The following is a 114853-nucleotide window of genomic DNA, read 5'->3' on the forward strand; positions in this document are numbered from 1 at the left end:
CGCCCTCAGGCTCGACGGCGTCGCCTCGGGCGGACTGGGGCTGCTGGCACTGCTGGTCGACGCCCCGCTGGGGTTGCCGCGTGGCCTCGTGATCGGCCTCGGCGCATTCCTCGTCGCCTACGGGGCGGGTGTTTTCCTGCTCGGCACGCGGCTGGTCCGCCCGTTGGTCGGCGTGGTCGTGATCGGCAATTTCGTGTGGGTGGTGGACAGTTTCCTGACCGCCTTCGCGGGGTGGTTCCCGGTGACCGGCTTGGGCGTTTTCCTGATCGTGGCGCAAGCGGTCGCCGTGCTCGGTTTCATCGTCCTGCAGGTGATCGGTCTGCGCCGCGCGGCCTGACCGACCGCACCCCCTCGGCGCGCGGCCACCCCGGCCGCGCGCCTCGTGCTCCGCTTGAGGCCGCCTCAGCCCTTCAGCGTCCGGCTCCGACCGCGGAACTCGGCCACGACCTCCTCACCGCGCCGCACGGTGACGTCGTAGATCCCGCTGCGCCCGAACCGGACCCGCTCCACGGCCGAGGCGACCAGCTCCTCGCCCACCCGCACCGGGGCGATGAAGTCGATCTCCGCCCCGGCGGCCACCGTGACCGACCCGGCGCGGTTGCAGGCGCAGGCGAACGCGGTGTCGGCGAGCAGGAACAGGTACCCGCCGTGCGTGATCCCGTGCCCGTTGACCATGCGCTCGGTGACGGTCATGGCGAGCGTGGCGGAACCGTCGGCCAGCGCCAGCGCCCTGATGCCGAGCGCGGTTGACGCGGCATCGTTGGCGAGCATCCCCTCGGGTCCGTCCATGGTGCGCACCCTAGGGGGTCCGGCCCCCGGCCCGAAGCGCTCCCACGACGCCGCCCGCCGGGCGAACGGCAGCGGGGGTGGCGCCGGACGTCCGGCGCCACCCCCGCCGCTTGCAGGGATCACCTCGCAGGGATCACGCCGTGAAGCCCTTGAAGATGTTCGTGAATTCGTACTGGCCCTGGGAGATGCTGCTGCACGTCGGCGAGATGCCGCCGCCGGGGCAGGAGCCGTTGTCCCGGCCGACCGACCAGAAGCCCAGCAGGCCGATCTTGTTGGCGTTCGCCCACGCGACCAGCTTGTTGGCGTGCGCCTGGGTGAAGACCTTGCCGTTGAAGTTGCGGCCGATCATCGGGGTCACGCCGAGCAGGCGCTTGAGCTCCGCGTCGGACTTGGCCGGCCAGATCGCCTTCATCTGCCGCAGCGAGCTCTCCGCCGCCGCGATCACCGCGTCGCCCCAGTCGGCCCGCGAGGAGCCGAACTCCATGGTCATCGGGTTCACCAGCACGGTCAGGCCCTTGGCCGCCGCGTTCTGCAGGATCTGCACCGAGTACGGGTCCATGCCGTAGTCGTCGCCCTGCACCCGCATCGTGTAGCTGATCGACGTCCCGCGCTCGGTCTGGAGCTTCTTCAGCGCCGTGTTGACCATGTCGTGCGGGATGGAGGCTTCGACGTCCACGTCGAGGTGGTTGCTGCCGACCGCGTCCAGCACCTTCTTGTACGCGCCGGCCAGGGCGTCGGCCGTGGAGCAGGTGTACTCCAGGTACGGCCCGGCCGCGCCGCCGGTCGCCACGATCACGTCGCCGCCCAGCGCCTTGAGCGCCTTGACGTCGTTGATGATCCGGCTGTCGTTGAGCGGGATCGTGCCGCCCCACGAGGGGTTGCAGCCGGAGCTGTCGGCCAGCGCGAAGGCCAGCGTGAACACCTTCTGGCCGGTCGCGCGGGCCACCGACTCCAGGGACGGGGTCGGCATCGTGATGTCCACGTACGGCGCGGACTTGATGCTGCCCGGGGGCGGGGTCGTGGTGGACGTGCTGGTGCTGGTCGACGTGCTGGTGGTGGTCGTCGTGGTCGTGGTGGTCGTCGTGGTGGTGCTGCCGGCGCACGGCTGGCCGTTGAGCTTGCAGTTCGTCGGCAGGCCGGTGCCGTTGACCAGGAACCCGAAGGAGGCCGACGCGCCGGCCGCGAGGCTGCCGTTGTACTCGCGGTTGGTGAACGTGTGGTGGTTGCCGGAGCTGGTCAGCGCGGCGTCCCAGTAGGAGCCCGGCTTCGTGCCCGCGGGCAGGTCGAACTCCAGCTTCCACCCGGTCAGCGCCGTGCTGCCGGCGGTGATGGTGTACTTGCCCTGGTAGCCCGATCCCCAGGACGAGTCCTGGGTGAACAGGGCCGTGGGCGTCGCCGCGGCGCCCGCCGGGGCCGCCAGCAGCAGGCCGGCTGTGACCGCCGCTGCGACTCCGGCCGCCAGTGCGGCCAGTCCTTTGCGCTTGTTCGACATCGCACTTGCTCCCGTGGCAGGGGGACGGGGGTGGTGGAAGTGGTGCGGGAGCGCGGGGCGCGGCACGCCCCCACACCACGTCGCGTGCGGCGCCGCCACAACTGACAGCACCGACACAGTGACGGTAGGTGGCCTAGACCACTTCGTCAATGGGTCTAGACCTTTTCCGGTCGAGCCGGGTGGGAACCGGGGGTGGGACACTGTGCCCGTGGATGCTGCCCCCTGGTCCGCCGGCGCCGCGACCGGCATCGGCTCGCTGCCCGGAACCGACCCGCTGGAGGCCGCGCGCGTCGTCCTCGGCGAACTGCCCGACCTCCCCCACCTGCCCGAGCTGCCCGCGCGCGGCGTCGGCGCCGACCTCCTCGGCCGCACCGCCGCGCTGCTGGTCGACCTGCCGGTGGAGGTCGTGCCCTCCGGCTACCGCACCGCCGCGCACCCCGGGCGGGACCACCGCCGGGCGGTGGACCTGCTGCGCCGCGACCTCGACGCGTTCGAGGAGGCGGCCGACGGCCGGGCGCCGGAGGTGGTCAAGGTCCAGGCCGCCGGGCCGTGGACGCTGACCGCCGGCGTCGAGCTGGCGCGCGGGCACCGGGTGCTGACCGACCGGGGCGCGCTGCGGGAGTTCGCCGAGTCGCTGACCGAGGGCCTGGCCCGGCACGTGGCCGAGGTGGCGAAGCGGACCGGCGCGCGGGTGCTGGTCCAGCTCGACGAGCCGAGCCTGCCCGCAGTGCTGCGCGGGCTGCTGCCCACGCCGTCCAAGCTGGGCACGGTGGCCGCGGTCCCCGGGCCCGACGCGCGGGCGCTGCTGCAGTCGGTGATCGAGGGCGTCGGCGCGGACGTGGTCGTGCACTGCTGCGCGCCCCGGCCGCCGATCACGCTGCTGCGCGAGGCGGGCGCGAAGGCGGTCGCGTTCGACGTGGCGGTGCTCGACCCGCAGCTGTGGGACGAGGTCGGCGAGGCTTGGGAGGAGCGCACGGCGCTGTGGCTGGGCGTGACGCCGAGCGTCGACCCCGGCCGCCCGGTGGAGCTGCGCGAGGTGGCCCGGCCCGCGCTGGACCTGGTCGACCGCCTCGGCTTCCCGCGCTCGGTCCTGGGCGCGCACGCCGTGCCGACGCCGGCGTGCGGGCTGGCCGGCGCGACCGCGGCCTGGGCGCGGCGGGCGCTGGCGCTGACCCGCGACGCGGGCCGGGCGTTCGTCGAACCGCCCGAGGGCTGGTGACCGGTCCGGCCGGCGGCTAGTCTCCCCTCATTAGGGAAGGTTCTTTACTTAGGCCACCGCCGCCGGCCGGAGCGGAGGTTCCATGGGGTTCCCACGACGGGCGCTGGCGCTCGTCCTGGTCGGCTCGCTGTCGGTGGTCCCGGTCGCGCCCGCGCAGGCGGCGCCGGCCGGGCAGGTGCGGGTGGACCAGGTCGGCTACGGCACGTTCGAGCCGAAGCGGGCCTACCTGATGACGCCCGCGCCGGTGGGCGGCCGGTTCGCGGTGGTCGACGCGCGGGGCCGCACCGCGTTCTCCGGCCGGGTCGGCGGGTCGCTGGGCGCCTGGAGCGCGGGGTACGGCGCGGTGCAGCCGATCGACTTCACCGGCCTGGTCCGGGCGGGCGCCTACCGGATCAGGGCGGGCGGCGCGACCTCGCCGCCGTTCCGGGTCGGCGAGGGCCTGTTCACGGCGGTCGCCGACCGGACCGTGGAGTTCTTCCAGGCGCAGCGGGACGGGGCCGACGTCGTCCCGGGGCGGCTGGGCCGCGCGCCCGCCCACCTGGCCGACCGCTCCGCGACCGTCTACGACACCCCGGTGTTCCGCGGTGACGGCGGCGACGAACTGGCCGAACCGCTCAAGCCCACCGGGGACACCGTGGACGTGGAGGGCGGCTGGTTCGACGCGGGCGACTTCGTCAAGTTCACGCACGCCTCGGCCTACGCGACGGCCGCGATGCTGTTCGCGCAGCGCGACCGGCCGGACCCGGCGCTGGCCGCCGAGACCCGGTTCGGGCTGCGCTGGCTGGACAAGGTCTGGGACGCCGACCGCGGGGTCCTCCACGCGCAGGTCGGCATCGGCACCGGCAGCCCCGAGCACGGCTTCCTGGGCGACCACGACGTGTGGCGGCTGCCGGAGGACGACGACCGGCTCGACGTGCGGCCGGGGGACGCGAAGTACTTCATCAAGCACCGCCCCGTGTTCCGGGCCAACGCGCCGGGGGAGCGGATCAGCCCCAACCTGGTCGGCCGGGTCACCGCGTCGTTCGCGCTGGCGGCGCAGGTCGAGGCCCGGCGCGACCCCGGGCTGGCGCGCTCCCTGCTGGCGCGGGCGGCGGCGCTGTTCGAGCTGGCCGAGACCTCGGACGTCGGCGAGCTGGTGACGGCGTTCCCGCACGCCTACTACCCCGAGGACTCGTGGACCGACGACCTGGAGTTCGGCGCGACCCAGCTCGCGCTGGCGGGCCGGGCGCTGGGCGACCCGCGCGCCCCGGGGTGGGCGCGGACCGCGACGCACTGGGCCGCCGCCTACCTGGCCGGCGGTGACCGCGACACGCTCAACGTCTACGACACCAGCGCGCCGGCCCACCACGACCTGGTGCGGCTGCTGCGCACGGGCGTGCCCGGCGCGGAGGTGACGGAGGCGCAGCTGGTCGGCGACCTGCGGCGGCAGCTCCGGTCCGGTGTGGACAGCGCGGCGGGCAGCCCCTTCCGCACGGCGGCGAGCGTGACGTCGTTCGACGTGGCGACCCGCAGCTTCGGCTTCGCGGCCACCGCGCGGCTGTACCGCGCGCTGACCGGCGACCGCTCGTTCGACGCCTTCGGCGTGCAGCAGCGCAACTTCGCGCTCGGCGCGAACGCCTGGGGCACCACGCTGGTCATCGGCGTGGGCAGCACGTTCCCGCGGTGCCCGCACCACCAGGCGGCCAACCTGTCCGGCGACCCGGACGGCGGGCGCCGCGTCCTGGTGGGCGGGGTGGTCAACGGGCCCAACGCGGCGGAGCTGTTCGACGGCCTCGGCGAGATGCCCGAGGGCGCCGTCCCGTGCGCGAACCCCCACCCCGGGCGGTTCGACTCGGCGACGTCGCGGTTCGTGGACGAGCTGACGTCGTGGCCCAGCTCGGAGCCGGCCATCGACTTCACCGCGACGGCGGTGTTGGCGTTCTCCCTGGCCTAGCGGGCCTCACAGCCGCTCGAACGGCTCCGCGTACCGGAAGCGCCCGCGCAGGTCCGGGCGGTGGGAGTGCAGGGTCCGCACCTGGAAGTACCGGCCCCACTCCGGGTCCGGGGACACGACCCCGCACTCCCGCGCCGGGCGGAAGCCGAAGCGCGCGTAGTACTCCGGGTCGCCCAGCAGGGCCACCAGCGGCTCGTCGAGGGCGTCGGCCGCGCCGAGCACGGCGTGCACCAGGGCCTTCCCGACGCCGCGCCGCTGGTGGTCCGGCCGCACGCCGAGCGGCCCGAGGCCCAGGGCGGGCGCGCCCCCCACGGTGGCCCGCGTGCACACCACGTGCCCGACGACCGCGCCGGAGGGGTCCTCGGCGACCAGCGACAGGGCGGGGATCCAGCCCGCGTCGGCCCGCAGCTCGGTCACCAGCCGGGCTTCGCCGCCGGGCCGGGCGGCGAACGCGGCCTCGGTGACGTCGGTGATCGCCTGCACGTCCTCGGGTGTCTCGCGTCTGATCAGCACCGGGGAAGCCTACGGCGTGGCCAGGTGCACGCCCGAGGGCATTTCCGCGCCGCGCAGGAAGGCCAGCAGGACGTTGCGGAACGCCCGCGCGGCGTTGGTCGGCGCCACGTCCGCCCGGTGCGCCAGGCCCACCGTGCGGGTGGTGCTCGGCGCGAGCGGGGTGCCGTGCAGGGACCGCGCCGCCAGGACCGTGCTGGGCACGATCGCCACGCCCAGGCCGACCTCCACGAACCGCAGCACGGCGTCCATCTCCCCGCCCTCCACCGCGAACTGCGGCTCGAAGCCCGCGCCCCGGCACGCCGCCAGCGTCGTCTCCCGCAGGTCGTAGCCGGGTCGGAACATCACCAGCGGGTGCTGCTCCAGGTCGGTCAGGCGCAGCCGGTCCACGCCCAGCGGCCGGGCGGAGGCGACGACCAGCTCCTCGCGCAGGACCGGCGCGACGGTCAGGGCGCGGTGGGCGTCGCTCGGCGACACGATGACCAGCGCCAGGTCCAGGTCGCCCGCCTCCAGCGCCCGCACCAGGTCCCGCGACCCGCCTTCGGTGACCGACACCCGGATGCCGGGGTGCGCGTCGTGGTAGCGCTTGATGACGTCGGCGAACAGGCTGCCGCACAGGCTCGGGGTCGCGCCGACCCGCACCCGGCCGCGCCGGAGCCCGACCAGCTCGGCCACCTCCAGCCGCGCGGTGTCCACATCGGACAGGATGCGGCCGGCCACCGGCAGCAGCGCCTCGCCCGCCGGGGTGAGGGTGACGTTGCCGCGCGCCCGGCTGAACAGCTCCGCCCCCAGCTCCCGCTCCAGCGCCCGGATCTGCTGGGACAGCGAGGGCTGCGCCACACGCACCTCCTCGGCGGCCCTGGTGAAGTGCCGCGTCCTGGCCACTGCCAGGAAGTACGCCAGCTGCTGGAGGGTCATAGGCCCAGGCTATCGTCAAGCAACCCACGATGTATTGGACGACTCGTCACACCGGTTCCTAGCGTCGGAGCCGTGGACACGATCCGGCTCTACCGCAGCACGATCGGCAAGAAGGCCGTCATGGCGGTCACCGGGGCCGTGCTGCTCCTCTACGTCGTCGCGCACATGGTCGGCAACCTGTCGATCTTCGCCGGGCCGGGCGCGCTCGACGCCTACGGCCGGTGGCTGCGCGGCACCGGGGTGCTCTGGCCGGTGCGCATCGGCCTGCTGGCGTGCGTCGGGCTGCACTTCACCGCCGCCTACCAGCTCACCGCGCGGGCCCGCCGCGCCCGCGGCCGGTACGAGCACCGGCGGCCCGTGCAGGGCTCCTACGCCGCGCGCACGATGCGGTGGGGCGGCGTGGTCATCGCGCTGTTCGTCGTCTACCACCTGCTGGACCTGACCGTCGGGGTGCTCAACCCCAACGGCGTCCCCGGCGCGATCCACGCCAACGTCGTGGCGGACTTCCAGCACTGGTACGTGGTGCTGGCCTACGCGGTGGCCGTGGTCGCGCTGGGCCTGCACATCCGGCACGGCCTGTGGAGCGCCACCCGGACCCTCGGCGTCACCACCTCCCGCGTCGTCGGGCTCGGCGCGGCGGTCGTGATCTGCGCCGGGTTCCTCTCCGTCCCCTTCGCCGTCTTCACCGGATTGGTGAGCTGACATGCCGTTCCACACCGAAGGCCCCCCGATCTCCGACCGGCGCGCGCCGGCCGGCCCCGTCGAGTCCCGCTGGGACCGCAGGAGGTTCACCGCCCGCCTGGTCAACCCGGCGAACCGGCGCAACCGCACCGTCATCGTCGTCGGCACGGGCCTGGCGGGCGGTTCGGCCGCCGCGACCCTGGGCGAACTCGGGTACCGGGTCAAGTCGTTCTGCTACCAGGACAGCCCGCGCCGCGCGCACAGCATCGCCGCGCAGGGCGGCATCAACGCCGCCAAGAACTACCGCAACGACGGCGACAGCGTGCACCGCCTGTTCCACGACACGGTCAAGGGCGGCGACTTCCGGTCGCGCGAGTCCAACGTCCACCGCCTCGCGCAGATCAGCGTCGAGATCATCGACCAGTGCGTGGCGCAGGGCGTGCCGTTCGCCCGCGAGTACGGCGGCCTGCTGGACACCAGGTCCTTCGGCGGAGCGCAGGTCTCGCGCACCTTCTACGCCCGGGGCCAGACCGGGCAGCAGCTGCTGCTGGGCGCCTACCAGGCGCTGGAGCGCCAGGTCCGCGCCGGGCGGGTCGAGGTGCACCCGCGCACGGAGATGCTGGACCTGGTCGTGGTGGACGGCCGGGCGCGCGGCGTGGTCGTGCGGGACCTGGTGACGGGCGCGGTGTCGACGCACTTCGCCGACGCGGTCGTGCTGGCGACCGGCGGCTACGGCAACGTGTTCCACCTGTCCACCAACGCCAAGGGCTGCAACGCCACCGCGATCTGGCGCGCCCACCGCCGCGGCGCGCTGTTCGCGAACCCGTGCTTCACGCAGATCCACCCCACGTGCATCCCGATCAGCGGCGACCACCAGTCGAAGCTGACGCTGATGAGCGAGTCGCTGCGCAACGACGGCCGGGTGTGGGTGCCGGTGGACCCCCGGGACACCCGCGGGCCCGGCGACGTCCCGGAAGCCGAGCGCGACTACTTCCTGGAGCGCATGTACCCCAGCTTCGGCAACCTGGTGCCGCGCGACATCGCCTCCCGCGCGGCCAAGAACATCTCCGACGAGAAGCGCGGGGTCTACCTGGACTTCGCCGACGCCATCGCCCGCCTGGGCGCGCCCGTCGTGGCGGAGCGCTACGGCAACCTGTTCGAGATGTACCAGCGCATCACCGGCGACGACCCCTACCGGGCGCCGATGCGCATCTACCCGGCCGTGCACTACACGATGGGCGGCCTGTGGGTGGACTACGACCTGCGGTCCAACATCCCCGGCCTCTACGTCATCGGGGAGGCCAACTTCTCCGACCACGGCGCGAACCGGCTCGGCGCCAGCGCCCTGATGCAGGGCCTGGCCGACGGCTACTTCGTGCTGCCCGGCGTGATCGGCGACTACCTGGCCGACGCGCCCTTCGAGCCCCTGGCGGAGGACCACCCGGCGGTCGCGGACGTGGTGTCCGAGGTGCGCGGCCGGGTGAAGGGCCTGCTGGCGGTGGACGGCGACCGCACGGTCGAGTCGTTCCACCGCGAGCTGGGCCGCCTGATGTGGGACCGGTGCGGCATGGAGCGCAGCGGGGCCGGCCTGCGCGAGGCGCTGGAGCGCATCCCCGAGCTGCGCGAGGAGTTCTGGCGCCGGGTGAAGGTGCCCGGCACGGGCGCGCGGCTCAACCAGGAGCTGGAGAAGGCCGGCCGGGTCGCCGACTTCTTCGAGCTGGCCGAGCTGATGTGCGTCGACGCCCTGCACCGCGAGGAGTCGTGCGGCGGCCACTTCCGCACCGAGAGCCAGACCCCCGACGGCGAGGCGCAGCGCGACGACGCCCGGTTCTCCTACGTCGCGGCGTGGGAGTTCACCGGCGCGGAACCCGTGCTGCACAAGGAAGAGCTGGTCTTCGAGCACGTCCAGCCGAGCACCCGGAGCTACGCGTGAGACTGACCCTGCGGATCTGGCGGCAGAGCGGCCCGACCGGGCGGCTGGTGGACTACCCGCTGGACGGCCTGTCGCCGGACATGTCGTTCCTGGAAGCGCTGGACGTGCTCAACGAGCGGCTGGTGCTCGCCGGCGAGGAGCCGGTGGCGTTCGACCACGACTGCCGCGAGGGCATCTGCGGCGCGTGCGGCGTGATGATCAACGGCGTCGCGCACGGGCCGCAGAAGGCGACCACGGCGTGCCAGCTGCACCTGCGGCACTTCCGGGACGGCGACGTGCTGACCGTGGAGCCGTGGCGCGCCGAGCCGTTCCCGGTGCTGCGGGACCTGGTGGTGGACCGCTCGGCGCTCGACCGGATCGTGGCCGCCGGCGGTTACGTCAGCGCGCCGACGGGCAGCGCGCCGGACGCCCACGCCACGCCCGTGCCGAAACCGGACGCCGACACGGCGTTCGAGGCGGCGGCGTGCATCGGCTGCGGCGCCTGCGTCGCGGCCTGCCCCAACGGCTCGGCGATGCTGTTCACCGCCGCGAAGGCCACCCACCTCGGCGTGCTGCCGCAGGGGCAGCCCGAGCGGTACTCGCGGGCCCGCGACATGGTGGCCGAGCACGACGCGGCGGGGTTCGGCGGCTGCACCAACACGGGGGAGTGCACCGCGGTGTGCCCCAAGGGCATCCCGCTGACCACCATCACCCGGCTCAACGCCGACCTGCTGCGCGCTCACACCAGCCGCAGCGACAGGTAGCCCACCGAGCACACCAGCAGCGTCGCCAGCAGGCCCAGCAGCAGCGCGCGCGGTCCGGTCGCGAGCAGGGAGCGCGGCCGGACCGCCGTGCCCAGGCCGAACATGGCCGCCGTGAACAGCGCCGTGGTCAGCACCCGGGACCAGTCCACCGCGGCGCCCGGCAGCAGGTCCGCCGACCGGACCGCGACCATCGCCAGGAACCCCAGCAGGAACAGCGGGACCAGCGGCCCGCGCCGCCGGTTCACGCCCGCCGCGATCGGCGCGAGCAGCGCCACCCGGCTCAGCTTGACCGCCATGGCCGTCGCCAGGCCCGCCGGCGACGCGGCGGCGGCCACCTGCGCCACCTCGTGCACGCTGAGCCCGATCCACTCCGGCGACGCGCCCAGCAGCGGCAGGACCACCATGGTGAGGGTGCCGAACAGCGTCACCAGGGCGATCCCGGTCGCGACGTGCTCCTCGTCCCGCTCGGTCGCCACGGCCGCGATCGCCGACGCGCCGCAGATCGAGAAGCCGCTGGCCACCAGCACGCACAGCCCGCGCGGCAGCCCCAGGCGCCCGCCGAGCCACAGCGTGCCGCAGAACGTCACCCCGACCGTGACCACCGCGGCCACCAGGATCCCCGGCCCCAGGTCGACCAGCTGCGGCAGCGACAGCTGCAGCCCGAGCAGCACCACCCCGGCGCGCAGCAGCTTGCGGGTGAGCGGCGCCAGGTCCGGCAACCGCCCGCCCACCAGGACTCCCAGGACCAGCGCAGCGATCAGCACACTGCCAGCGTGGGGCGCGCCGGCGCGCCCCGGTAGCCGGCCGCGGGCGATGAAGTCATACCCTCGGGCTATGACCGAGCTGCCCGACCTGGACTCCCTGCGCCTGCTGGTGCTGGTGGGGGAGACGGGCAGCCTCGGCCGGGCCGCGCAGGAGCTGGGCGTGGCGCAGCCGTCGGCGAGCAAGCGGCTGACCACCCTGGAGCGCCGCCTGGGCCTGGTGCTGGTCGACCGCGGCCGGCGCGGCTCGGTGCTGACCCCGGCGGGCGTGGTCGTCACCGAGCGGGCGCGGCGCGTGCTCGACGAGGTGTCCGGGCTGCTGGCGGGCGCGCGGGCGCTGCGCACCTCCCGCGAGGCGCAGCTGCGCGTGGCGGCCAGCATGACCGTCGCCGAGCACCTCGCGCCGAGCTGGATCGGCGAGCTGCGCCGCACCCGCCCCGACCTGCACGTGGGCCTGCGGGTCACCAACTCCGAGACCGTGCTGGGGCTGGTGCGCGAGGGCGCGGTCGACCTCGGGTTCGTGGAGGCGTGCGGCCCGCTGCGCGGCCTGTCCACCCGCAGGGTCGCCGTGGACCGGCTCGCCGTGGTGGTGCCGCCGGGGCACCGCTGGGCCCGCCGGCCGGTCACCGCCGCCGAACTCGCCCGCACCCCCCTGGTGGTCCGCGAACGCGGCTCGGGCACCCGCGACACCCTCGACCGCGCGCTGCCCGACGCCTGCCCGCCCGCCCTGGAGCTGGGCTCCACGACGGCCGTGCGCGGCGCGGTGGTCGCGGGCGTCGCGCCGGCGGTGCTCAGCGTGCTGGCGGTCGCCCTGGACCTGGCCGACGGGCGGCTGGTGGAGGTCCCGGTGGCCGGGCTGGACCTGCGCCGCGTGCTGCGGGCGGTGTGGCCGGGCGGGCGGCGGCTGGTGGGCCCGGCGGCGGAGCTGCTCGCGATCGCGGTCCGGCGTAGTTGAATGGGGCCATGAGCTGGTTCCGCCGACGCACCGAGCCCGCACCGCCGCCCGCGCGCCGGTCCGACCCGGAGCGGGCGGCCGAGTTCTGGCGGCGGTGGGCGGAGCTGCTGCCCGAGGTGAGCGCGGCGCTGGGCGACGGCGAGCCGCACCGGGTGGAGAACCGGCTGTGCGAGCTGGTCGCCGACCTCCACCCGGACCTGCACTTCTCCCTCGAACGCGGCCACCGCGCGATCTACGCGCTGGTCGTCAGCGGCCAGGAGGACCCGCGCCTGCGCCCCTGCACCGACGCGTGGGCCGCCGCCGCCCCTCCGGAGGACATGATCTGGGAGTACCACGACTCGGTGCCGCCGGTGCCCGACCCGACCGGGGTGACGGTCAACCTGGGCGCGCGGCGCCTGCGGCTGGCCGACGTGCGGGTGGTCGCCCGGGTCGCCGACGGCCTGGTGGACGTGGCCGTGTTCCACCCGCTGTTCCCCGAGCTGGACGAGCGGCAGCGCCGGACCATGACGTTCCTGCCGCTGGACGCCACGCTGGGTGAGCGGCTGGCGGGCGAGCGGCTCGGCCGCGTCGAGACGGCCGCCGCCGAGCCGGCGGGCGCCTTCGGCCTGCTGGAGCTGCGCGAACTCGTCCGGGGGCTGTCCGGGGATCGGGCCTGAGATCGTCGTGGTGGCCGGCTAGGCTCCACCCGTGACCGCCAGCGATTCACCCGAGCAGACCAACGGCGCCGCGCAGGGCGTGGAGGACGTGCCCGCCGCCGCGCGGGAGCGGCACGCGGCCCTCGCGGAGGAGGTGCGCGGCCACCAGTTCCGCTACTACGTCCTGGACGCGCCGACGATCAGCGACGGCGAGTTCGACGCGCTGCTGCGCCAGCTGGAGGCGCTGGAGGCCGAGCACCCGGGCCTGGCGACGCCCGACTCGCCCACCCAGCTCGTCGGCGGCACGTTCTCCACCGAGTTCCGGGCCGTGGACCACCTGGAGCGGATGCTCAGCCTGGACAACGCGTTCTCCCGCGACGAGCTGCGCGCGTGGGTCGAGCGGGTGGAGAAGGAGGTCGGTGCGGGCGTGCACTACCTCTGCGAGCTGAAGATCGACGGCCTGGCCGTCAACCTGCTCTACCGGCACGGCCGCCTGGAGCGGGCGCTGACCAGGGGCGACGGGCGCACCGGGGAGGACGTGACGCTCAACGCCCGGACCCTGGGCGACGTGCCCGAGGTGCTGACCGGCACCGCCGAGCACCCGGTGCCCGAGCTGGTGGAGGTGCGCGGCGAGGTGTTCTTCGCCGTGGAGGACTTCCTGGAGCTCAACGCGAAGCTGGTCGAGGCGGGCAAGCCGCCGTTCGCCAACCCGCGCAACACGGCGGCGGGCTCGCTGCGCCAGAAGGACCCGAGGGTCACCGCGTCGCGGCGGCTGCGGCTGATCTGCCACGGGCTGGGCAAGCGGGAGGGCTTCGAGCTGACCCGGCAGTCCGAGGCGTACCGGGCGCTGCGGGCGTGGGGCCTGCCGGTGTCGGAGCACACGCGGGTGCTCACGACGTTCGAGGAGATCGACGCGCACGTCGCGCACTGGGGCGCGCACCGGCACGACGCGCTGCACGAGATCGACGGCGTGGTGGTGAAGGTCGACGAGGTGTCGCTGCAGCGCAGGCTCGGCTCGACCTCCCGCGCGCCGCGCTGGGCGATCGCGTTCAAGTACCCGCCGGAGGAGGCGACGACCACCCTGCTCGACATCAAGGTGCAGGTGGGCCGCACCGGCCGGGTGACGCCGTTCGCGGTGATGGAGCCGGTGAAGGTGGCCGGCTCCACGGTCGCCCGCGCGACCCTGCACAACGCGAGCGAGGTCAGGCGCAAGGGCGTGCTGATCGGCGACCGCATCGTGATCCGCAAGGCGGGTGACGTGATCCCGGAGGTGCTGGGCCCGGTGGTCGACGCCCGCCCGGCCGACGCGCGCGAGTTCGAGATGCCCGCGTCCTGCCCGGAGTGCGGCCACGCGCTGCGCCCGATGAAGGAGGGCGACGTCGACATCCGGTGCCCCAACGCCCGGGGGTGCCCGGGGCAGCTGCGGGAGCGCCTGGCCTACCTGGCGTCGCGGTCGGCGCTGGACGTCGAGGTGCTGGGCTACGAGGCCGCGGCGGCGCTGGTCGACTCCCCGGTGTACGGCGACGAGGGCGACCTGTTCGCGCTGGACGCGGCGAAGCTGGCCGAGGTCGACCTGTTCCGCACCCTCGCGGGCGAGCTGACGGCGAACGCGGTGAAGCTGCTGGACAACCTGGAGGCGGTCAAGCGGCGGCCCCTGTGGCGGGTGCTGGTGGCGCTGTCGATCCGGCACGTGGGGCCGACGGCGGCCCGCGCCCTGGCGCGGGAGTTCGGCAGCCTGGACCGGATCAGGTCGGCCTCGGAGGAGGAGCTGGCGGCGGCGGAGGGCGTGGGCCCGACCATCGCCGCGGCCGTCCGGGAGTGGGTGGGCACGCCGTGGCGGCAGGAGGTGGTGCGCAAGTGGGCCGAGGCGGGCGTGCGCACGGCCGAGGAGCGCGACGACTCGGTCCCGCGCACCCTGGAGGGCCTGTCCGTGGTGGTGACGGGGTCGCTGGAGGGCTTCTCGCGGGACGAGGCGAAGGAGGCGATCCTGTCGCGCGGCGGCAAGGCGGTGGGCTCGGTGTCGAAGAAGACGGCGTTCGTCGTCGTGGGCGACGCGCCGGGGTCCAAGGCGGACAAGGCGTTGCAGCTGCGGGTGCCGGTCCTGGACGAGGCGGGCTTCCGGGTCCTGCTCGAGCAGGGGCCGGAGGCGGCGACCTCGGTGGCCACCTTCGCGCCGGACGAGCCCGCCGCGGCCGACGAGCCCGGTGGGGCTGAAGCGCCCGCCGGGTCCGGGAAGCCGGCCGGGGCCGGGAAGTCCGCGGCGGGCAGGAAGACCGCCCGGGGCAGGAAGGCCGCCGCGGCGGAGGAACCGGGTGCGGTGGAGGAACCCGGTGCGGTGGACGGATCCGGTGCGGCGGACGGATCCGGTGCGGTCGGCAAGGCCGGTGCAGTGGGCGAGTCCGGTGCGGCGGACGAGTTCGGCGCGGTCGACAAGGCCGGTGCGGCGGACGGGGCCGACGCGCGGCCCGGCCCGCGCGACCCGGCGGCCGGCTAGCCCTCGCGCGCGCCCCGCAGGCCGGGCACGGGGGAGTGGTGGGAGAACGCGGTCTCCAGCACCCCCTCACCGCGCGTCAGGCCGGGCAGCCGCAGCCGGTGCACCCGGGCCGCCGGGATGCCGCCCTCCAGCACGCAGACCCCGTCCCGCACGACCGAGCCGCGCGGCGCCGCGGCCGGCCCCGCCGGGACCGGGGGCACCGCGGCGAGCACGTCGGCGGGCGCCTGCCTGCCGTGCACGCCGCCCCGCCGCAGGGTGTCGCGCACCGGCTCCTCCACCGCGGCGAAGAACGCGTGCGGCACCGAGCCCGCCTCCACCCCCAGCCGGACCCGCACCCCGCTCCCGGCGGGCGCCGGGTCGACGCGCAGCCCCACGGTCGCCAGGCGCGGGTTGTCGTCGGCCCCGATGACCGCGACGTCCTCGCCGCTGCCCACCGGGCGCTCCAGGCACAGGGCGGTGGTCTCCCGGAAGGTGACCGCCGGCCCCGCGTCGGCCGGCTCGGCCGCGATGACCTCCTTCTGCACCTCCCCGTACAGCGACACGGCGACCTCCCGCCGCCCGTCGTCCTGCCGCAGCTCGATCAGCGGGTCCTGCTCGGCCGGCCGGGTCGGTGCCGCGTGCAGCGTGCCCGCCTGCTCGGGGCGCTCGGGCACCACCCGGTCCGGGTCGGCGCCGGCCCGGTCGGTCGTGTCGCCCACGACGAACGGCACGACCACCGAGCGGATGGTGATGCCGCGCCGCTGCTCCAGCTCCAGCGAGTCGGTGCGCGTGGGCCCGTCGTCCACGCTGCCCACCGAGTCGATCACAGCGGCGGCGTGCAGCAGTCGTTCGGTCAGGCTGGTCTTACCGGCGTCGACGTGCGCCAGGATGCCGAGGCCGAGCGTTCGCACGGGCTGTCGCGTCCTCTGGGCAGGTGTGGGTGACCCCCCGGCGGGGCGGGACAGCTGCGCGCACGACCGCCTCCTCGGGTGGTGCGGGGAGGACCACTGGAGCAGTGGCCCGCCACGTCGCACCACCGGTTCCGCGGTTCCGGGTCAGCCGGGGAAGCGCCGGACCCACCGCTTCTGCCAGGGCGTTTCCACCGCGCGGTGGTGGTAGTGGGCCCTGGTCCAGGCGACCGCTTCACCCGAGGGGACGCCCGCCAGCACCGCCAGGCACGCGATGACCGTCCCGGTGCGCCCGACGCCGCCGCCGCAGGCGACCTCGACGTCCTCGCCCGCCGCCGCGCGGGCGTGCAGGCCGCGGACGGCGCGCACGGCGTCCTCGGTGGAGCGGGGCAGCAGGAAGTCGGGCCAGTCGACCCAGTCGTGCGGCCAGGCGAACTCGCGGCCGCGCCGCAGCCGGGAGCCGCCGAGGTAGAGCCCGTACGACGGCGCGTCGTCGGGGGAGGGGTTGCGCAGCCCGCGTCCGCGGACCGCGGTCCCGTCGGGCAGTTCGATAGCACCGGCCAACATCCGCCGATGCTAGCCGGCCCAGGACCACCTGCCCGGCGCGCCCCCGGACGGCTCCGGCCGCTCGCCGCGCCGCGCGCGCCGTGCGAGGCTGGTCCGGTGCTCCAGGTCTGCCTGAACGGTTCCCGCGAGCCCGGGAGCCACCCCGCGCTGCCGCTGTCCCCGCAGCGGCTGGCGGCCGACGCCGCCGCGCTGGCGGAACTCGGCGTCGCCCACTTCCACCTGCACCCGAGGGACGTGGTGGGCCGGGAGTCGCTGGCCGGCCCCGAGGTCGCGACCGCCGTCGCCGTGGTGCGCGCCGCCGTGCCGCGGGCCGAGCTGGGCGTCACGACCGCCGCGTGGGTCGAGCCGGACCCGCGCCGCCGCGCCGACCTGGTGCGCGGCTGGTCGGGCCTGTCCACCGGCTGCCCCGACGTGGCCTCGGTCAACGTCCACGAGGACGGCTGGCTCGACGTGGCGGGCGCGCTGCACGCCGCCGGGGTCGGCCTCGAACTGGGCGTCTTCCACGAGCGGGCCGCGCGCGCCCTGGTCGAGGCGGGCCTGCCGGCGGGCACGCGGCGCGTCCTGGCCGAGATCCGCCCCGCCGGCACGGTCGAGGAGGCGGCGGCCGTGCTCCGGCTGCTGGAGCCGCTGGGCGCGCCGGTCCTGCTGCACGGCGAGGACGATAGCACCTGGCCCGTGCTGGAGCTGGCCGCCCGGCTCGGCCTGGACACCCGCGTCGGGCTGGAGGACACCCTGCGCAACCCGGACGGCGCGGTGACCCGCGACAACGCCGAACTCGTCACCCACGCCCAGCGCGCCCTCCGCGCCCACGCCGCCGGCTGAGCCCGCCGCGCCGAGCCCGCCCCGCCGGCGCGACCCCGGTCGAACGCGGCGCGACCGCCGCCGCGACCGGCCCCGCGGGGCCGGTCGCTCAGTCCGGCAGCACCACCGACACGATCCCGGCCAGGTGCGCGAGCCGCGCCACCTCCGCCGCCCGGAACATCGGCCCGCCCGGCCGCCCCACCAGCAGCACCCGGTCCGGCTTGCCCAGCGGCGTGGCGGCCAGCTCGGTGCCCAGCTCGCGCCACGTCTCGGGCACCCAGTCCTCCTCGCCGTCGAGCACGGTGGCCCGCGCCAGCGGCATCCACGGCGGGTCCTCCAGCCGGGTCTCCGGCGCGGCCGTCGACGCCGTCACCCGGCGCGCGCCGGAGCTGTCGTGCGCCACCACCACGGCCCACCCGGCGCGGATGATCTTCGGCACGCCCTCGGTGAACACCTCCAGGCCGCGCGCGGGCTCCTCCGCGACCTCCTCCACCAGCTCCAGCTCGCGGTGGGTGTCCAGCACGCCCGCGTACGGGCGCACCGCGTCCACCTCGACCCCGTCGACGGACTCCGCGGCGGTGATCAGCACGTCCGGCAGCCGGCCGGAGGGCAGCTCCACCACCAGGTCGTCGATGGCCAGGCCGGCGCCGCGCTCCACCACGTCCACGCTCAGGATGTCGGCCCCGGTCTCACCGATCGCGGAGGCGACCGCGCCCAGGGCGCCGGGACGGTCCGGGAGCTGGACCCGGATCAGGAAGGACACGGTGCACGCCTCCAAGGGGCTGGGTTCGGGCTTTCCGGCCGATGATTCTCGCAGACGCGGCTTCGCTTTCCGATCCACCGGGCGCGTTGTCGGGCGGTAAAATCCCGCACCCCCGCGCGGGCGCGCCCCACCTCGGGCCCAACCCCGTCAAGACGCGCCCCGACCGGCCAATAGACTCGGCGGGTCCGAATTCCGAGAAAACGACCCACGGGGGTTGACGAGGTGCCGAGCATCTCCCGCGACGAGGTCGCCCACCTGGCCCGCCTGGCCAGGCTCGACGTCACCGACGACGAGCTGGACCTGTTCGCCGGCCAGCTGGACGTGATCCTCCAGTCGGTGGCCGCGGTGGGCGACATCGCCACCGCGGACATCCCGCCCACTTCGCACGCCGTCCCGCTGACCAACGTGTTCCGCGAGGACGTGGTGCGCCCCAGCCTCGGTCAGCAGCGGGCGCTGGCGGGCGCCCCCGCCGCCGAGGAGGGCCGCTTCCGCGTCCCCCGGATCCTGGGCGAGGAAGCATGAGCGCCGACGCCCTTCTCACCGCGGAGGCGGAATCATGAGCGAACTGATCCGCGACACCGCGGGCGAACTGGCCGCGAAGATCGCGCGCCGCGAGGTCTCCGCCGCAGAGGTCGCGCAGGCCCACCTCGACCGGATCGGCGAGGTCGACGGCTCGGTGCACGCGTTCCTGCACGTCGACGCCGAGGGCGCGCTCGCGGCGGCCCGCGCGGTCGACGAGGAGATCGCCGCCGGCCGGGCCGTCGGGCCGCTGGCCGGCGTCCCGCTGGCGCTCAAGGACGTGCTGACCACCGAGGGCGTGCCGACCACGTGCGGGTCGAAGATGCTCGCCGGCTGGGTGCCGCCCTACGACGCCACGGTCACCCGCAGGCTGCGCGAGGCCGGCGTCGTGATCCTGGGCAAGACCAACATGGACGAGTTCGCGATGGGCTCCTCCACCGAGAACTCGGCCTACGGCCCGACCCGCAACCCGTGGGACCTGGACCGCGTGCCCGGCGGCTCGGGCGGCGGCTCGTCGGCCGCGCTGGCCGCGTTCGAGGCGCCGCTGGCGATCGGCACGGACACCGGCGGCTCCATCCGCCAGCCCGCCGCCGTCACCGGCACGGTCGGCGTGAAGCCCACCTACGGCGGCGTGTCCCGCTACGGGCTGGTGGCGTTCTCCTCGTCGCTGGACCAGGCCGGGCCGTGCGCCCGCACGGTCCTGGACGCGGCGCTGCTGCACGAGGTCATCGCGGGCCACGACCCGCTGGACTCCACCTCCATCGACGCCCCCGTCCCGCCGGTCGTCGCGGCTGCCCGCGAGGGCGCGTCCGGCGACCTGGCCGGCGTGCGGGTCGGCGTGGTCTCCCAGCTGGGTGGCGACGGCTACCAGCCGGGCGTGCTGCGCTCGTTCGAGGCGGCTGTGGCGCACCTCGAGCAGTTGGGCGCGGAGGTCGTCGAGGTGTCGTGCCCCAGCTTCGACCACGCCCTGTCGGCCTACTACCTGATCGCGCCCAGCGAGGCGTCGTCGAACCTGGCCCGCTTCGACGCCATGCGCTACGGCGCCCGCCACGGCGACGACGGCACCCGCAGCGCCGAGGAGGTCATGGCCATCACCCGCGACCGCTGCTTCGGCCCGGAGGTCAAGCGGCGCATCATGATCGGCACCTACGCGCTGTCGTCGGGCTACTACGACGCCTACTACGGCTCGGCGCAGAAGGTCCGGACGCTGATCAAGCGCGACTTCCAGCAGGCGTTCGAACGGGTCGACGTGCTGGTCTCGCCGACGACGCCGACCACGGCGTTCCGCCTCGGCGAGCGCACCGACGACCCGCTGGCCATGTACAAGGCGGACCTGTGCACCGTCCCGGCGAGCATGGCGGGGATGCCCGCCATGAGCGTCCCGAGCGGACTGTCCGACGAGGACGGCCTGCCGGTCGGGTTGCAGCTCATGGCCCCGGCGCTGCAGGAGCACCGCCTGTACCGGGTCGCGGCGGCCTACGAGGCGACCCGCGGCACGGTCATCGCGGACGTCCCGGTCCTGGCGGGTGCGCGATGAGGACGGCACGCGCGGTGTTGGCCCTCGTGGGCGCGGTCGGCGCGGCGACCAGCGCGTTCTCCACGCTGAAGTCGGCCCGCGGCAAGAAGGACGGGCTGGCGCTCGTCAACGCGGTCGCGAGCATCCTGGTCGCGGTCACCGGCGCGGCGCTGGCCGTGCGCGGGCTCCGGAAGGGCGGTGCGGCATGACCTCCGTGGACGAGCTGATGGACTACACCGAGGTCCTGGAGCGGTTCGACCCGGTGCTGGGCCTGGAGGTGCACGTCGAGCTGCACACGGCCACGAAGATGTTCTGCGGGTGCGCCAACCGGTTCGGCGGCGAGCCCAACTCGCACGTCTGCCCCACCTGCCTGGGCCTGCCGGGCTCGCTGCCGGTGGTCAACGGCAAGGCGGTGGAGTCGGCGATCCGCATCGGGCTGGCGCTCAACTGCTCGATCGCCGAGTGGTGCCGGTTCGCCCGGAAGAACTACTTCTACCCGGACATGCCGAAGAACTTCCAGACCTCCCAGTACGACGAGCCGATCGCGTTCGACGGGTGGCTCGACGTCGAGCTGGACGACGGCGAGGTGGTGCGCGTGGAGATCGAGCGCGCCCACATGGAGGAGGACACCGGCAAGTCGCTGCACGTCGGCGGCGCGACCGGCCGCATCCACGGCGCCGAGCACTCGCTGCTGGACTACAACCGGGCGGGCGTGCCGCTGATCGAGATCGTCACCAAGCCGATCACCGGCACCGGCGCGCGCGCCCCGGAGGTGGCCCGCGCCTACGTGACGGCGCTGCGCGACCTGCTCAAGGCGCTGGACGTGTCCGACGTCCGGATGGACCAGGGCTCGCTGCGCTGCGACGCGAACGTGTCGCTGATGCCCAAGGGCGCCACCGCGTTCGGCACCCGCACCGAGACCAAGAACGTCAACTCGCTGCGCAGCGTCGAGCGGGCGGTGCGGTTCGAGATGACCCGGCAGGCGGCGGTGCTCGCCGCCGGCGGCGCGGTCACCCAGGAGACGCGCCACTTCGACGAGTCGACCGGCGGCACGTCCTCCGGCCGCACCAAGGAGACCGCGGAGGACTACCGGTACTTCCCGGAGCCCGACCTGGTGCCCGTCGCGCCGTCCCGGGACTGGGTGGAGCAGCTGCGCGGCACCCTGCCGGAGCTGCCGTGGGAGCGCCGCAAGCGGGTCCGGCGGGAGTGGGACCTGACCGACGCGGAGCTGCGCGACCTGGTCAACGCCGGCGCGGTGGACCTCGTGGCGGCCACGGTGGAGGCCGGCGCGACCCCGGCCGAGGCCCGTTCCTGGTGGGTGGCCTACCTGACCAAGGAGGCCAACGCGCGGGGCGTGGAGCTGGGCGAGCTGGCCGTCACCCCGGCGCAGATCGCGCGGATCATCGCCCTGGTCAACGCGGGCGAGCTGACCAACAAGCTGGCCCGCGAGGTCGTGACCGGCGTGCTGGCGGGCGAGGGCGAGCCGGAGGCCGTCGTCGAGGCCCGCGGCCTGAAGGTCGTCTCCGACGACTCGGCGCTGGAGAAGGCGGTGGACGAGGCGCTGGCGGCGCAGCCCGACGTGGCGGCCAAGATCCGCGACGGCAAGGTGGCGGCGGCGGGCGCGATCGTCGGCGCGGTCATGAAGGCGACGAAGGGGCAGGCGGACGCGAAGAAGGTGCGCGACCTGGTGATCGCCCGCTGCTCGTAGTCCCGAGCGCAGCCCCGCGCACGGCCCGCGCGGTCGTCCGGGGCGCACCGCGCAAGTCCGCGACGGGCCCGGCCACTCGGCCGGGCCCGTCGCGCGTCCGGGCCTGCCGTGACCCCCACCCGCCCGGCCGCGCGCACCCCGCCTGCCGCGCGGCGCTCCCCGGTGGGGCGCGGTGCCGCCGGGCCGGTGTCGCGCCCGCGGCGGAGGCTGCGCCGCGGGCGCCCATTCCACCCGACCGGTCGGTCGGGTCATCCCCTTCTTGCGGTCTCCGCCGCGCCTGCGCTGTGTTAAGTCGTTCACCCAAACGGGTGGTAACGTCGCCCTAAAAGACGGCTCGGCCCAGGTCAAAGTGCCTCGCTGACCGCGGAGTGGTTGCTCTGGGTGAATTTACCCCGCACAGATGCGTCCATCTGTGTAAGGCTTGAGCCGTTCGGTGGGGCCGGGGGGCCGGCCGGACGATCAACCGCACCAGCCGTGCACCCCCGCCTCGCCGCGGGGTTCGTTGTAGGGGAGGACAACGCATGTCTGCTGAAACCGATCCCAAGCTCGTCGAGGAGATCGACGCCATCGGCGACGCCGTCGCCGAGGCGACCGACACCGCCGGTGTCGCGCTGCGGGTGTCGATCGGCGGTGAGCGGAAGGGCGGCGGCGGTTCGGTGCCCGAGGGGGGTCCGTACCAGACGCACAGCATGCCCGGCGGCGACCCCGACGACCCGGACGGCGGCCCGTACCAGCCGCACGAGCCGGACCCGGGCAAGACGCAACCGTTGACCCCGACCGGCGGTCCTTACCAGTCGCACTCCGCCCCGGAGGCGATCGCCGCCGCGGGAGCCGTCGCCGCGAAGAACTAGTCGCCGCGAAGGACCAGTCGCCGCGAAGGACCAGTCGCCGCGAAGGACCAGTCGCCGCGAAGAACCGGTCACCGCGAGGGAATTCCCCGCCGCGGGGAACTCCTCGCCGCGGGGACCAGCGGTGGGGCCGGCGCCGAGCCGGTCGCGCTGCCAGCCGGACGGGTGGCAGTGCGACCGGCTCGCCTGTGCTCTCATATGAGGGTGCCTCTGGCGACCGCCGACCCCGTGGGGGATGCCCGCGAACTGCACCGCAAGGGCAAGGCATCCGCTTCCGCGAACCGCTACCTGACCGCCACCCGCATCCTGCGCCGGGGGCTCGCCCTGCTCGACGGGGCCGCCGGCGGCCCGGACCCGGTGGGCCGGCTGGAGGTCCGCATCAGGCTGCTGATCACCCTGTCGTTCTGCCACGCCGAGACCGAGGGCCTGGAAGCGGGCCTGACCCGGCTCGCGACCGCCCGCGACCTGCTCGCGGACCTGCCCGGTGGCGCGCTGCGCGACGAGCTGACCAGCCTCGTCAACGGCGTCCAGGGCGTCCTGCTGTTCCGCGTGGGGCGCATCGAGGAGGGCATCGCCTACGTCGACCTCGACGTCGCCCACCACGAACGCCTGCTGGCCGCCGCCGACGACCCCACCGCCGTCGTCCAGTCCCTGGTCACCACGCTCACCAACCGCGGCAACGCCTACGGCGAGGTCCACCGCATCGCCGAGGCGGTGCGCGACCTCGACCGCGCCGTCGAGCTGGCCGCCGAGCACGACCTGCCGCTGCGCGCCGCGATCGCCACCCACGCGCTGGGCAACGTGCTGCGCCTGGCCGGCGACATCCCGCAGGCCCTGCGCCGCTACCAGGAGGCCAACCGCGCCTTCCGCGAGCTGGAACCCGGGCTGCTGCTGCGCCTGGGCATCGACCAGGCCGAGGCGATGATCAGCGTCGGGCTGGCCGACGAGGCGGGCCGGCTGCTCGACGAGGTGCTGCCCGAGCTGCGCCGCCAGCGCATCGGCCAGGACGTCGCCGAAGCCGAGCTGTACCGGGGCGCGGCGGCCCTGGCCGACGGCGACCTGGCGACCGCCCGCCGCATGGCCAGGTCCGCGCAGCGCCGGCTCGTGCGCCGCGGCAGCCCCGCGTGGGCGGCCGTCGCGGGCCTGATCGAACTGCGCGTGGACGTGCTGCGGGCCATCGAGTCCCGCCGCTCGTCACCGGCGGTCCTGCGCCGCGCCCTGGAGCTCGCGGCCCGGCTCGACGCGCTGCGGCTGCCCGACCAGGCCACCGTGGCCACCGTGCTGGCCGCGCGCATGGAGGTGCGGCACGGCAACCTCGACAGCGCCGCCGACCTGCTGCGCGGCGTGGCGGGCGCCCGGCGCTTCGCCCCCATCGACCACCGGATGCTGCTGCGCCTGTGCCGGGCGGAACTCGCGCTGGCGCGCGGCAACCGGCGGGTGGCGCTGGCCCAGGCGAAGGCGGGGCTGGCCGAGCTGGGCCGGCTGCGCGACCGGATGGGCGGCCTCGAACTGGTCTCCGGCACCGCGCTGCACGGTCGCGAGCTGGGCGACCTGGCCGTGCGGCTGGTGCTGCGCGGCGGCGACTCGGCCGCGACGGCCCGCCGCCTGTTCACCTGGCTGGAGCGCACCCGCGCCCAGCTCTACCGCTACGACCCGGTCGAGTCCACAGTGGACTCGGCGCTGAGCGAGCGGATCGCCGAGGTCCGCCGGCTCAGCCGCGCCCTGCTGCGCGCCCGGCTGGACGGCCTGGCCACCGGGCAGCTGGAGGACCGGCTGGCGGCCGGCCAGCGGGAGGCCATGCGCCTGGGGTGGAGCGAGAGCCCGTGGGGCAGGCCCCGCCCGGTGGCCACCGCCGACGAGGTGGTGGCCCGGCTCGGCGACCGGGCCCTGGTGAGCTTCGCGGCGTGCGGCGACGAGCTGGTGGCCGTCGTCCTGGCCGGCGGGCGGGTCCGGATGCGCCGCCTCGGGTCGGCCGAGGAGGCGACCGAGCGCGCCCGCCGCCTGCACGCCGACCTCAACGCCCTGGCGCCCGACCACCTGCCGCCGCCGCTGGCGGAGGTCATCGCGGCGTCGGCCCGCCGGGAGGCCGAGAACCTGGACCGCCTGCTCCTGCGACCCCTGGCGGGGCTGATCGGGCAGCGGGAGCTGGTGGTGGTGCCGACCGGGGCGCTGCACGTGGTGCCGTGGGGCGTCCTGCCCACGTGCGCGAACCGCCCGACGGTGGCGGTGCCGTCGGCGACCTCGTGGCTGTCCACCACCCGGGCCGACGGCGAGCAGACCTCCGGCGTCCTGCTGGTCCGGGGGCCGGGCCTGCAGGCGGCGCAGGGCGAGATCGACCGCCTGGCGGGCTACCACCGCGACGCCAAGCTGCTGGGCGTGGCCGACGCCAAGGTCGGCTCGGTGCTCGACTCGCTGGACGGGGTGGACCTCGCCCACATCGCGGCGCACGGCGAGCACGAACCGGAGAACGCCCTGTTCTCCCGGCTGGAGCTGGTCGACGGCGCCCTGTTCGCCCACGAGGTGGGCCGGGTCCGCCGCCCGCCGCGCCGCGTGGTGCTGGCGGCGTGCGAACTGGCCCTCAACCGCGTGCGGCCCGGCGACGAGCCGCTGGGCTTCGCCGGCGCCCTGCTGGCGGGCGGCGCGCGGACGGTCATCGCCGCGTCGAGCCGGGTGGGCGACAAGCCCTCCGCCGAGGCGATGGCCGACTTCCACCACAACCTGGCCGCCGGCGCCTCCCCCGCGGTGGCCCTGGCCGAGGCGGTGGCGGTGGACCCCCTGCGCCGCCCCTTCGTCTGCCTGGGCTCGGGCTGAGGCCGACCCCGCCCATCCCTCGCGGGAGGGGCGGTGGACCGGCGGCGCGGTCAGTCCCGGCCGTTCTCCGAGCCGGACTGGCGGACGACGACGGCCACCCGGTCGTCGCTGGACACCGGGGCGCCGCCGGCGTCCTTGTTGACCGTGCCCACCAGCGCGGCGTTGTCGTCGATCGCCACCATCGCGCCGATCCGCCCGTAGCCGCCCTCCTCGTCCAGGTAAGGCTCCGGCTTGCCGGTGAAGCCGCCATCCGGGTTCATCGGCAGCACCAGCGTGCCCGGCGCCCTCGACGTGCCCAGCCAGACCGCGTTCGACAGCGCCGCGCAGCCGCTCACCCCCGGCTTGTCCGGCCACGACCACGCCGGGTCGCCCAGCGGCCTGCCCGCCTCCACCCGGTACAGCAGGTCGCCGGCCGCGCCCGCGTCGGTCACCCACGTCTTCGAGCCGTCCCCGGACACGCACAGCCCGCCCGGCGACCGCAGGCCCGACGCCAGCACCCGCGAGCCCTCCGTCGGGTTGCCGCGCGCCGGCTGCCCCGACCCGTCGATCCGCAGCACCTTCCCGGCCAGCGACGCCGGGTCGGCGGCCGACGCCGGGTCGCCCGCGTCGCCGGTGGCCACCAGCAGCGCGCCGGTCCGGTCGTGGGCCAGCACGCCCCGGTTGCCCGACGGGCCCCTCGGGATGCCGGTCAGCACGGGCTTGGGCACGTCACCGGGCGCGATCCGCAGCACGCGGTTGTCGGTCGGCGTCGTCAGGTACACGTAGACGAGCTGGTCCTCCGGGTAGGTCGGCGACAGCGTCAACCCGGTCAGCCCGCCGTCGGACGACGCGTCCACCTCGAACGCGTGCAGCACCACCGGCTCCACGTCCTTGGTGACCCGCACCAGCCGACCCGTGGCGCGCTCGGTCGCCAGCGCCGTCACCGCGCCCGTCGTCTGGTTCACGTCCGTCAGCGCCACCGCCGACACGGGTGACAGGCACGTGCCGACGACCGCCGGGTTGAAGTCCTTGCAGCCCTGCGGCGGCGGCACGGGGGTCTGCTGCCCCGGCCGGCCCTGGCCGGGGCTGCCCGGCAGCTGGCCGGGCAGCTCGGGCTCGGGCCCGGCCTGCGGCGTGAGCTGCGGCGCGGGGCTCCACCCGGTCGGGGCCGGCTGCTCGGGGAAGCTCGCGCAACCGGCGGCCAGCAGGCCGACGGCGCAGCCGACCAGCACCCCACGGAGACGTGACACGGTCGCCAAGGCTAGGCGCGCGGTCGTGAACGTGAGGTGAGCAGGTCGGGCGCGCCCCGCCCCGCGGCCGGGCCGCGGGCCTCCTCCAGCGCCCGGTCCACCGCCCGGTCCACCGCCGCCGCGCGGTCCAGCAGCAGCACCAGCTCGTCCACCACCACCCCCGGGGCCTCCAGCGGCAGGAAGTGCGTGTTCGGCAGCACCCGGACCCGGGCCTGCGGCAGCCCCGCCACCGGGCCGACCACGCTGTCCGGCGCCGCCAGCCAGTCGTACCGGCCGGCCAGCACCGTCGTGGGGCACGTCACGCCGGTCAGGTCCAGCCTCGGCGCGCTCCCCAGCGCGAGCGCCAGCGTGAAGTACCAGCCCCAGTCGTGCTCCAGGAACCGCCGCAACGACTCCACCACCGGCCACGGCCCGCCCGGCGCCGGCACCCGGTGCAGCACGGCGCCCAGCAGCGGGCCCACGCGCCGCAGGGCCTTCGCCGACGCCACCCCGACCAGCCTGCGCACGTCCTCCGGCACGCCCGGCAGGCCGAGGACGCCCGCGAACGGGTCACCCGGCGCGCCCGCCACGAGCATCAGCCCCGACACCCGGTCGGGGTGGCGCAGCGCCAGCGCGGCGGCCACCGTGACGCCCATCGCCCAGCCCACCACCACGCACCGCTCGACACCGCCCGCGTCCAGCACGGCCACCGCGTCGGCGACGTGGTCCCGCAACCCGATCCGCGCCGGGTCGGCCGGGCGGTGCGAACCCGGCGTACCGCGGTGGCGCCAGCCGTGGACGCGCGCGACCCGCAGCACCGGCCACGCGGTCGGCGCGGCGCCCAGCCCGGGGCTCAGCAGCACGTCCGGACCGTCCACGTCGGTGCGCCACGCCCCGATCCGGGTGCCGTCGTCGGAGAACACGACATGTTCCCGCATGGCCGACAGTGTGCCGTAGCGTGCGGGTGTGACGCTTACCGTGTTGGTCCCCGACGACCTCGGCCTCCGCGTGCTGTCCGCTGTGGAGGGTGTGCGCCCGGTCCGGTACTCGGCGGGCGCCGAGCTGCCGCCCGAGGCCGCGCACGCCGAGGTCCTCGTGCCGAAGTTCCTCCAGGACACCGACCCGCGCGAGTTCTTCGGGCGGCTGCCTAAGTTGCGCCTGGTGCAGTTGCTGAGCGCGGGGGCGGAGCGGTTCATCGGGACCCTGCCCGACGGGGTGGCGCTGTCCACGGGCCGCGGCGCGCACGGCGGCAGCACCGCCGAGTGGGCGATCGGGGCGCTGCTGGCGGTCTACCGCGACTTCCCGGTGTTCGAGCGGGCGCGGCAGGAGCGGCGGTGGGACTACCACCTGACGGAGACGTTGCAGGACAAGGAGGTGCTCGTCGTCGGGGCGGGCGACCTCGGCGAGCAGTTCCGGCGGCGGCTGGAGCCCTTCGGCGCGACCGCGACGATGGTCGGCCGCACCGCGCGGGACGGCGTGCACGGGGTGGCCGAGCTGCCGGAGCTGGTCGGCCGGTTCGACGCGGTGCTGCTGGTCGTGCCGCTGACCGAGGAGACCGCGGGGCTGGTGGACGCCGCGCTCCTGGCCCGGATGAAGGACGGGGCGATCCTGGTCAACGCGGCGCGCGGGCCGGTGGTGGACACCGACGCCCTGGTGGCCGAGCTGGTGTCCGGGCGGCTGCGGGCGGCGCTGGACGTGACCGACCCGGAGCCGCTGCCCGCCGACCACCCGCTGTGGACCGCACCGGGCCTGTTCCTGACGCCGCACGTGGCCGGCTCCTGCACCGGCCACGCGGAGCGCGCCTACGCCGTGGTCGCGTCGGAGGTGGAGCGGTTCGCCCGCGGGGAGGAGCCGCGGAACCTGGTGCGCGGCGCCTACTGATCCCGGCCCCCGCGGCCGGCCCGCCTTCGATTAGCCCTTCCGGGTTAGCCCAGGAGGCGCAACGGACGCTCGCGGACATCCCCCGAACCTCCTAACGTGCGGGTGCGTGGCTACTCACGACGACGCCCGGAAGCCCTCGGGCGGCTACTCCGACGAAGGTCTCCACCAGGGTCCGACGAGCGGCGCGGGCGGAGGGGCGCACCACTTCGACGACACCCGGGCGACGGGCGACACCGCTGCCTTCGACACGGCTGCCTTCGACACGGCCGGCTACACCCCGCCGGGCTACACACCGGACGCCGCCGGCTACACCCCGATCGACACGTCCACCCCGCCGGGCAGGCCGGCCCACCGCGCCGAGGACGGCCGCGAACCGCCCAGGTGGACGGGCAGCGCCGACCTCGGGCTGCTGGTGCTGCGCCTGGCGCTGGGCGGGGCGTTCCTCGGCCACGGCCTGCAGAACCTCTTCGGCCTGTTCGGCGGGGTGGGCGTGGACGCGTTCGCGGGCAACCTCGCCGACCTCGGCTACCGGCAGGAGCGGATCCTCGCGTGGGTGGCCGGCATCGCCGAACTGGTCGGCGGCGGCCTCCTCGTCCTGGGCCTGTTCACCCCGCTGGCCGCGGCGGCCGTCCTGGGCGTGGTGGCCAACGCCATCGCCCAGAAGTACGGCGCCGACCCGTTCCCGGCCGAAGGCGTCCGCCACTTCCTGACCCCGGAGGGCGTCGAGCAGGAGGTCGCCTACGCGGCCATGGCCTTCGCGCTCCTGTTCACCGGCCCGGGCCGCGCAGCGCTCGACCGCAACCGCGGCTGGTTCCGCCACCCGCTGCCGGCCGGCGTCCTCTGCCTCCTCCTGGCCGCCGGCGCGGCCACCACGACCCTGCTGGTGTTCCACGACTGACCGCGCCGCCCCGCGCCCGCCCACCGCGCAAGCGGTTGCGACCGACGGGGCGCCGGCGAGCGGGCTGCCCGCGACCAGGCCGCCCCGTTCCCGCCGCGGGCCGGGCGGCCGGGGAGGCCCGCACGCCGCACCGCCGTGCCGCCCCCCGTCCGCGGGGTCACCGGTTCACGTCGCGCACCGCTCCCTTCGACGCGTCCGTCGTCAGCAGGGCGTAAGCCCGCAGCGCCGCCGTCACCGGGCGCACGCGGTCGACGGGCTGCCACGGGCGCTCCGACGCCTCCACCTTCGCCCGCCGCTCCGCCAGCACCTCGTCCGGCACCTGCAGCTCCAGCTTCCGGGCGTGCACGTCGATCAGGATCCGGTCGCCGTCCTCCACCAGGCCGATCACCCCGCCACCCGCCGCCTCCGGCGACACGTGGCCGATCGACAGGCCCGACGTCCCGCCCGAGAACCTGCCGTCGGTGATCAGGGCGCACTTCTTGCCCAGCCCGGCGCCCTTGAGGAACGCGGTCGGGTGCAGCATCTCCTGCATCCCCGGCCCGCCCGCCGGCCCCTCGTAGCGGACCACCAGGACGTCACCCGGCTGGATCTCCTTGTTCAGGATCACCGACACCGCCTGCTCCTGGGACTCCACGACCCGCGCCGGGCCCTCGAAGCGCCACAGGTCCTCGTCGACGCCCGCCGCCTTGATGACCGCGCCGTCCTCGGCCAGGTTGCCGCGCAGCACGGCCAGCCCGCCGTCCTTCGTGTACGCGTGCGCCACGTCCCGGATGCAGCCGCCCGCCGCGTCCGTGTCCAGCTTCGACCAGCGGTTGGCGGTGGAGAACGCGCGGGTGGTGCGCACGCCGCCGGGGGCCGCGTGGAACAGCTCCACGGCCTCCGCGGACGGGGACGCGGCCCGCACGTCCCACTTCGACAGCCACGACGCCAGGTCGGGGGAGTGCACCGAGTGCACCGACTCGTCCAGCAGCCCCGCCCGCCACAGCTCGCCCAGCAGCGCCGGGATGCCGCCCGCCCGGTGGACGTCCTCCATGTGGTAGTCCGAGTTCGGCGACACCTTCGACAGGCACGGCACCCGCCTGCTCAGCGCGTCGACGTCGGCCAGCGTGAAGTCGATCCCGCCCTCGCGCGCGGCGGCGAGGATGTGCAGGACGGTGTTGGTCGAGCCGCCCATCGCCATGTCCAGCGCCATCGCGTTCTCGAACGCCGCCCGGGACGCGATCGAGCGCGGCAGCGCGGACTCGTCGTCCTCGCCGTAGTAGCGGCGGCACAGCTCGACCACCGTCCGGCCGGCCTCGGCGAACAGCGCGCGCCGGGCCTCGTGCGTGGCCAGGGTGGAGCCGTTGCCGGGCAGGGCCAGGCCCAGCGCCTCGGTCAGGCAGTTCATCGAGTTGGCCGTGAACATGCCCGAGCACGAGCCGCACGTGGGGCAGGCCGAGCGCTCGACCGCCGTCAGGCCCTCGTCGTCCACCTCCGGGGACGCCGAGGCCGCGATCGCCGTGATCAGGTCCGTCGGCGCGACCGCGACCCCGTCGACGACGACGGCCTTGCCCGCCTCCATCGGACCGCCGGACACGAACACGACCGGGATGTTCAGGCGCATCGCCGCGTTCAGCATCCCCGGCGTGATCTTGTCGCAGTTGGAGATGCACACGATCGCGTCGGCCTGGTGCGCGTTCACCATGTACTCGACCGAGTCGGCGATGATCTCGCGCGACGGCAGGGAGTAGAGCATCCCGCTGTGGCCCATGGCGATGCCGTCGTCCACCGCGATGGTGTGGAACTCGCGCGGCACGCCGCCCGCCTCGCGCACCGCTTCGGCCACGATGTCGCCGAGGTCGCGCAGGTGCACGTGCCCCGGCACGAACTGCGTGTACGAGTTGGCGATGGCCACGATCGGCTTGCCGAAATCGCTGTCGGTCATGCCGGTGGCGCGCCACAGCGCGCGGGCGCCGGCGGCGTTGCGGCCGTGGGTCGTGGTGCGGGAACGGAGCGGTGGCACGGCTCCTCCAGAGTCTGCTCAAAAGCTGTGTCGCGAAAAGGCGCGGGGTGGGCGCCGGAGTCCGGGAGCGGTGCCCTGAGGCTACTCCCGCCGCAGCTCCGCCGTGACCAGCACACCGGCGAGCGCGAGTGTGACGACGTGCACGGCGGTGCACCACAGGCAGACCTTGCCGATCAGCACGACCTCGGCCGCGACCAGGTAGACCACGAACAGCACGCCCACGGCGACGGACCCGAGCCGCACCCAGCGCAGCCGCCGGTCCCGCCACGCCGCGGGCAGGCACAGCGCCGTCAGGAACGCGAAGAACAGCAGGCCCAGCACGGCGACCGGGATGCCGAACAGCTCCGACTGCTCACTGGTGGTCACGGTGCCGCAGTCGACGACCTCGCCCTCGGCGCACAGCAGGACGTCGGCCGAGAAGTGCGCCGCGGTCATGTAGGCCGACACGGCCAGACCGGCCAGGGACAGGACGAGGCTGACCGGTGCGACCCAGCGCACCTGCGTGTTCGACGTCACTCACCGCATTTTACGTAGGTCGGTGTCGCGTCCGGGTCAGGGCTCGCCGTGCGGTCGCGCGGCGTTCCCGTCCGCCTGCGGCCCGTCACCGGCCGGCCCGTCCCCCGCCCGTTCGGGACCGGTCCTGCCGGGTTCCGCCCCGGCCGAGCCGGTCCTGCCGGGGTCGGGCTTGCCGGGGTCGGGCTTGCCGGGGTCGGCGGGCGCGGGCCCGGCGGTGCCGGGCTCCAAGGCCGCGGGTGCGGCGGGCGCGGCGACGTCCGCGGGCCCGGCGTCGGGGGCCGGTCCGGCGGGGGCGGGTTCGCCGGCGCCGGGTTCGTCGGTGTCGGGCCGCGCGGTCGGGTCGCGGAAGCGGCCACCGCTCACCGCGGCCAGCGCGGGCAGGTGGCCCGCCCGCACGGCGGGCAGCCGGACCTGCGACCGGTCCCCCAGCACGGCGCTCAGCCAGCCCTTCGGCACGACCTTGATGGCCGTCACGTCGTCCCACGCCAGCACCCGCTTGGAGAACGTGCCGCGCGCCACCAGGCGCGTCGCGTCCACCGTGGTCCGGTTCCGCAGCACCCACCACGCGAACCCCAGGGGCAGCAGGTAGAGCGCCTGGAGGCCGGGCGCGGCCCACGCGACCGGGGTCACGCAGATCAGGAGGCAGCCCGCCGCGAGCAGGGCGGGCGCGGGGATCCGGAACACGAGCTTGTCCACATCACGGGATGCTGCCACCGCTCCTCCGGAGGGGTGATGGCAGCCCCGGTCCACCCGTGCCGGGTGTCCACGATCCGGGAGTGCTGTCCCGCACAGTTGACGCCCGTCGCGGTTGACGGTTAACGTCACCGCCATGCAGCGCAACCTCGTTCTCGTACTTCCCAGGCGCGTCGCCGCCTAGGCTTATCGAGCTTGCGTCGACGCGCGACCCTCGTCCCACCCGTTCGGGTTGGCGAGGGTTTTTTCGTGCCCGGACCGTGCATCCTCCATTACCCACGAGGCAGACAATGACCAGCGCAACCTCGCGACAGGCTCCCGGCGAGCCACCGTCGCCCCGCCCTGGACCGCGGCCGAAACCGGCCCCGCCGAGCGGCGCCCCCGTCCGCGTGACCGGCGCCCAGTCCCTCGTCCGCTCGCTGGAGGCGGTCGGCTGCGAGGTGGTCTTCGGCATCCCCGGCGGCACGATCCTGCCCGCGTACGACCCGCTCCTGGACTCCACCAAGGTGCGCCACGTCCTCGTCCGCCACGAGCAGGGCGCCGGCCACGCCGCCACCGGGTACGCGCAGGCCACCGGGCGGGTCGGCGTGTGCATGGCGACCTCCGGCCCCGGCGCGACGAACCTGGTCACCCCGCTGGCCGACGCGAACATGGACTCGGTGCCGGTGGTCGCCATCACCGGCCAGCAGTCCCGGCCGCTGATCGGCACCGACGCGTTCCAGGAAGCCGACATCTGCGGCATCACCATGCCGATCACCAAGCACAACTTCCTGGTCACCGACGCCGCCGACATCCCGCGCGCGATCGCCGAGGCGTTCCACCTGGCGTCCACCGGCCGCCCCGGCCCGGTCCTGGTCGACATCCCCAAGGACGTGCTGCAGGAGACGACCTCGTTCTCCTGGCCGCCGGAGCTGCGCCTGCCCGGCTACCGGCCGACCACCCGCCCGCACGGCAAGCAGGTGCGCGAGGCGGCGAAGCTGATCGCCGCGGCCAAGCGGCCCGTGCTCTACGTCGGCGGCGGCGTCATCAAGGCCGACGCGTCGCCGGAGCTGCTGCGGCTGGCCGAGGAGACGAACATCCCGGTCGTCACGACGCTGATGGCGCGCGGCGCGTTCCCCGACTCGCACCGCCAGCACCTGGGGATGCCGGGGATGCACGGCACGGTCTCCGCGGTCGCCGCCATGCAGAAGTCGGACCTGCTGGTCGCCTTGGGCGCGCGGTTCGACGACCGGGTCACCGGGCAGCTGTCGACGTTCGCGCCGGACGCGCAGGTCGTGCACGCCGACATCGACCCGGCGGAGATCTCCAAGAACCGGCGCGCGGACGTGCCGATCGTCGGCGACTGCAAGGAGATCATCGCCGAGCTGATCGAGGCGGTCCGGGTCGAGCGGGAGGTCCGCACCACCGACCTGACCGGGTGGTGGGAGCAGCTGGACGCGCTGCGGACGACGTTCCCGCTGGGCTACGACTGGCCGGAGGACGGCACGCTGTCCCCGCAGTACGTCATCGAGCGCATCGGCGCGCTGACCCCGGCGGGCACCCTGTTCACGGCGGGCGTCGGGCAGCACCAGATGTGGGCCGCGCAGTTCGTCGGCTACGAGTCGCCGCGGACCTGGATCAACTCCGGCGGCCTGGGCACCATGGGCTACGCGGTGCCGGCGGCGATGGGCGCCAAGGCGGGCGTGCCGGAGGCCCAGGTGTGGGCGATCGACGGCGACGGCTGCTTCCAGATGACCAACCAGGAGCTGGCCACCTGCGCCATCGAGAACATCCCGATCAAGGTCGCCGTCATCAACAACGGCAACCTGGGCATGGTCCGCCAGTGGCAGACCCTGTTCTACGGCGAGCGCTACTCCAACACCGACCTGGGCACGCACAAGCACCGCATCCCGGACTTCGTGCTGCTGGCCGAGGCGCTGGGCTGCGCCGGGCTGCGCGCGGAGTCGAAGGAGGAGGTCGACGCGGTGGTCAAGAAGGCGATGGAGATCAACGATCGCCCGGTCGTGATCGACTTCGTGGTCGGCAAGGACGCCCAGGTCTGGCCCATGGTCGCGGCGGGCACCGGCAACAGCGAGATCATGGCCGCCCGCGGCATCCGCCCGCTGTTCGACGAGGACGAGTGAGATGACGAGGCACACCCTGAGCGTTCTGGTCGAGGACAAGCCCGGCGTCCTCGCGCGGGTGGCGGGCCTGTTCTCCCGCCGCGGCTTCAACATCGAGTCGCTCGCCGTCGGCCGCACCGAGCACCCCGACATCTCCCGCATGACGATCGTGGTGTCAGTGGAGGAGCTGCCGCTGGAGCAGGTCACCAAGCAGCTCAACAAGCTCGTCAACATCATCAAGATCGTGGAGCTGGAGACCACCGCGTCCGTGCAGCGCCAGCTGCTGCTGGTCAAGGTGCGCGCCGACGCGACCGTCCGCAGCCAGGTCCTGGAGACGGTGCAGCTGTTCCGCGCGAAGGTCGTCGACGTGTCGCCGGAGGCGGTCACCGTCGAGGCCACCGGCACGTCCGAGAAGCTCGACGCGCTGCTGCGGATGCTGGAGCCCTACGGGCTGCGCGAGATCGTCCAGTCGGGCATGGTCGCCATCGGCCGCGGCGCCCGCTCCATCACCGCGACCGCGGTGCGCTGAGATCCGTTCGAGTGAGCGCCCGCCCACCGCAGGCCGGCGTCGATCGACACTAGGAAGGGAAGTACCACCAGTGAGCGTCGAGATCTTCTACGACGACGATGCCGACCTGAGCATCATCCAGGGGCGCAAGGTCGCGGTCATCGGCTACGGCAGCCAGGGCCACGCCCACGCGCTGAGCCTGCGCGACTCCGGCGTCGACGTCCGGATCGGCCTGCCCGAGGGCTCGAAGTCCCGGGCCAAGGCCGAGGAGGAGGGCCTGCCGGTCGGCACGCCCGCCGAGGTCTCCGCCGAGGCCGACCTGATCATGATCCTGGCGCCGGACACCGCGCAGCGGCACATCTACGCGCAGGACATCGCGCCGAACCTCGCCGACGGCGACGCGGTCTTCTTCGGCCACGGCTTCAACATCCGCTACGGCCTGATCGAGGTCCCGTCCAACGTGGACGTGGCGATGGTCGCGCCGAAGGGCCCCGGCCACCTCGTGCGGCGGCAGTTCGTGGACGGCAAGGGCGTGCCCGCGCTGATCGCGGTCGAGCAGGACGCGTCCGGCAACGCCCAGGCGCTCGCCCTGTCCTACGCCAAGGGCATCGGCGGCACGCGCGCGGGCGTCATCAAGACGACGTTCAAGGAGGAGACCGAGACCGACCTGTTCGGCGAGCAGGCGGTGCTGTGCGGTGGCGCGTCGGCGCTGGTGCAGGCGGGCTTCGAGGTGCTGACCGAGGCCGGCTACGCGCCCGAGGTGGCCTACTTCGAGTGCCTGCACGAGCTGAAGCTGATCGTGGACCTCATGTACGAGGGCGGCATCGCGCGGATGCGGTACTCCATTTCGGACACCGCCGAGTACGGCGACCTCACCCGCGGCCCGCGCGTCGTCACGCCCGCGGTCAAGGAGGAGATGCGCAAGATCCTCGGCGAGATCCAGGACGGCACCTTCGCCACCGAATGGGTGAACGAGGACGACGCCGGCCGCGGCAACTACAAGAAGTTGCAGCAGGAGGGCGAGCAGCACCCGATCGAGGAGGTCGGCAAGAAGCTGCGCGGCCTCATGTCGTGGGTCGACCGGCCGATCACCGAGACCGCCTGAACCCCTTTCCCGGGACGGAGCCCGCGGTGCCACCGGCGCCGCGGGCTCCGGTATACCTAGGCGGCATGAGCGACAGCGCGCCGATCTACGACGACAAGGCCCACGTGCGGGGCAACCTCGACCTCACCGGCGCCCGGTGGATCCGCAGCGACGAGGGCGCGGAGGACGAGGAGGAGCACGTCGAGATCGCGTTCGTCGAGCACACCGACGGCGTGACGTACACGGCGATGCGCAACTCCGCCCACCCCGAGGGTCCGGTGCTCGTCTTCACGCCGGCCGAGTGGGAGGCGTTCATCCTGGGCGTCAAGGACGGGGAGTTCGACGAGCCCTGGTAGGCGTCGCCCGCGGTCCGGCCGCGCCCGGCCGGGCCGTGACGCACCCCCGGCGGCGCCGGGGCCCGCCTGCGCGGCGACCCGCCGTCCGCCCGCCGCCGATCCGCCGTCCGGCCGCCCGCGCGGGGCCGTCACCCGCCCGGGGGCGCAGGACACGCGTACCGGAAACCAGCAGGTGGGACAACGCACCCGGGTGTCGGGAAGCGCCGCCGCGCCGGCTATGCTCGTCCACAACCCGGACACACTGCCGTGGCCGGCCGGCGCGGGTATCGACTCGCTCAGGCGGCCCCGCGCTCCCCACCCTCCTCGCACACCCGGGAGCACGTCCGTGACCAAGCCCGTTGTCCTGATCGCCGAGAAGCTAGCCCCGTCCGTTCTCGACGTCTTCGGCGAGGGCATCGAGGTGCGCCACGTGGACGGCACCGACCGCCCCGCGCTGCTCGAAGCCGTGGCCGACGCGGACGCGCTGCTGGTCCGCTCCGCGACCAAGGTGGACCGGGAGGTCTTCGCCGCCACCACGAAGCTCAAGGTCGTGGCCCGCGCGGGCGTCGGCCTGGACAACGTGGAGGTCCCGGCGGCCACCGAGCGCGGTGTCATGGTGGTCAACGCGCCGACGTCCAACATCGTCAGCGCCGCCGAGCACGCCGTCGCGCTGCTGCTCGCCACGGCCCGCCAGATCCCCGCCGCGCACGCCACCCTCCAGAACCACGAGTGGAAGCGCAGCAGGTTCAACGGCGTCGAGATCAACGGCAAGACCGTCGGCGTCGTGGGCCTGGGCAAGATCGGCCAGCTGTTCGCCGCCCGCCTCGCCGCCTTCGGCACCACGCTGATCGCCTACGACCCGTACGTGAGCCAGCAGCGCGCCGCCCAGCTCGGCATCGAGCTGGTGTCGCTGGACGAGCTGCTGGAGCGCGCGGACGCCATCTCGATCCACCTGCCGAAGACCCCGGAGACCAAGGGCCTGATCGGCGCCGAGCAGCTGGCCAAGGTCAAGCCCGGCGTGATCATCGTCAACGCCGCGCGCGGCGGCCTGGTCGACGAGGAGGCGCTGGCCGAGGCGGTGAAGGAGGGCCGGGTCGGCGGCGCGGGCATCGACGTGTTCAGCACCGAGCCCACCACCGAGAGCCCGCTGTTCGGCCTGCCCAACGTCGTGGTCACCCCGCACCTGGGCGCCTCCACCGCGGAGGCGCAGGACCGCGCGGGCACCGACGTGGCCAGGTCGGTGCTGCTGGCGCTGCAGGGCGAGTTCGTGCCGGACGCGGTGAACGTGCAGGGCGGCGGCGTGGTCGGCGAGGAGGTCCGCCCGTACCTGCCGCTGGTGCACAAGCTCGGCACGGTCGTCGCGGCGCTGTCGGCGAAGGCCCCGACGAGCGTCACCGTCGAGGTGCGCGGCGAGCTGTCCACCGAGGACGTGGCGGTGCTGCCGCTGGCGGCGCTGCGCGGCGTGTTCTCCAGCGTGGTCGAGGAGCAGGTCACCTTCGTCAACGCGCCGAGCCTCGCGGCCAGCCTCGGCGTCTCGGTCGACCTGACCAAGGAGCCGGAGAGCGCCAACCACCGCAGCCTGGTCACGGTGCGCGCGGTGCAGGCCGACGGCGCGGTCATCACCGTCTCGGGCACCCTCACGGGCCTGGACCAGGTGGAGAAGCTGGTGGGCGTCAACGGCCGCGGCTTCGACCTGCGCGCCGAGGGCAACGTGCTGCTGCTGGACTACCCCGACCGCCCCGGCGTGATGGGCACGGTGGGCACGCTGCTCGGCGAGGCCGGCGTGAACGTGGAGGCCGCGCAGATCAGCCAGACCAAGGACGGCGCGGACGCCTTCATGCTGCTGCGCGTCGACCGCCCGGTGGACACCGCCGTGCTGGACCCGATCGGCGCGGCCGTCGGCGCCCGCACGGTGCGCGCGGTCGACTTCGGCTGAGGGGCGACGTTCGCGGCGCGCGGCCGGGCCACCCGGCCGCGCGCCGGCGTTTCCCCCGACCGGGGGAAGCCGGCGCGGACCTCATCCCCGTGACATCGCCGCAGGTAGCGCCAGCGATACCGTTCACCGTTGAACGGTGAAATCTGTGGGTGTCGTCACTCGTTCGGACTAATTGATCGGCTCGGTGGACGGATTAGGTTCCACCCACGAGGTCGACCCGGTGCCGTAGAGGGCACGGCACCACGCGAGCGGCTCCCCTCCCTACCGGACACGTGCGAGGCTGCCCGCGGGGTCGTACCAGACCTCGGTTGGGGCACGTTGTGAGCCGATCTCGCGTTGTCGCCAGATCAGCGGTACCGGTGTTGGCCGCGATCCTCGTCGCCGGCTCGACCGCCGGCACCGCGCTGGCCGCGGAGGATCAACTGGCGCCGTCCGTCGCAGCCGCGCGCGGACTGGACGCCGGCGGACTGAAGTTGAAGGTGGGCAAGCGCCTGTCGGCGGCCCGGGGCAAGGTCACCGCGTTCGTGGAGTTGGAGGCCAAGCCGGCCGTCGACACCTACACCGAGAAGACCGGCCAGGGCGCCTCCAAGCAGCAGGCCAAGGAGGCCGCCAAGGCCACGAAGAACGACACCGCCAAGGTCGTCGACTCCGTGGTGACGGACCTGAAGGGCAAGGACGCCTCCACCAAGGAGGTCTACCGCACCGCCAACGGCGTGCCCGGCGTGGTCGTCACGGCCGACGCCGCGAAGGTGCGGGAGCTGGCGCAGCGCGGGGACGTCAAGTCCGTGCGCACCGTGGTGCCGAAGGTCCGGCAGAACTCGTCCGCCGTGCAGCTGACCAACACGCTCAAGGCGTGGCAGCAGTACGGCCGGCTCGGCGAGGACACCCGCGTCGGCATCATCGACACGGGCATCGACTACACCCACGCCGACTTCGCCGGTCCGGGCACGGTCGAGGCGTTCAAGGCGATCGACGAGACCAAGGTCGACGCCTCGTACTTCCCGACCGCCAAGGTCGTCGGCGGCTACGACTTCGTGGGCAACGCCTACGACGGCGCCTCCACCGACCCGGCGGTCAACACCCCCAAGCCCGACCCGAACCCGATCGACTGCAACGGTCACGGCACGCACGTCGCCGGCACCGCGGCGGGCTTCGGCGTCAACGCCGACGGCTCGACCTTCAGGGGCGACTACGCCAAGCTCACCCCCGAGGCGCTCGACGCCCTGCGCGTCGGCCCCGGCACCGCGCCCAAGGCCCTGCTCTACGCCCTGAAGGTGTTCGGCTGCGAGGGCTCGACCAACGTCACCGCGCAGGCGCTGGACTGGTCGCTCGACCCCGACGGCGACGGCGACTTCTCCGACCACCTCGACGTGGTCAACCTGTCGCTGGGCTCCGACTACGGCGCGCCGGACGACCCCGACTCGCTGTTCGTGCGCAAGCTCAACGCCTCCGGCGTGGTGACGGTGTTCTCCGCGGGCAACGGCGGCGACCTCTACGACGTCGGCGGCTCGCCGGGCAGCACCCCCGAGGCGCTGACCGTGGCGTCCACCCGCGACGCCTACGTGCTGCGCGACGCGGCCGAGGTCACCGCCCCGGCGGGCGCCGCGGGCCGCAAGCCCGGCCAGTACAGCCAGAACTACGACTACGAGGGCAAGTCCGTCACCGGCGCGGTCGTCCCCCTCGGCGACGCCGGCAACAAGGACGGCTGCCTGCCGCTGTCGGCCGCCGACCAGGCCGCCGTCGCCGGGAAGATCGCCTGGCTGGAGTGGGACGACAACGACGCCAGCCGGCGCTGCGGCTCCGGCGCGCGGGCGAACAACGTGACCGCCGCCGGCGCGGTCGGCGCGGTGTTCACCTCCACGCTGGAGAACTTCAGCGCGGGCATCGCGGGCAACGCCGCCATCCCGGTCATCCAGCTGACCGGCGGCGCGACCGCCTCCCTGCGCCCGGCGCTGGCCACCGGCGCGCTGACCGTCCGCCTCGCGGGCGACCTGCGCACCGCGCTGCCCACCTACGACCAGGCGATCACCGACACGCCCAGCTCGTTCACCTCGCGCGGCGTGCGCGGCCCGGCCGTGAAGCCGGACATCGCGGCGCCGGGCGACACGATCGCCTCGGCGCAGGTCGGCTCGGGCAACAAGGCGCTGGTCAACAGCGGCACCTCGATGGCCGCCCCGCACACCTCGGGCATCGCCGCGCTGGTCCGCCAGGCCCACCCGGACTGGACGCCGGAGGAGGTCAAGGCCGCGATCATGAACAGCGCGTCCGCCGACGTGAAGGCCGACGGCAAGACCTACGCGCCCAACCGGGTCGGCGCCGGCCGCATCGACGGCAAGGCGGCCCTGGACAACCAGGTGCTCGCCTACGTGCAGGACGACCCGGGCGCGGTCAGCGCGACCTTCGGCGTGGTCGAGGTGACCAAGCCGGTGTCGCTGACCAAGACCATCAAGGTGGTCAACAAGTCCACCAAGTGGGTCGACTACACCGTCGGCTACGAGCAGCTGACCGGCATCCCGGGCGTGCGCTACGAGCTGTCGCAGGGCTCCGTCCGCCTCAGCCCGCGCGGCATCGCGCGGGTCAAGGTCACGCTGAGGATCGACAACCCGGCCGAGCTGCGCAAGACCGTCGACCCGACGGTGGCGCCGCTGCACCTGGACGTGCCGCGCCAGTTCCTGGCCGACGCGTCGGGCCGGGTCGTGTTCACGCCCCGGAACGGCTCCTCGGTCGCGCTGCGGGTGCCCGTCTACTCGGCGCCCAAGCCGGCGGCGGACATCAACACCCCGGACCGCGTGACCTTCCGGGGCGGCGCGGCGCAGTCGGTGCTCAACCTCACCGGCCGCGGCGTCGACCAGGGCGCCTACAAGTCGCTGGTCAGCGTGCTGGAGCTGCAGAAGTCCTCGCCGAAGCTGCGGGAGTGCCGCCGCAACGTGACGACGAACTGCACGCTCAACGACACCGCCAAGGGCGGCGACCTGCGCCACGTCGGCGTCACGTCCACCGCGCCGCTGGCCAAGGCGCAGGGCACGCCGCAGGACGCGCTGCTGGCGTTCGGCATCGCGACCTGGGGCAACTGGTACAACCTGGGCAACAACACGATCCCGTTCGTCGACGTCGACACCACCGGTGACGGCGTGCCCGACTTCGAGGTCTACGCCAACAAGCTCACCGACACCGACCTGCTGGTCGCCGTGACGCAGGACCTGCGCACCGGCGAGACCGTCGACATCCAGGCGGTCAACGGCCAGTTCGGCGACGTGGACACCAACGTGTTCGACACCAACGTGGTGGTCCTGCCGGTGCTGCTGACCGCGCTGGGCATCGACCCGGCGGCCGACACCGCGCGGATCTCGTACACGACCGGCGTGGCCGGCTTCTACGTCGCGCCGGGCGCGTCGAACGGCCTGATCGACTCGATCGACACCCCGTCGTCGTTCGACCCGCTCAAGCCGGGCCTGTGGGTGCAGGGCGGCGGCGACGCCGCGCTGTCCTACCGGGCGCGGCCGGGCACCGCGCTGGTGGTCAACCGGGACGCCGCGGCCCTGGCCGCCGACGGCTCGGACAGCCTGCTGGTGCTGCACCACCACAACGCCTCGGGCGACCGGGCGGACGTGGTCAAGGTGAAGGCGAACGGGGGCAACCGCGCGGCCGGCTGACCCGCTCCGGGCGGTCGGACGCCGTACGCCACTCTGGCCGGTCGGGGGTTGCCCCGGCCGGCCAGAGCCGTTTAAGCGCATCGGGTGACGGCCATTCGGCGGCACTGAACCGTTCGGGTGTCCCGCAGTCCGGGAGATATGGCCACTGAAGTGTGTTCCGAGTGCGGCGAACGGGTCTGCGACCGGTAGCCTTTCGCAAAGGAAACTAGTCCCGAGCAATGGGACTGATACCTGGGAGGTGTGTGGATGCGGCTCGCAGTGATCCCAGGAGACGGGATCGGGCCCGAGGTCGTCGCCGAGGCCCTGAAGGTGCTCGGTGAGGTCGTTCCAGCGGCTGAGATCACCCGCTACGACCTCGGCGCGGCGCGCTGGCACGCCACAGGTGAGTTGTTGCCGGAATCCGTGCTGGGCGAGCTGCGCCAGCACGACGCCATCCTGCTCGGCGCCGTGGGCGACCCGTCGGTCCCCAGCGGCATCCTGGAACGCGGTCTCCTGCTCCGCCTGCGGTTCGAACTGGACCACCACGTCAACCTGCGCCCGGCCCGGCTCTACCCCGGCGTGCGCAGCCCGATCGCCGACCCGCCGGAGATCGACATGGTGGTCGTGCGGGAGGGCACCGAGGGCCTGTACGCGGGCAACGGCGGCCTGCTGCGCAAGGACACCCCGCACGAGATCGCGACCGAGGTCAGCATCAACACCAGCTTCGGCGTGGAGCGGGTGGTCCGCGACGCGTTCGCGCGCGCGGCGGGCCGCCCGCGCCGGCACCTGACGCTGGTGCACAAGACCAACGTCCTGACCCACGCGGGCTCGCTGTGGTCGCGGGTGGTCGAGGAGGTCTCGCTGCAGCACCCGGACGTGACCGTCGCCTACCAGCACGTGGACGCGGCGACGATCCACCTGGTCACCGACCCGGCCCGGTACGACGTGATCGTCACCGACAACCTGTTCGGCGACATCCTCACCGACCTGGCGGCGGCCGTGACCGGTGGCATCGGCCTGGCCGCCAGCGGCAACCTGGACGTCACCCGCCGCAACCCGAGCATGTTCGAGCCGGTGCACGGCAGCGCGCCGGACATCGCGGGCCAGGGCGTCGCCGACCCGACGGCGGCCGTGCTGTCGGTCGCCCTGATGCTGGACCACCTCGGCGAGCACGAGGCGGCCCGGCGCATCGAGGCGTCGGTGGCCTTCGACCTGGCCACCCGCGACCACGCCTCGCCCGGCGCGACCTACGCCGTGGGCGACCGGCTGGCCGCGCTGGTCAGCTCCAACGTCCGCACCGGGGCCTAGCACCGGGACCAGACACCAGACACCGGGCTCCGGCGCCGGAACCCGGCGCCGGGACCGACCCGGACCACCCGCAGGCCGACCGCGACCCACCGTCGCGGGCGGCCTGCGCGTTCGTCCACAGGTGACCAGTCCCACCGGTCGGAGGTGGCCCCGGGGCGCGTCGTGCACGTAGGGTCGTGCGACGCCACCAGTGGGGGAAGTCCGGTCGAAGTCCGGCGCTGACCCGCAACGGTAGGCCCCCCGCGACGGGGGGCGAGCCCGATCACCCGCAGGCGGCAGAACGAGCACACTCCTGCCGTGGTCTGCGGGACGGTTGCGCCGGTCCCCCGGGCTGCGTGCCGCACGGCCACCCGTCCGAAAGGCGACCGGTGACCAAACGGCTGTGCGCCGGGCTGACAGCGCTCCTGCTCGTGTCCGTCGTGTGCGGTGTGGCCCTGGGGCCGGTGCGCGTCCCGCTCGGCGACGTCCTGCGGCTGCTCGGGGACGCCCTGACCGGCGGCGTCGTGCAGCCCGAGGAGGCCGGCCGGTACCGGATCGTGTGGGACATCCGGCTGCCGCGCGTGCTGCTGGCCGCCGTGGTCGGCGCGGGCCTGGCCGTCGTGGGCGTCGCTATCCAGGCGATGGTGCGCAACGCGCTGGCCGACCCGTACGTGCTGGGCATCTCCTCCGGCGCGAGCGTGGGCGCCACCGCCGTGGCCACCCTGGGCCTGTTCGCCTCGCTGGGCATCTACGCGCTGTCCACCGCCGCGTTCCTGTCGGCCCTCGCGGCCATGGCGCTGGTCTACCTCGCGGCCCGCCGGGGCGGGCTCACCCCGCTGCGGCTGGTGCTCACCGGCACGGCCATGGCCTACGGGTTCTCCGCCCTGGCGATGCTGATGGTCTTCCAGGCGCCGCACGGCGAAGCCGCGCGGGCGGCGATGTTCTGGCTGCTGGGCAGCCTGGGCGGGGTCACCTGGGCCTCGCTGCCGGTGGCGGCGGTGACCGTGCTGGGCGGCGTCGCCTACCTGCAGACCCGGGCCAAGCAGCTCAACGCGCTGTCCATGGGCGACGAGACCGCCACGACGCTGGGCGTGGACGCGACCCGGCTGCGCAAGGTCCTGTTCGTCGTCACCGCCGCCATGACCGGCGTGCTGGTCGCGGTCAGCGGCGCGGTCGGCTTCGTCGGCCTGATGATGCCGCACCTGGTCCGGCTGGTGGTGGGCTCCGACCACCGCCGCGTCCTGGCCGTCGCGCCCCTGGCCGGCGCGTGCTTCCTGATCTGGGTCGACGTCGCCGCGCGCCTGCTGGCGGCGCCGGAGGAACTCCCGCTGGGCGTCATCACCGCGGCGCTGGGCGTGCCCACCTTCGTGTTCCTCATGCGGGGACGCGGCTACGTGTTCGGAGGCCGGTGATGGAGATCGAACTCGACGGGGTCGCCGTCGACCGCATCCTGCGCGGGATCACGCTGCGGGCGGGCGCCGGCGAGGTGCACGGGATCGTCGGGCCCAACGGCAGCGGCAAGTCCACCACGCTGCGGTGCGTCTACCGGGCGCTGCGGCCCGCCGGCGGGGTGGTCCGGGTCGACGGGCGGGACCTGCACGACCTGCCGGTGCGCGACACCGCGCGGCGGCTGGCCGCGCTCACCCAGGACAGCCACGTCGAGTTCGACTTCACCGTGGCCGAGGTCGTGGCCATGGGCAGGCTGCCCCACCAGGGCGCGTTCGAGCGGGAGACGGCCGAGGACCGGCAGGTCTGCGCCGACGCGCTGTCCCGGATGGACGCCGCGCACCTGGCCGGCCGCAGCTTCCTGAGCCTGTCCGGCGGCGAGCGCCAGCGGGTGCTGATCGCGCGGGCGCTGGCGCAGCAGCCCGGCGTCCTGGTGCTGGACGAGCCGACCAACCACCTCGACATCAGTCACCAGCTCGCCGTGCTGGCGCTGACCCGGCGGCTGGGCGTCACCGTGCTGGCCGTCCTGCACGACCTGAACCTGGCCGCCGCCTACTGCGACCACCTGCACGTGCTGGACCGGGGGCGGGTGGTGGCCGGCGGGAAGCCGGCGGAGGTGCTCACCCCGGAGGTCCTGTGGGAGGTCTTCCGCGTCCGGGCCCACGTCGTGCCCCACCCCACCAGCGGCGTGCCGCAACTGCTGTTCGAACACCAGGAGGTCACCCCGTGAGGAAGCTCGTCGCCCTCGCCCTCGTCCTGTCCACCACCGGCTGCGGGGCGACCATCGCGACCCAGGAGCCCGGCGGCGCGAAGGTCACCGTCCGCAACTGCGGCCAGGAGGTCACCTACGACGGGGCGCCGTCCAAGGTCGTCACCAACGACACCGGCATCACCGAGATGATGTTCGCCCTCGGCCTGGCCGACCGCATGGCGGGCTACGTCATCGCCGGCGACAACAAGGGCACCGACGTCAGCACGTCGCCGTGGAAGGCGGACTTCGAGCGGCTGCCGAAGCTGGCCGAGAAGATCAACAAGGAGGTCGTGCAGGGCGCGGGCGCGGACATGGTGTTCGCCGGCTGGGGCTACGGCTTCTCCGAGAGCACCGGCTTCACCCCCGACGTCCTCGAGGAGCAGGGGATCGCCACCTACCTGCTGACCGAGACGTGCCGCAACGGCGTGGGCAAGCAGCGCGGCGTCATGCCGCCGCTGGAAGCGCTCTACACCGACCTGCGCAACCTCGGCGCGATCTTCGGGGTGTCGGCCAGGGCCGAGGAGCTGATCGCCGGGTACCAGCGGCAGGTCGCCGGGGCGGAGGAGCTGGTGCGGGGCAGGCCCAAGCCGAAGGTCTTCCTGTACGACAGCGGCCTGGACCAGCCCTACACGTCCGGGAAGAACGCCGCGCCGCAGGACATCATCGGCCGGGCCGGCGGCGAGAACATCTTCGGCGACCTGGACGACAGCTGGACCGCGGTGGGCTGGGAGACCGTGGTGGAGCGCAACCCGGACGTCATCCTGATCAACGACTACGCGGACGGCGACCTGTCCACGCCCCAGCAGAAGCAGGCGTTCCTGGAGTCCTACGCGCCGCTGAAGGAGGTGCCCGCCGTGCGGGACAAGCGGTTCTTCGCGCTGCCCTACGCCGCCCTCGTGGAGGGCCCGCGCAACCCGGCCGCCATCGAGGCTTTCGCGCGGTTCCTGGCGGGGGGCTGAGCGCCCGGCCGACGTTCGCGGGCGTTGCCCGTCGCCCAGCTGGTGGGACAACCCGTCCGTGGAGTGGTAAGCCCGGACGGGTTGTGGCAGTATTCGGCCCGTGGCTCTCCACGCCGTGATCATTATTTCGGAGCGCGCCGGGTAAGTGCTTCCCCAGCACCCGGCGCGCCGACCTCTCGCATGTTGCGGGGGGTCTTTTTGTTTTCCCAGATCTTCTAGGAGACCCCCGTGACCACGCTCGGTGATTCCTTCCACGTCTACGACACGACCCTGCGGGACGGTGCCCAGCGCGAGGGCATCTCCTACTCGGTGACGGACAAGCTCGCGGTCGCGCGGCTGCTGGACGGGCTCGGCGTGGGGTTCATCGAGGGCGGCTGGCCGGGCGCGCTGCCCAAGGACACCGAGTTCTTCGCCCGCGCCGCGGCGGGCGACCTGGTGCTCGAGCACGCGCAGCTCGTCGCCTTCGGGGCCACCCGCAAGGCGGGGGTGAAGGTGGAGCAGGACCAGCAGGTCAGGGCGCTGCTGGACAGCCAGGCCCCGGTCGTGACGCTGGTGGCCAAGTCCGACCGGCGGCACGTCGAGCGGGCGCTGCGCACCGACGTCGCGGAGAACTGCGCGATGGTCCGCGACACCGTCCGGTTCCTCGTCGGGGAGGGGCGCCGGGTGTTCCTGGACGCGGAGCACTTCTTCGACGGCTTCGCGTTCGACCCGGACACCGCGCTGCGCACGCTGGAGTCCGCCGTGGAGGGTGGCGCCGACGTCGTCGTCCTGTGCGACACCAACGGCGGCCAGCTCCCGCTGGGGCTGGCCGAGACCGTCGCCGACGTGGTGGCCCGCACGGGCTTCCGGGTCGGCATCCACTGCCAGGACGACACGTCCTGCGCGGTGGCCAACACCATCGCGGCGGTGCAGGCGGGGGCCACCCACGTCCAGTGCACCGCCAACGGCTACGGCGAGCGAGCGGGCAACGCCGACCTGTTCGCCGTCGTCGGGAACCTCGTGACCAAGCTCGGCCGGCCGGTGCTACCGCCCGGTGCGCTGGCCGAGCTCACCCGCGTCTCCCATGCGGTGGCCGAGATCGCGAACATCGCACCCGACCCCCACCAGGGCTACGTCGGGTCGTCGGCCTTCGCCCACAAGGCGGGGCTGCACGCGAGCGCGATCAAGGTGGACCCGGAGCTGTACAACCACATCGTTCCGGACACCGTCGGCAACGGCATGCGGGTGCTGGTCACCGAGATGGCGGGCCGGGCCAGTCTCGAGCTCAAGGGACGTGAGCTCGGGATCGACCTGGCCCGCCGGCCCGAGGCGCTGACCAGCGCCGTGCGCCGGGTCAAGGAGCTGGAGGCGGGCGGCTGGTCGTTCGAGGCCGCCGACGCCTCGCTGGAGCTGCTGCTCAAGCACGAGCTGTCCGAAGCGGACACCCCGCCGTTCGAGCTGGAGTCCTACCGGGTGGTGCTCGACCACACCCGCGACGGGGCGATCGTGTCCGAGGCGACGGTCAAGGTGCACGTCGCGGGGGAGCGGGTGATCGCCACCGCCGAGGGCAACGGGCCGGTGCACGCGCTGGACGCGGCGCTGCGCAAGGCGCTGCTGCCGCACCTGTCCTGGTTGGACAGTGTGCAGCTCAACGACTACAAGGTGCGCATCCTGTCCCGGCCGCACGAGGCGGCCGAGCACGGCACCGACGCCGTCACCCGCGTGCTGGTGGAGTCCACCGACGGCGAGCGCGAGTGGACCACCGTCGGCGTCCACGGCAACATCGTGGAGGCGAGCTGGCTGGCGCTGTGCGACGCCCTGGCGCACAAGGCGGCGCGCGCCGCCGTCAGCCCGTCACCAGCGTGAACCCCTCGGCGGCCAGGACCTTGTTGATCGGGAAGAAGTACGAGGCGCAGCCGGAGCCGCCCACCAGGTGCCCCTGGGCGTGACCGCCGCTGACCACCGGGAGCCAGTCGTCGCCGGGCTGGACGCACAGGCTGGTGCGGGTCAGCCCGGTGATGGTCCCGCCGGGGTGGTGGACGGACTGGTTCTTCGCCAGGACCGTGCCGCAGCGCCAGCCGGTGCGGCCTCCGGCCGCGCACACGCTCGCCCCGACGGGGGCCTCCGCCGAGCCGGTGACGGTCGTCGGGTGGCCGACCACCCGGGGCAGCTGCCGCCAGGCCGACGGGTCCTGCACGCGCACCACCGCGTAGGCGGGGCGGACGTGGACCACCGGGCCGACGACACCGCCGCCGGGGCCGCGCAGGACGGCGCCCACCGGGGCGCAGCCGGCCGGGACCAGCAGGTGGCCGCGGACGTTGAAGCCGTTGGCGCACCGGGACCCGGCGGGGCCTTCGAGCCGGGTGCCCGCTTCGAGCGGGACCGCCCCGGGAACGGGTCCGGGGGTGGGTGCGGGGGCGGCGGTGGCCGGGGCGACCGCGGCCAGCAGGGCGAGGAGGACGAGCAGCAGGGTTCTCATCCCTCGACGCTAGGCACGGCGGGTGCCGGCGCAAGCCGCCGGTTAGGGTGATTGCCGTGCGCATCGCCCGTATCGCCCAACCGGACGGCCTCGCCTTCGCCGCGATCGAAGGGGACGGCGACGACCTGACCGCCGTCGAGATCGCCGACGACCCGTTCGCGAACCCGACGTTCACCGGACGCCGCTGGCCGCTGGCCGACGTCCGGCTGCTGGCGCCGTTCCTGCCGCCCAAGATCGTGGGCATCGGCCGCAACTACGCCGAGCACGCCGCCGAGCTGGGCAACGAGGTCCCGGACCACCCGCTGATGTTCCTCAAGCCCAACACGGCGGTGATCGGGCCGAACGCGGAGGTCAAGCTGCCCGCGGCGGCCGGGCGGGTGGACTTCGAGGGCGAGCTGGCCGTCGTCATCGGCGTGGGCGGCCGGGACATCCCGGCGGCGCGGGCCCGGCAGTCGGTGCTGGGCTACACGATCGCCAACGACGTCACGGCGCGGGACCTCCAGCGGACCGACGGCCAGTGGACGCGCGCGAAGGGCTTCGACACCTTCTGCCCGCTGGGGCCGTGGGTGGAGACCTCGTTCGACCCGTCCGACGTGGCGATCCGCACCGAGGTCGACGGCGAGGTGCGGCAGGACTCGCGCACCTCGTTGCTGCTGCACGACATCCCCGCCCTGATCGAGCACATCTCGGCCGTGATGACCCTGCGCCCGCTGGACGTGATCCTCACCGGCACGCCCGCCGGCGTGGGCCCGCTCACCGCCGGGCAGACCGTCTCGGTCACCGTGGAGGGGCTCGGCACCCTCACCAACACCGTCGCCGACCGCTAGCCGCCGGGGGCGGCCCCCGCGCGGGGAGCCGCCCTCAGCTCCGCTCGATCCGCTCGGGCGCGCGGCGGGCGAACCCCGGCGCGCGCTCGGGCATCAGCCCGATCCCCACCAGGTAGGCCGGGATGGCCTGCAGCAGCGGGTACCGCTGCAGCAGCGCCACCGGCCGCGGCGCCCGGCCGGTCGCGACGCGCGCGGAGCCCTCCAGCGCGGGCCGCAGGAACGCGTTCTGGATCAGGCGCTGGATCGCCTGGGTCACCGCGGTCGGCAGCCACCGCCGCCGGCGCACCCGCGCCAGGTCCGCCGCCGTGAGCCGGCCCTCCCGCAGCGGCCGGGCCAGCAGGCGCGCGGCGGCCACCGCGTCCTGCACCGCCAGGTTGATGCCCACGCCCCCGATGGGCGACATGGCGTGCGCCGCGTCGCCGATGCACAGCACGCCCTCGGCGTGCCAGCGCCGCAACCGGTCGAGCCTGACGTCCAGCAGCTTCACGTCGTCGAGCGACTCGACGGTCCCCATCCGCTCGGCCACCCACGGCACGAGCGCCGCCACGCGCGCCCGGAACGCCTCGACGCCCTCGGCGCGCAACCGCTCGTCGGCGCCCTTGCGGATCAGGAACGCGGCCTGGAAGTACTCGCCGCGGTTGATCAGCACCAGCCCGCTGCCGCGGCCGAAGCGCCCGAGCCCGCCGGAGGGCTCGTCGGCCGCGCGCGGCAGCCGGAACCACCACACGTCCATCGGCGCGCCGAACGAGCGCGCCCGCAGCCCGGCCTCCCGGCGCACCGCCGAGTGGCGCCCGTCCGCCGCCACCACCAGGTCCGCGGCCAGCTCGACCTCGCGCCCCGCCGTCCGGTAGCGCACGCCGGTGACCCGGCCGCCGGACCTGAGCAGGCCGGTGAACTCGGCGTCCATCTTCAGCGCGAAGGACTCCTCGCGCCGCCCGGCGTCGGCGACCAGGTCCAGGAAGTCCCACTGCGGCACGAACGCGATGTGCTTGTGCGGCCCCGGCAGCCGGGACATGTCGGCCACCGTCTGCGTGCCGCTGTCCAGCAGCACCTGCACCTTGTCCACCAGCTGGTGCGGCACCTCCGCGAACGACGGCCCGAGCCCCAGCTCGTCCAGCAGGGTCAGCGTGGACGCGTGCACCGTGTCGCCCCGGAAGTCCCGCAGAAAGTCGCCGTGCTTCTCCAGGACGGTGACCGCCACCCCGGCGCGGGCCAGCAGCAGCGCGCACACCATCCCCGCCGGCCCTCCGCCGACCACCGCGACCGTGGTCCTCTCCATCGTCCCCACCTCGTTTTCAACGGTAGTTGAATAACTTCAGGATGCTCCTGTCGGCGCCGCCGGTCAAGGCGGATAGGCTGATCGGGTCATGAGCGCATCCGCAGTCACCCCAGAGGTCCGCGTCCGCTTCTGCCCGTCGCCGACCGGCACGCCGCACGTGGGCCTGATCCGCACCGCCCTGTTCAACTGGGCCTACGCCCGCCACACCGGCGGCGCGATGGTGTTCCGCATCGAGGACACCGACGCGGCCCGCGACTCCCGCGAGTCCTACGAGCAGCTGCTCGACGCGATGCGCTGGCTGGGGCTCGACTGGGACGAGGGCCCCGAGGTCGGCGGGCCGCACGGGCCGTACCGGCAGAGCGAGCGCCGCGACCTCTACGCCGACATCGCCCGCAGGCTGCTCGACGCGGGGGAGCTGTACGAGTCGTTCTCCACCGCCGAGGAGATCGAGGCGCGGCGCAGGGCGGCCGGCCAGGACCCGAAGCTCGGCTACGACGGCCACGACCGCGACCTCACCGACGCGCAGCGGGCCGCGCTGCGCGCCGAGGGCCGCGAGCCGGTGCTGCGCCTGCGGATGCCCGACGAGGACCTCGGCTGGGACGACCTGGTCCGCGGCGAGATCACCTTCAAGGCCGGCTCGACGCCCGACCCGGTCCTGGTGCGCGCCAACGGCGACCCGCTCTACACGTTCACCAATCCGGTGGACGACGCGCTGATGCGCATCACGCACGTGCTGCGCGGGGAAGACCTGCTGCCGTCCACCCCGCGCCAACTCGGCCTTTATGCCGCGCTGCGGCGAATCGGCGTGACCGACCACACCCCGCGCTTCGGCCACCTGCCCTACGTGATGGGCGAGGGCAACAAGAAGCTGTCCAAGCGCGACCCGCAGTCGAACCTGTTCCGCTACCGGGAACGCGGATTCCTGCCCGAGGGGCTGCTGAACTACCTCGCGCTGCTCGGCTGGTCGATCGCCGACGACCGGGACATCTTCTCGGTGGCGGAAATGGTCGAGTCGTTCTCCCTGGAGAAGGTCAGCGCCAACCCGGCCCGGTTCGACCTGAAGAAGGCCGAGGCGATCAACGCGACGCACCTGCGCGCGCTGCCCGTGGAGGACTTCGTCAGCCGCGTGCTGCCGTACCTGGCGGCCGACGGCCTGCTGGTGGACCCGACCGACGAGCAGTTGGCGACGTTGCGCGGAGTGGCCCCCCTGGTGCAGGAGCGACTGGTCGTGCTGTCCGAGGCGTCCGGCATGGTGCGCTTCCTCTTCGCGGACGAGGAGTCGTTCGTGCCGGAGGAGGAATCGGCGGCGAAGGCGCTGGGCGAGGACGCGCGCCCGGTGTTGACGGCCGGTATCACCGCGCTGGAGTCGTTGCCGGAGTGGACGGCGCCCGCGATCGAGGAAGCGCTCAAGGCGTCCCTTGTGGACGGTCTGGGGCTCAAGCCGCGCAAAGCCTACGCCCCGATCCGGGTCGCGGTGACGGGTCGCACCGTCTCGCCGCCGCTCTACGAGTCCCTGGAGCTGGTCGGTCGGGATCGCTCGATCGGGCGCTTGCGACGGGCGCTCGGGGCAACCTGACTGGTGCGTTCGGGCGGTTCAGCGATGCTTGACCGTGCAAGAACCCCCAGATATCACCTCTCTGGTCGAGTCGGACGAGGGTCGCTCGCACCTAGCCTCACTGGGTGACAACCGCAGCCCCGACCTTCACCCCCCGGAGAACCGGCGAGATCCGCGCGGTGAGCCTCGATGTGGACGACACCCTCGTCGACTACAGCACCTCATCGCGGGCCGCGCTCGCCGCGATGGTCGGCAACGCCGACAACTGGACGCTGTGGCAGCGCATCACCGACGAGCACTGCTCCCTGCTGCTCGCGGGCCGGCTGGAGTACGAGTCGATGCGCAACATCCGCACCCGCGCGTTCTTCGCCGCGCTGGGCGAGGAGCTGGACCTGGCCGAGGCGACCCGGCGCGAGCTGCACCGCCAGGAGGTGCTGGCGGCCGGCTGGCGGCTGTTCCCCGACGTGGTGCCCTGCCTGGAGTGGCTGCGCGCCACCGGCCTGCCGATGGCCGCCGTGAGCAACGCCTCCGGCCGGCACCAGCGCGTGAAGATCGCCACCCTCGGCCTCGCGCAGTACTTCGACACCGTGCTCATCGCGGGCGAGGTGGGCGCGGCCAAACCGGACCCCGTGATCTTCGACACCGCGTGCGCCGACCTCGGGGTGCCCCCGCGCGACACCGTGCACATCGGGGACCGCCTCCACGCCGACGCCATCGGCGCGCGGGACGCCGGCCTCAAGGGCGTCTGGCTGAACCGGCAGGGGCCGGGCGACGGTTCGCTGCCCACCGGCATCGCCGCCATCAACAGCCTCGCTGAGCTGCCCGAACTCCTCGTCTGCGAGCTGTCGGCGGCGTCCGCCTGACCCCGATTTCCGTTCCGCCGGGCTCTTGGTCTACTATTCCTCCCGGCGGAACGGACAGCCCCCGGGCCAGGGATCACCACCCAGGTGCGGGAAGTTGATCGGAAAGCCAATGGGGTATGGTGTAATTGGCAGCACGACTGATTCTGGTTCAGTTAGTCTAGGTTCGAGTCCTGGTACCCCAGCTGCAGCGGTGGAAAACGGATGTGCTAAGCTACCGCAGCAAGATAAAGTGAACACCGAGGCGAGATCCGGTCGGAAGACCAGGTCACACCACCTAGGGCCCCGTCGTCTAGCGGCCTAGGACGCCGCCCTCTCAAGGCGGTAGCGTGGGTTCGAATCCCATCGGGGCTACAGATCGGGGGATCCCCGTGTCGCATTGCGACACGGGGATCTTTCGCATTTACACCGGGGGTCCGACCCCCGGACCCCGGCCGGGAGGCTCCGCCCCCGGACCCCCGGTGGGGCTTCGCCCCTTGCCCCCTCCGTCGGTCCCCTGTTCGGCCGGCTTCCTGTTCGGCCTGTCTTCCCGGCTTCCTGTTCGGCCTGTGTGGTTTGTGGCTGGGGAGGTTGGAGTTGGGGGTGGGGCTGGAGGGTCGGGGGTCGGGGGCGGAGGGAGGGGAGGGGGAGGGGTGGGTGGGGGTTATAGGCGGGCTTGTAGGGCTTCGGCTGCGGCTAGTAGGTCTGCTGCCCAGCGGGCGCCTGGGCGGCGGCCCATGCGGTCGATGGGGCCCGAGACGGAGACCGCCGCGACCACCGAGCCGGTGCTGTCCCGTACGGGGGCGGAGACGCTGGCCACGCCCGGCTCGCGCTCGGCCACGCTCTGGGCCCACCCCCGGCGGCGGACCTCCAGGAGGGTGCGCTCGCCGTAGACCGCGTCGACGAGCACGGAGCGCTGGGTGCCCGGGTCGGCCCACGCCGCCAGGACCTTCGCGCCCGAGCCCGCGGTCATCGGCAGCCGCGCCCCCACCGGGACGGTGTCGCGCAGGCCGCTCGGCGGTTCCGCCGACGACACGCAGATCCGCTGCACCCCGTCCCGGCGGTAGAGCTGCACGCTCTCGCCGGTGATGTCGCGCAACCTCGGCAGCACCGAGGAGGCCGCGTCCAGCAGCGGGTCGGTGGCCCCGCCCGCCAATTCCGCCAGTGCCGCGCCCGGACGCCACCGGCCGTCGGAACCCCGTCGCAGCAACCTGTGCACCTCCAGGCCCACGGCCAACCGGTGCGCGGTCGCCCGGGGCAGGCCCGTCCGGTTGCACAACTCGGCGAGCCCACACGGATCCTTTGCGACGGCGTTCAAGACAGCCACTGCCTTGTCCAGCACGCCGATCCCGCTATGCTGTCCCACAAGCCGATACTAACTTCCCACTGTCTGGGAAGTCCAGATCTATCGACTGTCCAGATCCTGGGAGAAGCGATGAGCCGCACGCTCGCGGAGAAGGTGTGGGAAGCGCACGTGGTGCGCCACGGCAGTGGCGCGGAGCCCGATCTGCTCTACATCGACCTCCACCTGCTGCACGAAGTGACCAGCCCGCAGGCGTTCGACGGACTGCGCCTGGCGGGTCGACCGATCCGCCGCCCCGACCTGACCATCGCCACCGAGGACCACAACGTCCCGACGGTCGACATCGAACTGCCGATCGCCGACCCGGTGTCGCGCACCCAGGTCGAGACGCTGCGCAAGAACTGCGCCGAGTTCGGCGTGCGGCTGCACCCGATGGGCGACGCCGAGCAGGGCATCGTCCACGTGGTCGGCCCCCAGCTGGGCCTGACGCAGCCCGGCATGACCGTCGTCTGCGGCGACAGCCACACCTCCACGCACGGCGCGTTCGGCGCGCTGGCGTTCGGCATCGGCACCTCCGAGGTCGAGCACGTGATGGCCACCCAGACGCTGCCGCTCAAGCCGTTCAAGACGATGGCCATCACGGTCGACGGCGAGCTGCGGCCCGGCGTGACGGCGAAGGACGTCATCCTCGCCGTCATCGCCCGGATCGGCACCGGCGGCGGCCAGGGCTACGTGCTGGAGTACCGGGGCAGCGCGATCGAGGCGCTGTCCATGGAAGCCCGCATGACCATCTGCAACATGTCGATCGAGGCCGGCGCGCGCGCCGGGATGATCGCACCGGACCGGACCACGTTCGACTACCTCCGGGGCCGCCCGCACGCGCCGTCGGGGGCCGACTGGGACGCCGCGGTGGCGTACTGGGAGTCGCTGCGCACCGACGAGGGCGCCGAGTTCGACGCCGAGGTGCGCCTCGACGCCGCCGAGCTGACCCCGTTCGTCACCTGGGGCACCAACCCCGGCCAGGGCCTGCCGCTGGCCGACCGCGTGCCGGACCCGGAGGCCATCGCCGACGAGAACGAGCGCGTCGCCGCGGAGAAGGCGCTGGCGTACATGGGGCTGGAGCCGGGCACGCCGCTGCGCGACATCCACGTCGACACGGTGTTCCTCGGCTCCTGCACGAACGGGCGCATCGAGGACCTGCGCGCCGCGGCCGACGTCCTGCGCGGGCAGCGGGTCGCCGACGGCGTGCGGATGCTGGTGGTGCCCGGCTCCATGCGGGTGCGCGCCCAGGCCGAGTCCGAGGGGCTGCACGAGGTGTTCCTCGCGGCGGGCGCCGAGTGGCGGCAGGCCGGGTGCTCGATGTGCCTGGGCATGAACCCGGACCAGCTCAAGCCGGGCGAGCGCAGCGCGTCCACCTCCAACCGCAACTTCGAGGGCAGGCAGGGCAAGGGCGGTCGCACCCACCTGGTCTCGCCGCTCGTGGCCGCCGCCACCGCCGTGCGCGGCACCCTGTCGTCGCCCGCCGACCTGGTCTGAGGAGCTAGTCAGATGGAAGCGTTCACCACGCACACCGGGGTCGGCGTGCCGCTGCGGCGGTCCAACGTGGACACCGACCAGATCATCCCGGCCGTCTACCTCAAGCGCGTCACCCGCTCGGGTTTCGAGGACGGGCTGTTCGCCGCCTGGCGTGGCGACGAGCAGTTCGTGCTCAACCAGGAGCCGTTCCGGGCGGGCAGCGTGCTGGTCGCCGGGCCCGACTTCGGCACCGGCTCCTCCCGCGAGCACGCCGTCTGGGCGTTGATGGACTACGGCTTCCGGGTGGTCATCTCCTCCCGGTTCGCCGACATCTTCCGGGGCAACGCGGGCAAGCAGGGCCTCGTGGCCGCCCAGTGCGAGCAGTCCGATGTCGAATTGCTGTGGAAGGTGCTGGAGAACGACCCCGGCACCCCGGTGACCGTGGACCTCACCGACAACACCGTTGTGGCGAAGGACTTCACCGCCCCCTTCACCATCGACGAGTACACCCGCTGGCGGCTGCTGGAGGGTTTGGACGACATCGCGCTGACCCTGCGGCACGCCGACGACATCACCACGTTCGAGCGGAACCGCCCCGGTTGGTTGCCCACCACCGAACCGGTCCCCGCGCGGTAGTCCGAAGGGGCCGGATTCCCCCGTTGCCAGCGGGAATCCGGCCCCGTCCGGGCCCGTCAGGGCCGATCCGGTGTCCCTCGACAGGTCGTAATTGCCCACGCCACAACGAAAAATCTGGCGTGGCGATTGGTATTTCCTTGCATATGGGCTTACCGTGGCCATCAGTCGGCCCGACTAGGGCCGTGAGCGTCCTGGGAGGGACTGAAGGTGAACAAGGCCCAGCTCATCGAGGCGCTCGCCGAGCGCCTTGGCGACAAGAAGAACGCCGCTGCCGCTGTCGACGGCATCGTCGACGTCATCGTCCGCAGCGTCCACAAGGGCGAGAAGGTCAACATCACCGGCTTCGGTGTCTTCGAGAAGCGTGCCCGCGCGGCCCGCACCGCTCGCAACCCGCGCACCGGTGAGACCGTGAAGGTCAAGAAGACCAACGTTCCCGCGTTCCGCGCGGGTTCGACGTTCAAGGACGTCATCAGCGGCACGAAGAAGCTGCCGAAGGCCACCGCCGCGAAGCCCGCCGCGAAGTCCGCCGCCGCCGCGAAGACCGCCGCCTCCACCAAGGCGCCGGCCACCCGCAGCACCACCGCGCGCACCACCACGACGCGCACCGCGCGCAGCACCACCGCGCGCACCGCCGCCGCCGCGACCAAGGCCCCGGCCACCCGCCGGACCGCCGCGGCCGCGAAGCCCGCCGCCGCCACCACCGCCGCCAAGGCCCCCGCCGCGAAGGCGACCACGGCCAAGGCGTCGACGGCGAAGGCGAGCACGGCCGCCCCGAAGGCGGCCGCGGCGAAGAAGCCGGCCGCCGCCAAGGCGACCACGGCGAAGGCCCCCGCGGCCAAGAAGCCGGCGGCGAGGAAGACCGCGGCGAAGAAGTGAACTCCGGCCGGGCGGTGGCCCGGCGGGAGAGGCGTTGACCCACGCTCGGGGCCCGGTGCGGACGCGCACCGGGCCCCGAGCGCGTCTTCGGGGCGAGGCCCCGCCCCCGCGGGGGCCCGCGCGGGCGCGACTTGTCCTTCCCCGGCCCTGAGAGGGCTTCCGGCGGCCTGTCCCGCTCAGCGGGGTCGCTGCCACCCTCCACGTCGGACGCGCGTTCCCACGGCGCTACCGGTGGGCGGTTCCGGGCTCGCCGCCGTCACCCGAACAGCCGCAGGTCTCGCCGGAACAGTCCACGGCGAAGGTCGGGTGGTGTCACGGAAAGGCCGCCCGCGGCGGCACATCCACCGGACGCGTCCGGCGAACGGGGTTCCGGCGAATCGGGGAGCCGGCGCGGGAGCGGTCCGCCCGCGGGTCACCGGCCGGCCCCCGGGAAGCGGCGGGTGGAATGCGGCGGAATTCGGCGGGACGGCGCCCGCGGGGCCGCACGGGTGCGGGGACGGGGCGGTGATTCCCCGCCCCCGCGAAAACCGGTTCAGGGCTTGGGGCTGGCCAGCGGGCTCGGCAGGTAGTGCGCCGAGACCAGCCGGGGGCCGCCGGCCGGGTCCGATGTGGACCACCCCGGCTCCGGCCGGTGGAAGGCCAGCAGCCACGCGCTGCCCTTCTTGCACGGCACCTCGCCCACCGGCAGTCCCGCGCGGTCCGCCAGGGCCGAGACCAGGTCCGGGATCACGCCGCCCTGGCTGCACACCACCGGCACGCCGACGCCGTCCACGATCTCCAGCAGGCGGTCCAGGCCGGCCCGCGGGTCGGGCCAGTAGCCCTCCTCCGACAGCCCCGGCTCCAGCAGCACGCCCGCGCCGATGTCGTCCGCCACGCCCTGCACGGTCTCCACGCACCGCACCCGCGGCGCCGAGTGGACGCGGGCCGGCCCCCACAGGGGCAGCAGGGCGCGCAGGCCCTCCGCCTGCCGCCAGCCCGCCGCGCTCAGCGGGCGCAGGTCGTCGTCGCCCCGCCAGTTGTCGCGCTTGCCCGCCTTCGCGTGCCGCACCAGCAGCACGGTCGCCAGGTCGGCGGGCGCGGCGGTGAAGACCCCGAGCACCTCGCGGTCGGTGTCGCGGGTGACCAGCTCCGCCGCCGCGTCGACCGGCAGCCAGCGCAGCTCGTCGACCTCGTCGTTGGGCTCGAACGAGCCGCCCTCGGCGCGCGCGCTGAAGTAGTCGACCACCTTCTCGCCGCCGAAAGCCGCGTACCGCACGGTCTTCAGGTGCCGCCCGAGCACGGCCCGGTAGCCGGTCTCCTCCAGCACCTCCCGCACCGCCGCCGCGGGCACGGTCTCGCCCGGGTCGAGCTTGCCCTTGGGCAGCGACCAGTCGTCGTAGCGCGGCCGGTGGACGACGGCCACGGAGCCGTCGTGCCACAGGACGGCGCCCGCCGCCCGGATCACCCGAGCGCTCGGTGGGCGCGCAGCAGCTCGGTCTGGTGGTCGCGCACCCGGCTGCCGTCGGACGGGGAAGCCTCCCACTCGCCGTCGGGTCGCAGCACCCAGCACCGGGTGGTCGGCTCCAGCGCCGAGTCGAGCACCTCGTCCAGCTGCGCGACGAGCTTCGGGTCGGTCACCCGCACCTGCACCTCGACCCGGCGGTCCAGGTTGCGGTGCATCATGTCGGCGCTGCCGATCCACCGCTCGTCGCAGCCGACGAAGTGGAACACCCGCGAGTGCTCCAGGAAGCGGCCCAGGATGGAGCGCACGTGGATGTTCTCCGACAGGCCCTCGATGCCGGGCTTGAGCGCGCACACCCCGCGCACCACGATGTCCACCCGGACCCCGGCCTGCGAGGCGCGGTAGAGCGAGTCGATGACCTGCTCGTCCACCAGCGAGTTCACCTTGATCCGCACGCCCGCCGGCTCACCGGCCTGCGCGTGCTCGACCTCCCGCTCGATGCGCTCCACGATGCCCCGCCGCACGCCGTAGGGCGCGACCAGCAGGCTGCGGTAGTGGTCCTGCCGGGCGTAGCCGGTGAGGACGTTGAACAGGTCGGTCAGGTCCGCGCCGATGGTCGGCTCGGCGGTCAGCAGGCCGATGTCCTCGTACAGCCGCGCGGTCTTGGGGTTGTAGTTGCCGGTGCCGATGTGGCAGTACCGCTGGATGCGCGAGCCCTCCTGGCGCACCACCAGGGACGTCTTGCAGTGCGTCTTGAGCCCCATCAGGCCGTAGACGACGTGCACGCCCGCCTTCTCCAGCGCCCGCGCCCACTTGATGTTGGCCTGCTCGTCGAACCGGGCCTTGATCTCCACCAGCGCCACGACCTGCTTGCCCGCCTCGGCCGCGTCGATCAGCGCGTCCACGATCGGCGAGTCGCCGGAGGTGCGGTACAGCGTCTGCTTGATGGCCAGCACGCGGGGGTCGGCCGCGGCCTGCTCGATGAACCGCTGCACGGACGTGGAGAACGAGTCGTAGGGGTGGTGCACCAGCACGTCGCCCTCGCGCAGGGTGGCGAAGATGCTCTTGGGCGTCTCGCGCTCGCCGAACGCCGGGTGCGTGGCGGGCACGAACGGGGCGTCCTTGAGCTGCTTGCGGTCCACGCCGTAGAGCTGCCACAGCGACGACAGGTCCAGCAGGCCCGGCACCTGCACGACGTCGTGCGGGTCCACCTCCAGCTCGCGCAGCAGCCGTTCGAGCATGTGCTCGGTCATGTCGTCGGCGATCTCCAGCCGCACCGGGGGACCGAACCGGCGGCGCACCAGCTCCCGCTCCAGCGACTTGAGCAGGTCCTCGTCCTGGTCCTCCTCGACCTCCAGGTCGGCGTTGCGGGTGACCCGGAAGGCGTGGCACTCGATGACCTCCATGCCCGCGAACAGCTCGCCCAGGTGCGCGGCGATCAGCTCCTCCAGCGGCAGGAACGTCGCGGTCGGGCTGGTGCGGTCCTGCTCGACGCGGACCAGGCGCGGCACGTTGTCGGGCACCTTGATGCGGGCGAACCGCTCCGCGCCGCCCTCGGGGTCGCGCACCGTCACGGCCAGGTTCAGCGACAGGCCGGAGATGTAGGGGAACGGGTGCGCCGCGTCCACCGCGAGCGGCGTCAGCACCGGGAAGACCTGGTCGGTGAAGTAGTTGGACAGCCGCAGCTGCTCCAGCTCGGTCAGCTGCGCCCAGTTGACGATGCCGATGGCGTGCTTCTCCAGCTCCGGCCGCACGTGGTCGAGGAACGCGCGGGCGTGCTGCTCGACCAGTTCCTGGGTGCGCTTGAAGATCGCGGCCAGCTGCTCGCCCGGCGTGAGGCCGTCGGCGCTGCGCACCGACAGGCCGGTGTCCGCGCGGCGCTTCAGGCCGGCGACCCGCACCATGTAGAACTCGTCGAGGTTGGAGGCGAAGATCGCGAGGAACTTGGCCCGCTCCAGCAGCGGCTGGGAGGCGTCCTCGGCCAGGGCGAGCACCCGCGCGTTGAAGTCCAGCCAGGACAGCTCGCGGTTGAAGTAGCGGTCGTCGGGCAGGTCGGCCTGGGCCTCGACCGCGGTGACGGCGGGCGGTGAACTCGGGAACGAGCGCTGCGGCGCCTCGGGCTGCGGCGCGGCGCGGTCGTCGGCGCGGCGGACGGCCGCGCGCGGGCGGCGGCGGGGCGCGCTCGCGGCGGGTTGCGCCCGGGGCGTCCTCGTGCGTCGCTTGGGCGCCGGCTGCTCGGGAGTGTTGTCCGTGCTCACGATAGGCATTGTTCCTCAACCGAGGCGGCCTCGCGCCGATCGCAGCCGTCGCGGAGGTGAACTCCGCGTCACACGCGAGGGCCCGGTCGCGGTGCCGGGGCTGGACGGGGCCCACACCGCGTCGTTCGTCACACCGGACGCGGGTGAACGGCCTCCGTCGGTCCGGGGTGGGGGAGCGCCGGCGCGGCGGAGCCGTCCCGAGCACGGGGCCGGGTGCGGCGCGCGCCGATCAGAAGGCGCGGTCGAGCTTGACGATCGCGCCGTTGGGGGCGCGGTGGATGGTGACCCGCTGGCCCGGCCGCAGGGTCCGCCAACCGCCTGCCGTCACGGCGTTGGCCGGCACCTCGATGGCCACGCCGTCGTTGCGGACCACCGTCACCGAGCCGCCCCAGTGGTGCTTCTGCACAGTCGCCTGTTCCCCCATGGCGGCAAAGCTAGCCGATCGGGGGTGGTGAGCGCGATCGCAATAATGCCACGCTCCGCGATAGCGCCATCACGGAAAGGAGCGGCGGCATGAGGCTTACGGCAGGGGTGGTCGCGGCGGTGCTGCTCGGCTTCCTGGGCACGGGCAGTGCGACGGCGGCGCCGGACCGGGACGCGCCGCCGGCGCGGGACGGCGTGGCCGCGGCCGGCGCCGCGGAGGGCTCCGCGGGCGGTGGTCTCGCGCCGGCGGCCCGGAACGTCGAGCTGCGCAAGTCGATCCCGGACACCGCGGGCGCGATCTCCATCAACTTCGTGCAGTACCGGAACCGCGACGTCATGTTCGTCAGCGGCACGTTCGGCCTCAAGACCTACGACGTGACCGACCAGGACGACCCGAAGCTGCTCGACCACCTGACCAAGAAGGAGCTGGCGCTGCCCGGTGACGACCCGGAGCAGCGGTTCTGGGAGAACGAGGACGTCACCGTCGACCCCAAGCGCAAGCTGGTGTTCCTGGCCCGCGAGCGCAACGCCTTCGGCCGCCAGCCCGGCAACGAGCGGCCCACCGGCGTCTACGTCGTCTCGGCCGCCGACCCAGGGAAGCTGGAGCTGATGAGCTTCGCCCCGATGGGCACCGGCCACATCACCACGTGCATCAACGACTGCACGTACCTGTGGACGACGGGCTACGACGGCACGCCGTCCGACGACCCGGACACCTACCGCCGCTCCGGCAAGGTGTTCGTCACCGACCTGCGCGACCCGCGCAACCCCAAGACCCTGACCACCTACGTGGACCAGAACCGCAACCAGGGCGAGACGCACATGACGCACGACGTCCAGGTGGACGGCGCGGGCGTCGCGTGGGTGGCGGGCACCGGCGGCACCCGCGGCTACTACACGCAGGGTTGGCACCGCGACCCGCTGACCGGCAAGGTGCGCCGGGCGACGCCGTACGACCCGGTGCCGTACGCGGGCGGCGCGGCCCCGAAGCTGGACATGCCGACGTCGTTCTCCCACAACTCGTTCCGCCCGATCGGCCGCACCCTGGCCGACGGTCCGCGCCCGACCCGCGAGCACCCGGCGGGCAGCCTGCTGCTGCACACCGAGGAGGCGTTCGGCTCGGCCACGTGCAAGGACCAGGGCCGGTTCGTGATCTCGTCGCTGGAGGGCTCGACCAACGGCGAGTCGTGGCGGGCCACCCCGGACAAGCCGTTCACGCTCGAAACGGTCGGCGTGTGGAGCCCGGACGACCAGGAGGGCACCCTGCCCGGCCCGGACGTGTTCTGCTCCGCGCACTACTTCGACGTGCAGAAGCGGATCGTCGCCTACTCCTGGTACGAGCAGGGGACGCGGTTCCTGGACATCACCGACCCGAAGAACCCGATCCAGGTGGCGTACTGGCGGCCCGAGGGCGCGGTGTCGTGGGCGCCGTACTTCCACCGCGACCGGGTTTTCGTGGCGGACATGGGACGCGGCGTCGAGGTCCTCAAGCTCACCAAGGCCGCTTACGACGCCCAGGAGACCCACACCAACGTGACGCTGAAGACCGAGCCCGTGGCGGAATCCGCCCGTTCGGCCGACAGCCCGCGCAAGCGCTTGCCGCTCGCTCCGGACCCGGATTACGGATACGCGTGCCCGATGTTGGTCGGCCGTGGCTGCGGTGACGGCGCGGCAGCCTGCTGCTGACCGGTTGAGCCCTGGCTGACGGGGTGGTTGCGCTGCGCGGCTCGACACAGGGCCGCGCAGCGCGCGGCGGCGCTTCAGCTCTCACCTCAGCCGCGCCTCGCGCGGCGGCGCTTCAGCGCAGCCTCGTGCCTCGTGTTCTCCCCGTACGGCCTGGGCGCAGCCCAATCATGCCGAGCAGGGGGTGTCAAGCACGCTTCACCGCTTGACACCCCCTGCTCGGCATGATTGCCTCCGGCAGGCCGTACGGGGAGAACACGACGCACTTCCCTTCTCCTTGGGGGCCTCTCGGCCGCTCTTCTTACTAAGATCGCGCACCGATCCGGGTGAGATTTGGTGCGGTACTGCCCGAGGCTGAAGGGATTAAAAGAGTCCTCGCCGGACAGGCAGGCCGCCAAGGAGAAGGAAGAGCAAGAGCGGTCGAGTTCCCCCCGCATGACCTGTCAAAGACGACCATGCTTTCTTGGGGGGTGCAAGCGAAAAGCGTGCTTGCACCCCCCAAGAAAGCATGGTAGCCCTCCGGGCAGGCCATACGGGGAGAACACGAGGCGACCGGGCTGCACGGGGCGTGCCGAAACCCAAAAGCAAGAGGTGTGAGCGGGGGTCTGTGGTGGGGTCTGGGAGTCGTGGGTCGCCCAGGGGGCCTGCGCGTGTGCGAGAGCTTTGTGTGAAGTTCGGTGTCCGGCCTAGCAAACGGGGCTGAGGGCCTCGCGCGTGCGCGGTCCGAGGCCCAATCCGGTGGCCAGTTCCAAATCCTCCGCCGTGTCCACGTCATTGCGCAGCGAAGGCCAAGGGCCGATCAGCGCCTGTGCGCCGGCCGAATGCGCCTCGGCCGAGCCGACGCCGAATTCGGGCTCCAGCTCGCCACCGGGAGCCGAGAGCAGCAGGGTCGTGCCGGTGCCCTGGCGGTCCGGGCAGAAGGCCCGGCTCTCGGCGGCGGCCAGGGCTGCGCGCAGCTCGGCCGTCCGCAGGGCGGGCAGGTCCGCTTGGAGGGCGCCCACCACGCAGCGCCGGTCCCGCTGCCGCAGCATCGCCGCCCCGAACCGCAGGGCCTCGTTGAGCCCTTCGGGGCCGGGAGCCGAGTCCACGCCCATGGCCCGCAGTTCCGCCGCCACCGCCGGATCCTCGGTGACGGCGAGCACCCGCCGCACGGCGGGCAGCGCGGCGGTGATGGTGTCCAGGGCGAACGCCAGCGCCAGCGCCGGCCGGTCGTCGGTCACCCCCACCAGCCGCGTCTTCGCCCGTTGCAGGGTCTTGACCGGCACCACCAGGTCCACGTCGGCACGCACACGGCCATACTCCCCCCACCGGGACGGGGCGGGCCCGTCGGCTCCCGGGCGCGGCCGACTGGACCGCGCCCGAGGTCGCGGGGAAGACTCCGGGCGTCCTGCGGGCGACGAGAGGGAGAACTGTGGCCAAGGAGAAGGGCGGCTTCTGGGTGGGGGTCGCCGCGGCGGTCTTCTACCCGGCCACCGCGTTGATGGCGCGGCGGCGCGACGAGGGCGAGGAGCGCATCCCGCGGACGGGGGGCGCGCTGCTGGTGATGAACCACGTGTCCCACCTGGACCCGGTCTACGACGCGGTGTTCACCCACCGGCGGGGCCGCGTGCCGCACTTCCTGGCCAAGCACAGCCTCTGGAAGGTCCCGGTGCTGGGCGCGGTCCTCAGGGGCGCCCGGCAGATCCCCGTCTACCGGGGCACCTCCGACGCCCAGCAGAGCCTGCGCGCGGCGCACGAAGCCCTGGAGCAGGGCCTGCTGGTGATCATCTACCCGGAGGGCACCATCACCCGCGACCCGGACGGCTGGCCGATGAACTCGCGGACCGGTGTGGCGCGGCTGGCGCTGGAGCACGACGTGCCGGTGCTCCCGGCGGCCCGCTGGGGCACCCGCGACCTGTACGACCACTACCGCGGGAAGTTCCGCCCGTTCCCGCGCAAGACCGTGGTGACCAGGGTCGGCGCGCCGGTCGACCTGTCGGCCCACCGGGCGCAGCCGCAGTCGATCGCGCTGCTGCGCGAGGTGACCGACCTGATCATGGGCGAGGTGAAGGGCCTCCTGTCGGAGGTCCGCGAGGAGACCGCGCCCGACGGCTTCTACAGCAAGAAGAGCTGACGTGGAGCGCGTCGCGGTGATGGGTGCGGGGTCGTGGGGCACGGCCTTCGCCAAGGTGCTGGCCGACTCGGGCACCGACGTGGTGCTGTGGGCGCGGCGCGCGGAGGTCGCCGACGGGATCACGCGGTCCCGGGTGAACCCCGACTACCTGCCCGACGTGGTGCTGCCGCCGAACCTGGCGGCGACGCACGACGCGGAGGAGGCGCTGCGGGGCGCGGACGCGGTGGTGCTGGGCGTGCCGAGCCAGACGCTGCGGGAGAACCTGGCGCGGTGGCGGCCCGCCCTGCCGGCCGGCGCGACGCTGGTCAGCCTCGCCAAGGGCGTGGAACTGGGCACGCTCAAGCGGATGAGCGAGGTGGTCCGCGAGGTCGCCGGGGTGCCCGAGGAGCAGGTCGCGGTGGTGTCCGGGCCGAACCTGGCCAAGGAGATCGCGGCCGGGCAGCCGACCGCCACCGTCATCGCGTGCACCGACCACGACCGGGCGGTGGACTTCCAGCAGGCGTGCTCCAACTCGTACTTCCGCCCCTACACCAACGTGGACGTGGTGGGCTGCGAGCTGGGCGGCGCGTGCAAGAACGTGATCGCGCTGGCGTGCGGGATGGCGGCCGGGCTCGGGTTCGGCGACAACACCATGGCGTCGATCATCACCCGCGGGCTGGCGGAGACGGCCCGGCTGGGCGCGGCGCTGGGCGCGGACCCGCTGACCTTCGCCGGGCTGGCCGGGCTGGGCGACCTGGTGGCGACCTGCGCGTCGCCGCTGTCGCGCAACCGGTCGTTCGGCGAGCGGCTGGGCCGGGGCGGGACGGTGGCGGGCGCGCAGGAGGCCGCGCACGGCCAGGTGGCCGAGGGCGTGAAGTCCTGCTCGTCGATCCGGGAGCTGGCCGCGCGGCTGGGCGTGGACATGCCGATCACCGACGGCGTCCACCGGGTGTGCCACGAAGGGCTGGACCCCAGGGCGCTGACCACGGCGCTGCTGGAGCGCGAGCGCAAGGCGGAGCGGCAGTGAACGAGGACTTCGGGGACGGCACGCGCGTCGTGCACTCGGTGCCGGCGGTGGCGGGGCAGCCGTTCCTGCCGGGGCCGGTGTTCGCCTCGGCCTACCACCTGGGCGGCGACGACACCTACGGGCGCGCGCACAACCCGGGCTGGCGGGCGCTGGAGGACGCGCTGGGCGGGCTGGACGGCGGCGAGGCGGTGCTGTTCCCGTCCGGGATGGCGGCGATCTCCACGCTGCTGCGGGTGGTCCTGGCCCCCGGTGACGCGGTGGTGCTGCCCTCCGACGGGTACTACCTGACGCGGACGCTGGCGGCCGAGCTGCCGGTGCGCGTGGTCGAGGCGCCCACGGCCGGGCCGTACCCGCCGCTGGACGGCGTGCGGCTGGTGCTGCTGGAGTCGCCGTCCAACCCCGGCCTGGAGGTGTGCGACATCGCCGCCCTGTCCGCCGCGGCGCACGCGGCCGGCGCGCTGGTCGCGGTGGACAACACGACCGCCACGCCGCTGGGGCAGCGCCCGCTGGAGCTGGGGGCGGACGTCGTGGTCAGCAGCGACACGAAGGCCGTCGCCGGGCACAGCGACGTGCTGCTCGGGCACGTGTCCAGCCGGGACCCGGAGCTGGTCGGGAGGCTGCGGTCGGCGCGGACCGTCGGCGGGGCCGTCCCCGGTCCGTTCGAGGCGTGGCTGGCCCACCGCGGGCTGGGCACGCTGGACCTGCGGCTGGCGCGGCAGGCGCAGAACGCGGCGGCCCTGCACGAGGCGCTCAAGGGCCACCCCGCGGTGTCCGGGCTGCGGTGGCCCGGCTCGCCGGAGGACCCGGCGCACGCCGTGGCGGCCCGGCAGATGCGGCGGTTCGGCGGCGTGCTGACGTTCGTGCTGCGCGACGCCGCCGCGGTGGCCCGGTTCCTGGAGCGGTCGGCCCTGGTGGCGGCGTCGACCAGCTTCGGCGGTCTGCACACGACGCTGGACCGGCGCGCGCAGTGGGGCGACCCGGTGCCGGAGGGCCTGGTGCGGCTGTCGGCGGGCTGCGAGGACACCGCCGACCTCGTGGCCGACGTGCTGGCCTCGCTCTGACCGGCGCGGCCGGGGCGTCGCCGGGCGGCGGCGCCCCGGTCGCCCCGCCGGGTGAACGGCGTTCCAGAGCGTGGGACCGGGTTGCCGGGCCCCGCGGGCGCTGCCACCCTTCGGGGCATGTCCTTCCGCGCCATGATCGACGGGCGGGGTCACATCGACCTCGGCCTGGTCGCCAGCGCGCTGTGTCCTTCCCGGTGACCGCTCCGCGTCCCGCGGGCCGCTGACGCCCGCCCCGCCGCACCACACCGTGAGAAGGAACCATGTTCGCCGTTCCGGAGAACACGATCGCCCTGCCCCAGTCGCACGCCGCCCCGCACCCCGTGCGGGTCGCGCTCGACGTGGCGGCCGAGCGCGAGCGCTGGGCGCACCTGCTGCGCTACGACCCCGACCACCGGTTCTCCGCCCTGGTGGAGAAGACCCCCGAGCAGGAGGTCTGGCTGCTGAGCTGGCTGCCCGGCCAGCACACCGACCTGCACGACCACGGCCCGACCACCGGCGCGTTCACCCTGGTCAGCGGTGCGCTGACGGAGGTCGTCGTGCGGGGTCGCCACCAGGTGCTGCACCACCTGGCAGCCGGCCAGTCGCGGGTGTTCGGCCCCGACTACGCGCACCGGGTGCGCAACGACGGTCCGGACCCCGCCGTCACGGTCCACGTCTACCGCGACGGCGGGCGCACCCTGCGCCCGCACCGGTTCGACCCGGTGGGCGGGACTACCTGCGCGCGGTGACGTGCGCGGGCACGGCCCAGTCGCCGACCAGCGCCGGGTCGGGCTCCGGCTCGCCCCAGGAGGTGCGCAGCGGCAGCACGCCCGCCCACCTGGCGTTGGCCGCGACGTCGCCCGCCTCGTCGCCGGGCGGTCCGCTGCGGACCTTCACCGAGGCTTCCGCGAGGTCGACGGCCAGCACCGACGTGGCGGCCAGCTCCCTGGGCGTGGGCGACCGGGCGTAGTCCCAGGAGCCGGGCGCGATGTGCTCGGTGAGCACTTCCAGCGCGCGCGTCTTCGCCACCGGGTCGGTCACCGCGACCGCGGTGCCGTGGATCACCGCGGCCCGGTAGTTCATGGAGTGGTCGAACACCGAGCGCGCGTAGACGACGCCGTCGAGCAGGGTCACCGCGACGCACACCGGGACGCCGGCCGCCGCCTCGCGCAGGCTGCGCGCGCCCGTCGAGCCGTGCAGGAAGATGGTGTCGCCGTCGCGCCCGTAGCCTGTGGGGAGCACCAGGGGCGCGCCGTCGACCACCACGGCCAGGTGGCACACCAGGCCGGCGTCGAGCACCGCGTGCAGGGCGGCGCGCTCGGTCACGGTGCGGTCGCGCCCTCGTTTGATCGTGCTGCGGGGCGTCGGTGACAACGTCATGCGTGCAGCATCCGTTGTAAAGTGGCCTTCTTCAAGTGCCAATTTTCGGATGTCCGGGGAGGCCACCGTGGTGGAGGCGGCGCTGCCGGTGTCGTTGGACCGGGCCTCGGCCGAGCCGCTGGCCGTGCAGCTGGCCGAGGCGCTGCGCACGGCCGCCGCCGACGGCCGGCTGCGCAGCGGCGACCGGCTGCCCTCGACCCGCGCGCTGGCCGCGCGGCTGGGCGTCAGCCGCACCGTCACCGCGGCGGCCTACGAGCAGCTGCACGCGGAGGGCTGGATCGCCGGGCGGCACGGGTCCGGCACGTACGTGACCACCACGCCGCCGGGCTCGCTCAAGAGCCCCGCGCGGCGGGCGCCCGCGCCCGAGCCGGTGGCGGACTTCATCGACTTCGCGCCCGGCGCGCCGTGGGCGGAGGGGCTGGACCGGGCGGCCTGGCGGCGGGCGTGGCGGGCCGCGGCGGACACCCTGCCGCTGTTCCGGCCCCAGCGCGGCGGGCTGCCGGAGTACCGGGCCGTGATCGCCGAGCACCTGCTGCGGCACCGGGGGCTGGCGGTGCGGGGCGGGCTGCGCGAGGAGCTGGTGCTGGCCACCGGCGGGACCACGGCGGCGCTGGTGGAGCTGGCCGCGGCGGTGCTGGGCCCCGACGACGTGGTGGCCCTGGAGGAGCCCGGCTACCAGCGGGCGGTGGGCGCGCTGCGGTCGGCCCGGATCAAGGTCGTGCAGACGCCGGTGGACGAGGAGGGGCTGCTGGTCGACGCCGTGCCGGCGGGCGTGCGGGTCGTCTACTGCTCGCCCGCCCACCAGTACCCGATGGGCGGCCGGATGTCGGCCGGCCGCCGCGTCGCGCTGGTCGAGCGCGCCCGCCGGGAGGGCTGGCTGGTCATCGAGGACGACTACGACGGCGAGCTGCGCTACGACATCGCGCCGCTGCCGCTGCTGGCCGCGCTGGCCCCGGACGTCGTGGTGCACCTGGGCACCACGAGCAAGATCCTCACCCCGACGCTGGGCGCGGGCTGGATGGTCGCGCCCGAGCCGATCGCGGCGGCGGTCCTCGCGCACCGGGAGCGCACCGGGACCAGCCCGTCGGCCGCCGGGCAGCGGGTGCTGGTCGAGCTGGCCCGCGCCGGGGACCTCGGCCGGCACCTGCGCAGGCTGCGGCGCGAGCTGTCCGAGCGGCGGGCGCTGGTGGTCTCGGCGCTGGCCGAGGCCGGGATCGCCGTGCTCGGCGACGACGCCGGCGCGCACGTGGTCGTGCTGCTGCGCGACGCCCAGGCCGAGCGGGACCTCCTGGCGGCGGCCGAGGCGCGCGGGCTGCGGCTGGACGGGCTCGGGCGGCACCACGCGGCGCGGCCCAGGGTGTTCGGCGTGGCCGTCGGGTACGGGGCCTGCTCGCGGGAGCAGCTCACCGCCGCCCTGCCGGTGCTGGTGGAACTGCTGCGCGCCGCGTGAGCGCCGCCGCCGCGGGCTTCGCCGTTCCCGGCTGCGCCATCCGGGTAGGGTCGCGGACCATGACACGACGCAAGACCAGGGTCGCCGTGGTGTTCGGCGGGCGCAGCAGCGAGCACCGGATCTCCTGCCTGTCCGCCGGGAGCGTCCTCGGGCACCTGGACCGGGAGCGGTTCGACGTGGTGCCGGTCGGCATCACCCACGACGGGGGCCGGTGGGTGATCGGCGCGGACGACACCAGGGCGCTGGAGGCGCGCGACCGCCGGCTGCCGTCGGTGGACGCGCTGGTGCCCGTGTCGGGCGGCGAGCTGGTCCCGGTCGCGCCGGACGAGGCGCTGGCCGAGGTCGACGTGGTGTTCCCGGTGCTGCACGGCGCGTGGGGCGAGGACGGCACGATCCAGGGCCTGCTGGAGCTGGCCGACATCCCCTACGTCGGCCCCGGCGTGCTGGCGTCGGCGGTCGCGATGGACAAGGAGTTCACCAAGCGCCTGCTGCGCGGCGCGGGGCTGCCGGTCGGCGAGTTCGCGGTGCTGCACCGCGACCGGGAGACCCTGGAGCCGGGGGAGCGGGCGCGGCTGGGCCTGCCGGTGTTCGTGAAGCCGGCCCGCGCCGGGTCGTCGGTCGGCATCTCCAAGGTGGTCGACTGGGACCACCTGGACGGCGCGATCGCGCTGGCGCGCAAGACCGACCCGAAGGTGGTCGTCGAGGCCGGGGTGGCCGGGCGCGAGGTCGAGTGCGGCGTGCTGGAGTTCCCCGACGGCCGCGTGGAGGCGTCGCTGCCGGCCGAGCTGCGCGTCGTCGGCGGCGCGGTCGACTGGTACGACTTCGACGCCAAGTACCTGGACGACGTGTGCGAGTTCGACGTGCCGGCGAAGCTCGACGAGGGGGTCGCCGACCGGGTCCGGGAGATGGCCGTCACGGCGTTCCGGGCGCTGGACTGCCAGGGCCTCGCGCGGGTGGACTTCTTCGTCACCGAGGACGGCGGGCTGGTGGTCAACGAGGTCAACACGATGCCCGGGTTCACGCCGATCTCCATGTACCCGCGGATGTGGGCGGAGACGGGGATCGACTACCCGACCCTGCTGACGACGCTGGTCGACACGGCGCTGGCCCGCGGGACCGGGCTGCGGTGACCGCGGCGGGGAGGGCGGCGCCCTCCCCGCGCCGCCGGTCAGCCCCCGGTGTCGACGGGCGTGGCGGGCAGGGTGTCGCGGATCGTGGTGGAGATGTCCTGGATCGGGCCGGTGCCCGCCTCGGCCGGGATGGTCAGCGCCACGTAGGCGGGCCGGTCCACCAGGTACCAGGTCGAGGACGAGCCCTCGGTGACCTCCAGCCACTGCACGGAGGAGACGCTGCGCAGCTGCGAGGTCGGCGTCAGCCCCGCCGGGCGGTCCAGGCCGCAGCGCAGCACGATCGGCTCGTGCCGCGCGTCGCCCCAGGCCAGCGCGCCCGCCGGCGCGGGCTCGGCCAGCTCGCGGCGGGGCAGGGTGGCGCCGTTGGAGACCAGCTGCACCGGCAGCCTGCCCAGCAGCGCCCGGCACGGCTCGCCCTCGGCGGCCGGGGCGGGCACCGGGACCAGCGCCAGCGGTCCGGAGTGGTCGGTCCGCGGCTCCGCCTGCTCGCCCGCGCCGAGGAACAGCCCGACGGCCGCGACCCCCGCCGCCAGCAGCGCGGGCAGGCCCACCGCGACGGCCAGCAGCGGTCTGGGGAGCAGGGGGGTGGGTTCCGGTGCCTGTGCCACCCCGCTATGACAGCACGCCGCTAGAGGTGGACCACCGGGCAGGTCAGCGTTCGCGTGATGCCCTCGACGTTCTGGATGCGGGCGACCACGAGCTGCCCCAGCTGGTCGACGGTCTCGGCCTCCGCGCGCACGATGACGTCGTACGGGCCGGTGACGTCCTCCGCGGTGGCGACGCCCGGGAGGCCGGAGATCTCGGCCGCGACGGCGGCTGCCTTCCCGACCTCGGTCTGGATGAGGATGTATGCGTGCACCACGGCGTGCCCCTTCGTCGCGACAGGTTAGGTCGGGGTAGGAACGTGCACAGCAACGTACCCCAGTCGGGGTTCCGAATGCTCAGAACGGGAGGCAATCTTGCGTCCGGAGCCGCCGCGGAACGCGGACACGGTCGCTGAGGTGGGTGAGTTCGGTCTCATCCGCCGGGTGACGGCAGGTCGGACGCAGCCGCCCACCACCCTGCTCGGGCCCGGTGACGACGCGGCCGTCGTGGCCGCGCCCGACGGGCGGGTCGTCGTCTCGACCGACGTGCTCGTCGAGGGCGTCCACTTCCGGCTCGACTGGTCGTCCCCGGAGCAGGTGGGCCGCAAGGCGGCGGCCGTGAACCTGGCCGACGTGGCGGCCATGGGCGCGCTGCCGACCGCCCTGCTCATCGGCCTGGCCTGCCCGCCGGGCACGCCGACCGCGCTGGTGGAGGGGCTCACCGCCGGGCTGTGGCAGGAGGCCGCGGTCGCGGGCGCCGGCGTGGTGGGCGGCGACATGGTCTCCTCCGCGACGCTGGTGATCTCCGTCACGGCGCTGGGCGACATGAACGGCCTGGAGCCGGTCACCCGTTCGGGAGCCCAGGTGGGTGATGTCGTGGCGGTGTGCGGGCGGCTGGGCTGGGCGGCGGGCGGGCTGGCGGTGCTCGGGCGCGGTTTCCGGTCGCCGGTGGCGGTCGTCGGGGCGCAGCGGAACCCCGAACCCCCTTACGCGGCCGGGCCGCAGGCCGCCGAGGCCGGCGCGACGGCGATGATCGACGTGTCGGACGGGCTGCTGGCCGACCTGGGGCACATCGCCGACGAGTCGGGCGTCGGCATCGACATCCGCACCGAGCTGCTGGAGGTCCACCCGCGGCTGCTGGACGTGGCCTCCGCGCTGGGCGCCGACGCGCGGCACTGGGTGCTGACCGGCGGCGAGGACCACGCGCTGGCGGCGACCTTCCCGGAGCCGGCCGCCGTGCCGGAGGGGTGGCGCACCATCGGCACCGTCCGGCACGGCAGCGGCGTGACGGTGGACGGGCGCGCCTACGAGAAGCCCCCTGGCTGGGAGCACTGGCGGTAGGTAGCCTGGTCGGTGTGGAACTATGCACGCGGGCGTATGATCATCCAGACGCGGCGGCGCTGGTCGCCGAGCTGCAGCAGGTGTTCGTGGTGCGCTACGGCGACCAGGACGTCACGCCGGTCGACCCGGCCCAGTTCTCCGCGCCGCTGGGGCACTTCGTGGTCGGCTACCTGGACGGCGTCGCGGTGGCCTGCGGCGGGTGGCGGGCGCACGACGTCGCCGCCGACCCGATCCGGCCCGGCGACGCCGAGGTCAAGCGGATGTACACGGTGGACTCGGTGCGCGGCAAGGGGCTCGCGCGCGTCGTGCTCGCCGAGCTGGAATCATCGGCCCGGGCCGTCGGCCGGTCCCGCATGGTGCTGGAGACCGGGACGCGCCAACCGGAGGCGATCGGGCTGTACGAGTCGAGCGGGTACCGGCGCATGGCCAACTTCGGCGTCTACCGCGACCACCCCGGCAGCCTCTGCTACGCCAAGCAGCTCTAGGAGGACGGCAGTGGCGATCTACGCGTTGGGCGACCGCGAACCGGTGATCCACCCGGACGCCTACGTGCACCCGGACGCCACGGTGATCGGCGACGTGCGCCTGCACGCCGGGGCCTCGGTCTGGCCGCGGGCCGTGCTGCGCGGCGACTACGGGCGCATCGAGATCGGCGCGCGCACGTCGGTCCAGGACGGCACGGTCGTCCACTGCACCGAAGCGCACCCCGCGCTCGTCGGCGAGGAGTGCGTGATCGGTCACAACGCCCACATCGAGGGCGCGACCATCGCCGACCGCTGCCTCATCGCCTCCGGCTCGGTGGTGCTCAACGGCTCGGTGGTGGAGGCCGGCGCGGTGGTCGGCGCCGGCGCGGTCGTGTCGTTCAACGGCCGCGTGCCGGCCCGCTCGATGGCGCTGGGCGTGCCCGCGCGCGTCCGCGAGGGCTACGAGGTGCCGGAAGGCGCGTGGCGGGCCGCGGTCGACAAGTACGTCGCCAACATCGCGACCTACCGCGCCGATCTTCGCCGGCTCGGCTGAGATAGGGTCCACCGCCGTGGCGCGACCGCTTGAGGAAATCGTGGAAGAGGGCTGGGCGAGGGCACTGGCCCCGGTGGCCGACCGGATCGCCGGGATGGGCGAGTTCCTGCGGTCGGAGGTGGCCGCCGGGCGCACCTACCTGCCCGCCGGGGAGAACGTGCTGCGGGCGTTCCAGCAGCCGTTCCGCGACGTGCGGGTGCTCATCGTCGGCCAGGACCCGTACCCGACGCCCGGTCACGCGGTGGGCCTGAGCTTCTCGGTGTCGCCGGAGACCCGGCCGATCCCCAAGAGCCTGGTCAACATCTACAAGGAGTACGTCGAGGACCTGGGCCACCCCACCCCGGCCAACGGCGACCTGACGCCGTGGACCGAGCAGGGCGTGCTGCTGCTCAACAGGGCGCTGACGGTGCAGCCCGGCAAGTCCAACTCCCACCAGGGCAAGGGCTGGGAGCCGGTCACCGAGCAGGCGATCAAGGCGCTCGCGGCGCGCGAGGAGCCGCTGGTGGCGATCCTGTGGGGCCGCAACGCCCGCAACCTCAAGCCGCTGCTGGCGCCGTTCCCGTGCGTCGAGTCGGCCCACCCCTCGCCGCTGTCGGCCTCGGCGGGCTTCTTCGGCTCGCGCCCGTTCAGCCGGGCCAACGAGCTGCTGGCCGAGCAGGGCGCGGAGCCGGTGGACTGGAAGCTGCCCTGAGGAGCCGGCTCTGAGGAGCCGGCTCTGAGGAGCCGGCTCTGCGGAGCCGGTCCTGAGGAGCCGGCTCTGCGGAGCCGGTCCTGAGGAGCCGGCTCTGAGGAACCGGCTCTGCGGAGCCGGTCCTGAGGAATCGGCCCGACCGCCCGCCGCGGATCCCGGCGGGCGGCCCCGAACCCCCTCGAAGAACCCCCGAAGACGCCCGAAGGCCCCCGGACCGATCGGTCCGGGGGCCTTCGCGACAACGCTCGGACGCGGTCGTCAGCCGCGAACCACCTTGCCCGCCTTGAGGCAGGAGGTGCACACGTTCAGCCGCTGCCGCGTCGAAGACGAGACCTTCGCGCGCACGGTCTGGATGTTCGGGTTCCACCGGCGGTTGGTGCGCCGGTGGGAGTGCGAGACCGACTTGCCGAAGCCCGGCCCCTTGCCACAGACGTCGCACACGGCAGCCACGTCAGCCACTCCTTAAGGTTTATCCAGCGGTACTCACGCCCCGGCGGGCGCGCAAGCGTGCACAAGCCTCAGCCGGGCATGGCAACCCAGACAGGGTAGCAATGGCGGGCGTCGGCACCAAACCGGGTCGAATACCCTCCTCGCCATGCAGGCTCTCGACGCGGTCGCGGTGCGCCAGTGGGCGGAAGCCTGCGTCCGGTCGCTGGACGCGAACCGCGACGACATCGACCGCATCAACGTCTTCCCGGTCCCCGACGGCGACACCGGCACCAACCTCTCGCAGACCATGCGCTCCGCGCAGGACTCCCTGCTGCGGACACCCGCCGACTCGGTCGGCCAGGCGCTGGCGGCGCTCGCGCGCGGCGCGCTGGCGGGCGCGCGGGGCAACTCCGGCGTGATCCTGTCCCAGGTGCTCCGCGGCCTGGCCGAAGCCGCGCAGGGCGCCTCCACGGCCGGCGGCCAGGCCCTGCGCGCCGCGCTGCACCGGGCCGACGAGCTGGCCACCGCCGCGGTGTCCCGACCCGTGCCCGGCACGGTCCTGACCGTGCTGCACGCCGCCGCCGAGGCCGCCCGCGACTGCCCCTCCGACGGCCTGGGCGAGGTGGTCACGGCCGCCGCCGAGGCCGGCGCGCTGGCGCTGGCCGAGACGCCGCGCCAGCTCGCCGTGCTGGCCAGGGCGGGCGTGGTGGACGCGGGCGCGAAGGGCCTGGTGGTGCTGCTGGACGCGCTGGCCGCCGTGATCACCGGCCGGCCGCTGGAGGTGCCGTTCGCCACCGCGCCGCCGCGCACCCCCGAGTCGCTGACCACCGGGCGCGAGGCGGGCTCCGCCGAGTACGAGTACGAGGTCATGTACCTGCTCGACGGCGCGCCCGACACCGACCGCCTCGAACAGCGGCTGACCGCGCTGGGCGACTGCGTCTCGGTCGTCGGCGACGGCGCCGGCCTGTGGACCGTGCACGTGCACTGCAACGACATCGGCGCGGCCGTCGAGGCGGGCGTCGAGGCGGGCCGCCCGCACCGGATCACCGTGGCCCGCTTCGCCGACCAGATCGCCGCCCAGGCGCCCCGGTTCGTGCGCGACCGCGCCGTCGTCGCGCTGGTCGAGGGCGAGGGCGCGCGCGAGCTGTTCCGGTCCGCGGGCGCGGTGGTGGCCGAGCCCACCGGCGACACCGCCGACCTGCTCGCCCTCGTCGCGGGCACGCGCGCCCGGCACGTGGCGCTGCTGCCCGGCGACCCGGCGCTGTGCGAGCCGCTGGAGGGGGCCGTCGCCCAAGCCGTCGAGGCGGGGCAGGACGTGGTCGTGGTGCCGACCTTCTCCCCGGTGCAGGCGCTGTCCGCGCTGGCCGTGCACGACCCGGCCCGGCGCGCCGGCGACGACGTGGTGGCCATGGCCGAGGCCGCCGCCGCCACCCGGCGCGGCGAGGTCCGCCTCGCCGAGCGCGAGGCGATCACCTGGGTGGGCCGGTGCCGGCCGGGCGACCTGCTCGCGATGCTGGACGGGGAGGTCGTGCGGGTGGAGCCGGGCCCGGCGGACGTGGCGGCGCTGTCGTGCCGGCTGGTGGACCGGATGCTCGCCGGCGGCGGGGAACTGGTCACCCTGCTGCTCGGCGAGGACGCCCCCGAAGGCTTGGCCGAAGCGGTGGAGGACCACCTCCGGGCCGCCCACCCGGAGGTCGAGGCGGTGGCCTACCGAGGCGGACAACCCGGTGCCGTCCTGGCCGTCGGGGTGGAGTAGTTGAATAGGCCGGGATGACGACCTTCGACGAGAAGTTGGTGTCGGTGCTCGGGAAGAAGAGCGCCGACGCGCTGGCGGGCGGACTCGGCCTGACCACGGTCGGCGAGCTGCTGCGGCACTACCCGCGCCGCTACGACGAGCGCGGGAAGCTCACCGAGATCAAGGGCCTGGAGCTGGGCGAGCACGCCACCGTGCAGGCGCGCGTGAAGAGCGCCCGCCAGCGCCGGATGAAGAGCCGCAGCGGCGAGCTGCTGGAGGCGGTGATCACCGACGGCTCGTCCGACCTGCACCTGGTGTTCTTCGGGCGCGGCTCGCGCAAGGTGGAGCGGGAGCTGCTGCCCGGCCGCGAGGCGATGTTCGCGGGCAAGGTCGGGATGTTCAACGGCAAGCTCCAGCTCGCCCACCCCGACTACCAGGTGCTCGACGACGTGGACCCCGGGTCGGCGGCGAAGTTCGCCGGCGCGTTCATCCCGGTCTACCCGGCGGCGCAGGGCATCCAGTCGTGGAACGTCTCCAACTGCGTCGAGCAGGTGCTCGCGGTGTGGGACGGCGTGGCGGAGGACCCGCTGCCGGCCGACCTGCGCGCGGAGCGCGGCCTGGCGCCGCTGGAGAAGGCGCTGCGCGACATCCACCGCCCCGACGGGTGGGCGGCGATCGCCGTGGCGCAGCAGCGGCTCAAGTGGGACGAGGCGATGGCCGTGCAGCTCGCCCTGGCGCAGCGCCGCAGGTCCGCGACGGCCCGCCCCGCGCCCGCGTGCCCGCCCCGGGCCGGCCTGGTCGGCGACGCCTTCGACGCGCGGCTGCCGTTCCGGCTCACCGACGGGCAGCGCGAGGTCGGCGAGCGGATCGCCCGCGACCTGTCCGGCGAGCACCCGATGAACCGGCTGCTGCAGGGCGAGGTGGGCTCGGGCAAGGCGCAGCCGCTGGACGCGCTGGTGCTCACGCCCGGCGGGTTCGTCCCGATGGGCGAGATCCAGCCCGGCGACGAGGTCATCTCGGCGGACGGCTCGCCGACGCCGGTGACCGGCGTGTACCCGCAGGGCGAGCGCGAGGTGTTCCGGGTGGTGCTCTCGGACGGCAAGTCCGTCGAGTGCGACCTGGAGCACCTGTGGGCCACGCACGGCGGCGAGGTCGTGACGCTGCGGGAGATCCGGGAGGACCTGCTCGGCGGCGGCGACCCGGCGCGCTGGCGGCTGCCGCTGGTCGTCGCGCCGGACCTGGACTGCGTGGACCTCGCGCCGGTCAAGGAGCGGCACGAGCTGCTGCAGGGCCTGCTGACCACCGGCGGGTCGTGCGACGGGGCGGACGCGGTGTTCCGCACCGAGTCGGCGCACCTGGCCGAGTACGTCAGCGAGCTGGCCGAGTCGCTGGGCGGCACGGGCGTCGTGCGCCTCGGGTACGAGCAGCACGAGGTGCTCGTCCGGCTGCCGGAGGGGTTCCCGCCGTTCCGGGACGCGCTGGACCGCACGGCGCCGCCCGCCCGGTACGTCGAGCGGGTCGAGTTCGTGGGCGTGAAGCCGGTGCAGTGCATCTCGGTGGCGCACCCGTCCCACCTGTACGTGACCGACCACTTCATCGTCACGCACAACACGATGGTGGCCCTGCGCGCCATGCTGCAGGTCGTGGACGCCGGGCGGCAGGCCGCGATGCTCGCGCCGACGGAGGTGCTGGCCGCGCAGCACGCGCGGTCGCTGCGGGAGCTGCTCGGCGACCTGGGCCGGGCGGGCGAGCTGGGCGCCGCCGAGCACGCCACCCGGGTCACGCTGCTGACCGGCTCGATGCCGGCCGCGCAGCGCAAGAAGGCGCTGCTGGAGATCGTGACCGGCGAGGCGGGCATCGTCGTGGGCACGCACGCGCTGATCCAGGACAGGGTGGAGTTCGCCGACCTGGGGCTGGTCGTGGTGGACGAGCAGCACCGGTTCGGCGTCGAGCAGCGGGCGGCGCTCAGCGGCCGGTCCGGCGGCTCGACCCCGCACGTGCTGGTGATGACGGCGACGCCCATCCCGCGCACGGTGGCGATGACGGTCTACGGCGACCTGGAGGTCTCCGCGCTGCGCGAGCTGCCGCAGGGGCGTTCGCCGATCAGCACGTCGGTCGTGCCGATGGCGGAGAAGCCCGCGTGGCTGGACCGGGCGTGGCAGCGGATCCGCGAGGAGGTCGGCAAGGGCCACCAGGTGTACGTGGTGTGCCCGCGCATCGGCGACGGCGAGGAGGAGGGGGCGGAGCCGCCGAAGGAGGACGCGTCGGACCGCCGGCCGCCGCTGGCGGTCGTGGACGTGGCGCAGCGCCTGGCCCGGGGGCCGCTGAAGGGCCTGCGGGTGGACGTGCTGCACGGCCGGATGCCGCCGGAGGACAAGGACGCCGTGATGCGGGCGTTCGCGGCGAACGAGGTCCAGGTCCTGGTCGCGACGACGGTGGTCGAGGTCGGCGTGAACGTCCCGAACGCGACCGTCATGGTGATCATGGACGCGGACCGCTTCGGCGTGAGCCAGCTGCACCAGCTGCGCGGCCGGGTGGGGCGGGGCAGCGCGCCGGGCCTGTGCCTGCTGGTGACCGAGGTGCCGGAGGGCACCTCGACCATGGGGCGGCTGCGCGCGGTGGAGTCCACCCTGGACGGCTTCGAACTCGCCCAGCTGGACCTGGAGCTGCGCCGCGAGGGCGACATCCTGGGCGCGGCGCAGTCGGGCAAGCGGTCGGGCCTGAAGATGCTGTCCCTGCTGCGCGACGAGGACGTGATCACCGAAGCCCGCCTGGTGGCGACCCGGGTGGTCGACGCCGACCCGGAGCTGACCGCCCACCCCGGCCTGGCCGGCCTGGTGGCCGGCCTGCTGGACGAGGAACGGGCGGAGTACCTGGAGAAGGCTTGACCACCGCCCGCTCGCCCTCACCCGCCCCTTGCCCGTCGCCCTTGTCCGCTGCTCACGCCGCTCGCCCGTCGCTTTAGCCTGCCGTCCGCCGCCTTATCAGCCAGGCTTGCCCGCCAGGCTTGCCCACCGCTCGCCGTCCGCCGGCCGCCGATTCCACCCGTCGCGCACCGCATCGCCCGTCGCGCACCGCATCGCCCGTCGCCCGCCGACTCCGCCCGCCCGGTCGTCCGGGGCGCCTGCCGGAGGTGATCCGAAGCGGTTCCCGGGATTTCGCGGTGGCGCCCGAGGCGGGGGCGTCGCATGATCGTGTGGTGGCTGGCACCCAAGCCGAACGGCGTGATCCCGCGACGGTCTCCGACGAGGCCGGCTCGCGCGACTTCGCGGTGGCGTCCGCCGAGGCCGACGCGCACGACCTCGCGGCGGCTCGGGCCCGGGCCGAGGCCCGGGAGCTGACAGCAGGGCGGCCCGAGGTGCGCGAGATGGTCGTGCGGTCGTTGCTGCCGCCCTGGCTGTCCACGCGGTACCTGGGATCGCTCAAGGCGTCCGGCGCGCTGATGCTGGTGGGGGCCGCCGGCTCGCTGGTGGCCAACCTGGGCGCGCCCTGGTACTTCCACCTGATCGACCTGCTGCTGCTCGCGCTCGGCGCCGGCACGGTCCGGTCGGTGGTCGGCCACGTCTCGGTGCGCCGCGTGGAGGCCACCCGGCTGCGGGTCCACGGCCCGGACGAGTGCGACACCCTCGCCGACGCCGGCGTGCGGATCACGACGCGCCCCCGGTGGCGGGAGGCGGTGGCCGCCCTGTTCGACCTCCTGGTGCTCACGCTGCCCGTGGTGGTGGCGGTGCGGGCGTGGTCGGAAGGCGGTTGGCCGGCGCGGGTGGCGGCGGTGCTCGCCGTCGGGTGCGTCATCGCCGGGTCGGTGCTGATCGTGCACTCCGCGCGCACCGCCGGCCAGTGGCGGCGCGACTTCCTGGCGGAGGAGGGCCTGGAGCTGCCGCCCGTGCGGGACGGCTGGGACGTGCTGCTGCGCTGACCGGCCCGCGGCGGCTGGGGTATCGTCGCCGCACTGTGCGCCGTTTCCCGCTCGCCCTGTTGCCGTTCGCGCTGGCCGCGTCCCTGCTGGCCGGGTGCTCGTCCGGCGAGCCGTCGGCGCCGGTGACGTCGGCACCGCCCAAGGGGGACCTGGCGGTGCTCGCGGAACGCATCGACCAGCGCCGCGCCGAGCTGAAGACGGCCCGCTTCCGCACCGAGGGCTTCGCCTCCGACGGTGAGGCGACCGAGGTGCGCAACACCGTGGACGGCGTGGTCCGCCGGGAGCCCGACGGCGTGACGGCGTCGATGGCGATGCAGATGTCGACGGGCGGCCAGGCCCGCAAGATGGACATGGTCATGACCCGCGACGGGCTCTACGTGCACGTGGACGGCGCTCCGATGCCCGAGGGCAAGAAGTGGGGCTTCTACACCCGTGAGACCAGCGGCGAGGTCGACGCCCTGCTGCGCGGCTTCGGCCCCAGCGCGACCGTGGGCGCGGAGCTGGACTACGTGCAGCCCCGCGCGGCGCTCATCATCCGCCGGGGCGAGGAGCAGCTGGACGACGTGCGGACGACCCGGTACGAGCTCGTGGTCGACCCGATGAAGATGGCCAAGGTCATCGAGGACCCCGACATCCAGCTCCAGCACACCCAGCTGGCCGAGCACGGAGTGACCATCGCGTCCGCGGTGTGGGTCGACCCGACCGGCGCACCGCTCAAGGCCGAGTACCGCTTCGAGTTGAACGGCAAGGTCGTCAAGCAGTCCACCACCCGCTTCACCGACTGGGGCGCACCGGTCGACACCGCCGCACCCCCGGCCGCCGAAGTCGTGCCGGCCGGCCAGCTCCCCCGGTAGATCGACTCCCCGGTGGTCGGGAACCTCCGGTGAGCCGGCTTCCCCGGTGGCCGGAACCCCCGGGTAGGCCGACTTCCCCCGGCGAACAGGCCCCGGCCGGGAAACCTCCCGAGCAGCGACCTGCCCGGCCGGTGCCTTCCCGGGCAACGCGCGGGAACGCGGCAGCGGCGGGCGCTAGCCGTTCCTGCGCGGCCGGGTGAGCTGTTTGGTCGGCTGCTCGGAGTCCGGCAGGCGCTTCGGCGCGGTCTTCTGCGCGGTCTTCGACGCGGCCTTCTGCGCGACCCCGGACGCAGCCCCAGCCGCAGGCCCGGACTCGGGCGCAGCCCCCGTCGCAGACCCGGACTCGGGCGCAGCCCCCGTCGCAGACCCGGATCCGGACGCAGCTCCCGTCGCGGAGCCGGACGCGGGTGGTGCGGCCTCGGGCGCGGATTCCGCCGTATGCCCGGACGTGGGTCCGGACGCGGCCTCAGATGCGGACTGCTCTGGCGCGGACTGCCCGGAGGTGGACTGCCCGGAGGTGGACTGCCCGGAGGTGGACTGCCCGGAGGTGGACTGCCCGGAGGTGGACTGCCCGGAGGTGGACTGCCCGGAGGTGGACTGCCCGGAGGTGGACTGCTCAGGCGCGGACTGCTCAGGTGCGGGCTCCACGTCCAGCGGGGTCAGCGTCGACACCGCCTGCGTGACGGCGACCTGGGCCGCGGCGAACTGCTCGGCCAGCGCCTTGTGCACGGCGTGCAGTTCGGTGATCTTCCGGTCGGCGGCGGCCCTGCGGAGGTCGGCCTCGGCGATCGTCTTCTCCGCCCGGGCAGCCGCCTCGGCGGTCGTCTTCTCGGCCGCGGCCTTGGCCTCGGCAAGCGCCTTCTCCGCCCGCGCGTCGGCGTCGGCGAGCATCCCCTGCGCCTTGGCGTCGGCGTCGGCGACGGTCCGCTCGGCCTTCGCGTCGGCGTCGGCGGTCGTCTTCTCGGCGTAGGCGTTCGCGTCGGCGATCGACTTCTCGGCCTTGGTCAGCGCCTCGGACTCCAGCTCGGCGATCTGCTTCTGCGACTCGGCGCGCAGCGCGCCGACCTCGGCCCGCGCCTCCTCCAGCAGGCGGGCGGCCTCGGCCTTGGCCTCCTCGAGGTGCGACTCGTGCTCCTTGCGGAGCGTCGTGCGCAGCTCGTCGTACTCCTTGTCCAGCTCGTCGTGGTAGCCCTTGTACTTCGCGTCGAGTTCGACGCGACGGGCGTCCAGCGCCTGGCTCTTGGCGTCGTACTCCGCCACGACGCGGTCGTGGTCCGCTCGCGTCTCGGCGAGCAGCGCCTCGTGCTCGGCGGTCAGCTTGGCCCGCAGCTCCTCGTGCGACCGCTCCAGCTCGGCCCGGCGCTCCTGGTACTGCTGCTCCAGCTCGGCCGTGCGCTGCTGGTGGGCGGCCTCCAACTGCGTGCGCCGCTCCTCGAGGTCGGCCATCGCCCGCTGGTGCGCGGCGCGCCCCTCGGCGGCGAAGCGCTCCGCCTCGGCGCGGGTCGCGTTGGCCTGGTCGACCGCGGCCTGGCGGATGTCGGCGATCTCCTCCTCGGCCAGCGTCATCATCACGCGGACGCGCTCGGTGACGTTCGAGGCGTTGACCGGGCTGTTGGCGAGGTTGCCGAGCTGCGCCTTGACCTTGTCCAGCTCGGCGCGGGTGGCCCCGAGCACCTTGCTCAGCTCGGCGACCTGGGCCGCCGCGTGATCACGTGCCCTGGTGGAGTTCTTGAGGTCGTACTCCAGACGTGTCACGCGTTCGTTGACCTGCCGCTGGTTGTAACCGCGCAGAACAACGTCGAAGTGGGTGCGGGCAGCAGGCTGCCCAGTCCCTTCAGGCCCGGCCATATGCCCAACCCTACCGAGAAATCGACACCGCCCATCACCCGATGCAGTGAACGGACTGTGACGGCCCGGTCGTCGAGCCGGTCGTCGAGCGCTGACCGCGGCAGGTCGCCACCGGCTCAGAACCGCAGGTCCGCGCGCTACCGGCGGCCCTGTGCCGCGCTCTCACCGACGGTGACGCAGCGCGTGTCCTCCGCCGCCGGCCACGAGACCGAACACAGGGGTCGAGCACAGGGTCCGACGCCCGTGATCCTCCTCGCGGTGTGGCGCAGGCGCCGCGCCTGCGACCGGCACGCCCTGACCGGTCGTCGGCGCGGCGGCAGGCCCACCAACCGTGGTCGGTCGGGCACCCCGGCCCGAGGGTCGGCTCAGCGGGGCGGCGGACGAACCCGGGGCGTTCGAGCACGTCGCCGCCGCTCTGGCACCACTTGGCATACGCGCTCCTCTCGACTCTCCGGTCCGTTGTGGCCAGTGGGCTTGCGGGTTAATTGTCGAACGCGCGTTCGAGGTGGGTCAAGATCACTATCGGGTGATGTGGCGGGGAGCGCCCGGATGGCGACCGCCCGGAGTGTGAGCCATCCGGCAGGAGGCTGCGCGCGGCCGTTCCGCAAGGGACAATCCTCGGGCCGTGACGCCGGGGCGGGAGCCCTTGACCGAGTGGGTGAACGATCACGATGACGTCCGTCACGTGGGATGGAACTCCCGAGTGGCGGGACGTGCACGGTAGCTTTCCTTGAATGACCGCCGAGTGACCTGGGAGGGAACGCCGAATGTTCCGCAAGGTTCTTGTCGCCAACCGCGGCGAGATCGCGATCCGGGCTTTTCGCGCTGCCTACGAGCTGGGCGCCGGGACGGTTGCCGTCTTCCCCCACGAGGACCGCAATTCACTGCACCGGCTCAAGGCCGACGAGTCCTATGAGATCGGTGATCCCGGTCACCCCGTGCGGGCCTACCTCTCCGTCGAGGAGATCATCAAGGCGGCCCGCAAGGCGGGCGCCGACGCGGTCTACCCCGGCTACGGCTTCCTCTCGGAGAACCCCGAGCTGGCCAAGGCGTGCGCGGAGGCCGGCATCACCTTCGTCGGCCCGCCCTCGGACGTGCTGGAGCTGACCGGCAACAAGGCCCGGGCCATCGCCGCGGCCCGCGAGGCCGGCCTGCCCGTGCTCAAGTCCAGCCAACCGTCCAGCGACGTCGAGGCCCTGCTGAAGGCCGCCGAGGACATCGACTTCCCGGTGTTCGTGAAGGCCGTCGCGGGCGGCGGCGGGCGCGGGATGCGCAAGGTGGACGAGCCGGAGGCGCTGCGCGAAGCCCTGGAGGCCGCGTCCCGCGAGGCCGAGTCCGCGTTCGGCGACCCGACGGTGTTCCTGGAGCAGGCCGTCGTGGAGCCCCGGCACATCGAGGTGCAGATCCTCGCCGACGGCGAGGGCAACGTCATGCACCTGTTCGAGCGGGACTGCTCGGTGCAGCGGCGCCACCAGAAGGTGATCGAGATCGCGCCCGCCCCGAACCTCGACCCGGAGCTGCGGGAGCGCATCTGCGCCGACGCCGTGCGCTTCGCGCGCCACATCGGCTACCGCAACGCGGGCACCGTCGAGTTCCTGCTCGACCCCCACGGCAAGTACGTGTTCATCGAGATGAACCCGCGCATCCAGGTGGAGCACACGGTCACCGAAGAGGTCACCGACGTCGACCTGGTGCAGTCGCAGATGCGCATCGCGTCCGGCGAGTCCCTCGACGACCTCGGGCTCAGCCAGGACACGGTGAAGCTGCGCGGCGCGGCCCTGCAGTGCCGCATCACCACCGAGGACCCCGCCAACGGGTTCCGGCCGGACACCGGCATGATCAGCGCCTACCGCTCGCCGGGCGGCTCCGGCATCCGGCTGGACGGCGGCACGACCGGCGCGGGCACGGCCATCGGCGCGCACTTCGACTCCATGCTCGTGAAGCTCACGTGCCGCGGCCGCACGTTCTCCGCCGCCGTGGCGCGCGCACGGCGCGCGGTGGCCGAGTTCCGCATCCGCGGCGTCTCCACGAACATCCCGTTCCTCCAGGCGGTGCTGGACGACGAGGACTTCTACGAGGGCCGCGTCACCACGTCGTTCATCGAGAAGCGCCCGCACCTGCTCACGGCGCGGCACTCCGCCGACCGCGGCACGCGCCTGCTGACCTACCTGGCCGACGTGACGGTGAACCTGCCCAACGGCCCGCGCCCGTCCGCCGTGGACCCGAAGGACAAGCTGCCGCGGCTCGACCTGGCGGCCGAGCCGCCGGCCGGGTCCAAGCAGAAGCTGACCGAGCTGGGCCCGGAGGGCTTCGCCCGCTGGCTGCGGGAGAGCAAGGCGCTGGCGGTCACCGACACGACGTTCCGCGACGCGCACCAGTCGCTGCTGGCGACGAGGGTGCGTACCAAGGACCTGCTCGCCGTAGCGCCGCACGTGGCGCGCATGACGCCGCAGCTGCTGTCCCTGGAGGCGTGGGGCGGCGCCACCTACGACGTCGCGCTGCGCTTCCTGGCGGAGGACCCGTGGGAGCGCCTGGCGGCGTTGCGCGAGGCCGTCCCGAACATCACGCTCCAGATGCTCCTGCGCGGCCGCAACACGGTCGGCTACACGCCCTACCCCGAAGCGGTGACCACCGCCTTCGTCGAAGAGGCGACCAGGACCGGCATCGACATCTTCCGCATCTTCGACGCCCTCAACGACGTCGAGCAGATGCGCCCGGCGATCGAGGCCGTGCGGGAGACCGGCACGGCGGTGGCCGAGGTCGCCCTCTGCTACACGGCGGACCTGTCCAACCCGGACGAGCGCCTCTACACGCTCGACTACTACCTCAAGCTGGCCGAGCAGATCGTCGGCGCCGGTGCGCACGTGCTCGCCGTGAAGGACATGGCGGGGCTCCTGAGGCCGCCCGCCGCCGCACGGCTCGTGACCGCGTTGCGCAAGGAGTTCGACCTCCCCGTGCACCTGCACACGCACGACACGGCAGGCGGTCAGCTGGCGACGTACCTGGCCGCCATCCAGGCCGGCGTGGACGCGGTGGACGGCGCGGCGGCGTCGATGGCCGGCACCACGTCCCAGCCGCCGCTGTCGGCGATCGTCGCGGCCACGGACTACACCGAGCACTCCACGGGCCTGGACCTCCAGGCGGTGTGCGACATCGAGCCGTACTGGGAGGCCGTGCGCAAGGTGTACGCGCCGTTCGAGTCCGGCATCCCCGGCCCGACGGGCCGCGTGTACCGCCACGAGATCCCCGGCGGCCAGCTCTCGAACCTGCGCACCCAGGCGGTGGCGCTCGGCCTCGGCCAGAAGTTCGAGGAGATCGAGTCCATGTACGCGGCGGCGGACCGGATCCTGGGGCGCCTGGTCAAGGTGACGCCGTCGTCCAAGGTGGTGGGCGACCTGGCCCTGCACCTGGTCGGCGCGGGCGTGTCGCCGGAGGACTTCGAGGCCGAGCCGAACAAGTACGACATCCCGGCGTCGGTGATCGGCTTCCTGTCCGGCGAGCTGGGCGACCCGCCCGGCGGCTGGCCGGAGCCGTTCCGCAGCAAGGCCCTCCAGGGCCGGGCCGCGCCCAAGGGCGTGGCCGAGCTGACCGACGAGGACCGCGAGGGCCTGGCGGGCGACCGCCGGCAGACGCTGAACCGCCTGCTGTTCCCCGCGCCCACGAGGGAGTTCCAGGCGCACCGGGACGCCTACGGCGACACGAGCGTGCTGCGCAGCAAGGACTTCTTCTACGGCCTGCGCCCGGGCGAGGAGTACTCGGTCGACCTGGAGCCGGGCGTGCGGCTGCTGATCGGGCTCGAAGCGATCGGCGAGGCGGACGAGCGCGGCATGCGCACGGTGATGGCGACGCTGAACGGCCAGCTCCGCCCGATCCAGGTGCGGGACCGGTCGATCGCGGCCGAGGTCCCGGCGGCGGAGAAGGCCGACCGGGCCAACCCCGACCACGTGGCCGCGCCGTTCGCCGGCGTGGTGACGCCCTCGGTGGCCGAGGGCGACGAGGTCGAGGCGGGCGGCACCGTGGCCACGATCGAGGCCATGAAGATGGAGGCGGCCATCACCGCCCCGAAGTCGGGCCGCGTCAAGCGGCTGGCGGTGCGGGGCGTGCAGCAGGTGGAGGGCGGCGACCTGCTGATCGTGCTGGAGTAGCGCCGGACCCCGGGCGGGCCGGGCGCCTTGGCGGCGCCCGGCCCGTTCCTCGTTCGACAAGATCACCTGTTCGGTGCACGCACGCAACGACCGTTCTGTGCTAGCCTCAGGCAACTCCGGAAGCGCGGCCCCGGTCGGGGGGTCGTGGCCCGCGTCGACGTCCGTGGCCAGGTGGGTGCGGCTCGGGTGCTCCCGGGGTCCGTCCGCCTGGCTCCGCCGGTCCGGTTGGCCTTCCCGCGCAGGGGAACCCGAAGCTCGGGACGGTCGTTGGAGGAGCCATGAAGAAGGTCACCGCAGCGCTGCTCGGCGTGGCGGCGGGAGCGGTCGCGTGGGCGTTGCGCGATGTGCCCGCCGCGTTGGGCGGCACGCCCGGAGGGGAGCGCGTGCGGCGTTCCCCGCAGTTCCGCGACGGCCGGTTCCACAACGCCGTCCCCACCCGCACGATGCCGCCCGCCGAAGCGGGTGGCACCGCGCGGGAGCTGCTCTTCGGTGGCCGGCAGCGGCGCCCGGTGGGCGCGGTGCCGCTGGTGCCGCCGGCCCCGGACGGGGCGGCCGAGGGCCTGCACATCACGTGGTACGGCCACGCGTCCACCCTGGTCGAGATCGACGGCGCCCGCGTCCTGGTCGACCCGGTGTGGAGCGACCGGTGCTCGCCGTCCCGGTTGCTCGGCCCGAAGCGGCTCCACCCGGTGCCGCACGAGCTGAGCGAGGTCGGCCACGTGGACGCGGTGGTCATCTCCCACGACCACTACGACCACCTGGACGTGCCGACGGTGCGCGCGCTGACGCGGTCGGGCGATGCGGTGTTCGTCGTGCCGCTGGGCATCGGGGCGCACCTGCGGCGCTGGAAGGTGCCCGAGGACCGGATCGTGGAGCTGGACTGGGACGAGTCGCACGAGGTGGCCGGGGTGCGGTTGGTCGCGCTGCCCGCGCAGCACTTCTCCGGGCGCGCGTTCCAGCGGGACAACACGCTGTGGGCCTCGTGGGCGATCGTGGGCCCGGAGCACCGCGTCTACTACAGCGGTGACACCGGGTACTTCGACGGGTACGAGCGCATCGGGGCGGAGCACGGCCCGTTCGACGCGTCGCTGATCCAGATCGGCGCGTACGGCTCGGGCTGGCCGGACATCCACATGACGCCGGAGGAAGGCGTCGCCGCGCACCGCGACGTGCGGGGCGGCCTGCTGATCCCGGTGCACTGGGCGACGTTCACCCTGGCGCTGCACGACTGGGCCGAACCGGTCGACCGGGTGTGGCGGGAGGCGAAGGCGTGGGAGGTCCCGCTCGCCGTGCCGCGGCCGGGCGAGCGGATCGACGTGGGCGATCCCCCGCCGGTCGACGGCTGGTGGCAGACGCTCTCCTGAGGACGGCGGCGGTGCCGGGCGGCGGCACGGGCACCGGCCGTGCGATCGCCGGGGAGCTGTGGCGGGCTCGACGCCGTGATCACGGGCCGGCGGGCCGGGGTGCCGGGGTGCCGGCGGAGCAGGTCGGCGCGCGGGCGGTGGCCTTCGATGCGGCGTCGCCCTTGGCGGTGGCCTTCGACGCGGTGTCGTCCTCGACGGTGGACGTGGTGTCGGTCGACCTGCCATCCACAGTGGACGTGTCGGTCGACAACGCCGGCGTTGCGGTCGGCGGCGTCGGCCTGCGCTCCGGGTGATCGGCGAACCACGAGGTCAACGTGCAGGTGGCCGTCCTGGTCGCAACCGCCCTGCCACCGCGCCCGGCCGACCGGGCGCGGGTCGTGACGATCGGCTCCACCGCCGGCCGGCGGGTGGTGGAGGCCGCGGTGGGGCGCGGACGGCCGAACTCGCGTTCCGACCGGGCTGCCGGGCGCCACGGCCGATGCCGTGTCGCCGGGCCGCGTCGGGGGCGCGGAGTCTTCGGCGACCGGATGACCGACCGGCGCCGTGAGACCCCGGTCGACCAGACCCCCGACGGCGGTCCCCGGGCCCCGGCGGCGGTGGGCTTCCTCACCTCGCCGGAGGTCGGGCACACCACCGGCCGGGTGATCGCCGTCAACGGTGGCGCGAGCCGGGCCGCCGGCCGGGAGCGCCGGTCGACGCGGGCGCTCGGCCCGTCGCGCGGCCTGCGATGATGGGGGCGTGACCAGGATCGTCGCGGGCGTCGCCGGAGGCCGGCGCCTGCAAGTGCCCCCGCGCGGCACCCGGCCCACCTCCGACCGGGTGCGGGAGGCGCTGTTCAGCTCGCTGGAAGCCCTGATCGACCTCGACGGCGCCAGGGTGGTCGACCTGTACGCGGGGTCGGGGGCGCTCGGGTTTGAGGCGCTGTCCCGGGGCGCGGCGCAGGCCACGTTCGTGGAATCGGACCGGCGGGCCGCCGAAGTGCTCAAGGTCAACGCCGCCGTGCTGGGCCTGCCCGGTGCGGAGGTCGTCCACCGCACCGCCGAGGCCGTCGCGGCCGGTCCGGCCGAGCACCCCTGCGACGTGGTCTTCGCCGACCCGCCCTACGCGGTCACCGGTGACGAACTGCACCGGGTCCTCGCCGCGCTGGTGGCCAACGGGTGGACCGCCGACGGGACCCTGGTGGTCGTCGAACGCGCCGCCCGCGACGCCGAACCGATCTGGCCCGACCCCCTGGAATCGTTGCGCACCAAGCGTTATGGCGACACGGCCCTGCACTGGGCGGAGCACGTGGCCCCCCGCGGGTGATGCGGGACACGCGCCGGAGTGGGCGCATCCGATCGGGTGCTACCGTCCGAAACCATGACGCGTGCCGTGTACCCCGGCTCCTACGACCCGGCCACGAACGGACACCTGGACATCATCGGCAGGTCGGCGAAGCTCTTCGACGAGGTCGTCGTCGCGGTAATGATCAACAAGAACAAGAAGACCTTGTTCTCGGTCGAGGAGCGCACCGAGATGCTCCGCGAGGTGACCGCGCAGTGGCCGAACGTCCGGGTCGACTCGTGGCACGGGCTGCTGGTCGACTACTGCCGCGAGAACGACATCCAGGTGATCGTGAAGGGCCTGCGCGCGGTCAGCGACTACGACTACGAGTTGCAGATGGCGCAGATGAACCACCAGCTCACCGGGGTCGAGACGCTGTTCATGCCGACCAACCCGATCTACAGCTACCTGGCCAGCTCGCTGGTCAAGGACGTGGCGACCTACGGCGGCGACGTCTCGACCCTCCTGCCGCCGTCCATCAAGGCCCGCCTGACCCAGCGCCTGGCCGAGCGCCGCTGACCGACCGGGACGTGTCGCGGACCGGCTTGGCCGCCGCGAACCGACCCGAGCGCTGATCACCCGGACAAGGGCCGCCGCCCGAACGGGTGCCGCCGACCAGCGCGAACCGATGCCTGAGGCCGCCCACCACCTCCAAGGCCGCCCACCATCCCCAAGGGCACTCACCCTCTCCGATGGGCGCTCGCTGTCTCCGAGGGCGCCCGCCGTCTCCAGGGGCGCTCGCCATCTTCGAGGCCGCTCATGTCTCCGAGGGCGCTCGCTGTCTCCGATGGGCGCTCGCTGCCTCCAAGGTCGCTCGCCGTCGCCGATGGGCGCTCATCGGTCCCTGAGGGCACTCTCAGCCCGCCGGACCGTTTTTGTCATGCCTCCGTGGCACAGTAAAAACAGGGGTCCCCTGGGCGGGGACGTCTGCGTGAGCGTGAGGGCGGATTCCGATCCGCGGTCATCGCGGGTTTGCCGACCCGGTGGCGGGCGGGTGCGTGGAAGCGTCGTCGAGGGCCGGGGCCCTTCCTGCGCGAGGTGTCGGAGTGGGGTGCCGACGCGCCGCGCCGACCCGGGTATGAGCAGGCAGGCGGCGTTGTGCGGTGGCGGTCCGGGGGCGGGGGCGCTGCGCCGTTCCGCAGGGGTCCGCGCGTGGCGCGTGACCGTGTCGGGTGACACCACTTGCGGCGGGACACGCCCTGCCGATCTCCCCGCGGCCGGCAGACCGGCAGGGCACACTAGGACGGGTACCGCTGTGTGGGCGTGGGGAGAGTGCCGTGTACCGGGTGTTCGAGGCCCTCGACGAGCTGGTCACGATCGTCGAGGAAGCGCGTGGCGTGCCGATGACCTCCGGGTGCGTCGTGCCGCGCGGCGACGTGCTCGAACTCCTCGACGACGTGCGCGACGCCATCCCGGCCGAGCTGGACGACGCCCAGGACGTGCTCGACCACCGCGACGAGCTGGTCGGCAAGGCGCAGCACGAGCTGGAGGCCACCACCAGCAAGGCCCGCGCCGAGGCCGACCGGATGGTCGCCGAGGCGCAGCACGAGGCCGAGCGGATGCTGTCCGAGGCCCGCGCCCGCGCCGAGCGCATGGTCGCCGAGGCGCAGGACCAGGCCGAGCGCACCATCTCCGCCGGGCGCAAGGAGTACGAGGACTTGGTGGGCCGCGCGCACGCCGAGGCCGACCGCATGGTCCAGGCCGGTCGCGCCAACTACGAGCGGGCGATCGAGGAGGGGCGGGCCGAGCAGGCGCGGCTGGTCGACCAGACCGAGGTCGCGCAGGCCGCGCACGCCGAGGCCGCGCGCGTGCTGGACGCCGCCCAGGCGGAGGCGATCCGGCTGCGCAGCGAGTGCGACGCCTACGTCGACGGCAAGCTGGCCGACTTCGAGGACCTGCTCGCCCACACGCTGCGCTCGGTCGGCAAGGGCCGCTCGCACCTGCGCGGCCCGGCGGTGGCCAGCGCCGCCGCGCCGTTCGACTACCACGAGGCGAACGCCCGGTCCTGATCTCCGCCGAGCGCCCGCCCGCGGCCCGGGCGCCGTGCCCGGGGCGCCCGGCGCGAGGATCGGCCCGGTGCGCCGGTCCAGGGCCGCCCGACGGCCCACCGGGCACCCCCGAACGGCCGTCCCGCGCTCGACCGGACACCGCACCGGACACCGCGCCGAACACCCGACCGAACGAGGTCGGACCTGCCGATTTCACGTCAGCGCCCGTTGTCCCGTACCCTTGACCGGCTGGCCGTGGTAAGTCACCCGGCGGCAAACACCGAAATCATGTCTGAGCACCGCCACGCGTCCACGCGTCCCACAGCGACCGGGCCCTGGGTCATCGACACCAGGGACCTCGGGCGTCGCGCGGGCTCCAGCCGCGCCGTCGAACGGACGGTCCCGGCCGAGGGCCTCGGCCTGCTCGGCGTGATCGCGGTGCCACCGGGTGGCGTCGTCGTGCTCGACCTCCTGCTGGAGTCGGTGGTCGAGGGCGTGCTGGTGTCCGGCACCGCCCGCACGACGGTGGAAGGGGAGTGCTCGCGCTGCCTGGAACCGCTGTCGGCGGACGTCGAGGTGGAGCTGACCGAGCTGTACGCCTACCCGGACAGCACCACCGACGAGACGACCGAGGAGGACGAGGTCAGTCGGCTGCACGACGACCTGGTCGACCTCGAACCTGTGGTGCGGGACGCCATCGTGCTGGCCCTGCCGCAGGTGCCGCTGTGCTCGCCGGACTGCCTCGGGCTGTGCGTCGACTGCGGTGGCAGGCTGGCTGAGCTCGGGCCCGACCACGGGCATGAGACGATTGACCCCCGGTGGGCCGCGCTGCAAGAGCGGTTCGGCGGGAATCGTGACAATCCAGAGGAGAACTAGTCGTGGCCGTCCCGAAGCGGAAGATGTCGCGCTCGAACACGCGCTCGCGCCGCGCTCAGTGGAAGACCGCTGCCGTGCACCTGGTGGCCTGCTCGAACCGGGCCTGCCGCCAGCCGAAGCCGCAGCACGTCGCCTGCCCGACTTGTGGCCAGTACGACGGCCGCCAGGTCGTCCAGCCGGCCTGATCCCTCGAAGGCGGAGGTAGCGGCACCAGTGGGGGGCAGGTCGTCGCGCGGTCGGTCCGCCGACCGCGCCCCGTTGCTCGAAGCGCTCGGCGTCCCGTTGGACGCCGAGCTGCTGACGCTCGCCCTGACGCACCGCTCGTACGCGTACGAGAACGGCGGGCTCCCGCCCAACGAGCGGCTGGAGTTCCTCGGCGACGCGGTGCTCGGCCTCGTCGTCACCGACCACCTGTACCGCACCCACCCCGAGTTGCCCGAGGGGCAGCTCGCGAAACTCCGCGCCAGCGTCGTGAACATGCACGCGCTGGCGGGTGTGGCCAGGGGGCTGGGCGAGGACGGTCTCGGCGGGCACCTGCTGCTCGGTCGCGGCGAGGAGCTGACCGGCGGGCGGGACAAGGCGAGCATCCTCGCGGACGGCCTGGAAGCCGTCATCGGCGCGGCGTACCTCCAGTTCGGCATCGACACCGCGCGTCAACTGGTCCACCACCTGTTCGACCCGCTGCTGGCGGAGGCGCCGCTGCGCGGTGCGGGGCTGGACTGGAAGACCAGTTTGCAGGAGTTGACCGCTTCGGCGGGGCTGGGCGTGCCCGAGTACCGGGTGGACGACCAGGGGCCGGACCACCGCAAGGAGTTCACCGCCACGGTGCTCGTCGGTGGCAGGCCCCACGGCACCGGCGACGGTCGCACGAAGAAGGAAGCCGAGCAGAAGGCGGCCGAGGCCGCCTACCGCGTGCTGTCGGAACGGGCCCGGGCGGAGCAGGAAGCCGCCGCGTCCGGCAACGGCCACGCGGCCGAGCAGGCTCCGCAGCAGACTTCACCGCAGACCGCACCCACCGAGGAAGACTGACGCCGATGTATGCCACGAACGTCCGGACGAACCGGCGCGTGCGCGACCACCGCCGCTCCCGACCGCTGAACGCCTCCCGCAACGGCGGCATCCAGGGCCTCGTCCTGGTCCGCGACACCGCTCAGGCCGGTGGCTGGGTGCTCAGGCCCACCAAGCCGCAGGCCGCCGCGTACGAGCTGCTGGAGGAACTCGAAGCCGCCGGCGAGACCGACGCCGAGGACTGACCGCGCCACGTGCCCGAACTGCCTGAGGTCGAGGTCGTCCGCCGGGGACTGCACGAGCACGTCGCCGGCCGGACCGTCGCCGGGGTCGAGGTGCTGCACGACCGCGCCATCCGCCGCCACCTGCCCGGTGCGGCGGATTTCGCGTCCCGGTTGGCCGACCGGACGATGGTCGCGGCGCGCCGGCGCGGCAAGTACCTGTGGGTGGACCTGTCCGACGGGGACGCGCTGCTCGCGCACCTGGGGATGAGCGGGCAGCTGCTGGTGCAGCCGGCGGACGCCCCGGACGAGAAGCACCTGCGGGTCCGCGTGCGGTTCGCCGACGGGGGCCCCGAGCTGCGGTTCGTGGACCAGCGCACGTTCGGCGGGCTCGCGCTGGCCGAGGTCGTGGAGGTGGACGGCGCCGTGCTGCCGCTGCCGGTGGCGCACATCGCGCGCGACCCGATGGACCCGGCGTTCGACCCGGACGCGGCCGTCGCGGCGATGCGGCGCCGGCGCACCGACGTGAAGCGGGCGCTGCTGGACCAGACGCTGGTGTCCGGGGTGGGCAACATCTACGCCGACGAGGCGCTGTGGCGCAGCCGCCTGCACGGCCTTCGCCCGACCGCGAAGCTCACCCGGGCGAAGGCGGCGGAGGTGCTCGCGCACGCCTCGCAGGTGATGCACGAGGCGCTGGGCGAGGGCGGCACGTCATTCGACGCGCTCTACGTCAACGTGAACGGCCAATCCGGTTACTTCGACCGTTCCCTGAACGTTTACGGGCAGGAGAACCGCCCGTGCGGGCGGTGCGGAACGGCAATCGTCCGGGAACCTTTCATGAACCGGTCCTCCTTCTCGTGCCCGCGTTGCCAGCCCCGCCCGCGCGGCGTGGCGTGAACGGGCGGTTCAGCGCGTTTTCGGTTCGGCGAGCCGGCGCAGCAGCGGGGTGACGGAGCGGACGTGGTCCTGCTCCTCCGGGGACAACCGCGACATCCGCTCGGACAGCAGCTCGGCCTCGCCGTGCGCCAGCGACAGGATCGTGTCGCGGCCCGCGCCGGTCAGCTCCACGATCGTGGCGCGGCCGTCCGCGGGGTCCGCCTCCCTGCGCACGAGGCCGCCGGATTCCAACCCGGTCACCACCGTGGTCGCCGTCGGCTGCGAGCACAGCGCGCGCACCGCGATCTCGCCGATCCGCATGGGCCCCTGGGCGGCCAACTCGGCGAGGACGAGGAGCTGCGTCGGCTGCAGCCTCTTCACCGGCGCCGCCTGCCGCAGGCTCCGGACCAGCCGGTGCACGGCGACCACGAGCTGTAACGCATCCTGGTTGGTCACACTGGTGGTCATCGATGACCTCCTCGTGGCTCACTTTCCGTGAGCAAGTGTCCGAATTCGGACAGGACATTCGCACTATCGCAGTACCGGTGTCCAGCGAACGGATTCATTCGCACCCGGATGTACTCACCGTTTTCCGCACGGATGCGGTCCCTGCTCCGCTAAAAAGGCATAAAAGCCGAGGTGGGAGGCGTCAAGACGGCATCAGAAAGGGCGGAATCCCGAGCCGGGCCCGGCGGGCGGTCGGACCCACGACGTAGTGTCGCACCGTGACGAAGGTGCTCGTGGTCGACGACGAACCGCAGATCGTGCGCGCCCTGCGGATCAACCTGTCCGCGCGGGGCTACTCGGTGCTCACCGCCCACGACGGCGGGAGCGCCCTCAAGGCCGCCGCCGAGGGCAAGCCGGACGTCGTCGTGCTCGACCTCGGCCTGCCCGACGTGGACGGCGCCGACGTGATCGCCGGGCTGCGCGGCTGGTCGTCCGTGCCGATCATCGTGCTGTCCGCGCGCACCGACTCCTCGGACAAGGTGGCGGCGCTGGACGCGGGCGCGGACGACTACGTGACCAAGCCGTTCGGCATGGACGAGCTGCTGGCCCGGCTGCGCGCCGCGGTCCGGCGGTCGGCGGTCGCCGAGGGCGGGGACGCGGTGGTGGAGACCTCGTCGTTCACCGTGGACCTGGCGGCGAAGAAGGTGGTCCGCGGGGGCGCGGAGGTGCACCTCACGCCGACCGAGTGGGGCCTGCTGGAGATCCTGGCGCGCAACCGGGGGCGGCTGGTGGCGCAGAAGCAGCTGCTCCAGGAGGTGTGGGGGCCGCAGTACGCCAAGGAGACCCACTACCTGCGGGTGTACCTGGCGCAGCTGCGGCGCAAGCTGGAGCCGGAGCCGTCGCACCCCCGGCACCTGGTGACGGAGCCGGGGATGGGCTACCGCTTCGAGCCGTGAGGCCCGCGCTCAGCCGGTGGGCAGCGTCGGGTGGCGCTGGACCAGCAGGGCGCCGCGCACCACGGCTTCCTTGTACCGGGCGGCGAGCCGGCCGGTGAGCACGGCGTCGCGCGGGGTGTCGTCGCCGCGCACGAACTGGATCAGCCCGTGCCGGCGGCCCAGGCTGACGCACTGGTTGAGGTAGGAGAACCGGAACGGCCCGGGCTCCAGGCCCCGCATCCGGTCGGCCAGCGCGCGCACGGCCCGCTGGGCGGTGGGAATGCCGGTCGCGCACGCCATGCGCAGCTCCAGCCCGTCCGGGCGGCGGATCGCGGCGGCGTCGCCGAGGGCCGTCACCTCCGGGTGCGACACCGAGGTCAGGTGCTGGTCCACGAGCACGCGCCCGGCGCCGTCGACCGCGAGTCCGGCCGCGCGGGCCAGGTCCGGCACGCGGAAGCCGGCCGTCCACACCACCGCGTCGGCGGCGACCCGGGTCCCGTCGGCCGACGTGAAGCCCCGCGCGTCGATCTCCCGCACGCGGGTGTGCTCCCGCACCCGCACCCCGAGCCGGTCGAACACCCGGCGCAGGTAGCGCTGCGCCCTGGTGGACAGCGCCGCGCCCAGGACGCCGTCGGTGACCAGCTCGACGCGGAGCCGCGGGTGGCTCTCGGCCAGCTCGGCGGCGGCCTCGATCCCCGTGAGGCCGCCGCCGACGACCGCCACCGCGCGGGAGCCCGGGAGGGCGGCGCGCAGCCGCTTCGCGTCCTCCTCGGTGGCGACGGCGTGGGCGTGCTCGCGCACGCCCGGCGCCGAGTCCAGGTCGGCGTGGCTGCCCAGCGCGTAGACCAGCCGGTCGTAGCCCAGCGCGCCCGCGGTGAGCCGCACCTCGCGCGCCAGGGGGTCGACGCCGGTGACCCGGTCCACGACCAGGTGGACGCCGCTGCCGCGCAGCAGGTCGGCCAGCGGCCGGTCCGGCAGCGGCTGCCCGGCGGCGAGCTGGTGCAGCCGGACCCGTTCCACGAACCGGTCGCGGTCGTTGACCAGGGTGACGCGGGCCCCGGTCCACCTCGCCGCCAGCTTGGCCGCCGCCAGCCCCGCGTACCCCGCGCCGACGACCACGATCCGCTCTGCCATGTCCCCGTCCTCTCGTCGTGGGGGGAACGGGGCGGCGGGGCGCGGTGTGACAGCTTTCCGGGCACTTCGGGCCCGCTGTGACCGTTGTCCCACCGGAGGCGCGGCGGGGCCGTGCCGTCATCGGTCGACCAGGGAGTGGCAGCGCAGTGATTTCGACGGCTCACACGTCCGAGTTGGACGCCGCGGTGCTCGCGGCGGTGCGCGAGCTGTGCGACGCGGCGTTCGAGGGGGACTTCGGCGACGAGGACTGGGAGCACTCGCTCGGCGGCGTGCACGCGCTGGTGTGGGAGGGCGGGGAGCTGGTCGGCCACGGCTCGGTGGTGCAGCGCCGGCTGCTGCACGGCGGCCGGGCGCTGCGCACGGGCTACGTGGAGGCCGTGGCGGTGCGCGCGGACCGGCGCGGCCGGGGGCACGGCGCGGGCGTGATGGCGGCGCTGGAGGGCGTGGTGCGCCGCGCGTACGAGCTGGGCGCGCTGGGCGCGGCGGAGGACGCGGTGGGCTTCTACGCGGCGCGCGGGTGGCAGGTGTGGCGCGGCCCGACCTCGGTGCTGGGCCCCGGCGGGCCGGAGCGCACCGAGGACGAGGACGGCGGGATCTTCGTGCTGCCCGTGACGGCCCCGCTGGACCTCGACGGCCCGCTGGCGTGCGACTGGCGCGACGGGGACGTCTGGTAGGCCCGCCGGGCCCCACCGCGCCGACGCCCTCAGGGGCCTGTGCTCACCGGCGCGCTCGGGTCCGGCGCGGTGAACGAGGAGGGCGCGGGCGGCGACGACGGGGCGGGCGGCGGCTCGGAGGTCGTCGGCTGGGTGCTCCGCGGCGGGGGCGACGTGGTCGGGAGCGGGGCGTCGACCGCGGTCGTGGTGGTGACCGCGACCGCCGCGGGCTCGTCCGGTTTCGCGGCGGGCTCCGCGCTCCGCGCCGCCCTGCCGGAGGTGGGCGCCGTGATCACCACCGTGGACCTCCGACCGTCCTCCGCGACGTGCACCGACGTGCTGGTGGTCGCCTGGACCTCGGCCTGCGGCCGGGGCGGCTCGACGGCCGGCTCGCCGTCGCCCTGCGCCAGCAGCGACACGAGCGCGGCCATCACCGTGGCGACGGCCGCGCCGCCCGCGGCCAGCAGCGCCACCGACGGGACCTTCCGCTTCGGCGCGGCCTTCCGATCCTGCTCGAACACACCATCTCCCTGCGGGAATCCGGTCGGATGGTTGGTGTCCGGGTTATCGGCGGCTGCGGCGGGCTCCCTCAACGTTCACGCGGTCCTCCACCTCTTCGTGTGGCGGGCCGTCACCCTCGCGGGGCGTGGTCGTTTGGGCTCAGTCGCCGGGGGGAGGCGAAGGCGGCGCGGTCGACCCGGTCGTGGTCGCGGTCCCGGTGGTGGTCTCGACCGTCGTCTCCGCTGTCGTCTCCGCCGTGGTCTCGGCGGTGGTCCCGGTGGTGGTCACCTGCGACGTCGGGGCCGGTGGCGGCGCGTCCACGATCGTGGTGGTCGTGGTGGTGCCGTCGGGGCGGGTCACGGTGGTCACGCGGGTGCGCTTGGGCTGCGCCGCGGTCGTCGTCACGTCGACCGGCGCGACGGTCCCGGTCGTGGTGGTGACGGTGGTGGCCGGGGCCGCGACGACCGGCGTGGTGGTCGTGGTGATCAGCGAACCGCGCGACACCACGTCCTCGCGCGGGGTCGGCTTGGCGGGCGCGGCGCCCGTCGAGGCGCCCGCGAGGGACGCGATCGAGGCGAAGATCGTCGCCACCAGCACGCCGGACGCGGCCAGCAGGACGTTCGGCGACACGCGCGGTCGCACGCGGTCGGGTTCCGGTGTCTCGTACAGCCCGTCGGTCACGCGCTCTCCCTCTCCGGTGGACGGCCGCGCCGTCGTGTCCGCTGGTCGCGGGTCGTCGCTACCAGCCGAAGTCCTGGGTCCAGTACCAGCCGTCGGTGTTCAGCCCCACGCCGATCGCGGTGAACCGGCAGTCGAGGACGTTGCGGCGGTGGCCCTCGGAGCCCAGCCACGCCTTCATCACCGACTCGGGCGTGCGCTGGCCCTTGGCGATGTTCTCGCCGCCCGGGTCGGGGTAGCCGGCCTCGCGCATCCGGGTGGCGAAGTCGACCCCCTCGGGCGTCTCGTGCGAGAAGTAGCCGCGGGCCGACATGTCGTCGCTGTGGCCCTGCGCGGCGTCCACGACCCGCTCGTCGACCCGGACCGCGTCGCAGCCGGCGGCGGCGCGCGCCTCGTTGACCAGCTCCACCACCCGCTGCGCCTCGGACACCGGGCGGGCGGGCGCGGTGGTCGTCGTCGGCGGTGCGGTGGTCGGCTCGGCGGTAGCGGTGGTGGTCGTGGCCAGGGTGGTCGTCGTGGTGGTAGTGGTGGTGCTGGTCGGCGCGGCCGTCGTCGTGGTGGTCGCGACCGGTTCGGCGGTGCGCGCGGGCTGCCCGACGCCACCGCCGCCGACACCCGGGTCGTCCACCCGGTCGTCCTGTGCCGCGGTGGTCGTGCCGAACGGGACGAGCCGGTCCGGACCGGCGACGGCGACACCGGTCGCACCGGCGGCCCCGAGGAGCAACCCCACGAGCCCGCCTGCCACGGATCGGTTACCGCGCCGTGCAGCCACGGTCGCGCACCGTACCACTAATGGGTGAAATGACAGGATGGTCGCCGTGACTGATGCGGAGCGGGCGGTGCGCCTCACGGCGTGGGTGCGCGGACACGTGCAGGGGGTCGGCTTCCGGTGGTGGACCCGGGCCAGGGCACTGGAGCTGGGGCTCGTCGGCAGCGCGTCGAACCTGGGGGACGGCCGGGTCGAGGTCAACGCCGAGGGCCCGGAGGACGCCTGCCGGGCGCTGCTGGCGGCGCTGCGCTCCGGCGGCACCCCCGGTCGGGTGGAATCGGTGGTGGAGCGGTGGTCCGAGCCGCGCGGCGGCCTGACGGGGTTCGCGGAGCGCTGACCGCGCCGGGCCCCGCCCCGGCCCGCGGACCGGGGCGGGGGCGCGGCCGGGCGGTCGGCCCCGGGCCGGCGGGCGCGGTGACGGCGCTGGTCAGCGGCGCGCCGGGCGCTGGGCCCGCGAGGCGCGCGGGTACCCTGCCCCGGTGCACCTCAAGAGCCTGACGCTGAAGGGTTTCAAGTCCTTCGCCTCGGCCACGACGCTGCGCTTCGAACCGGGCATCACCTGCGTCGTCGGCCCCAACGGGTCGGGCAAGTCCAACGTGCTCGACGCGCTGCGCTGGGTGATGGGCACGCAGGGCGCCAAGGACCTGCGCGGCGGCAAGATGGAGGACGTCATCTTCGCGGGCACCTCCGGGCGCGCCCCGCTCGGCCGCGCCGAGGTGACGCTGACGATCGACAACGCCGACGGCATGCTGCCCATCGACTACACCGAGGTGTCGATCACCCGCCGGATGTTCCGCGAGGGCGCCACCGAGTACGAGATCAACGGCAGCTCGTGCCGGCTCATGGACATCCAGGAGCTGCTGTCGGACTCGGGCATCGGCCGCGAGATGCACGTGATCGTCGGCCAGGGGCAGCTCGCCGCGATCCTGGAGTCCAAGCCGGAGGAGCGCCGGGCGTTCGTCGAGGAGGCGGCGGGCGTCCTCAAGCACCGCAAGCGCAAGGAGAAGGCGCTGCGGAAGCTGGAGGCGATGCAGGCGAACCTGACCCGCCTCACCGACCTCACCGCCGAGCTGCGCCGCCAGCTCAAGCCGCTGGGCAAGCAGGCCGAGATCGCGCGCCGCGCGCAGGTCGTGCAGTCCGAGCTGCGCGACGCCCGGATGCGCCTGCTGGCCGACGACCTGGTGAGCAGGCGCGCGGCGCTGGCCCGCGAGGAGCAGGACGAGGCGGCGGCCCGCGCCCGGCGCACCGAGGTCGAGCGGTCGCTGCAGCAGGCCCAGGCGCAGCAGAACGAGCTGGAGGACCAGGTCGCGGCCGACGCGCCGCGGCTCCAGCGGGCCCAGGACACCTGGTACCGGCTGTCGGCGCTGGAGGAGCGGCTGCGCGGCACCGTGCGGCTGGCCGTGGAGCGCGAGCGGCACCTGTCGGCCTCCGCCGAGGCGCCGCGCGGCGGGCGCGACCCGGAGGAGCTGGAGGCCGAGGCCGAGCAGACCGCGCTGCTGGAGCAGGAGCTGCAGGACGGCGTGACGGAGGCGCGGGTGGGCCTGGCCGAGGCCGTCGAGCTGCGCGCCGAGCTGGAGCGGGTGGTGTCGGCCGCGGAGAAGGCGCACCTCGCGGCCGTGCGGGCGATCGCCGACCGGCGCGAGGGCCTGGCCAGGCTGTCCGGCCAGGTCGAGGCGCTGCGGTCGAAGACCTCCGCGACCGCCGAGGAGATCGAGCGGATGTCGGTGGCGCTGGCCGAGGCGGTCGAGCGCGCCGAGGTGGCGGCGCAGGAGCTGGCCGAGGCGCGCGAGGCCACCGACGTCGAGGACTCCGACGACGTCGGGCTGGTCGAGCGGCACCGGCTGGCCGCGGAGGCGGACGTCGCCGCGCGCGGCCGGGTCGAGGAGCTGGTCAAGGCCGAGCGGGCCGCCGAGCGCGACATCGCGTCGTGGCGGGCCAGGGTCGACGCCCTGTCGCTGGGGCTGACCCGCAAGGACGGCGCGGGCGCGCTGCTGGCCTCCCGGCTGCCCGGCCTGCTGGGCTCGGTGGCCGCGCTGCTGACCGTCGAGACCGGCAACGAGGTGGCGCTGGCCGCCGCGCTGGGCCCGGTCGCCGACGCGGTGGCCGTGGCGTCCGGGGCTGACGCGCTGGCCGCGCTGGAGCTGCTCAAGGAGCAGGACGCGGGCCGCGCCGGCGTGCTGGTGGGCGGCGGCGCGCCGGTCGACCGGTCGGCCTGGCCCGCGCTGCCGCCCGGCGCGCGGTGGGCGGTGGAGCTGGTGCGGGCGCCCGAGCCGCTGCTGCCCGCGCTGCACCGGGCGCTGGACCGGCTGGCCGTGGTGGACGGGCTGGCCGCCGCGCGGGCGCTGGTCGAGGCGCACCCCGGGGTGCGGGCGGTGACCCGCGAGGGCGACGTGCTCGGCGCGGACTGGGCGGTCGGCGGGTCGGCCGGGGGCAGCCGGAGCGTGATCGAGGTCCAGGCGGCCGTGGACGAGGCGTCCGAGCGGCTGGCGCTGGCCGAGCGGGCGCTGGAGCGGTCGGCGGCGGCGCTGGAGGGCGCGCGGGCCGAGCAGCAGGCGCGGCGCGGCGCGGTCAACGCGCTCAAGGAGCAGCTCAACGAGGCCAAGGTGCGGCGGGCCCGGTCCGCCGAGCGGCTCGACCGGCTCGCGGCGGCCGTGCGGTCGGCGCAGGCCGAGGCCGAGCGGGCCCGCGCGCAGCGCGCCCGGGTCGAGGCGGCGCGCGAGGAGAACCTGCTGAAGCTGGCCGAGCTGGAGGAGCGCCTCCTGGTCGCCGAGGAGCAGCCGCTGGACGACGAGCCGGACACCGCGCAGCGCGACGAGGCCGCCGCCGAGCTGGCCGCCGCCCGCCAGGGCGAGGTCGACGCCCGGCTGCACCTGCGCACCGCCGAGGAGCGGGCGCGGGCGCTGCAGGGCAAGGCCGAGGGGCTGCGCCGGGCGGCCCGCGCCGAGCGGGAGGCCAGGGAGCGCGCCCAGCGCGCCCACGCGGCGCGGGCGCGGGGGGCCGTGGTGGCGCAGGCCGTGGTGCGGGGCGGTGAGCTGGCGCTGGAGCGCATCGGCGCGTCGCTGGCGCGGGCGGCCCGCGAGCGCGACGCGGCGCAGGAGCGCAAGGCGCAGCGCGAGACCTACCTCGCCCAGGTCCGGCAGCTGGTGCGGGAGATGTCGGTGGAGCTGGAGAAGCTGACCGACGCCGTGCACCGCGACGAGGTGCTGCGGGCCGAGCAGCGGATGCGCATCGAGCAGCTGGAGACCAAGGTCGCCGAGGACTTCGGCATCGGCCTGGACGACCTGGTCGCCGAGTACGGGCCGGACGTCCGCATCCCGCCCTCGCCCGCCGAGATCGCCGAGTACGAGGCCGCGAAGGCGCGCGGCGAGGCGGTCACCGCGCCGCAGCCGATCCCCTTCGACCGGGACACCCAGGCGCGGCGGGCCAAGCGCGCCGAGCGCGACCTGTCGCTGCTGGGCAAGGTGAACCCGCTGGCGCTGGAGGAGTTCGCGGCGCTGGAGGAGCGGTACAAGTTCCTGTCCAACCAGCTGGAGGACATCAAGGCCACCCGCCGCGACCTGCTGACCGTCGTGAAGGACGTCGACGACAAGATCCTGGAGGTCTTCACCTCGGCGTACGAGGACGTGGCCCGCGAGTTCGAGGTCGTGTTCAAGGTGCTGTTCCCCGGCGGCGAGGGCCGGCTGGTGCTGACCGAGCCCGACGACATGCTGACCACCGGCATCGAGCTGGAGGCCCGGCCGCCGGGCAAGAAGGTCAAGCGGCTGTCGCTGCTGTCCGGCGGGGAGAAGTCGCTGGCGGCGGTGGCGATGCTGGTGGCGATCTTCCGCGCCCGGCCGTCGCCGTTCTACGTGATGGACGAGGTCGAGGCGGCCCTGGACGACACCAACCTGCACCGCCTGATCGGCCTGTTCGAGCAGTTGCGCGAGCGCTCGCAGCTGCTGATCATCACGCACCAGAAGCCGACGATGGAGATCGCGGACGCGCTGTACGGCGTGTCGATGCGCGGTGACGGGATCAGCCAGGTCATCTCGCAGCGCCTGCGGGGACGGGTGGAGGTCAAGCCCGCCGCGACTCCCGCGCGCAAGGCCGCGCCCGCGGAGCCCGGGTCGGAACCTGCGGGCGCGGAACCTGCGGGCGCAGAGCCCGCGGGCGCTGAACCCGCAGGCGCTGAACCCGCCGCGGGGGCCGGGTCCGCGGGGGCTGTCGTCGGCGAAGCCGCGCCCGAGCCTGCGGCGGAGTCGGGGTCGGGGAGTGGCTCGCCCGCCGACACCGGGAGCGGTTCGCCCGCCGGCGCCGAGCCGGAGCCCGCCTGACCCGCACCGGATCGCGCCGGGGGGTGGGATCGCGCTCGGGTCGCGCCGGGGATGGGACTGCGCCCCAGCCGCGCCGAGGGGGTGGATCGCGCTCGGGTCGTGTCGGGGGTGGGTCGGGTCGTGTCGGGGGTGGGACTGCGCCCCAACCGCGCCGAGGGCGGTGGGATCGTGCTCGGGTCGGCGGAGGTGGATCGCGCCGTCGCGCCGGGAGGGGTGGGATCACGCCCGGGCTGCGCCGGGGCGGTGGGTCGCGCAGGAGCGGCGCCGAGCCGCGCCGCGGTCGAGGCCGCCGGGGCGGGTGCGCGGGAGCGCCGATCGGCGGACCGGGCGGGGCCTTCGCCTTGGTGCGCAACGGGTTTCGGGCTTGGCCTCCGGCCCCCGGATCCATCATCGCACGCGGCGCCGACAAAAGCGGTCGCGTGCCTGGTCAGCGCGGGTCGTGTTCGGTGGCCTCGCGGGAGCGGGCGTCGAGGGCGGCGGCCTCGTCCGGGGTCGGGGCGGTGCCGCCGAGGTGCGCGGGCTGCCACCACCGGCCCTCGCCGGACTCCGGGTAGCGGGCCTGGGCCTCGTCGAGCAGCTCCTGCATCCGGGTGCGCAGGGCCTCGTCGGTGGTCGGCTCCAGCTCCTCGCCGACGATGATCGTCACCGGCACGTGGCGCCGGGTCAGGTCCTTCGGCCTGCCCTTCGTCCACAGCCGCTGGGTGCCCCACACGGCCATCGGCAGGAGCGGCACGCCGGCCTCGGCGGCCAGGCGCACCGCCCCGCTCTTGACGTCCTTGACGGTGAACGACCGGCTGATGGTGGCCTCCGGGAAGATGCCCACCACCTCACCCGCCCGCAGCGCCGCCAGGGCCTGCCGGTACGACTCCTGGCCCGCCGCGCGGTCCACCGGGATGTGGCGCATCCCACGCATCAGCGGCCCGGAGACGCGGTGGGCGAACACCTCGTGCTTCGCCATGAACCGCACCAGGCGACGGGACGGCAGCGCCCCGTTGCCGGCGAAGACGAAGTCGAGGTAGCTGACGTGGTTGCTCGCCAGCACGGCCCCGCCGGTGGTCGGCACGTGGCGCGCGCCGTCCACGGTGATGCGCAGGTCGAGCACGCGGAACATGAGCTTTGCCGCGGCGATCACCGGCGGGTACACGAGGTCTGGCATGACCAGAACGTTACGCTACTGGCGGGTAGTGCCGTTCCCGTCGCGCTTGCGGACCACGCGCGGCACACCGGCCAGGTCCTCTTCGTTGCACAACAGCTTGAGGTTGTAGTACGGCGAACCCTTGGTGTCGTCGTAGTCCAGGTGCACCGCGATCACGTCGACCGGCTCGCCCAACCAGTCCTGGGTCTGCCGCAACCAGGACGAGGCCCGCTCCAGCGCGCTGGGCAGGTCGTCGTCCCGGAATTCCACCGGCCGGTAGGGGACCTCCTGCACCTGGTCCCGCTGGTTGGCAGGCATCGGCAGGTCTACCGCCACCCCGCTGTCGTTGAGTTCGAGTTGGATCGTTTCCTCACTCACGCCTTGAGGGTCCACCACCCCGGGGCGCGCGGCAAGAGATGTCCCCGGACGACTGGCGGGGGCCGGGCGCCGCCGGCGGGGTCCGGCCGCCCGGTCCGGGGCCGGGCCGACCGCCGCCCGCGGCCCGCCCGGCGGCGCCGGGCGGGCGGTGACGGCCCTGGTCAGGTCGCCGGAGCGGGTGTCCGAAAACTCCCTCGCGCCGGATCGGCCTCCCGAGTGACCATCTGGGGCATGTATGACATCCGTTTCGCCGGCCAGGACGACCTCGCCGCCGTGCTGGCGCTGCTCGTCCGGCTCCAAGCCGACACCGCGCACCACATCGGCTACCTCGGTGAGACGCTCGGCGAGCTGACCGAGGAACTCGCCGAATTCGAGCCCGACTGGCCCTCCTGCACGGTCGTGGCCACCGACGACTCCGGTCGCCCGTGCGGCGTGCTGAGCGTGGAGGTCGACACCGAGCTGCACCGGGTGTTCCTGCACGGCCCGTTCGTGGACGTGCCGGTGAACCACCCGGCGGGCAGCCGGATCTGGGACCAGACCGCCGACGCCCTGTACGCCGCGGCCGCGCCCCTGCTGCGCGGCATCCCCGACCGCGAGGTCTACGGCCACACCGAGCACCGCAGGCTGGCCGCGTTCGCGGAGCGGCACGGCTTCACCGCCGGCCGCGCCAGCGGCATCTACGTGCTCGACGGCGACGGCCTGCGCGGCCTGCTGCTGCGCGAGGCGAGCTGCCCCCGCACCGGCCCGGCCCGCGAGATGCGCGTGCTGCCGACGGACGCCGCGGTGCACGAGGCGGTCGCCGTGCTGCACGAGCGCTGCTTCCCCAAGACCTACCTGTCCGGCCGCAAGCTCGTCGACGGTGACGGCAAGCACACCGTGGTCGTGGCGATGGACGGCGACCGGGTCCTCGGCTACGCGGCCGGCAAGGCCGAGCCGGGGGAGTACTACGTCGACTTCGTGGCCGTGGAGCCCGACGTGCGGGGCGGGGGCGTGGGCGCGGCCCTGGTCACCGAGCTGGTGTGGAAGCTCGCCGAGCGCTGCGGCGCGCGCCCGCAGGCCGCCGCGTCGATCCTGGCCGGCAACGCCTCGTCCCAGCGCATGTTCGACCGCCTCGGGTTCCGCCGGCACCTGGAGCTGGTCGCCTACCGGGCCAACCGGGCCGCCTGAGCGCCGCAGGGGCCGCCTGCCGGCGGCCCCCCGGGCCACGTCACCCCGCCCTGATCCCCAGCGCGTCGTCCGCCCTCGGCGGCGCGTAGCCCTTGTTCCGCAACGACAGCAGACCGCCGACGACGAGCGTGACGAGCACGCCCATCGGCGTGTACCACGGGTACGCCGGCGCCTTGGAGTCCGCGCCTGCCGGGGAGAAGTCGACCACCACCGCCGCGTCCGGCCCGACGAACTTCACCCCCAGGATCACGAAGGCCATCACCACCACGGTCACCGCGAACGCCGCGATCGCGTCGGCCTGCCGCGCCTGCCGGAACAGCAGGCCCAGCAGGAACGCGCCGAGCAGCGCCCCGTAGGTGAACCCGGAGATCGACAACCCCTGCTCCACGATCGGGTTCCCGCGCCCGGTCAACGACGCGAACAGCCCCGCGCACACCACCAGCAGACCCGCCCACACCACGGTCCACAGCCGACCCTGCCGGAACACCTCGGCCTCGCTCAACGGCCGCCGCACCACCCGCTGGTACACGTCGGTCACGGTCGAGGACGCCAACGCGCCCAACGACGACGACAGCGCCGCCGCCAGGATGCCCGCCATCACGAACCCGGACAGCCCCGTGGGCATGTCCCGCACGATGAAGTGGGCGAACAGCTCGTCGGCGTTGTTCAGCTTCAGATCCCGCACCGGGTGCGCGCCCCGGTAGAACGCCCACAGCATCACGCCGATGAACAGGAACAAAGCGAACTGGAGGAACACCACGACACCGCTGGCGATCAGCGCCTTCTGCGCCGACCGCACGTCCCGCGTGGCCATCAGCCGCTGCACGACCAGCTGGTCCGCGCCGTGCGAGGCCATGGAGAGCACCGCGCCGCCGACGAGCGCCGTCAGCACCGCGTAGGGCGAGGTGAGCGGGCCGGCGGCGAGGTCGAAGACCTGGAACTTCCCGGCGTCCGCGGCGGAGGGGAGCCACCCGGCGGGCAGCCTGCCGGACAGCACCACGATCACCGCGACCGCGCCCAGCACGTACCAGAGCAGCTGGACGGCGTCGACCCACACCACCGCGCGCACGCCGCCCAGGAAGCTGTAGACCACCATCGCCAGGCCGAGCACGGCGACGATCAGCCAGTACGACGCGTCCACCCCGTACGCCGCGAGCACGACCTTCACCGGGATGGCGGTGGCGAACAGCCGCAGCCCGTCCGCGAGCAGCCGGGTGACCAGGAACGTCACCGACGCCGTGCCGCGCAGCCCGTCGCCGAACCGCTTGCCCAGGAACCCGTACGCGGTGACCAGCTCGCCCGCGATGTACTTGGGCAGCAGCACGAACGACACCACCACCCGGCCGACCAGGTACCCGATCGCCAGCGACAGGAACGTCATCGTCCCGCCGTACGCGATGGTCGGCACGGACAGCACGGTCAGCGTCGAGGTCTCCGCCGACACCACCGACACGCACACCACCCACCACGGGATGCGCCGCTCGCTGACGAAGTAGTCCGCGGCCGACCGCTGCTGCCCGCCGACCCACACGCCCAGCAGCGGCATCCCCACCAGGAACAGCACGATGATCGCGACGTCAAGCGCGCGCACGGTGTCCTCCAATCCTGAGCCCGGTGACGGGTCCCCCCACCGGGGCGGGCAGCCGCAGGGGCCCGCGGCCGGGGGTGATCGAGCCGAGCACGCGCGGGCCGGCCGCGCCGGTGGCGGCCGGCACGTTGGCGGGCAGCCCGTGCCAGGTCAGGAAGCCCAGCAGGGCCGCGAGGTACGCCTCCTTGCCGTCGGCGGGCAGGCCCAGGTCGTCGCTGCGGCGCAGGGGCACCCTCCGGCGCAACGAGTCGACGAGCACGGGGTTGCGCATCCCGCCGCCGGAGCCGATCACGGTCGACGCGCCGGCGCACCCGTCGGCGACCGTGCGGGCGGTCAGCTCGGTGAGCGTGGCGAGCAGGTCCTCGGCGGGCATGGTCAGCCCGGCGGAGACCCGCTCCAGGTAGGCGAGGTCGAAGTGCTCCTTGCCGGTGGACTTCGGCGCGGGGAGCGCGTAGTACGGGTCGGCGAGCAGCCGGTCGAGCAGCTCGGCGCGCACCCGGCCGCGCGCGGCGAACCCGCCGTCGGTGTCCTGCCGGCGCAGCCCGCCCGACAGCGCCGTCATCGCGGCGTCCAGCAGGGCGTTGCCCGGCCCGGTGTCGCAGGCGACCACACCTCCGGGCGTGATCCGGGTGATGTTCGCGATACCGCCGAGGTTCAGCGCGACCGCGCCCGGCAGCCCGGCGAGCCACAGCGCGTCCAGGGTGCTCGCCAGCGGCGCGCCCTGGCCGCCCGCGGCGACGTCGCGGACCCGGAAGTCGGCGACCACCGGCAGCCCGGTCGCCTCGGCGATCCACGCGGGGTGCCCGACCTGGAGCGTGCCGAGGCAGCGGCCGTCCCGCACCCAGTGGTGGGCGGTCTGGCCGAGCGAGGCGACCAGGTCGGCCCGGTGCGGCCGGGCGGCCTCGGCGAACACCTGGCCCAGCCGGGTGTCCAGCGCGCACACGTCCCGCGCGCCGGCCGGCGGGGTGCGCAGGTCCGCCGGGAACGGGTGCTCGCCGTGCGCGACGGGCTCCAGCACGACGGTCGGGCCGTCCAGGGCGAAGTCGCCGACCGCCACGTCGACGGCGTCCATCGACGTCCCCGAGATCAGCCCGATCACCCGCACCGCCCGATCACCCCCCATGCTGTGTCCTATTGCACACCGCCCGCGGGCGCAAGGGCGTGCGCGGGGGAGCCGCGGCGGACCACCGTGGTTCGTCCGCAGGTGGCGGGCCGCGGCGTGCGAGGATTGCCGGGTGTCCACCGAGCTCCTGATCTGGATCGTCGTCGTCGTAGCGGCGCTGCTCGCGGTCGCCCTCGTCGCGGGTGTCGTGCTGGCCAAGCGCAGGCGGATCAGCCTGTCCGAGCCCGAGTCCGAGCAGCCCAAGCAGGTCAAGGGCTACCAGGCCGGCAGCGGGGTCACCTTCGCCGCGCCCACCCGCACCGCCGAGCCCGAGCCCGCCGCCACACCCCAGGACACCGCGAAACCCGGGGTCGCCAAGCCCCCGGTCAAGCCCCCGGTCCAGTCCGCGCCGACCCGGCCCACCGCGCCCGCGCGGCCGGTGGAGCCGACCGCGCCCGCCGAGCCCGAGCCGGTCGAACCCGCCGAGCCGACCGGGTCCGTCGAGCCGGCCGAACCGACCGCGCCGCCGACCGTGCCGCCCCAGCCGACCGCGCCGGTCAAGCCGACCGCGCCGCCCCCGCCGATCGTGCCGCCCCAGCCGGCCGCGCCCGTCGCCCCGACCGCGCCCGAGCCGGTCGAGCACCCGGTCGCCGACCGCACCGAGGTCGACGGCCAGCCCGGCGTCGGCGACGACGCCGCCGTGCCGCGCGACTCGGTCAAGCGCGGCTTCGTCGAGGTGCCGCTGCCCGAGCAGGCTTCCGAGATCGACGAGATCGAGCCCACCTCCGGCCGGCTGGAACGGCTGCGCGGCAAGCTCGCCCGCTCCCGCTCCACGTTCGGCCAGGGCCTGCTGGGCCTGCTCGGCGCGGGGGACCTGGACGAGGACTCGTGGACCGACGTCGAGGACACGCTGCTGTTGGCCGACCTCGGCGCGAACGTCACCGACCAGGTGGTGACGGCGCTGCGCGAGCGGATCGCGGCCCGCGGCGTGCGCTCGTCCGACGACGCGCGGGCGCTGCTGCGCGAAGTGCTGGTCGAAGCGCTGCACCCGGAGATGGACCGCGCCGTGCACGCCCTGCCGCACTCGGGCAAGCCCGCCGTGGTGCTGGTCGTCGGCGTGAACGGCGTCGGCAAGACCACCACGACCGGCAAGCTGGCGCGCGTGCTGGTGGCCGACGGCCGCACCGTGCTGCTGGGCGCGGCCGACACCTTCCGCGCCGCCGCCGCCGACCAGCTGGAGACGTGGGGCTCGCGCGTCGGCGCGGCCACCGTGCGGGGGGCCGAGGGCGCCGACCCGGCGTCGGTGGCGTTCGAGGCGGTCAAGCAGGGCGTCGGCGCGGGCGTCGACACGGTCCTGGTCGACACCGCCGGCCGCCTGCACACCAAGACCGGCCTGATGGACGAGCTGGGCAAGGTCAAGCGGGTGGTGGAGAAGCAGGCCGCGGTGGACGAGGTGCTGCTCGTGCTCGACGCCACCACCGGCCAGAACGGGCTGACCCAGGCCAGGGTGTTCGCCGAGGTGGTCGACGTGACCGGCATCGTGCTGACCAAGCTGGACGGCACCGCCAAGGGCGGCATCGTGTTCCAGGTGCAGCGGGAGCTGGGCGTCCCGGTGAAGCTCGTCGGCCTGGGCGAGGGCGCGGACCACCTGGCCCCGTTCGAGCCGGTCGCGTTCGTGGACGCCCTGCTCGGCTAGCCCGGCCCCTCGACCCGCCGCCGCGCCGGGACCACCCCGTCGCGCGGCGGGTCCGGACCGCGGGCGGCGCCCGGTCCCCGGCCGACCGCGCGGCGGTGGTCAGGGCCGGGCGGCCCGCGCGGACAGCCGCTCGGCGACGGCGACCACCGCCGGCGCGATCCGGCCGACCGCCTCCTGCGTCAGCCGCCCCTCCGGCCCGGACACCGAGACGGCCGCCGCGGTCGGACCGCCCACCAGCGGCACGGCGACGCAGCGCACCCCCAGCTCCTGCTCGCCCTCGTCCAGCGCGTACCCCCGCTCCGCGATCCGGTCCAGCGAGGCCAGCAGCTCGTCCACGTCGGTGATCGTGTTCGGCGTGTAGGCGGGCAGCCCGGTCCGCTCCAGCAGCGCCCGCACCCGGTCCCGCGGCAGCCGCGACAGCATCGCCTTGCCCACGCCCGTGCCGTGCGGCAGCAGCCGGCGGCCGACCTCGGTGAACATCCGCATCGAGTGCCGCGACGGCGCCTGCGCCACGTACACCACCTCGTCGCCGTCGAGCACGGCCAGGTTCGCGGTCTCCCCCACCGCGTCGACCAGCTCCGCCAGGAACGGCCGCGCCCACGCGCCGAACTGCCGGGACGCGCCCTCCCCGAGCCGGATCAGCCGCGACCCGAGCGCGTACCGGCGGTTGCTGTTCTGCCGCACGTAGCCCAGCGCGACCAGCGTGCGGATGAGCCGGTGGATCGTCGGCAGCGGCAGCCCGGAGGCGGCGGCCAGCTCCGACAGGCCCGCCTCGCCGCCCGCGTCGGCCAGCCGTTCGAGGAGGTCGAAGGCTCGGCGCAACGACTGCACGCCGCCGGTGGACCCCTGCGCCATCCCCACCACTCCTCGTTGCTGTTCCGCGATGCAAAAACTATAGTCCGCGAAGTAGAAGTCTTCGCCGAACAGGGGGCTCCCATGACCGGTATCCGCGTGCTCGGGGGCGACGTGGAGCGCGGCGCGCAGGTCCTCACGCCGGACGCCCTGGAGTTCGTCGCCGGTCTGCACCGCTCCTTCGCCGCCACCCGCGACGACCTGCTGGCCCGGCGCTCGGTCCGCCGCCCGCTCGGGTTCCTGGCGGAGACGGCGCACGTCCGCGCGGGCGACTGGCGGGTGGCCGAGGCGCCCGCGCCGCTGCGCGACCGCCGCGTGGAGATCACCGGGCCGACCGAGCGGAAGATGACCGTCAACGCCCTCAACTCGGGCGCGAAGGTCTGGCTGGCCGACCTGGAGGACGCGAACACCCCGCACTGGCGCAACGTCGTCGCCGGCCAGGTCAACCTCTACGACGCCGCGCGCGGCACCGTCGACCACCGGTCGCCGGAGGGCAAGCACTACGTGCTCCGCGACGGCGAGCGCCCCGCGATCGTGGTCCGCCCGCGGGGCTGGCACCTGCCCGAGCGGCACGTCGAGGTCGACGGCGCGCCCGCCGTGGGCGCGCTGGTCGACTTCGGCCTGCACTTCTTCCACAACGCCGAGCTGGGCCGGCCGTACTACTACCTGCCCAAGCTGGAGAGCCACCTCGAAGCGCGCCTGTGGAACGACGTGTTCACCGCCGCGCAGGAGCGGCTGGGCATCCCGCACGGCACCGTCCGCGCGACCGTGCTGATCGAGACGATCCCCGCCGCGTTCGAGATGGAGGAGATCCTCTACGAGCTGCGCGACCACGCCTCGGGGTTGAACGCGGGCCGCTGGGACTACCTGTTCAGCATCATCAAGCACTTCCGCGACCGGGGCGCGGACTACGTCCTGCCCGACCGCAACAGCGTCACCATGACCGCGCCGTTCATGCGCGCCTACACCGATCTGCTGGTGCGCACCTGCCACAAGCGCGGCGCGCACGCGATGGGCGGCATGGCGGCGTTCATCCCGAACCGCCGCGACCCGGAGGTGACGCGGCAGGCGCTGGCGAAGGTCCGCGAGGACAAGGGCCGCGAGGCGGCCGACGGGTTCGACGGCAGCTGGGTGGCGCACCCCGACCTGGTCCCGGTGTGCCGGGAGGTCTTCGACGCCCGGCTCGGCGACCGGCCCAACCAGCTCGACGTGCTGCGCGAGGACGTGGCGGTCACCGCCGACCGGCTGCTCGACGTGAGGTCGGCCGGTGGCCGGGCGACCCGCGCGGGCGTGGTGGGCGCCGTGGACGTCGGCGTGCGCTACCTGCTGTCGTGGTTGGGCGGCAACGGCGCG

The 114853-nt window shown here is 74.2% G+C and carries 102 protein-coding genes, 2 tRNA genes and 2 pseudogenes (2 of these 106 running past the window's edge); 71 read left to right on the forward strand and 35 right to left on the reverse strand.

Annotation, left to right across the window (positions count from 1 at the left end):
- Positions 1–337, forward strand: the 3' portion of a protein-coding gene (locus tag JOE68_RS20530; RefSeq protein ID WP_204843918.1) for a hypothetical protein. It extends 41 nt beyond the left edge of the window; the window shows 337 of its 378 coding nt (coding positions 42–378); its start codon lies off the left edge, out of view; its stop codon occupies positions 335–337.
- 65 nt (positions 338–402) lie between these two features.
- Here JOE68_RS20530 and paaI read toward each other — a convergent pair whose 3' ends face one another.
- Together paaI and JOE68_RS20540 are read right to left on the reverse strand one after the other, a co-directional pair.
- A complete protein-coding gene (gene paaI, locus JOE68_RS20535) occupies positions 403–789 on the reverse strand; it encodes a hydroxyphenylacetyl-CoA thioesterase PaaI (protein WP_239562300.1) in 387 nt (128 codons plus the stop codon).
- A 133-nt stretch (positions 790–922) separates the two neighbouring features.
- A complete protein-coding gene (locus JOE68_RS20540; RefSeq protein ID WP_204843919.1) occupies positions 923–2281 on the reverse strand; it encodes a cellulose binding domain-containing protein in 1359 nt (452 codons plus the stop codon).
- Positions 2282–2489: 208 nt separating this feature from the next.
- Here JOE68_RS20540 and JOE68_RS20545 point away from each other — a divergent pair, with 208 nt between their 5' ends.
- On the forward strand, positions 2490–3500 hold the full coding sequence (locus tag JOE68_RS20545) for a methionine synthase (RefSeq protein WP_204843920.1): 1011 nt from the start codon (positions 2490–2492) through the stop codon (positions 3498–3500).
- An 82-nt stretch (positions 3501–3582) separates the two neighbouring features.
- Positions 3583–5433: a glycoside hydrolase family 9 protein gene (locus JOE68_RS20550; RefSeq protein WP_204843921.1), complete on the forward strand. Its 1851-nt coding sequence runs from the start codon at positions 3583–3585 to the stop codon at positions 5431–5433.
- Between the two features lie 6 nt (positions 5434–5439).
- Here the strand turns inward: JOE68_RS20550 and JOE68_RS20555 are convergent, their stop codons facing one another.
- A complete protein-coding gene (locus tag JOE68_RS20555; RefSeq protein ID WP_204843922.1) occupies positions 5440–5946 on the reverse strand; it encodes a GNAT family N-acetyltransferase in 507 nt (168 codons plus the stop codon).
- A 9-nt stretch (positions 5947–5955) separates the two neighbouring features.
- A complete protein-coding gene (locus JOE68_RS20560; RefSeq protein WP_204843923.1) occupies positions 5956–6861 on the reverse strand; it encodes a LysR family transcriptional regulator in 906 nt (301 codons plus the stop codon).
- A gap of 72 nt (positions 6862–6933) precedes the next feature.
- On the opposite strand from JOE68_RS20560, the gene JOE68_RS20565 reads away from it, so the two are divergent.
- From JOE68_RS20565 to JOE68_RS20575, 3 genes are read left to right on the forward strand one after another with little or no spacing between them, the layout of a single operon-like run.
- Positions 6934–7563 (forward strand): succinate dehydrogenase cytochrome b subunit, encoded by a 630-nt coding sequence (locus tag JOE68_RS20565; protein WP_307819781.1) that lies wholly within the window; start codon positions 6934–6936, stop codon positions 7561–7563.
- Between the two features lies 1 nt (position 7564).
- Positions 7565–9475: a fumarate reductase/succinate dehydrogenase flavoprotein subunit gene (locus tag JOE68_RS20570; RefSeq protein ID WP_204843925.1), complete on the forward strand. Its 1911-nt coding sequence runs from the start codon at positions 7565–7567 to the stop codon at positions 9473–9475.
- A complete protein-coding gene (locus tag JOE68_RS20575; protein WP_204843926.1) occupies positions 9472–10218 on the forward strand; it encodes a succinate dehydrogenase/fumarate reductase iron-sulfur subunit in 747 nt (248 codons plus the stop codon). Before JOE68_RS20570 ends, JOE68_RS20575 begins: the two co-directional genes overlap by 4 nt.
- On the opposite strand, the gene JOE68_RS20580 is transcribed toward JOE68_RS20575, so the two are convergent.
- Complete coding sequence (locus tag JOE68_RS20580; RefSeq protein ID WP_307819782.1) at positions 10194–10982, reverse strand: YeiH family protein; 789 nt, start codon at positions 10980–10982, stop codon at positions 10194–10196. The genes JOE68_RS20575 and JOE68_RS20580 overlap by 25 nt on opposite strands.
- Before the next feature lie 70 nt (positions 10983–11052).
- Here JOE68_RS20580 and JOE68_RS20585 point away from each other — a divergent pair, with 70 nt between their 5' ends.
- The 3 genes and pseudogenes from JOE68_RS20585 to ligA form a co-directional block, all read left to right on the forward strand.
- Complete coding sequence (locus JOE68_RS20585; protein WP_204843927.1) at positions 11053–11934, forward strand: LysR family transcriptional regulator; 882 nt, start codon at positions 11053–11055, stop codon at positions 11932–11934.
- An 8-nt stretch (positions 11935–11942) separates the two neighbouring features.
- A complete protein-coding gene (locus JOE68_RS20590; RefSeq protein WP_204843928.1) occupies positions 11943–12590 on the forward strand; it encodes a hypothetical protein in 648 nt (215 codons plus the stop codon).
- A gap of 31 nt (positions 12591–12621) precedes the next feature.
- Positions 12622–14733: pseudogene (ligA, locus tag JOE68_RS20595) on the forward strand (NAD-dependent DNA ligase LigA); the annotation flags it as partial.
- Between the two features lie 1019 nt (positions 14734–15752).
- Here the strand turns inward: ligA and JOE68_RS32515 are convergent.
- Together JOE68_RS32515 and JOE68_RS20605 are read right to left on the reverse strand one after the other, a co-directional pair.
- Positions 15753–15953: pseudogene (locus JOE68_RS32515) on the reverse strand (GTP-binding protein); the annotation flags it as partial.
- Positions 15954–16097: 144 nt separating this feature from the next.
- Positions 16098–16517 carry a phosphatase domain-containing protein gene (locus JOE68_RS20605; protein ID WP_204843929.1) on the reverse strand — a complete coding sequence of 140 codons (420 nt, stop codon included), beginning with the start codon at positions 16515–16517 and terminating at the stop codon, positions 16098–16100.
- A 96-nt stretch (positions 16518–16613) separates the two neighbouring features.
- On the opposite strand from JOE68_RS20605, the gene JOE68_RS20610 reads away from it, so the two are divergent.
- A complete protein-coding gene (locus JOE68_RS20610; RefSeq protein WP_204843930.1) occupies positions 16614–17339 on the forward strand; it encodes a 3-keto-5-aminohexanoate cleavage protein in 726 nt (241 codons plus the stop codon).
- A gap of 88 nt (positions 17340–17427) precedes the next feature.
- Here JOE68_RS20610 and JOE68_RS20615 read toward each other — a convergent pair whose 3' ends face one another.
- Complete coding sequence (locus JOE68_RS20615; protein ID WP_204843931.1) at positions 17428–18081, reverse strand: ACT domain-containing protein; 654 nt, start codon at positions 18079–18081, stop codon at positions 17428–17430.
- Positions 18082–18303: 222 nt separating this feature from the next.
- On the opposite strand from JOE68_RS20615, the gene gatC reads away from it, so the two are divergent.
- The 6 genes from gatC to JOE68_RS20645 all read left to right on the forward strand — a co-directional run bounded on the left by gatC (position 18304) and on the right by JOE68_RS20645 (position 25483).
- Complete coding sequence (gene gatC, locus JOE68_RS20620; protein ID WP_204843932.1) at positions 18304–18603, forward strand: Asp-tRNA(Asn)/Glu-tRNA(Gln) amidotransferase subunit GatC; 300 nt, start codon at positions 18304–18306, stop codon at positions 18601–18603.
- 34 nt (positions 18604–18637) lie between these two features.
- Positions 18638–20137 carry an Asp-tRNA(Asn)/Glu-tRNA(Gln) amidotransferase subunit GatA gene (gene gatA, locus JOE68_RS20625; RefSeq protein WP_204843933.1) on the forward strand — a complete coding sequence of 500 codons (1500 nt, stop codon included), beginning with the start codon at positions 18638–18640 and terminating at the stop codon, positions 20135–20137.
- Positions 20134–20325 carry a hypothetical protein gene (locus tag JOE68_RS20630; RefSeq protein WP_204843934.1) on the forward strand — a complete coding sequence of 64 codons (192 nt, stop codon included), beginning with the start codon at positions 20134–20136 and terminating at the stop codon, positions 20323–20325. Before gatA ends, JOE68_RS20630 begins: the two co-directional genes overlap by 4 nt.
- Positions 20322–21824: an Asp-tRNA(Asn)/Glu-tRNA(Gln) amidotransferase subunit GatB gene (gene gatB / locus JOE68_RS20635; protein WP_204843935.1), complete on the forward strand. Its 1503-nt coding sequence runs from the start codon at positions 20322–20324 to the stop codon at positions 21822–21824. Before JOE68_RS20630 ends, gatB begins: the two co-directional genes overlap by 4 nt.
- Positions 21825–22345: 521 nt before the next feature.
- Entirely contained in the window at positions 22346–22675 is a 330-nt protein-coding gene (locus tag JOE68_RS20640; RefSeq protein WP_204843936.1) for a hypothetical protein, read from the forward strand.
- Between the two features lie 195 nt (positions 22676–22870).
- Positions 22871–25483 carry a CHAT domain-containing protein gene (locus tag JOE68_RS20645; protein WP_204843937.1) on the forward strand — a complete coding sequence of 871 codons (2613 nt, stop codon included), beginning with the start codon at positions 22871–22873 and terminating at the stop codon, positions 25481–25483.
- 50 nt (positions 25484–25533) lie between these two features.
- On the opposite strand, the gene JOE68_RS20650 is transcribed toward JOE68_RS20645, so the two are convergent.
- Together JOE68_RS20650 and JOE68_RS31915 are read right to left on the reverse strand one after the other, a co-directional pair.
- The gene (locus tag JOE68_RS20650) at positions 25534–26712 is read right to left on the reverse strand and encodes a PQQ-dependent sugar dehydrogenase (protein ID WP_204843938.1); all 1179 of its coding nucleotides are present in this window, start codon (positions 26710–26712) and stop codon (positions 25534–25536) included.
- Positions 26713–26723: 11 nt separating this feature from the next.
- Positions 26724–27629: an alpha/beta fold hydrolase gene (locus tag JOE68_RS31915; RefSeq protein ID WP_275584733.1), complete on the reverse strand. Its 906-nt coding sequence runs from the start codon at positions 27627–27629 to the stop codon at positions 26724–26726.
- 28 nt (positions 27630–27657) lie between these two features.
- Here JOE68_RS31915 and JOE68_RS20660 point away from each other — a divergent pair, with 28 nt between their 5' ends.
- Both JOE68_RS20660 and JOE68_RS32270 read left to right on the forward strand, forming a co-directional pair.
- A complete protein-coding gene (locus JOE68_RS20660; protein ID WP_204843939.1) occupies positions 27658–28572 on the forward strand; it encodes a 2-hydroxyacid dehydrogenase in 915 nt (304 codons plus the stop codon).
- A 106-nt stretch (positions 28573–28678) separates the two neighbouring features.
- On the forward strand, positions 28679–29470 hold the full coding sequence (locus JOE68_RS32270) for a DoxX family protein (RefSeq protein ID WP_204843940.1): 792 nt from the start codon (positions 28679–28681) through the stop codon (positions 29468–29470).
- A gap of 157 nt (positions 29471–29627) precedes the next feature.
- Here JOE68_RS32270 and ilvD read toward each other — a convergent pair whose 3' ends face one another.
- The 3 genes from ilvD to JOE68_RS31920 form a co-directional block, all read right to left on the reverse strand.
- Complete coding sequence (ilvD, locus tag JOE68_RS20670) at positions 29628–31472, reverse strand: dihydroxy-acid dehydratase (protein ID WP_204843941.1); 1845 nt, start codon at positions 31470–31472, stop codon at positions 29628–29630.
- Between the two features lie 81 nt (positions 31473–31553).
- Positions 31554–31988 carry a vitamin K epoxide reductase family protein gene (locus tag JOE68_RS20675; protein WP_204843942.1) on the reverse strand — a complete coding sequence of 145 codons (435 nt, stop codon included), beginning with the start codon at positions 31986–31988 and terminating at the stop codon, positions 31554–31556.
- Positions 31989–32024: 36 nt separating this feature from the next.
- Positions 32025–32702 carry a PH domain-containing protein gene (locus tag JOE68_RS31920; protein ID WP_204843943.1) on the reverse strand — a complete coding sequence of 226 codons (678 nt, stop codon included), beginning with the start codon at positions 32700–32702 and terminating at the stop codon, positions 32025–32027.
- Between the two features lie 269 nt (positions 32703–32971).
- On the opposite strand from JOE68_RS31920, the gene JOE68_RS20685 reads away from it, so the two are divergent.
- The 11 genes from JOE68_RS20685 to cimA all read left to right on the forward strand — a co-directional run bounded on the left by JOE68_RS20685 (position 32972) and on the right by cimA (position 48566).
- Positions 32972–34804: an acetolactate synthase large subunit gene (locus JOE68_RS20685; RefSeq protein WP_204843944.1), complete on the forward strand. Its 1833-nt coding sequence runs from the start codon at positions 32972–32974 to the stop codon at positions 34802–34804.
- A 1-nt stretch (position 34805) separates the two neighbouring features.
- Complete coding sequence (gene ilvN, locus JOE68_RS20690; RefSeq protein WP_204843945.1) at positions 34806–35312, forward strand: acetolactate synthase small subunit; 507 nt, start codon at positions 34806–34808, stop codon at positions 35310–35312.
- A 70-nt stretch (positions 35313–35382) separates the two neighbouring features.
- Positions 35383–36396: a ketol-acid reductoisomerase gene (ilvC, locus tag JOE68_RS20695; protein ID WP_204843946.1), complete on the forward strand. Its 1014-nt coding sequence runs from the start codon at positions 35383–35385 to the stop codon at positions 36394–36396.
- 65 nt (positions 36397–36461) lie between these two features.
- A complete protein-coding gene (locus JOE68_RS20700; RefSeq protein ID WP_204843947.1) occupies positions 36462–36731 on the forward strand; it encodes a DUF397 domain-containing protein in 270 nt (89 codons plus the stop codon).
- Positions 36732–37056: 325 nt separating this feature from the next.
- On the forward strand, positions 37057–38646 hold the full coding sequence (gene serA / locus JOE68_RS20705) for a phosphoglycerate dehydrogenase (protein ID WP_204843948.1): 1590 nt from the start codon (positions 37057–37059) through the stop codon (positions 38644–38646).
- Between the two features lie 320 nt (positions 38647–38966).
- Positions 38967–42299, forward strand: a complete 3333-nt coding sequence (locus JOE68_RS20710) for a S8 family serine peptidase (RefSeq protein WP_204843949.1) — start codon at positions 38967–38969, stop codon at positions 42297–42299.
- A gap of 246 nt (positions 42300–42545) precedes the next feature.
- Positions 42546–43586 carry a 3-isopropylmalate dehydrogenase gene (locus tag JOE68_RS20715; RefSeq protein ID WP_204843950.1) on the forward strand — a complete coding sequence of 347 codons (1041 nt, stop codon included), beginning with the start codon at positions 42546–42548 and terminating at the stop codon, positions 43584–43586.
- 368 nt (positions 43587–43954) lie between these two features.
- Complete coding sequence (locus tag JOE68_RS20720) at positions 43955–44977, forward strand: FecCD family ABC transporter permease (RefSeq protein ID WP_307819784.1); 1023 nt, start codon at positions 43955–43957, stop codon at positions 44975–44977.
- A complete protein-coding gene (locus tag JOE68_RS20725) occupies positions 44977–45741 on the forward strand; it encodes an ABC transporter ATP-binding protein (RefSeq protein ID WP_204843952.1) in 765 nt (254 codons plus the stop codon). Before JOE68_RS20720 ends, JOE68_RS20725 begins: the two co-directional genes overlap by 1 nt.
- Complete coding sequence (locus tag JOE68_RS20730) at positions 45738–46721, forward strand: ABC transporter substrate-binding protein (protein ID WP_204843953.1); 984 nt, start codon at positions 45738–45740, stop codon at positions 46719–46721. Before JOE68_RS20725 ends, JOE68_RS20730 begins: the two co-directional genes overlap by 4 nt.
- Before the next feature lie 228 nt (positions 46722–46949).
- Positions 46950–48566 carry a citramalate synthase gene (cimA, locus tag JOE68_RS20735; protein ID WP_204843954.1) on the forward strand — a complete coding sequence of 539 codons (1617 nt, stop codon included), beginning with the start codon at positions 46950–46952 and terminating at the stop codon, positions 48564–48566.
- Here cimA and JOE68_RS31335 read toward each other — a convergent pair.
- Entirely contained in the window at positions 48547–49179 is a 633-nt protein-coding gene (locus JOE68_RS31335; protein WP_239562303.1) for a S1 family peptidase, read from the reverse strand. The genes cimA and JOE68_RS31335 overlap by 20 nt on opposite strands.
- A gap of 56 nt (positions 49180–49235) precedes the next feature.
- On the opposite strand from JOE68_RS31335, the gene JOE68_RS20745 reads away from it, so the two are divergent.
- Positions 49236–50006 (forward strand): fumarylacetoacetate hydrolase family protein, encoded by a 771-nt coding sequence (locus tag JOE68_RS20745; protein WP_204843955.1) that lies wholly within the window; start codon positions 49236–49238, stop codon positions 50004–50006.
- Between the two features lie 34 nt (positions 50007–50040).
- Here the strand turns inward: JOE68_RS20745 and JOE68_RS20750 are convergent, their stop codons facing one another.
- The gene (locus JOE68_RS20750) at positions 50041–51285 is read right to left on the reverse strand and encodes an FAD-dependent oxidoreductase (RefSeq protein WP_204843956.1); all 1245 of its coding nucleotides are present in this window, start codon (positions 51283–51285) and stop codon (positions 50041–50043) included.
- Positions 51286–51373: 88 nt separating this feature from the next.
- Here JOE68_RS20750 and gltX point away from each other — a divergent pair, with 88 nt between their 5' ends.
- The 4 genes from gltX to JOE68_RS20770 all read left to right on the forward strand — a co-directional run bounded on the left by gltX (position 51374) and on the right by JOE68_RS20770 (position 54054).
- Positions 51374–52861 carry a glutamate--tRNA ligase gene (gltX, locus tag JOE68_RS20755; protein WP_204843957.1) on the forward strand — a complete coding sequence of 496 codons (1488 nt, stop codon included), beginning with the start codon at positions 51374–51376 and terminating at the stop codon, positions 52859–52861.
- A gap of 104 nt (positions 52862–52965) precedes the next feature.
- Positions 52966–53703 carry an HAD family hydrolase gene (locus JOE68_RS20760; RefSeq protein WP_307819785.1) on the forward strand — a complete coding sequence of 246 codons (738 nt, stop codon included), beginning with the start codon at positions 52966–52968 and terminating at the stop codon, positions 53701–53703.
- A gap of 110 nt (positions 53704–53813) precedes the next feature.
- Positions 53814–53885, forward strand: a tRNA-Gln gene (locus JOE68_RS20765).
- A 96-nt stretch (positions 53886–53981) separates the two neighbouring features.
- A tRNA-Glu gene (locus JOE68_RS20770) sits at positions 53982–54054 on the forward strand.
- Positions 54055–54343: 289 nt separating this feature from the next.
- On the opposite strand, the gene JOE68_RS20775 is transcribed toward JOE68_RS20770, so the two are convergent.
- Positions 54344–55045 carry an IclR family transcriptional regulator gene (locus tag JOE68_RS20775; RefSeq protein WP_204843958.1) on the reverse strand — a complete coding sequence of 234 codons (702 nt, stop codon included), beginning with the start codon at positions 55043–55045 and terminating at the stop codon, positions 54344–54346.
- 69 nt (positions 55046–55114) lie between these two features.
- Here JOE68_RS20775 and leuC point away from each other — a divergent pair, with 69 nt between their 5' ends.
- From leuC to JOE68_RS20790, 3 genes are all read left to right on the forward strand, one after another.
- Positions 55115–56518, forward strand: coding sequence for a 3-isopropylmalate dehydratase large subunit (gene leuC, locus JOE68_RS20780; protein WP_204843959.1), 1404 nt, complete (start codon positions 55115–55117; stop codon positions 56516–56518).
- A gap of 12 nt (positions 56519–56530) precedes the next feature.
- The gene (gene leuD, locus JOE68_RS20785; RefSeq protein ID WP_204843960.1) at positions 56531–57133 is read left to right on the forward strand and encodes a 3-isopropylmalate dehydratase small subunit; all 603 of its coding nucleotides are present in this window, start codon (positions 56531–56533) and stop codon (positions 57131–57133) included.
- A gap of 207 nt (positions 57134–57340) precedes the next feature.
- Positions 57341–58009 carry an HU family DNA-binding protein gene (locus JOE68_RS20790; protein ID WP_204843961.1) on the forward strand — a complete coding sequence of 223 codons (669 nt, stop codon included), beginning with the start codon at positions 57341–57343 and terminating at the stop codon, positions 58007–58009.
- A 532-nt stretch (positions 58010–58541) separates the two neighbouring features.
- Here JOE68_RS20790 and JOE68_RS20795 read toward each other — a convergent pair.
- The 3 genes from JOE68_RS20795 to JOE68_RS20805 all read right to left on the reverse strand — a co-directional run bounded on the left by JOE68_RS20795 (position 58542) and on the right by JOE68_RS20805 (position 62132).
- Entirely contained in the window at positions 58542–59450 is a 909-nt protein-coding gene (locus tag JOE68_RS20795; RefSeq protein ID WP_307820042.1) for an NUDIX hydrolase, read from the reverse strand.
- A complete protein-coding gene (locus tag JOE68_RS20800) occupies positions 59450–61717 on the reverse strand; it encodes an RNA degradosome polyphosphate kinase (protein WP_204843963.1) in 2268 nt (755 codons plus the stop codon). The genes JOE68_RS20795 and JOE68_RS20800 overlap by 1 nt, the downstream gene beginning before the upstream one ends.
- A 220-nt stretch (positions 61718–61937) precedes the next feature.
- Complete coding sequence (locus JOE68_RS20805; RefSeq protein WP_204843964.1) at positions 61938–62132, reverse strand: hypothetical protein; 195 nt, start codon at positions 62130–62132, stop codon at positions 61938–61940.
- 89 nt (positions 62133–62221) lie between these two features.
- Here JOE68_RS20805 and JOE68_RS20810 point away from each other — a divergent pair, with 89 nt between their 5' ends.
- A complete protein-coding gene (locus JOE68_RS20810) occupies positions 62222–63817 on the forward strand; it encodes an LVIVD repeat-containing protein (RefSeq protein ID WP_204843965.1) in 1596 nt (531 codons plus the stop codon).
- Between the two features lie 683 nt (positions 63818–64500).
- Here JOE68_RS20810 and cofC read toward each other — a convergent pair.
- Positions 64501–65103 carry a 2-phospho-L-lactate guanylyltransferase gene (gene cofC, locus JOE68_RS20815; protein ID WP_204843966.1) on the reverse strand — a complete coding sequence of 201 codons (603 nt, stop codon included), beginning with the start codon at positions 65101–65103 and terminating at the stop codon, positions 64501–64503.
- A gap of 122 nt (positions 65104–65225) precedes the next feature.
- On the opposite strand from cofC, the gene JOE68_RS20820 reads away from it, so the two are divergent.
- From JOE68_RS20820 to JOE68_RS20835, 4 genes are all read left to right on the forward strand, one after another.
- Entirely contained in the window at positions 65226–65927 is a 702-nt protein-coding gene (locus JOE68_RS20820; protein ID WP_204843967.1) for a lysophospholipid acyltransferase family protein, read from the forward strand.
- Between the two features lie 19 nt (positions 65928–65946).
- On the forward strand, positions 65947–66933 hold the full coding sequence (locus JOE68_RS20825; protein WP_204846208.1) for an NAD(P)H-dependent glycerol-3-phosphate dehydrogenase: 987 nt from the start codon (positions 65947–65949) through the stop codon (positions 66931–66933).
- Complete coding sequence (locus tag JOE68_RS20830; RefSeq protein ID WP_204843968.1) at positions 66930–67994, forward strand: cystathionine gamma-lyase; 1065 nt, start codon at positions 66930–66932, stop codon at positions 67992–67994. The genes JOE68_RS20825 and JOE68_RS20830 overlap by 4 nt, the downstream gene beginning before the upstream one ends.
- A 260-nt stretch (positions 67995–68254) precedes the next feature.
- Positions 68255–68722 carry a cysteine dioxygenase gene (locus JOE68_RS20835; protein ID WP_204843969.1) on the forward strand — a complete coding sequence of 156 codons (468 nt, stop codon included), beginning with the start codon at positions 68255–68257 and terminating at the stop codon, positions 68720–68722.
- On the opposite strand, the gene JOE68_RS20840 is transcribed toward JOE68_RS20835, so the two are convergent.
- A complete protein-coding gene (locus JOE68_RS20840) occupies positions 68706–69353 on the reverse strand; it encodes a pyridoxamine 5'-phosphate oxidase family protein (RefSeq protein ID WP_204843970.1) in 648 nt (215 codons plus the stop codon). The two genes, JOE68_RS20835 and JOE68_RS20840, sit on opposite strands and share 17 nt — an antisense overlap.
- Before the next feature lie 49 nt (positions 69354–69402).
- On the opposite strand from JOE68_RS20840, the gene pdxR reads away from it, so the two are divergent.
- Together pdxR and JOE68_RS20850 are read left to right on the forward strand one after the other, a co-directional pair.
- On the forward strand, positions 69403–70803 hold the full coding sequence (gene pdxR / locus JOE68_RS20845) for a MocR-like pyridoxine biosynthesis transcription factor PdxR (RefSeq protein ID WP_239562304.1): 1401 nt from the start codon (positions 69403–69405) through the stop codon (positions 70801–70803).
- 59 nt (positions 70804–70862) lie between these two features.
- The gene (locus tag JOE68_RS20850) at positions 70863–71933 is read left to right on the forward strand and encodes a D-alanine--D-alanine ligase family protein (RefSeq protein WP_204843972.1); all 1071 of its coding nucleotides are present in this window, start codon (positions 70863–70865) and stop codon (positions 71931–71933) included.
- A 38-nt stretch (positions 71934–71971) separates the two neighbouring features.
- Here the strand turns inward: JOE68_RS20850 and JOE68_RS20855 are convergent, their stop codons facing one another.
- Together JOE68_RS20855 and JOE68_RS20860 are read right to left on the reverse strand one after the other, a co-directional pair.
- A complete protein-coding gene (locus JOE68_RS20855; RefSeq protein ID WP_204843973.1) occupies positions 71972–72541 on the reverse strand; it encodes a DUF3515 domain-containing protein in 570 nt (189 codons plus the stop codon).
- Between the two features lie 20 nt (positions 72542–72561).
- A complete protein-coding gene (locus JOE68_RS20860; RefSeq protein WP_204843974.1) occupies positions 72562–72795 on the reverse strand; it encodes an Lrp/AsnC family transcriptional regulator in 234 nt (77 codons plus the stop codon).
- A 97-nt stretch (positions 72796–72892) separates the two neighbouring features.
- Here JOE68_RS20860 and JOE68_RS20865 point away from each other — a divergent pair, with 97 nt between their 5' ends.
- The 4 genes from JOE68_RS20865 to JOE68_RS20880 are packed head-to-tail and all read left to right on the forward strand — an operon-like array spanning position 72893 to position 75566.
- Complete coding sequence (locus tag JOE68_RS20865) at positions 72893–73858, forward strand: thiamine-phosphate kinase (RefSeq protein WP_204843975.1); 966 nt, start codon at positions 72893–72895, stop codon at positions 73856–73858.
- A gap of 14 nt (positions 73859–73872) precedes the next feature.
- On the forward strand, positions 73873–74343 hold the full coding sequence (locus tag JOE68_RS20870) for a GNAT family N-acetyltransferase (protein ID WP_204843976.1): 471 nt from the start codon (positions 73873–73875) through the stop codon (positions 74341–74343).
- Positions 74344–74353: 10 nt separating this feature from the next.
- Positions 74354–74875 (forward strand): gamma carbonic anhydrase family protein, encoded by a 522-nt coding sequence (locus tag JOE68_RS20875; RefSeq protein WP_204843977.1) that lies wholly within the window; start codon positions 74354–74356, stop codon positions 74873–74875.
- Between the two features lie 16 nt (positions 74876–74891).
- Positions 74892–75566, forward strand: a complete 675-nt coding sequence (locus JOE68_RS20880) for a uracil-DNA glycosylase (RefSeq protein WP_204843978.1) — start codon at positions 74892–74894, stop codon at positions 75564–75566.
- Positions 75567–75824: 258 nt separating this feature from the next.
- Here JOE68_RS20880 and rpmB read toward each other — a convergent pair whose 3' ends face one another.
- A complete protein-coding gene (rpmB, locus tag JOE68_RS20885; RefSeq protein WP_073891577.1) occupies positions 75825–76016 on the reverse strand; it encodes a 50S ribosomal protein L28 in 192 nt (63 codons plus the stop codon).
- 145 nt (positions 76017–76161) lie between these two features.
- Here rpmB and JOE68_RS20890 point away from each other — a divergent pair, with 145 nt between their 5' ends.
- The 4 genes from JOE68_RS20890 (at position 76162) to JOE68_RS20905 (ending at position 82503) form a co-directional block, all read left to right on the forward strand.
- A complete protein-coding gene (locus JOE68_RS20890) occupies positions 76162–77751 on the forward strand; it encodes a DAK2 domain-containing protein (RefSeq protein WP_204843979.1) in 1590 nt (529 codons plus the stop codon).
- 14 nt (positions 77752–77765) lie between these two features.
- Positions 77766–80618, forward strand: a complete 2853-nt coding sequence (locus JOE68_RS20895; RefSeq protein WP_204843980.1) for a helicase-related protein — start codon at positions 77766–77768, stop codon at positions 80616–80618.
- 311 nt (positions 80619–80929) lie between these two features.
- On the forward strand, positions 80930–81649 hold the full coding sequence (locus tag JOE68_RS20900; RefSeq protein ID WP_204843981.1) for a hypothetical protein: 720 nt from the start codon (positions 80930–80932) through the stop codon (positions 81647–81649).
- Between the two features lie 35 nt (positions 81650–81684).
- Complete coding sequence (locus tag JOE68_RS20905) at positions 81685–82503, forward strand: SCO4651 family lipoprotein (protein ID WP_204843982.1); 819 nt, start codon at positions 81685–81687, stop codon at positions 82501–82503.
- Between the two features lie 174 nt (positions 82504–82677).
- On the opposite strand, the gene JOE68_RS20910 is transcribed toward JOE68_RS20905, so the two are convergent.
- Positions 82678–84258 carry a hypothetical protein gene (locus tag JOE68_RS20910; RefSeq protein ID WP_204843983.1) on the reverse strand — a complete coding sequence of 527 codons (1581 nt, stop codon included), beginning with the start codon at positions 84256–84258 and terminating at the stop codon, positions 82678–82680.
- Between the two features lie 860 nt (positions 84259–85118).
- Between JOE68_RS20910 and JOE68_RS20915 the strand changes: the two genes are divergently transcribed.
- The 12 genes from JOE68_RS20915 (at position 85119) to mutM (ending at position 96173) form a co-directional block, all read left to right on the forward strand.
- Positions 85119–88496 carry a pyruvate carboxylase gene (locus JOE68_RS20915; protein ID WP_204843984.1) on the forward strand — a complete coding sequence of 1126 codons (3378 nt, stop codon included), beginning with the start codon at positions 85119–85121 and terminating at the stop codon, positions 88494–88496.
- Positions 88497–88774: 278 nt separating this feature from the next.
- Positions 88775–89860: an MBL fold metallo-hydrolase gene (locus JOE68_RS20920; protein ID WP_204843985.1), complete on the forward strand. Its 1086-nt coding sequence runs from the start codon at positions 88775–88777 to the stop codon at positions 89858–89860.
- Positions 89842–90153, forward strand: a complete 312-nt coding sequence (locus tag JOE68_RS20925) for a hypothetical protein (RefSeq protein ID WP_204843986.1) — start codon at positions 89842–89844, stop codon at positions 90151–90153. Before JOE68_RS20920 ends, JOE68_RS20925 begins: the two co-directional genes overlap by 19 nt.
- Before the next feature lie 234 nt (positions 90154–90387).
- Positions 90388–90591 (forward strand): hypothetical protein, encoded by a 204-nt coding sequence (locus tag JOE68_RS20930; RefSeq protein WP_204843987.1) that lies wholly within the window; start codon positions 90388–90390, stop codon positions 90589–90591.
- A gap of 7 nt (positions 90592–90598) precedes the next feature.
- Positions 90599–91165 carry a 16S rRNA (guanine(966)-N(2))-methyltransferase RsmD gene (gene rsmD, locus JOE68_RS20935; RefSeq protein ID WP_204843988.1) on the forward strand — a complete coding sequence of 189 codons (567 nt, stop codon included), beginning with the start codon at positions 90599–90601 and terminating at the stop codon, positions 91163–91165.
- Positions 91166–91219: 54 nt separating this feature from the next.
- Positions 91220–91702, forward strand: coding sequence for a pantetheine-phosphate adenylyltransferase (coaD, locus tag JOE68_RS20940; protein ID WP_204843989.1), 483 nt, complete (start codon positions 91220–91222; stop codon positions 91700–91702).
- Between the two features lie 758 nt (positions 91703–92460).
- Positions 92461–93192: a DivIVA domain-containing protein gene (locus tag JOE68_RS20945; protein ID WP_204843990.1), complete on the forward strand. Its 732-nt coding sequence runs from the start codon at positions 92461–92463 to the stop codon at positions 93190–93192.
- Positions 93193–93459: 267 nt separating this feature from the next.
- Entirely contained in the window at positions 93460–94047 is a 588-nt protein-coding gene (locus JOE68_RS20950; RefSeq protein WP_204843991.1) for a YceD family protein, read from the forward strand.
- Positions 94048–94049: 2 nt separating this feature from the next.
- Positions 94050–94232, forward strand: a complete 183-nt coding sequence (rpmF, locus tag JOE68_RS20955; RefSeq protein ID WP_121008544.1) for a 50S ribosomal protein L32 — start codon at positions 94050–94052, stop codon at positions 94230–94232.
- Between the two features lie 28 nt (positions 94233–94260).
- The gene (rnc, locus tag JOE68_RS20960; protein ID WP_204843992.1) at positions 94261–95076 is read left to right on the forward strand and encodes a ribonuclease III; all 816 of its coding nucleotides are present in this window, start codon (positions 94261–94263) and stop codon (positions 95074–95076) included.
- A gap of 5 nt (positions 95077–95081) precedes the next feature.
- On the forward strand, positions 95082–95300 hold the full coding sequence (locus JOE68_RS20965; protein ID WP_204843993.1) for a hypothetical protein: 219 nt from the start codon (positions 95082–95084) through the stop codon (positions 95298–95300).
- Positions 95301–95309: 9 nt separating this feature from the next.
- Positions 95310–96173, forward strand: a complete 864-nt coding sequence (gene mutM / locus JOE68_RS20970) for a bifunctional DNA-formamidopyrimidine glycosylase/DNA-(apurinic or apyrimidinic site) lyase (protein ID WP_204843994.1) — start codon at positions 95310–95312, stop codon at positions 96171–96173.
- Between the two features lie 9 nt (positions 96174–96182).
- On the opposite strand, the gene JOE68_RS20975 is transcribed toward mutM, so the two are convergent.
- Complete coding sequence (locus JOE68_RS20975) at positions 96183–96620, reverse strand: MarR family winged helix-turn-helix transcriptional regulator (RefSeq protein WP_204843995.1); 438 nt, start codon at positions 96618–96620, stop codon at positions 96183–96185.
- 257 nt (positions 96621–96877) lie between these two features.
- Here JOE68_RS20975 and JOE68_RS20980 point away from each other — a divergent pair, with 257 nt between their 5' ends.
- Positions 96878–97555, forward strand: a complete 678-nt coding sequence (locus tag JOE68_RS20980; protein WP_204843996.1) for a response regulator — start codon at positions 96878–96880, stop codon at positions 97553–97555.
- Between the two features lie 9 nt (positions 97556–97564).
- Here JOE68_RS20980 and JOE68_RS20985 read toward each other — a convergent pair whose 3' ends face one another.
- The gene (locus JOE68_RS20985; RefSeq protein ID WP_204843997.1) at positions 97565–98668 is read right to left on the reverse strand and encodes an NAD(P)/FAD-dependent oxidoreductase; all 1104 of its coding nucleotides are present in this window, start codon (positions 98666–98668) and stop codon (positions 97565–97567) included.
- A 146-nt stretch (positions 98669–98814) separates the two neighbouring features.
- Here JOE68_RS20985 and JOE68_RS20990 point away from each other — a divergent pair, with 146 nt between their 5' ends.
- Complete coding sequence (locus JOE68_RS20990) at positions 98815–99342, forward strand: GNAT family N-acetyltransferase (RefSeq protein ID WP_204843998.1); 528 nt, start codon at positions 98815–98817, stop codon at positions 99340–99342.
- Positions 99343–99371: 29 nt separating this feature from the next.
- Here JOE68_RS20990 and JOE68_RS20995 read toward each other — a convergent pair whose 3' ends face one another.
- The 3 genes from JOE68_RS20995 to JOE68_RS21005 all read right to left on the reverse strand — a co-directional run bounded on the left by JOE68_RS20995 (position 99372) and on the right by JOE68_RS21005 (position 101230).
- Positions 99372–99842, reverse strand: a complete 471-nt coding sequence (locus tag JOE68_RS20995) for a hypothetical protein (protein WP_204843999.1) — start codon at positions 99840–99842, stop codon at positions 99372–99374.
- A gap of 139 nt (positions 99843–99981) precedes the next feature.
- Positions 99982–100503 carry a hypothetical protein gene (locus tag JOE68_RS21000; protein WP_204844000.1) on the reverse strand — a complete coding sequence of 174 codons (522 nt, stop codon included), beginning with the start codon at positions 100501–100503 and terminating at the stop codon, positions 99982–99984.
- Positions 100504–100561: 58 nt separating this feature from the next.
- Positions 100562–101230, reverse strand: coding sequence for a CAP domain-containing protein (locus JOE68_RS21005; RefSeq protein WP_307819786.1), 669 nt, complete (start codon positions 101228–101230; stop codon positions 100562–100564).
- Between the two features lie 79 nt (positions 101231–101309).
- Between JOE68_RS21005 and JOE68_RS21010 the strand changes: the two genes are divergently transcribed.
- Together JOE68_RS21010 and smc are read left to right on the forward strand one after the other, a co-directional pair.
- The gene (locus JOE68_RS21010; protein WP_204844002.1) at positions 101310–101606 is read left to right on the forward strand and encodes an acylphosphatase; all 297 of its coding nucleotides are present in this window, start codon (positions 101310–101312) and stop codon (positions 101604–101606) included.
- A gap of 142 nt (positions 101607–101748) precedes the next feature.
- The gene (gene smc, locus JOE68_RS21015) at positions 101749–105582 is read left to right on the forward strand and encodes a chromosome segregation protein SMC (RefSeq protein ID WP_204844003.1); all 3834 of its coding nucleotides are present in this window, start codon (positions 101749–101751) and stop codon (positions 105580–105582) included.
- Between the two features lie 427 nt (positions 105583–106009).
- Here smc and JOE68_RS21020 read toward each other — a convergent pair whose 3' ends face one another.
- Positions 106010–106738, reverse strand: a complete 729-nt coding sequence (locus JOE68_RS21020) for a lysophospholipid acyltransferase family protein (RefSeq protein ID WP_204844004.1) — start codon at positions 106736–106738, stop codon at positions 106010–106012.
- Between the two features lie 15 nt (positions 106739–106753).
- Complete coding sequence (locus JOE68_RS21025) at positions 106754–107095, reverse strand: hypothetical protein (RefSeq protein WP_204844005.1); 342 nt, start codon at positions 107093–107095, stop codon at positions 106754–106756.
- Between the two features lie 231 nt (positions 107096–107326).
- Here JOE68_RS21025 and JOE68_RS21030 point away from each other — a divergent pair, with 231 nt between their 5' ends.
- Positions 107327–108262: a GNAT family N-acetyltransferase gene (locus tag JOE68_RS21030; RefSeq protein WP_204844006.1), complete on the forward strand. Its 936-nt coding sequence runs from the start codon at positions 107327–107329 to the stop codon at positions 108260–108262.
- A gap of 40 nt (positions 108263–108302) precedes the next feature.
- On the opposite strand, the gene JOE68_RS21035 is transcribed toward JOE68_RS21030, so the two are convergent.
- Positions 108303–109853, reverse strand: coding sequence for a sodium:solute symporter (locus JOE68_RS21035; protein ID WP_204844007.1), 1551 nt, complete (start codon positions 109851–109853; stop codon positions 108303–108305).
- Positions 109840–110973: an anhydro-N-acetylmuramic acid kinase gene (locus JOE68_RS21040; protein WP_204844008.1), complete on the reverse strand. Its 1134-nt coding sequence runs from the start codon at positions 110971–110973 to the stop codon at positions 109840–109842. Before JOE68_RS21040 ends, JOE68_RS21035 begins: the two co-directional genes overlap by 14 nt.
- A gap of 112 nt (positions 110974–111085) precedes the next feature.
- Between JOE68_RS21040 and ftsY the strand changes: the two genes are divergently transcribed.
- Positions 111086–112648 (forward strand): signal recognition particle-docking protein FtsY, encoded by a 1563-nt coding sequence (ftsY, locus tag JOE68_RS21045; protein ID WP_204844009.1) that lies wholly within the window; start codon positions 111086–111088, stop codon positions 112646–112648.
- A 99-nt stretch (positions 112649–112747) separates the two neighbouring features.
- On the opposite strand, the gene JOE68_RS21050 is transcribed toward ftsY, so the two are convergent.
- Complete coding sequence (locus JOE68_RS21050) at positions 112748–113503, reverse strand: IclR family transcriptional regulator (RefSeq protein ID WP_204844010.1); 756 nt, start codon at positions 113501–113503, stop codon at positions 112748–112750.
- An 81-nt stretch (positions 113504–113584) separates the two neighbouring features.
- Between JOE68_RS21050 and aceB the strand changes: the two genes are divergently transcribed.
- Positions 113585–114853: the 5' portion of a malate synthase A gene (gene aceB, locus JOE68_RS21055; RefSeq protein ID WP_204844011.1), read on the forward strand. It continues 261 nt past the right edge of the window; 1269 of the gene's 1530 nt are visible here — the first part of the coding sequence; the start codon lies at positions 113585–113587; its stop codon lies beyond the right edge, outside the window.

It is taken from the genome of Saccharothrix algeriensis (assembly GCF_016907655.1).
In the GTDB taxonomy this organism is placed as follows: domain Bacteria; phylum Actinomycetota; class Actinomycetes; order Mycobacteriales; family Pseudonocardiaceae; genus Actinosynnema; species Actinosynnema algeriense.

Bases quoted from the DNA above. Each gene is read 5' to 3' on its own strand.
- paaI (WP_239562300.1), bottom strand. From the start codon at position 789: ATGGACGGACCCGAGGGGATGCTCGCCAACGATGCCGCGTCAACCGCG.
- JOE68_RS20540 (WP_204843919.1), bottom strand. From the start codon at position 2,281: ATGTCGAACAAGCGCAAAGGACTGGCCGCACTGGCGGCCGGAGTCGCA.
- JOE68_RS20550 (WP_204843921.1), top strand. From the start codon at position 3,583: ATGGGGTTCCCACGACGGGCGCTGGCGCTCGTCCTGGTCGGCTCGCTG.
- JOE68_RS20560 (WP_204843923.1), bottom strand. From the start codon at position 6,861: ATGACCCTCCAGCAGCTGGCGTACTTCCTGGCAGTGGCCAGGACGCGG.
- JOE68_RS20570 (WP_204843925.1), top strand. From the start codon at position 7,565: ATGCCGTTCCACACCGAAGGCCCCCCGATCTCCGACCGGCGCGCGCCG.
- JOE68_RS20585 (WP_204843927.1), top strand. From the start codon at position 11,053: ATGACCGAGCTGCCCGACCTGGACTCCCTGCGCCTGCTGGTGCTGGTG.
- JOE68_RS20590 (WP_204843928.1), top strand. From the start codon at position 11,943: ATGAGCTGGTTCCGCCGACGCACCGAGCCCGCACCGCCGCCCGCGCGC.
- JOE68_RS20605 (WP_204843929.1), bottom strand. From the start codon at position 16,517: ATGTTGGCCGGTGCTATCGAACTGCCCGACGGGACCGCGGTCCGCGGA.
- gatA (WP_204843933.1), top strand. From the start codon at position 18,638: ATGAGCGAACTGATCCGCGACACCGCGGGCGAACTGGCCGCGAAGATC.
- JOE68_RS20630 (WP_204843934.1), top strand. From the start codon at position 20,134: ATGAGGACGGCACGCGCGGTGTTGGCCCTCGTGGGCGCGGTCGGCGCG.
- gatB (WP_204843935.1), top strand. From the start codon at position 20,322: ATGACCTCCGTGGACGAGCTGATGGACTACACCGAGGTCCTGGAGCGG.
- JOE68_RS20640 (WP_204843936.1), top strand. From the start codon at position 22,346: ATGTCTGCTGAAACCGATCCCAAGCTCGTCGAGGAGATCGACGCCATC.
- JOE68_RS20645 (WP_204843937.1), top strand. From the start codon at position 22,871: ATGAGGGTGCCTCTGGCGACCGCCGACCCCGTGGGGGATGCCCGCGAA.
- JOE68_RS31915 (WP_275584733.1), bottom strand. From the start codon at position 27,629: ATGCGGGAACATGTCGTGTTCTCCGACGACGGCACCCGGATCGGGGCG.
- JOE68_RS20685 (WP_204843944.1), top strand. From the start codon at position 32,972: ATGACCAGCGCAACCTCGCGACAGGCTCCCGGCGAGCCACCGTCGCCC.
- ilvN (WP_204843945.1), top strand. From the start codon at position 34,806: ATGACGAGGCACACCCTGAGCGTTCTGGTCGAGGACAAGCCCGGCGTC.
- JOE68_RS20700 (WP_204843947.1), top strand. From the start codon at position 36,462: ATGAGCGACAGCGCGCCGATCTACGACGACAAGGCCCACGTGCGGGGC.
- JOE68_RS20715 (WP_204843950.1), top strand. From the start codon at position 42,546: ATGCGGCTCGCAGTGATCCCAGGAGACGGGATCGGGCCCGAGGTCGTC.
- JOE68_RS20725 (WP_204843952.1), top strand. From the start codon at position 44,977: ATGGAGATCGAACTCGACGGGGTCGCCGTCGACCGCATCCTGCGCGGG.
- JOE68_RS31335 (WP_239562303.1), bottom strand. From the start codon at position 49,179: ATGAGAACCCTGCTGCTCGTCCTCCTCGCCCTGCTGGCCGCGGTCGCC.
- JOE68_RS20750 (WP_204843956.1), bottom strand. From the start codon at position 51,285: ATGGAGAGGACCACGGTCGCGGTGGTCGGCGGAGGGCCGGCGGGGATG.
- gltX (WP_204843957.1), top strand. From the start codon at position 51,374: ATGAGCGCATCCGCAGTCACCCCAGAGGTCCGCGTCCGCTTCTGCCCG.
- leuC (WP_204843959.1), top strand. From the start codon at position 55,115: ATGAGCCGCACGCTCGCGGAGAAGGTGTGGGAAGCGCACGTGGTGCGC.
- leuD (WP_204843960.1), top strand. From the start codon at position 56,531: ATGGAAGCGTTCACCACGCACACCGGGGTCGGCGTGCCGCTGCGGCGG.
- JOE68_RS20800 (WP_204843963.1), bottom strand. From the start codon at position 61,717: ATGCCTATCGTGAGCACGGACAACACTCCCGAGCAGCCGGCGCCCAAG.
- JOE68_RS20805 (WP_204843964.1), bottom strand. From the start codon at position 62,132: ATGGGGGAACAGGCGACTGTGCAGAAGCACCACTGGGGCGGCTCGGTG.
- JOE68_RS20810 (WP_204843965.1), top strand. From the start codon at position 62,222: ATGAGGCTTACGGCAGGGGTGGTCGCGGCGGTGCTGCTCGGCTTCCTG.
- JOE68_RS20825 (WP_204846208.1), top strand. From the start codon at position 65,947: ATGGGTGCGGGGTCGTGGGGCACGGCCTTCGCCAAGGTGCTGGCCGAC.
- JOE68_RS20835 (WP_204843969.1), top strand. From the start codon at position 68,255: ATGTTCGCCGTTCCGGAGAACACGATCGCCCTGCCCCAGTCGCACGCC.
- JOE68_RS20840 (WP_204843970.1), bottom strand. From the start codon at position 69,353: ATGACGTTGTCACCGACGCCCCGCAGCACGATCAAACGAGGGCGCGAC.
- pdxR (WP_239562304.1), top strand. From the start codon at position 69,403: ATGTCCGGGGAGGCCACCGTGGTGGAGGCGGCGCTGCCGGTGTCGTTG.
- JOE68_RS20850 (WP_204843972.1), top strand. From the start codon at position 70,863: ATGACACGACGCAAGACCAGGGTCGCCGTGGTGTTCGGCGGGCGCAGC.
- JOE68_RS20890 (WP_204843979.1), top strand. From the start codon at position 76,162: ATGCAGGCTCTCGACGCGGTCGCGGTGCGCCAGTGGGCGGAAGCCTGC.
- JOE68_RS20895 (WP_204843980.1), top strand. From the start codon at position 77,766: ATGACGACCTTCGACGAGAAGTTGGTGTCGGTGCTCGGGAAGAAGAGC.
- JOE68_RS20915 (WP_204843984.1), top strand. From the start codon at position 85,119: ATGTTCCGCAAGGTTCTTGTCGCCAACCGCGGCGAGATCGCGATCCGG.
- JOE68_RS20920 (WP_204843985.1), top strand. From the start codon at position 88,775: ATGAAGAAGGTCACCGCAGCGCTGCTCGGCGTGGCGGCGGGAGCGGTC.
- JOE68_RS20930 (WP_204843987.1), top strand. From the start codon at position 90,388: ATGACCGACCGGCGCCGTGAGACCCCGGTCGACCAGACCCCCGACGGC.
- coaD (WP_204843989.1), top strand. From the start codon at position 91,220: ATGACGCGTGCCGTGTACCCCGGCTCCTACGACCCGGCCACGAACGGA.
- JOE68_RS20950 (WP_204843991.1), top strand. From the start codon at position 93,460: ATGTCTGAGCACCGCCACGCGTCCACGCGTCCCACAGCGACCGGGCCC.
- JOE68_RS20965 (WP_204843993.1), top strand. From the start codon at position 95,082: ATGTATGCCACGAACGTCCGGACGAACCGGCGCGTGCGCGACCACCGC.
- JOE68_RS20975 (WP_204843995.1), bottom strand. From the start codon at position 96,620: ATGACCACCAGTGTGACCAACCAGGATGCGTTACAGCTCGTGGTCGCC.
- JOE68_RS20985 (WP_204843997.1), bottom strand. From the start codon at position 98,668: ATGGCAGAGCGGATCGTGGTCGTCGGCGCGGGGTACGCGGGGCTGGCG.
- JOE68_RS21010 (WP_204844002.1), top strand. From the start codon at position 101,310: ATGGTCGCCGTGACTGATGCGGAGCGGGCGGTGCGCCTCACGGCGTGG.
- JOE68_RS21020 (WP_204844004.1), bottom strand. From the start codon at position 106,738: ATGCCAGACCTCGTGTACCCGCCGGTGATCGCCGCGGCAAAGCTCATG.
- JOE68_RS21030 (WP_204844006.1), top strand. From the start codon at position 107,327: ATGTATGACATCCGTTTCGCCGGCCAGGACGACCTCGCCGCCGTGCTG.
- JOE68_RS21040 (WP_204844008.1), bottom strand. From the start codon at position 110,973: ATGGGGGGTGATCGGGCGGTGCGGGTGATCGGGCTGATCTCGGGGACG.
- JOE68_RS21050 (WP_204844010.1), bottom strand. From the start codon at position 113,503: ATGGCGCAGGGGTCCACCGGCGGCGTGCAGTCGTTGCGCCGAGCCTTC.